Source organism: Actinoplanes sp. CA-015351 (genome assembly GCF_050955685.1).
Lineage (GTDB): Bacteria > Actinomycetota > Actinomycetes > Mycobacteriales > Micromonosporaceae > Actinoplanes.
Map to the genome: position 1 here is coordinate 1650891 of NZ_CP192102.1, position 114946 is coordinate 1765836.

Genomic DNA, 114946 nt, shown 5'->3' on the forward strand with positions numbered 1-114946 from the left:
GCCCCCTCGTACTCACGGTGACCGGCGGAACGATCGGCGCTACCCCGCAGGCGTTCGCCAAGGAACTCATCTCGGTGCTTGTCAACAGGGTGAAGGCCAAGGCTTCGTACATCGACGAGGACCAGCTGGCGATCACGGTGCCGGCCATCCCGGCCGATTCGGCGGAGGTGACAGTGGTGCACGACTCGATCGCCGGTGAGACCGCCACGATCACCCTGGCCCCGGTAGTGACCAGCCTCAGCGTCAAATACAGCACGCTTGCCGGTGGGGTGAAGACGATCGTGAAGGTGGCCGGCGCCAGCATCGGCGACTCGACCGACTTCATGTTCGGCGGGAACGCGGCCGACTGCTCCAAGGAGGGCAGCGTCGCGAGCCCGTCGTTCATCTGCTGGGTGCCGGCCGCCGAAGAGGCGGGGCCCGTGGTGGTGAGCTTCACGTCGGGCAGCGGCGTGGACAGCAGTTACACCTCGGCGGCGATGTTCTCCTATACCGACAACTGAGCCACGCGGCCCGTACCCGGATCACCGGGTACGGGCCGCTTTTTGTCTCAAGCGCCCCGTGGCACCGCCGATATGTGCTCCCGCTATGAGAAATCGATCCCGTGCCCACCGGGCCACCGCCATCGCCACCGCCGCGACCGTTGTCGCCGGGTTCGGGGTGCTCATCGCCCAGCCCGCCTTCTCCGCAGGGCCTCGTGCCGGCGTTGCCGGCGACCCGGCACCCACTCCTGTTCTCACCAAGCCCGCTCTGACCCGCGCCGTCATCACCGGGGTCTCGCCGGCGACCGGCCCGGTCGAGGGCGGCACAGCTGTCATCCTGGTCGGCCAGGACTTCAGCACCGTCGACACGAGCTACGCCGGTTCCGTCATGTTCGGCGACGTGCCGGCGACCCGGTTCGTGGTCAGCTCGGACACCCGGATCATCGCGTTCGCGCCGCCGGGCACCGCCGGTGACGTCGCGGTCAAGGTGATCAACATTCTCGGGGCGAGCAAGGGATCCGCCACCTTCGGCTACCGCGCGAAGCTCGCCGGCGAGATCGAGGACGCGACCGCCGGAGCATCGGGCGGCTCCAAGATCCTCGCCACGGTCACCGAGGGCAGCATCGGGACCACGACTGCCGAGTTCAACGCCCTGAAGGTCACCGCGAAGGTCGGCGAGCTGGCCGCCACCGCCTCGTGGAAGGACGCCGAGCACGTCCTGATCACCGTTCCGAAGTCCAGCACGACCGGGGCTGTTCCGATCCGGCTGGTGCAGAAGGGGTACGCCGGTCCGGCCTCCACCGGCACCGTCACCTATTACCCGGAGATCACCAAGATCGCGCCGTCGCTTGTCGATCTCGAGGGTGGCACCGAGGTGACGATCACCGGCGCCGGATTTCTCGGGGTGGACCCGGACGACGCGAGCGCGGTGACGTTCGGTGATGTCCCGGCGCCGCACTTCGAGGTGGTCTCGGCAACCCAGATCGTCGCCACGGCGCCCGCCGGTGCGGCCGGTCAGGCCCGCGTCAAGATCGCCTCCGCGGGCGGTGACAGCCCGGAGGCCGTGGCGGCGAAGGTCGGATACCGGGGGCCGCTCAGCATCGAGACCACCGGCCAGTTCGTCCGGGCGGGCGGCGGGGCGCACGTCCTGACGGTCACCGGCGGCACGCTCGGCGCCGGCGCCGCCGAATTCGCCGCCGAGCAGCTGAAGGTCCGGGTCGGCGCCACCAAGAGCCTGCTCACGCCCACCTGGGTGGACGCGACACGGCTGCGGGTGACGCTGCCGTCGCGGATGTCCGGGAGCATGGAGCTGCGCATCGTGCAGGGTGCCATCGAGGGCCCGGTCGCCGAACTGGACGTGGTCCCGGTGATCACCGCGATGTCGGTGACCAGCGATGCGCTCGCCGGCGGCAAGTCCGTCAAGATCACAGCGGCCGGCGCGGGGGTGGCTACCGGGTTCATGTTCGGTGACACCGCGGCGACCTGTGCCATCTCCGGAGCCACCAGCTTCCTGTGCACCGTGCCGCCCGCCGACCAGGTCGGGCCGGTCATCGTCAGCTTCACCTCCGGTAGCGGCACGGACAGCCGGTTCACCCCGGCCGCGATGTTCAACTACACCGACCTCGACTGATGGGTGCCACCGTGAACAACCTGCTCCGCGGCACTGTCGCAGTGGCCGCCACCAGCACCCTGCTGGCCGTCGCCGGCGGTTCCGTGTCGGCCGCCGTCGCCAGCACCGTGCCGGCCGTGTCCGCCGTGAGCCCCGCCAAGATCAGTACGGTCGGCGGCGCCACCGTGACGATCACCGGCAAGAACTTCACCGGCGTCGACTCGGTCAGCTTCGGCACCACCGCCGCGACCTCGTTCAGCGTCGTCTCGGCCACCAAGATCACCGCCGTGGCGCCGGCCGGCACGAACGGCGCCGCCCCGATCAGCATCACCGCGGGCGCCGACGAGAGCGTCGCGTCCACCAGGAGCCGGGTCACCTACCGCAGCCCGCTCGACGTCTCCGGGAGCCTGACGGCCAAGGCCAGCGGCGGACCGCTCGTGCTCACCGTCACCGGCGGCGCGCTCGGCTCGACCGCCAAGGAGTTCGGCTCCGAGGTCGTGTCGGTGCTGCTCAACAACAAGACCAAGCTCTCCGCGACGTGGGTCGACGCGAGCCGGATGAAGGTCACCGTGCCGTCCACCGCCGCCGAGTCGGCGCAGCTCACCGTCGTGCACGACACGATCGCCGGCACCCCGGCCACGATCGCCCTCGCGCCGGTCGTGACCGGCCTGACGGTGAAGTCCAGCCCGCTCGCCGGCGGTGTCACCACCACGGTCAAGGTGGCCGGCGCGAACCCGGCCGGTGCGACGGACTTCACCTTCGGCGGCCAGGACGCCGAATGCACCAGGCAGGGCAGCACCACGAACCCGCAGTTCGTCTGCGTCGTGCCGCCGGCCGACGAGCCCGGCCCGGTGGTGGTCGCCTTCACCTCGGCCGCCGGCACACCGAGCCGCTTCACCGCTTCAGCGGCGTTCGCGTACACCCAGAACTAGAGAATCCGCCGCTTCGGCCAACTCGTGAGCCTGTCCGATCCGCCGGCGGTCTTTGTCACGTCCACGTCGGCTTGGGAGAAGCGGGGTGAAGGCCCACCGTGGGCTCGCGGCCACGTGGCGCGTGGACGCCGGCTGGTTTGCACAGTGCTGTCTCGCGACCGTTTTCACCGCGCTGTGTACCAGCCGGACCGCCGGCGCTCAGCGCACCCGGTCACCGGACAACTCCGCAGGTCCGAAGGTGAGCACAGCGCTCGCCACGCCTTGCCGCCGCCCTCTCTTGCCGAGATCGACCGGATGGGCCGGCCGGGGTCAGCGCGGTACGCCGACCGGGGTGTCCCGCAGGCCCTTGAGCAACGCGATGTCGGCTGCGTGGCCCTCGTGTTCGACGCTTGGCGTCTCGACGATGATCGGGACGCCGGTGGTGGCCGGGTGGGCGAACAGCTCGGCGAACGGCGCCGCGCCGATGGTGCCCTTGCCGATCGTCTCGTGGCGGTCGCGGGTCGAGCCGCAGGCGTCCTTCGAGTCGTTCGCGTGGATGAGCTGCAGCCGGCCCGGACCGGCCGCGGTGACCAGGGCGTCCAGGGTCTCGGTCATGCCCCCGGGAGTGGCCAGGTCGTGCCCGGCCGCCCAGGCGTGGCAGGTGTCGAAGCAGACGCCGAGCCACGGGTGATGGTCGACCGCGTCCAGATAAGCGGAAAGGTCCTGCACCTTCGACGCCAGGCTGCGCCCGCCGCCGGCGCTCGGCTCGACCAGCAGCCGCGGCAGTTCCTCGGCCGCCGCCCGGTCGAGCAGCGGCAGCAGCGACTCGTGCAGCTGGTGCATGGCCTTGTCGGCGTGAGCCTCGTCCACCGAGCTGCCGGCGTGGTAGACCACTGCCGTCGCGCCGATCGCCTTGCCCCGCAGCAGCGCGTGCTCCAGGGTCGCGATCGAGCGTTCCACGGTCAGCTCGGTGGGCGAGCCCAGGTTCACCAGCAGCGACGCGTGGATGTACGCCGGCATGCCGCGCTCACCACACCCGTCCCGGAACAGGGTGTCCTGCTTGGGGTCGCCGGCCGGCAGAGCCCAGCCCCGCGAGTTGGAGACGTACACCTGGAGGGTTTCCGAGCCCGCGGCGTCGACGTACGGGAGGGCGGCTTTCGCCAGCCCGCCCGACGTCTTCGTGTGCGACCCGATACGGCGGTCTAGAAGCACTGAAGCTGCACCACGCTCTGCGGCGCCACCTGGGTGTTGCCGCCCGGGTTCTGCGCCTGGACCGTACCGTTGGGGTTGAAGTTGACCTGGACCTGCAGGTTCATCCCCTGGAGCGTGGCCTGCGCCTGCGGACAGGGCTGGCCGGTCAGGTCCGGGACGATGACCAGCGGCGGGCCCTTGCTGACGTCGAGGGTGACCTCGGCGCCCTTCTCCACACCGGTGCCGGCCTTGGGTGACTGCCCGAGGACCGTGTCGGCCGGCTCGTCGCTGTCCTTGGACCGCTCGACGCTGGTCAGACCCTTCGCCGCCAGCTGTGCGCGGGCGTCGTTGATGTTGAGGCCGGTCAGGTCGGGGATCGTTATCGGGGCGCGGCCCCGGCTCAGCACCACCGTGACGGTCTCGCCCGGCTTGAGCTGGGTCCCGGCTTTCGGGTCGGTGGAGAGGACCACGCCCTCGGCAGCGGTCTCGCTGTACTGCGCCTTGCCTTCCTTGACCTTGAGGCCGAGGCCTTCCAGCTCGCCCTTGGCGTTGGCCAGCTCGACGCCGACCAGATCGGGGACCGGGTGCACCTCGGGGCCGAGGGAGAGGTTCACGGTGATCGTGTCGCCGTTGACGATTTTTTCCTGGGCGCCCGGGCTCTGGGTGACCACCGAGTCCTTCGGAATGGTGTCGCTGTAGACCCCGTCGCCGACCAGGATCTCGAAACCTTTCTCCTGGGCGTGCGCCTGGGCCTGCGCCAGCGGCATGGCCAGCAGCGTCGGTGCCTCGGAGTACCGCCCGGCCGTCACCCACCAGGTGCTGCCGATGATGACCAGGGCCATCACGGCGATCAACGAGGCGAGCACGACGCGACGCCGGTCGGCGAAGAACCCGCCGGACGGTTCGACGGAACGGCGGTGCGGCGCGGTGCGCGGGCCGCCGCCACCCTGCTCCGGCAGCCGGGCCCAGGAGGGCCGGTGCGAGGCCTGATGGTACGAACCCCCGGGCACCGGAGGCACGAACGCGGTCGCGTCGGCGGCCGGCACGGCCGGGACGATCGAGGTGGCGTCCGCCGGGATCGGGCGGGACGGGACCTGGCGCAGCAGCGCCGTCTCCACGTTCGCCGCGCCGAGGCCGTCGCGAACCGCCTGCACCTCGCTGAGCAGCGCGCCCGCGTCGGTGGGGCGGGCGCCCGGGTCACGCCGGGTGGCGCGGGCGACCAGCTTGTCGAGGACCACCGGCGAGCCGGGGGTGATGGTGGACGGGGCGGGCACGTCGTTGTCGACGTGCTGCCAGGCCACCTCGACCGGGTCGTCGCCGTCGAACGGCACCCGGCCGGTCAGCATCTCGAAGAGCACGATGCCGGCCGAGTACACGTCGGTTCGCGCATCGGCCTGACCGGTCTGTACCAGCTCGGGTGCGACGTACGCCACGGTGGCCATCAACTGGCCGGAGTCGTCGACAGTGCTCGCCTCGATGGCCCGGGCCAGACCGAAGTCGGCCACCTTGACCACGGCGTCCACCAGGTTCGCGCTACCGCCGCTCGGCGCCTCGGCGACAAGCACGTTCTCCGGCTTGACGTCGCGGTGGACCAGGCCGGCGCGGTGTGCGGCGGCGATCGCGGCGAGCATCTGCTCAAGGATCGCCATGGCCTCGACCGGGTTCAGCTTGACGCGCTGGCTGAGCACGTCGCGCAGGGTGCGGCCCTGCACGAACTCCATCACCAGGTACGGAAGACCCTGGTGGCGGCCCTGGTCGTAAACCGCGACGACGTTCGGGTGGGTGAGGCGGGCGATCGTTTTCGCCTCGTCGGTGAATCTGTCGACGAAGTGGACGTTCGTGGCCTGTGACGGGTGAATGATCTTCAAAGCGACGGGGCGCTCGAGTCGTTCGTCGGTCGCCCGGTAGACGGTCGCCATGCCACCACGGGCCACGCGACCGGTGATCCGGTAGCGCCCGTCAATCGTTGTGCCGATCAACGTATCGGCGACTGTCGTGTCCATCGGCGTGAAGTGTATGTGTCTTTCCCGTGGGGGTAGACCAGGATGTCATAGCTGAGTCCAAACGGGTACCTGGACGGCGCTGACCTGCGACGACTTGTCCCAGGCCGTGCCCAGCCCACCCCCTGAAGCATGATTTATCCGGCTAATCCCGGTGTGCGCGGCGGTGGTGACGACCGTCGCCGGCGTGGCTCGGAGTGGGGCTGACGGAGTCACTGGGCGCCACTGAGGGTGAATTGTCGGGTTTTTCAGATGGCCGGACCGGCACTGACGGCGAGGCGCTGACCGCCGGCGCCGTCGGCGTGGGCACCGGCGGCGTCATGCAGTCGCAGGGTGACTCGGTGATCCGGGTCCGCTCCGGAGTCACGGTCGTCGGCCGCTCCTGGCGCGAGGTGGCCGGCGCGGCCGCATCGGCGGGAGCCCCGCGAGTGACTTTCGCGACAGGCTTCCCGGCAACCGCCGGGGACGCCGACGCCGGAGTAGTACGCGGCTTCCCGGCCGGCCGCAGCGCGGAACCCATCCCGGCCTTGCCACCGGCCGCCTGGTCCACCGGGATCGGCTGCTCGGCGGCGGCCTGAGGCGCCGAATCCGTCGAACCTGCCGAACCCGCTGAATCCACCGACTCGGCCACGTTGCCGGTCGGCGCGCTGAAGATGCTGGTGGCGACGAAGTACGAGCCGGTCGCCCCAGACATAGCAAGCAGGCAGAACACCGTAACCGCGACAAATCGCCTCGGTGGAGCGGCATCGGTCCGCAACGGCGACGAGGGCAGGTCGACGAGCGAGCCCGGGAAGGTGTTCATTCCGGTCGACGTGACGTCCAGCCCACTGATCTCCGGCGCAGCCTCAGGAGCCGGCGCCTCGGAATGACGCCGGCCCAGGTCGTAACCGACCGACCGCCACGCCCCGGCGACTTCGCCGCGGATCCTCCGGAACAGGCTCATCAACAGTTCTCCGATCTGGTCTGGCACGCTGTACGAGTGAGCGAACCCGTAATCGCCGGCCCGGCCGGATGGATCACCCTGCCGGACGTGTCCGAGAAGCTCGGCCTGTCGATCAGCAAGGTGCACCAGCTGATCCGTGACGGCGCCCTGCTCGCCGTCCGGCGTGACGGCGTCCGGCTCGTCCCGTCAGAACTGGTGGCCAACGAGACCGTCCAGAAGCATCTGCCCGGCGTACTCAACTTGCTGCGCGACGCCGGGTACAACGACGAAGAGGCCCTCAAGTGGCTCTACGAACCGGATGAGGCCTTCGGCGGCAACGCCGCGATCGCCCTCGGTACGTGGCAGGCGCGCGAGGTCAAGCGCCGTGCGCAGGCGCTGGGCTTCTGAACGATCCGCGAAAAAGAAAACCTCCGCGAAAAAAGAAAACCTAGAAGAGCCGGCGGGTAGCGGCCTCGGCGAGGGCGAACAGGACCGAACGGGCCTCGTCCTCGATCGGCGCCTGCTTCAGCGCATCCAGGGCTTCGGCGCCCAGCGTGTCGATCCGGGACTCGGTCGCCGCCAGGGCGCCGGAGTCCCGGATGATCGCGCGCAGCCGCTCCACCCCGGCGTCGTCCAGCCCGGGGGAGCCCAGGCCCGCGTCCAGCTCGGCGCGGGTCGCCTCGTCGATGGCGGCGAACGCGGACGCCACCAGGTACGTCCGCTTTCCCTCGCGCAGGTCGTCACCAGCGGGTTTGCCGGTGCGCTCCGGGTCGCCGAAGACCCCGAGCACGTCGTCGCGCATCTGGAACGCCTCACCCAGCGGCAGGCCGAACGCGGCGTACCCGGCGAACACCTCGGGACCACCGCCGGCCAGGGCCGCGCCGAGCAGCAGCGGGCGTTCCACTGTGTATTTCGCGGCCTTGAACCGGGCCACCTTGCCGGCGCGCTCCAGCGACGTGTCGGCGGTCGCCTGGGTGAGCACGTCGAGGTACTGCCCGACTGTCACCTCGGTACGCATCTGGTCGAAGACCTGCCGCGCCCGGGCCAGGTCGGCCAGCGGCAGCCCGGAGCCGTGCAGCATCTCGTCCGACCAGACCAGCGCCAGGTCGCCGAGGAGCACCGCCGCCGAGTCGCCGAAGCCGGTCGCGTCACCACGCCAGCCCGCGGCGATGTGCCGTGACTCGTACCGGCGGTGGACCGAGGGCTCGCCGCGGCGGGTGTCCGAGCGGTCCATCAGGTCGTCGTGGATCAGGGCGCTGGCCTGCACGAACTCCAGCGCGCTGACGGCCGCGACGACCTCGTCGGAGTCCGGGCCGCCGGCACCCCGGAACCCCCAGTACGCGAACGCCGGCCGAAGCCGTTTCCCGCCACCGAGCACGAACGCCGACACCGTCGCCGCCACCTCGTCGAGCGCCGGATCGATCTCCAGCAGCCGGGTCCGCTGGGTGGCGAGGAAACCGGCAAGGGCCTTGTCGACCCGTTGACGCAGGCCGGCCAGCTCGAGAGGTGAAGTCGTCACGCCTCAGACGCTAGTACAGTGCGTTTGTGTCTCTCGGTCTTCCCTCCCGCCTGCCCGGCACGCCGTCGATCGGCGCGCTGATCCGCGAGCCGGCGCCGACCTTCTCGTTCGAGTTCTTCCCGCCCAAGACCCCTGAGGGCGAGCGTCTGCTCTGGCAGGCGATCCGCGAGCTGGAGTCGTTGAAACCGAGCTTCGTCTCGATCACCTACGGCGCGGGCGGCACCACCAGGGACACCACTGTGGCGGTCACCGAGCGGGTGGCCACCGAGACCACGCTGCTGCCGATGGCCCACCTCACCGCGGTCAACCACTCGGTCGCCGAGCTGCGTAACGTGATCGGCCGGCTGGCCGGGGCCGGGATCCGCAACGTGCTCGCGGTCCGCGGCGACCCGCCCGGCGACCCGATGGGCGAGTGGGTGCGTCACCCGGACGGCGTGCACTACGCCGAGGACCTGGTCGCTCTGATCAAGGAGTCCGGCGACTTCAGCGTCGGGGTGGCCGCTTTCCCGTACAAACATCCCCGCTCGGCGGACGTGGAGAGCGACACCCGCGACTTCGTCCGCAAATGCCGGGCCGGCGCCGACTTCGCGATCACCCAGATGTTCTTCGAGGCCGACGACTACCTGCGGCTGCGTGACCGGGTCACGGCGACCGGCTGCAACACCCCGATCGTGGCGGGTCTCATGCCGGTGACCCGGATGGCGACGATCGAGCGGTCCCAGCAGCTCTCCGGCGCGCCGTTCCCGCAGGCTCTGCTGCGGCGTTTCGAGCGGGTCGCCGGCGACGAGGCCGCGATCCGTGAGCTGGGCATCGAGACGTGTGTTGAGATGTGTGCGCGGCTGCTCGACGAGGGTGTGCCGGGCATCCACTTCATCACCCTGAATCGATCGACCGCGACCCGGGAGGTCTGGCAGCGGCTGGCACCTGCCGAGGTCGCGGCAGCCGCCTGAAAAAGCCGTGACCTGGGACGAGTACGCCACAGCCTGGTCCGGGCTGCACGGCGGCTTCGATCCACGGCGGGCGTCGCCTGTGGTTCGTGGCTGGGTGCTTTGCGCGTACCGGATCGGGTCTTTTCTCGGCAGTAAGCGGATCTCGCCGCTCGCGGTGACCATCGCCGGGGTGATCTTGTGTCTGACCGTGCCGCTCGCGGCGCTGGGCGGGCGCGGCGGTCTCGCGGCAGGTGCGCTGCTGGTGCTGCTCGCGGCGGTCGCGGACGGGCTCGACGGCGCGGTGGCAGTGGTGACCGGGCGAGTGAGCCGGGCCGGTTTCGTCTATGACTCGGTCGCGGACCGGGTGGGTGAGCTGGGCTGGCTCGCCGCGTTCTGGGTGGCGGGCGCGCCCGGGCCGCTGGTGGTCGCGGCAGGTGCCGCGAGCTGGCTTCATGAATATGTACGCGCCCGCGCGGCAGCAAGCGGCATGGCCGAGATCGGTGCCGTGACGGTGGGGGAGAGGCCGACCCGGGTGTCGGTCTCGATCGTCGGGTTGCTCGTGTGCGCGCTGTCACTCCCCGCTTTTGTGCCGGTCGGCGTCTGGCTTCTGTTGCAGATTGTCGGCTTCGTGCAGCTGGTCGTCGCCGTTCGGCGGTCTCTTCGCTGATCGTCTGCTGCTGGATTATCCGCAGGTAGACTTGCCGGCATGGCTGCTCCCGAGCGCACCCAGCGCGACATCACCGGTCTGCTGAACGCGGCCGGGCACGCCCTCTCCAACCGTCTTGCTGCAGCCCTCGCCGAGGTTGATCTGACGCCTCGGATGCAGTGCGTGCTGCTGCACGCGCTGGAGGAGGAGCGCACCCAGATCCAGCTCGCCGCGCTCTCCTTCATGGACAAGACGACGATGGTCAGCACCGTCGACGAACTGGAGAAACGCGGTCTCGCGGAGCGCCGCCCGTCGGCGACCGACCGGCGCGCCCGGATCATCGCGGTCACCGAGAAGGGTCGCAGGGTGGCGGACGAGGGCCAGGAGATCGTCGACCGGGTGCACGGCGAGGCGCTGGTGGGGGTGGCGCCGTCCGAGCGCGAGTCGTTTCTGGAACTGCTCACGTCGCTGGCCGGGGACTCGGGCCCCGGACCGATCCGCCGCGCACGAGGCAAATGATCCTCTTGCAGATAATCCGCTACCGGATTATCTGTTAGCGTAGCGCTATGAGTGGTTCTCGTGGTGCAACGCTCGCCGTGCTGAACACGGTGAGCCTGATGATCGTTCTGGACAGCACGATCGTGGCCGTGGCGATCCCCGCCATCCAACAAGATCTGGGCTTCTCGCCGGCCGGTGTGGCCTGGGTGATCAATGGCTATCTGGTGGCCTTCGGCGGCCTGCTCCTGCTCGCCGGCCGGCTCGGCGACCTCATCGGCTCCCGCCGGGTCTTCCTCGCCGGCCTGGCCCTGTTCACCGTCGCGAGCCTGCTCTGCGGCTTCGCCCCCACGGCTGAGCTGCTGATCGCCGGCCGCTTCCTGCAGGGCGCCGGCGGCGCGTTCGCCTCCGCGGTGATCCTCGGCATGATCGTCCGCCTCTACCCGGCGCCCGGCCCGCAGGCGCGAGCCATGGGCATTTTCAGCTTCACCCAGGCCGGCGGCGCCGCGATCGGCTTCGTCGTGGGCGGCATCCTCACCGATCTGGCCGGCTGGCCCGCCATCTTCCTGATCAACGTCCCGATCGGGATCGCCGCGTTCATTTTCGGTCTGCGGCTGCTGCCCGCCTCCGCTGCCGCAGCGGGTGGTGGCCTGGACATTCCGGGGGCGCTTCTGATCACCGCCGGCCTCTCGGCCGGCGTCTACGCGATCGTCGATGGGGTCATTCCGGTCGGGGCGCTCGCGCTGCTGCTGCTCACTGCCTTTCTGGTACGCCAGAAGTACGCGTCCAGCCCGCTGATCCCTCTCCGCCTGCTCCGCCGCCCGTGGCTGCTCGCGGCCAACAGCGCCGTCCTGCTGATCGTCGCGGCGGGGCTGGGGTTCCAGTTCGTCAACACGCTGTTCCTGCAGAAGGTGCTCGGTTTCGACGCGCTCCGCACCGGCCTGGCGTTCCTGCCGACACCCCTGATGATCGGCGTGGTGTCGCTGCTGGTGGCGGCACGGTTGACGTCCCGGTTCGGGGTGCGTCCGGTCCTGCTGGGCGGGTTGGTGCTGGTGGCGGGCGGTCTCGTGGCGTTGTCGCAGGCTCCTTCGTCGCCGGTTTACGCGTGGCACGTGCTGCCCGCGCTGGTCGTGATGGGTCTGGGCATCGGTGTGGCGGTCCCGGCCGTGATGATGCTGTCGATGGCCGGTTCGTCGGAGGAGGACACCGGCCTGGTGTCCGGGCTGAACAACACCGCCCAGCAAGCCGGCATGGCCCTCGGCCTGGCGGTGCTGGCAGCCGTGTCGGCGGCCCGGACGTCGTCGCAGCTGGGTGCCGGGGTGAGCGCAGGGGCGGCGCTGCGCGAAGGCTATTCGCTGGCGTTCCTGCTGGCGGCGGGCTTCGTGGCAGCGGCCTTCGCGGTGACGGTGACAGCCTTGCGCAACCCGCCGGCCCCACCGGCCGCCGTGCCGGTGCCCGCCCCACCGGCCGCCGTGCCGGTGCCGGATCCCGGGCCTTCTGGCCTCGCGGCCCCGTGACCGTCCGTGTGTGGGCTGGGCAATGTTCTCTAAAAAGGCTCCACACCCACTGTGGGTGTAGCCACACCCACAGTGGGTGTGGCACTAAAACCAACTATCCAGCCGGAGGCAACCGGCCCGGATTGATCCGGATCTGCGGGCTCAGCGCGGGCTCAGGCCCGCGAAGACCACAGCGAGGGTACGAGTCTGAAGGCCGGCGTCCCACCCACCGTGCAGTGCGCCCTGGCAGAGGCTGACGAGCAGCGCCATCACCTCGGGCAACGCCACGTCCGGTGACACCGTGCCGGCGTCCTGGGCCTGGATCAGCAGCGCGCCGACCGCGTCCTGGAGATGACCCACCGCGTCGGGCAGGCGGACGTCGACGCCGGAGCGGGCGAGTAGGTCGACGACGGACCGTTTGGCGGCGGCCTGCGCGACCAGGCCGCGCAGGAAGCTGAACAGGCCGTCGGGTCCGCCCAGCTCGCCGGCCTCCGCGATCAGCTGGGCCAGCAGGCGTTTCATGATGGCCGCCAGCAGGTCGTCCTTGGTGGGGAAGTGGCGGAAGACGGTGCCGATGGCGACGCCGGCCCGGCGGGCGACCTCCTCGGTCGAGCCGCCCGGGCCGAGCTCGGCGAAGACCGTCTCGGCGGCGTCCAGGATGCGTGCCCGATTGCGCTGGGCGTCGGCGCGCATGGGCTGGGGCTCTAGCAAGATGAGTCTCCACTCATTATTCTCGGTCAAGTCGAGTCCTAACTCATCTTAGAGAAGGAGTGCCGCCGTGACACCGAGTGAGATCTTCGAGCGGATGCGAGCACGCTGGCTGGCCGGCGAGACGACCTTCGACGGCGGCATGCTGGCCGACGACGTGGTCGTGGAGATGCCGTTCGCGGCGCCGGGCGGGCCGGGGCGCATCGCGGGCAAGGAGCGGGTGCTCGCCTTCACCGAGGCCGGCCGGGCGGCGTTACCGGTGCGCTTCGACGACTGCCGCGATGTGGTGGTGCACAAGACGGCCGACCCGGACGTGATCGTCGTGGAGTACGAACTGGCCGGCACTCACACATCGACTGGGATGACAGCGTCGGCGCCGTTCATCGGGGTGCTCACTGCCCGGGGCGGCAAGCTGACGCGCTGGCGCGAGTACCAGCACACCCTGGCAATCGCCCAAGCCCTGACGGCCGGAAAATAACCGAATGGCGGGACACGTCGTTGTGTCCCGCCATTCGGCAGCTAGTGCCGACTCTCAGCCGTCAGCGGTTGCTGAGCGCCTTGCGGTAATCGCTGTTCAGCCGGCCGATCAGGCTCAGCGGAATGCCCTTCGGGCAGACCTCGGCACACTCACCCATGTTCGTGCACCCACCGAACCCGGCGTCGTCCTGCGCCTGCAGCATGTCGAGCACCCGGCTGTTGCGTTCGGGCTGGCCCTGCGGCATCAGACCGAGGTGGGTGATCTTCGCGGCGGTGAACAGCATCGACGAGCCGTTCGGGCAGGCCGCCACACAGGCGCCGCAGCCGATGCAGGTCGCCGCCTCGAACGCGGCGTCGGCGTCCTTCTTCGGCACCGGCGCGGCGTGCGCGTCCGGCGCGGTGCCGGTCGGCGCGCTGATGTAACCGCCCGCCTGGATGATCTGGTCGAACGCGCCCCGGTCGACGATCAGGTCCTTGATCACCGGGAACGCTGCGGCACGCCACGGCTCGACGTCGATCACGTCGCCGTCGGAGAAGTGACGCATGTGCAGCTGGCAGGTGGTGGTGGCCTTCTCCGGGCCGTGCGCCACACCGTTGATCACCATGCTGCACGCGCCACAGATGCCTTCACGGCAGTCGTGGTCGAACGCGATGGGGTCGTCGCCACTGAGGATCAGCGTCTCGTTCAGAACGTCGATCATTTCCAGGAACGACGCGTCCGGCGAGATGTCCTTGACGTCGTAGGTGACCATCTTCCCGGAGGAAGCAGGGCCGGACTGACGCCACACCCGTACCTTGATGTTCATTACTTGTAACTCCGCGTGCTCGGGTGGACGTACTCGAAGTTGAGGTCTTCCTTGTGCAGGGTCGGCTTGCCGTCGGCGCCGAAGTACTCCCACGCCGCGGCGTAGCTGAACTCGTCGTCGTGGCGCAGTGCCTCACCGTCCGGGGTCTGGCTCTCGCCCCGGAAGTGGCCGCCGCAGGACTCGCGGCGGTGCAGCGCGTCGATGCACATGAGCTCGCCGAGCTCGATGAAGTCGGCGACCCGGCCGGCCTTCTCCAGGTTCTGGTTGAGCTCTTCGCCCTTGCCCGGCACCTTCACCCGGGTCCAGAACTCCTCCTTGAGCGCCCGGATCAGGCCGATCGCCTTGGTCAGGCCCTCTTCCGTACGCTCCATGCCGCAGTACTCCCACATGATGTGGCCGAGCTCGCGGTGGAACGAGTCGACGGTGCGGTCACCGTCGATCGAGAGGAACTTGGCGATCCGGTCCTCGACGAGCTTGCGCGCCTCGACGACCTCCTCATCGCTCTCGGTCACCTTCGGGAAGGGGCCGGACGCGAGGTAGTTGCTGATCGTGTTCGGCAGCACGAAGTAGCCGTCCGCCAGGCCCTGCATCAGCGCGGACGCGCCGAGCCGGTTGGCGCCGTGGTCGGAGAAGTTCGCCTCGCCCACCACGAACAGGCCCGGGACCGTCGACTGCAGGTCGTAGTCGACCCAGAGGCCACCCATCGTGTAGTGCACAGCGGGGTAGATACGCATCGGCGTCTCGTACGGGTCGTCGCCGGTGATCCGCTGGTACATCTCGAAGAGGTTGCCGTACTTCGCCTCGACCGCGGGCTGGCCCAGCCGCTTGATCGCGTCGGCGAAGTCCAGGTAGACGCCGAGACCGCCGGGGCCGACGCCACGACCCTCGTCGCAGACGTTCTTGGCGGCCCGGGACGCGATGTCACGGGGCACCAGGTTGCCGAACGACGGATAGATGCGCTCCAGGTAGTAGTCGCGCTCGTCCTCGGGGATGTCGGCGGCCTTGCGGGTGTCCTTCTGTGCCTTCGGCACCCAGACCCGGCCGTCGTTACGCAGCGACTCCGACATCAGGGTCAGCTTCGACTGGTGCGAGCCGGACTCCGGGATGCAGGTCGGGTGGATCTGCGTGTAGCACGGGTTCGCGAAGAGCGCGCCCTTGCGGTGCGCCCGCCACGCCGCCGTGACGTTGCAGCCCTTGGCGTTCGTCGACAGGAAGAAGACGTTGCCGTAACCACCGGAGGCGAGCACGACGGCGTCGGCGAACTCGGTGGTGATCTCGCCGGTGACCATGTCGCGGACCACGATGCCCCGCGCCTTGCCGTCCTTGATGATCACTTCGAGCATCTCGTGCCGGGCGTTCATCTCGACGTTGCCGAGCCCGATCTGCCGCTCCAGCGCCTGGTACGCGCCGAGCAGCAGCTGCTGACCCGTCTGGCCCCGGGCGTAGAACGTCCGGGACACCTGGGTGCCGCCGAACGAGCGGTTGTCGAGCAGGCCGCCGTACTCGCGGGCGAACGGGACGCCCTGCGCGACGCACTGGTCGATGATGTTCACCGAGACCTGCGCGAGCCGGTACACGTTCGACTCGCGCGCCCGGAAGTCGCCGCCCTTGACGGTGTCGTAGAACAGCCGGTAGACGGAGTCGCCGTCGTTGCGGTAGTTCTTCGCGGCGTTGATGCCACCCTGCGCGGCGATCGAATGCGCCCGCCGCGGGCTGTCCTGGTAGCAGTACGACTTGACGTGGTACCCCGCCTCGGCGAGGGTCGCCGCGGCCGATCCGCCGGCCAGGCCGGTGCCCACGATGATCACGGTCAGCTTCCGGCGGTTCGCCGGGTTGACCAGCTTGGCGTTGAACTTGCGGCGCTCCCAGCGGGTCTCGACCGGCCCGTCCGGAGCGGCCTTGTCGACGATCGGCTCGCCTTCGGCCCAGAAGTCAGTCATCTTCACTTCACCAATCCGACCGTCACCGCGAACGGCACCGAGAGATACGCGACCACCAGGATCACGGAGAGCACCAGCGCGATGGCCTGTGCCCGGCGCTGACCCTTGGCGGTCTGCTGGCCCAGGGTGCGGGCGGCGCTGAAGATGCCGTGCCGCAGGTGCAGGCCGACCGCGATCACCGAGACGGCGTAGAAGAGCGTCACGTACCAGCGCTCCGGCGCGAAGTCCGCGATCACGTTGGCATGCGGCCGCGACGAGTCACCGACCGGGTTCAGCGTGCCGGTGGTCAGGTCGAGGATGTGGTAAATGATGAACAGCAGGACGATCACGCCGCCCCAGCGCATGGTCCGGGCGGCGTAACTGCCCTGGACCTTGGGCCGGTGGGCGTACTTGACCGGCCGGGCCTTCTTGGCCCGCACGGTCAGTACCGTCGCTGACCAGATGTGCGCGAAGATCGCCACCAGCAGGCCGATCCGCATGATCCAGAGGAACCACACGTCCGGGAGCAGGGGTGTTCCGATCGTGCGCAGCCAGTGCGCGTAGTGGTCGAAGTCTTCATTGCCGATGAAGATCTTCAGGTTGCCGGCCGCGTGCGCGAACAGGAACCCCACCAGGACGATGCCGCTGGCAGCCATGACAAATTTAAGGACGACCGACGAGGGCCGCACTGACTTCCGCGGCGCGGGGCGTGCCGTTGCACCCGCTGCGTTGGTCGTCTTCGGAATAGGAGTGTCTACCGCCACAACCTGGACGGTAGAAAGTCCCGAAGCATTCGTCTAATGCATGAACGCGCGGCTAGTGATAGCGATACTCTATTACCGTGCAGCTGCAACAACTCAGGTACTTCGTAGAGGTGGCTGAGACCCGACATTTCACCCATGCAGCGGACAATTTGGGCGTCTCGCAACCTACGTTGAGTAAGCAGATTCACACGTTGGAGTCCTCACTCGGCGCCCCGCTCTTCGAACGGATCCGTGGCGGCATCACCCTCACTGTCGCCGGCGAGACCCTCCTGCCCCTCGCGCAGCGCATGGTCGCCGATGCCGACGCTGCCCTCGACGCGGTCCGCGACATCGTCGGCCTGCGCCGCGGCGAGGTGCGTCTCGGCGCCACTCCGAGTCTCTGCTCCTCGCTGGTCCCGGCCGTGCTCCGGACGTACCGAGAGGATCACCCCGACATCCAGCTGCACGTCAGTGAGGGCAGCTCCCAGGACCTGATCGCCAACCTGCTGGCGCACGGGCTGGATCTGGCGCTGATCGTCCAGCCCGAGCACGCCCTGGACCCCGCCCTGGAAACCACCGATTTGGTACGCGAGAGCCTGGTCGTAGCTTCGGTCGCCGATGGTCCGCCGCTGACCGTGGCCCGTCAGCTGGATCTCGTCGAGCTGCGGCACACCCCGATGGTGATGTTCCGCAAGGGCTACGACATCCGCGACGTCACCCTGCATGCCTGCGAGCGGGCCGGCTTCACCCCGAAATTCGCTGTCGAGGGCGGCGAGATGGACGCGGTGCTCGCCTTCGTCGAAGCAGGTCTCGGCGTTGCCCTGGTGCCGAGCATGGTTCTCGCCAACCGCCCGCTGCTGCGGGCGACTCCGCTGGCTCCGCCCGGCATGCGCCGGACGATCGCCATCGCGCAGCGTCGCGGCGCGGTTCTGCCGCACGCGGCAGCCGCGCTCCGCGACGTGCTGGTCGAGCACATCGCCTCCGGCAGGCTTCCGTACGGCGTACGCGCACTGTAACGACTGTCCACTTCGTCTAGTCAGCTGTCTATCGGCCGTTTAGCATCCGAGTGTGTGGCATGGCGAATATCGGCATCCACGGCTCGTCGAGGTCTACGACGCCGAATGCCCCTGGGGCTGGGAAGACGATTTCTTCATGGCCGTGCTCGCCGAGCACTCCGCGCCGCGCGTGCTCGACTTCGGCTGCGGCACCGGCCGGCTGGCGATCGCGATGGCCGAGGCCGGTCATGACGTCACCGGCATCGACCCGGCCGGCCCAGCCCTGGACGCGGCCCGCCGCAAACCCGGCGCGGCCCGGGTCCGCTGGGTCGAGGGGTCGGTCGAGGCGCTCGGCGTCCGCGCGTACGACGCGGCCTTTCTGACCGGGCACGTCGCGCAGTTCTTCGTTGAAGATCAAGAATGGTCGGCGCTGCTCCGCGCGTTACGCCGTTCCATGATCGCTGACGGGCGTCTGATCTTCGACAGCAGAGACCCGGCGGCGAAGGAATGGGAACGGTGGAACCCGGAGGAATCCCGGCGGATCATCGTGCTCGCCGGTGGTGAGGTGGTCGAGGCGTGGACCGAGGCCGGCGCCGTGACCGGCGGGGTCGTTTCACTCACGCATCACTATCTCTTTTCCGGTACTGAGGAACTCACCAGCTCGGCTACGCTGCGGTTTCGCACCGAGGACGAGCTTCGGCGGTCGCTTGAGGCAGCCGGGTTCCGGGTGGACGAGATGTACGGCGGGTGGGGCCGGGAACCGGTCGGCCTCAGCTTCGACGGAGAGCTGATCGTGATTGCAGCCGCCGATTGATGCTTTCTTTTAAATGATCATTAAGTGTGCCGACATATCGGTGATCGCATTGCGAAACGTGAATCCCGGACTAGTATCCGCCTCGCATCGATGTCGACGTTAACGACGGGTAAGGTGGCATGTCCGACAACGAGTGGCCAAGGGAGCTTCCGGCCGGTCCCGGTGAGTGGAGCGAACCTCCGCACCGTCCCCGGCGGGCACTTCTCGCGGCAGCACTGGTCCTCGCCGTTCTGGCAGCCGCCGGCGGTCTCACCTGGCAGCTGATGAACAACGGCAACCGCTCCCCGGACGCGGCGCCGACCGCTGCACCGGCGCCCTCAGCCACATCTCTGAGCGTCGCGCCCTGCCCCGACTCGGAGCTGACCGTCGCCGCCGCGCCGGAGATCGCGCCGCTGATCAGCGAGGCGGCCGCCACTCTCAACCCGTCCGGGCTGCGCTGCCCGCCGGTCGTGGTCCGCGCCGAGGAGCCCGGGGTCACCGCGGCCGGCAAGGAGAAACCGGACGTCTGGATCCCGTCCAGCAGCGCCTGGCTCACCGTGGCGGCCGACAAGGCGTACACGGTCTCCGGCAAGCCGATCGCGTACTCGCCGGTGCTGATCGCCGCCCCCGAGGGCATCACCAGTCTGTACGCGAAAGACGGACAGACCGCCTGGACCGGGCTGATCCAGGGAGCGACCGAGAGCAAGTTCCCGACGATCAGCATGCCCGACCCGTTGCGGACCACCGCCGGCCTGCTCAGCGTGCACGCCGTGCACGCCGCAACGGCCCGGACCACGAAGGACACCGGCATTGCCCAGCTGCGCGCACTCACTCTGCGCAGCCGGCTGGAGGAGGCGAGCGCCGACCCGATCGAGCTGCTCGAACGGATGGGCAAAGCCACCGACGCCACCACCGCGGTCTACGACATCGGCGTCTTCCCGGTGCTGGAGCAGCAGCTCACCGCGTACCAGGAGCAGCGGCACGTGGTCCGGCTCGCCGGTGTCCCGCCGGTGGACGGGCGGGTCGAGGCCGACTACCCGTTCACCCTACGCAAGGGCGCCGACAAGGAACTCGCTGCCCAGCTGCGGGAGGCGATCACCGAGCCGGCTGTGGTCGAGGCCGGTTTCCGTACCGAACCGACCGCCGGCGTGCTGCGCCTGCCGAAGTCGGCAGGCAAGCTGCTCGGTCCCGCCCAGCAGTGGGCGCAGTACCGGGATCTCGCGTTCCAGGTGCTGCTGCTGATCGACTCGTCCGGTTCGATGAACGAGCCGGTCACCGACAAGGCTGGCCGGACCAGCACCAAGGCGTCGCTGCTGCGTGAGTCCGGGGTGAACGCGGCAGAGCTCTTCGGCGACGACACCACGATCGGCATGTGGTACTTCGGCACCGCCGCCCGCAACGGCCCGGCACACACCGAGGTCGTCCCGCTGGGCCCGATCAACGGCCTCGTCGACGGCCAGAGCCGGCGGAAAGCGCTGCAGGCCGGCATCGGCGCCTACAAACCGGAGAAGGCCGCCGGGACGCCGCTCTACCAGGCTGTCCTCGACGGCGTGGAAGCGATGCGGGGCCAGGTGAAACCACAGACCGCCACGGTCGTGGTGGTGCTGACCGACGGCGCCGACGGCGGCACCAAGTACGCGATGCCACAGGCCACCTTCCTGCAGAAACTGGAGGCCGGCCAGGACCCCGCCAAGCCGGTCCAGGTCATCGCGGTCGGTTACGGCCCGGACGCCAACATGGCGTCGCTGACCAGCATGGCCGGCGCGACCGGTGGCCAGGCGATAGCGGCCCGCAACCCGGCCGACCTGGCATCCGCGATGGCCAAGGCCTTCCTGGCAGCCCACACCACCTCATGACCACCCGCCGCTCCGCTCAAGCGGCCCCGATCTCCTCCGCGACGATCTGGGCTGACAAGGTCACCATCGGCAACCCTCCGCCCGGGTGCGCCGATCCTCCCACCAGGAACAACCCTCGAACCGGCCCCCGGTTGGAAGCCCGCACCAACCCACCGGCACTCCCGTAGATCGACCCGTCCGGTGACCCCGCCAACTCGGCAGGTGTCCGGACCTCCATGAACTCCAGCCGCCCCCGTACGTCAACCCCGCGCCCGGCCAGCACATCCAGCACATGCCGCCCGTAAGCCTCACCCAGCCCCGGCCGGCGCCAGTCCACAGCGGACCAAGCCGTCCCGTGCCGAGCCGCATTGACCAGGACGAACCACGCTTCGCACCCCGGCGGCCGCACCGCCGGATCAGCGGCCCGGGTAACAAAGATCGCCGGGTCGTTCACCGGGCGCGCCCGACGCGAGGACGAGCCGAAAACCGCATCGAATTCGGCGTCGTAGTCAGCCGGGAAGAACACCGTGTGATGCGCCAGCGACGGCGTCTCCCCGCGTACCCCGAGCAACAGCACGAACCCGCCGAGACTGCGATCGGCAAGCCCCGCCAGCCGCCCCGGGGTCGGTAGCAGATCCCGGTACAGCACCGACGCATCCACATCGGACACCACCACGTCGGCCCGCTCGAACGCACCGGACTCCAGCGTCACCCCCCGAACCGCCCGATCGGCCGAGATCCGTGCGACAGGCGAGCTGAGCTCTACGCGTACCCCGAGATCAATGCAGCGAGCGTGCAGCGAGTCCGCGAGCGTGCCCAGGCCGCCGGGCAGATACCACCCGCCGTGCGTGAGTTCCGCGTAGGGGATCGCCGCGAGCGCCGCAGGCGCGCGACGCGGATCAGTGCCGGTATATGTCGCATATCGGTCCAGCAACATCCGCAACCGTCGATCCCGGAGATAGCCGCGCCCGAGCGACCGCAGCGACCTGCCGGGCGCGATCGCCGCAAGATCACCAACCCGCCAGGAGAGCCGGGCCAGCGACGCCGCGGTCACCGGACGACGCAGCACCGAATCCCACGAGGCCCCCCAGATCCGCGCCGCCCGAACCCAGAACCGATCCCAGTCATCAGCCGCGGCCGTACCCATCGCCGCCGCGATCCGCTCCAGAAAAACACTGTGCACCGGCGACGAATCAAGCACGGTCCGGTCCGCGAACACATGCCGCACCACCGGATCAAGCGGCTCCGGCCGCAAATCCAGATCGAGATCATCGAATACCTGCGGCAGCGTGAGCAGGCTGGGCCCGGTGTCGAACCGAAACCCGTCCCGCTCAAAAACGGCCAGCTTCCCACCGACTTCCGCCGCGCGCTCGTGCACCACCACCCGATGCCCCGCCGCCGCCAGCCGCGCAGCCGCCACCAACCCGCCAACCCCAGCACCGATCACCACGACATCACTCACCCTCTGATCTTCCGCCCTCTCTTTCTTCGGTACGCACCACCACCCCCACAACCGCAACCAAATCTCCCGTCAGTCCTCGCCACCTGCGGGCCCTCCCGCCGGCGCACCCCGCCGCCGGCCCCAGCCCTCCGTCACCCCCACCCCAAGCGCCCCGCGCACGCTCGGGTGGTTCGCGTGGCTCGGGTGGCTCGGGTGGCTCGCGTGGCTCGCGTGGCTCGCGTGGCTCGCGTGGCTCGGGTGGCTCGGGTGGCTTGCGTGGCTCGGGTGGCTCGCGTGGCTCGGGTGGCTCGCGCGCTGTCGGGCGGCTCGCGCTCTTCCCGGATCTTGTGAGTTTGCGCCGTCGCCGCAGCCGCAAACTTACGAGTTTCGGCGGGGCCGCCCAGTGCGGGCGTGCCGCCGCCCCAGCTGGCTAAAAAGGCTGGCATCCCCAGGCGAGCCGTAGCCGGCGTCCCCCAAGTGATCTGAGCCGTCTACTCCGCGATCCTGGAAACTTCTGGCTGCGGAATGTTACGCGCTGTCACGACAGGCAGGCCGAGCATCGATGTATGGAGCATGGTGGGGTCTCCAGGCACCCCCGTTTCCAAGATCGGCAATGATGCCCGCGGGCACGACACGCAGAGCGACGAAACAGCTAGCTGGTGAACCGCGCACCGCCGCTCAGCCGGGCAGCTCCACCGCAGCCCCCTCCCGGGCGTGTTGATTTAGGGTGCGATTCGAACCTGAAGTCAACACGCGCCAGGAGTTTCGTGGGGTGCGCGTCGGCATAGGGCGCGGACTACACCCTTAATCAACACACTGGACCTTAAGTCGACACACTGGACCCGAAGTCAACACACCAAAGTCCGCTCGTGCGGTCCGTGAGGCCGGGGACCCTGTTCGGGCGGGCGCAAAAGCCGTTCTCGGCGGGCGCGGGAACCGTTCTCGGCGGGCGCGGGAATCGGTCTTGGCGGGCGCGGGAACCGGTCTTGGCGGGCGCGGGAACCGTTCTCGGCGGACCGGAAGTTGTTCTTGGCGGGCGGGCCTATTCGTTGAGGCGGACAAATCAGCCTTTGTCTGCTTTTGGGTGGGCCGGTGGCGCAACCGCACATCGTCGTCGGCTTCGCGAATTGATCAGCAGGGTCAGCGCTGACAGCTGGTGAGTTCGGCCTTCGGTCAGACGGGGCGGCCTCGCCAGGACAACTGGTGGCGGCGTTTCCTGTGGAAGGAGCGGGCTACCAGCCAGGCGAACGTGGCGACAGAGGCCGGGTGCAGCAGCGGGTCGGGGAAGATTCGGCCGCCCGTTGCCGCCGCGCTGATCATGCGGCCGGTCACCCCGAGCAGGTAGGCGATCGCCCACGGAGCAGCGGCCAGCAGCAGAGGAGCCGCGTCCAGCAGGGCAGGCAGGGGAAGCAGGGCAGGCAGGGGAAGCAGGGCAGGCAGGGGAAGCAGTGCAGGCGTGAGCAGGGGGGAGTCGGCTGTGGGGAGCAGTCCGGTTAGGAGGACTGTGGCCAGGAGCAGGGGCGGGAGGGCGTACAGAAGGAGGAGAAGGACCACGACGGTGGCCGCGCCGGTGGCGGAGCCGAATGACGACCACAGGGACTTGCTGTAGCCGTCCGTGAGCTCGGACCAGGAGCTGTACATCCGGCAGGTGGCCAGGCGTGAGCCGTCGGCGAGGGTGATGCGGCCGCCGGAGCGTTTCACGGCGCGGGCCAGGCCGATGTCTTCCAGGATGTCGTCGCGGACGGCAGCGTGGCCGCCGGCCTTCTGGTAACCGGCTCGGTCCAGGATCAGCCATTGGCCACCGGCGGCGGCGAGCGACGGGCGCGGGGAGCGTTCCACGGCGCGCAGCGGGAGGAAAGTGAGCCAGGACCACTGCAACAGTGGCTGGGCCAGGCGGCCCGCTCCCGCTATTCGAGGGTACGCCGAAAGCAATGTCACGTCGGCCCGGCGCAGGAGTTCGGCCGCGCCGGCGATCGCGTCGGGTTCCAGTGTGACATCGGCGTCGACAAAGGCCAGAATGTCCGCATCGCCTGCTTTGTCGGCGAGTTGACGGCAGGCGTTCGGCTTTCCGAGCCAGCCAGGCGGCAGTGGCTCCCCGGTGTGCAGCACAACGCGATTACCAGCGATCTTCCGGACCACATCCGAGGTTCCGTCGGTGGAGCCGTCATCAAGGACGTGGATCGTCAGGTTCGGTACGCCACGCTGGGCCAGCAACGACTCCAGGCACGGCCCGACCCGAGCGGCCTCGTCCCGCAACGGCAGCAGCACGGCGACACGTTCAGCGGTGGTCGCCCCACGCAGCGGGCGACGCAGGAGCAGCGCGTTGACCGCGGTGTGCCCGGTGAGCAGGACCAACGCGACAACCAGCACCCAGCCGATCACGCGACCAGCACCGGTTTCCGCCGTAGAGCAAGAGCCAGGGCAAGGGGCAGGACCGCCGCGCCCATCAGTACGCCTCCCCACAGCGCCGACGCCCACAACCCCAGGAACACGGCGTGGGCCAGGACGGACGACGCATATGTCCAGAGCCACAACGCGTACATCGGCGCGTCCTCAGCGCTCGGCGCGGAGGCCTGCGACGCCACCGACAACGCTGCCATCAGGACCAGGGCGAACCCCAGCCAGCCCAGATAATTGCCGACCGGGATGCCGGGGACACCGGGCAGGGCGGGCACCGGATCATGCCAGCGCCAGTACTGCTCAGCCACCATCTGCGGGTCGAGGAAGAGGTCCCAGGTGGCGAGGCCGGCCGCCGCGAGAGCGATCCGCGCGGCCCGGCCACGAGTGACCCGGACCGCGGCGAGCCACGCCGGCCAGGCCATCCAGGTCCAGGCCAGCGGAATGATCAGCGGTACGCCGAGCAGCTTCGGCCCCAGCTCACCGGAGTAGTCGTAGGTGCCGAACGGAAAACCGGTGGCCACCCCGACCGCCTCCACGGCGAACCCACCGAGCGTCGCCGTCCCGACCAGGGCTGCGGCCGCCCGCAAACCCCGTGACAACAGGGCGTGTGTCACCGACAGGAGCACGCCGATCAGGACTGTGGCCACGGTCAGGCCGGCCCGCACCGAACCACCGGTGAGCGGGTAGCAGATCTGGGCCAAGATCAGCGTCCCCAGTAACCACCAGGAAAAACGTGCTTTCAGGATGGCATGTCCTCAACGATCGGCAGTTCCCGTCCGAGGATTGCGAAGGCTCGCTCGTCGCCGGGGAACCAGAAGTTGCGCAGCACGTCGGTGAAACCGAACCGCCGGTACAGCCGCCACGCCCGGGACGTCTGCTCGTCGGCCTCCGGTGTGGACAGCAGGACGGTCTTGCCCTTGGCCATGGCGAGCAGGGCGCGCAGCTGGCGTGCGCCGAGGCCGTGGCCCTGCGCGACCGGGCGGACGTGCAGTTCCACCACTTCGAAACAGTCGGTGAGCCAGTGCTCGCGGGCCGGTTCGGGCAGGGCCGACTTGACCTGGTCGTGCCACCACTGGCCGGCCACCGAGGTGTATCCGTACCCGAAACCGGCGACGCCACCCTCGGGGGTGAGGGTGGCGACGGCGCGGAAGCCTGGCCGGCGTACGTGCGAGCCGATGTAGCCACGCCGGGTCTGCAGCAGCTCGGGCCGGTAGCCCATCGCCGCTCCGTACACCGCGACCACGTCGTCGAGCCGTCGCAGCAGGTCGTCCGGCTGCCAAGCAACGAGCCTCATCGCTTACGTACGCTCCCTCTCGGCGGCGGACCACCCCAGGACGGACCGGTCGCCGCTGATCTGGCGCACCGCGAAACGGGCGAAAAGCTCCTCGGCGTACCAGCGGTCAACCGGTGTGCGGGCGATCGCGGCGCGGTGCTCCGGCTGACGGTACGCGAACGCGGTGAGGTCCGTGGCGCTGCGCCACACGCTGACCGTGCCCTGCCAGCCGATCGGCGCCTCCCCGATCCCGAACCGGGCGAGCAGGCCGGGCGCCGCGTCGAGTTCCCGGACCACCGGGGGGATCGCGTTCCAGAAGGTGAGTGCACGGGCCGGCCGCAGCCGGGCCCGGGTCAGCGCGAGGATCGGTCCGCCGGATTTCGCGCCGGTCGGCCGGAACGGTTCCCGGCCGGACCACTTGCCCCGGCTGACCAGGGGTTCCAGGTCCAGCCGGACCTGTGCGACAGCGATCGCGTCCCACCCGGGGAACCGCACCGGCCCGTCGCTGACCGAGATAGCCGCCCATCGGGTCAGGTCGCTGTCTCCTGGTCCGAAGGTGAGGCCGGTGCCCGTACCCAGGAATTTGGCGAAACGGACGCCGGGGCGATGACGGCGTCCGAAGGCCATGCGCAGCATGGCGGAACCGACGAAGCGGCGCGGTATGCGCCAGACGTGCAGGCTGACCAGGTCGTCGGGCATGGTCTCAGGCGACGGTCGCCGGTGTACCGGCTGTCACCCGGACGAGCTCGGCGTACGTGATCGGGAAGATCGACTGCGGTACGCCCGCCGCCGCCCACACCTCGGGGTACTGCTCGAGGTCGACGTCGATGAGCGTGCGGATCGGTTTCGGATGGCCGAGCGGCGCGACACCGCCGATCGCCTGGCCGGTGTGCAGCCGGACGAATTCCGGGGTGGCCCGGCGCAGTTTCGTGATGTCGAGAAGCGTCGCGACCCGTGTCGTGTCGACCCGGTGCGCGCCCGAGGTGAGCACCAGCAGCGGCTCGCCGTCCGCGTCGAAGATCAGCGAGTTGGCGATCTGGCCGACCTCGATGTTCAGCGCGGCGGCCGCGAGGGCGGCGGTGTGCACGGCCTCGTTCAGGATGGTGATCTCCACGGTGGCGCCCGCGTTCTCCAGGGCGTCCCGGACCGCGATCACATTGGGGTGGTTCAGCATCGTTCATCCCGTCGCTTCGGCACTGGCTTCCCAGAGCTTGGCAGCCAGCGAATCGTCACGGGCGTGCGGGGCGGGTGTGGCCGGTTTGTCCCGGTCGACGTAGTAACCGCCCTGGACCAGCTCGTCCTTGGGTGCGGTGGAGAGCCAGACCAGCAGCGCGCCGGCTTTTTCCGGGGTGACGAGGCCAGGTGCGTACTTGTAGAAGAACCGGGTCACCCGGCCCACGCCGAAGTTGCTGCGCACCACACCGGGGTGGAACGACACGCTGGTGATGTCCGGCCAGCGGCGGGCCGCCTCGGACGCGAAGAGGATGTTCGCCGCCTTGCTCGCGCCGTACGCCTGCCAGGAGCTGTACTTTCCCGGATTGCCGGCCAGCCGGTCCGGATCCGGTTTGCCCTGCATGTGCGCGCGGGACGCGGTGTTCACCACGCGGGCGTCGCGGAGCCGTTCCCGCAGCAGGGTGGTGAGCAGGAACGGCGACAGGTGGTTGCCCTGGATGGTCGCTTCGTACCCGTCGGCGGTCTTCCGGTAATGCTCGACCATCCCGCCGGCGTTGTTCGCCAGCACGTCGATGCGGGGCAGGTTGGTCAGCAGGTGGTCGGCGAGGGCGCGTACCTCGGCGAACGATTCGAAGTCGGCGCGGTACCGGCCCGGCTCGCGTCCGTTGCCGGCTTCGCGTACCTCGGCGACCGCGTTCGCCAGGCGCTGCGGGTCACGTCCCACCAGGACGACGTCGTCGCCCAGGGCGGCGAACTGCTTGGCGGCCGCAAGCCCGACACCTGAGCTCGCGCCGGTCACCACGATCGTCCGTCCCAAGGTGGGCCTCCTCTTTCACGCAGCTGACATGGTCGCATGTTCCCTGCTCCCTCTACCCAATGCGGGCGCGAGTAAGAGGGTCACGATGATCGAGGCGGCCGACATCACCCCGATCGCGACGGCCGGGGTGGTGAACTCGGCGACCGAACCGGCCAGCGCCGCGCCGACCGCCTGCATGGTGAGCATGCCGGACGTGTGCAGACCCAGCGCCTGCCCTCGCGCGTCGGCCGGCACCACAGCGACCAGACGTTCCTGAAGCAGCAGCGTGGAGCAGTAACCGATCGACGCGATCACCACCGCCACCGCCGCGATCGCCAGGTGCGGATCAAAGGCAAGAGCCAGATACGGTACGGCCAGAAGCAGCCGGAGAAACGGCGCGAGACGATCCCGCCACGACGGCGGCAGGAACCGGCCGGCCAGCACGTCACCGGTGAGCATGCCGACCGCCGCCGACGCCAGAAGCACCCCGGCGCCGGTGGGCGAGTACGGGACGAAAAGGGCCTCGCAGCCGACGATCAGGCCGTTCGGGATCCAGAGGCCGAGGTACACCGGGCGTACCGAAGGAATTGTCCACAAGCGACGGTTGACCCGCCAGGTCGCCACCACCGAAGGCCGTCCCGAGGCGCGCGGAGCGCGACCGGACAGGCCGAGCCGGGCCACCGCGGACGCCGTGAGATGCAGACCCGCGCCGACCAGCAGTGTCTGTCCCGGCGAGAGCACCGTGACCAGCAGGCCGCCGACGGTGAAACCCACGATCTGCATGGTCCCGGTCGCGATGTTCAGCGCCGAGCGGCCCAGAACGTACGCGTCCGGCGGCACGATCTCGGTGAGCAGCCCACCCCGGACACCGCCGGCGAGCGAGCCGGCCAGACCCATGCCCAGCAGCACCACGAAGATCAGCCAGATCGGCGGGCCGGTGGACAGCACGCCGACCAGCGTCGCGGTGACCAGCGCGAGGCTGCTGATGGCGGCGCGCGGCGGCAACCGGTCCGCGGCGGAGAGAAGCAGTGTCGCGCCGGCCAGCTGCGCCAGTGACGGTCCGAACATGCTCAAGGCCGCGAAGAGCGGCGATCGGGTACGGGAATAGACCTCGGTGGCGAGCGCCAGACCGGTGACCGTGCCGGCGGCGTTCTGTGCGCACGCGGTGGTGAAGAGGGCCGCGAACTCGCGGTTGCGGAACAGGTCGCGGTAGGTCTGCATGATTGGTGAGTCTTCGGGGGTGGGGGGTCCGGGGGTTAATGTTTCGCGTGCCGGCGAAAGGTTGCTTGTTGTGGGCTGGTGGAACATCGATGCTGACACGCTCGCTGGGAGCCGGTTCGTCCGGTCGCCGCTGGCTGAGGTGACGGCCGGGCTGATGCGGCTGCACAAGAACACCGCGGAGCATCCGGGTGAGCCGGAGTTCCTGCGCTCGCACCGGGCGGCCTATCGGGCCCGGCTTGCCGCTGACCCGATCGGCGCGGCTGTGGCCGGCGCGGTGCTGCGGCCGCGGTGGATCGCCGATTTCGCGGCGCCGGCGCCGCCGCTTGTCGAAACGAGCTTCGCCGAGGAGGTCTCGGTCGTCCGCTCGGCGTCGCCTTCGCGGGTGCGGCAGGACCTGACGATGGCGTTCACCGCGGGCCGGTCGTCCTCACTGCCGGAGGGGAACGCCGGTGCCGCGCGGCTTGCTGCTCTGCTGGAACGCGACGATCTTGCCGAGCGGATGGCGGACCTGCTGACCTGGGTGTGGGAGCGGGCCGTGGAACCGGACTGGGCTCGTCGAAGCCGGATTCTCGAGGCGGACATTCTCTCGCGTACCCGGCAGCTCAGCCTCGGCGGCTGGGCCGCCGCGCTGGACCGGATGCGGGACGGGATGCGCTGGCTCGGCGAGGGCCGGTTGCAGATCAACGCGCTCGACTACCCGCCGCAGGACATCTCCGGGAACCGCCTGCTGTTCGTGCCGGTGACCATGTCCGGGGGCTGGGTGGCCGGGAGCTGGAGGTCGGGGGGTTTTGCCGGTGAGCAGCGGCGGTCCGCGGTGATCTATCGGTGTTCGGGGCTGCTCGCTTCTCCGGGCACGTCCTCGCCCGGTGCGCTGGGGCGGCTGCTGGGCCCGGGGCGGGCTCGGGTGCTGGTGGAGCTGGATTCGCCGAAGAGCACCACTCAGCTGGTGGCGATCACCGGGCAGGGGCTGGGTTCGGTGGGGCGGCATCTGAAGGTTCTGCTGGAGGCGGGGCTGGCGCTACGGCGGCGGGCTGGGCGGAGCGTTCTTTACGCGCGTACGCCTGCCGGGGATGTCGTGGTGGAGGCCGCTCGCCGGGCTTGACCGTCGCGCTTCATTCGATCATCCGTTCGAAAAAGTGGGTGGCGGGGCGAGTTTTTGTCGGAGGTGGGTGCTAGTCTCGGCTGTAGTTAGAACGGATGTTCGAAAGGGCGCTCGTTCTGATCCCGGGAGCGTGTTTCGCGGCTCGCCTCCCGGTGCGGCGCCCGCGAAGTGCCGCACGTGAGACCCGGGTTTTCGCGGGCCCGGGTCCGCACATGGCAGGCCGTCGCTCGCCGCCCCCGACCCCCGGTGGCGGGCGGCGGACCCGCCGGCGGTGCCGGCCGGGTGTGGTGTGGGGAAGCTTCGCACCCGGTCGGCGTTACCGCTTGGTTCCACCCGCTGCGTCTTCCTCCGCAGCAATCGGTTCGACCACCACGTCGGCTGCGGAAATGGCGAGGAGAAACGAGCATGGCGAGCACCACGGCCCCCGGCCTCAGGTCGGCTCCCGGTCTAACACAGGTGCCCGGCGAGGCCGGCAAGGCGGAAACGCCCACGGTCCCGGCGCACATGCTGCCGCATCGCAGCCCGGCGCAGCTGCTGACGATCGCCCGCGCGGGCTTGAGCGAGGCGGCACACACCACCCCTGACGGACTTCGGTACGCGGCAGCCCACCTGGCAGCCCTGCGCGCCGCGGCCGCCCTGCTGGCGGCACGAGCGAGACCGGCCGCCACCGGCAGGCGAGCCCGGGAGACGAGCGTCTGGTCCCTGCTCTCCCTGGTGGCGCCCGAGTTCAGCGACTGGGCGGGCTACTTCGCCCTGGGCGCCGGCAAACGAGCAGCCGCCGAGGCAGGCATCCTCCGCGTGGTGAGCGCCCGCGAGGCCGACGACCTGCTGCGCGCCGCCGAGCAGTTCGTGACAGTGGCGGAGTCCTCCTTGGGCCTGACCTACCAGCCGCCCTTGGCAGCCTGACCACCCCGGCCGCAGCCCGAGCCTCAGTCTCAGCCGAGCCCGAGCCCGAGCCCGAGCCGAGCCGAGCCGAGCCGAGCCGAGCCTCAGTCTCAGCCGAGCCCGAGCCTCAGGCCGAGCCCCAGTCCCAGCCGACTGTCATGGACAGCGCCTCCCCAACCTGGTCCGAGGCGGACGAAGGCATCCGGTCCGGGTTGGGCGGTCGCTGTTTGCTCGGGTCGAGGCGGGCGCGAGTGCAGTCGTTCTGTCGGGTGGGGCATCCCCTCCTGCTCTCCTGCCCTTGTTGTTCTTCGCCCCGACCTCTGCGCGGCTCGTCCCTGCCTCCTTCCGGATCTTGGGAAGTTCGGGTCGATATGCGGGCGCGGCCTGCCTGGATCGTGCCGGGAGTGGCGGTAAGTGGCGGCGTCGCGGTGGTTGTGGACTCTGAGTGGCGGTTTGAGGTTTTTGTGAAATAGGTGGAGCGGGGCATTACGTGGCGGGGCGCATGATCAGTGGTGCGGCTGCCCTTGCGGGGATGGTCCGGACGGCTACCGAGACCGATGAACCCGGGGCACACCGCGTGCTGCCGGTTGCGCCCGAGCTGGGTGGGTTGCTTCCGTGGCAGGGGTTGCGCCGGGGAAGCACGGTGTCGGTGGATACCGGGCGGGCCGCGCCTGCCGGTGGTGGCACTTCGCTGATGCTGGCGTTGCTCGCTGCCGCGTCCCGGGCCGGTTCGTGGTGTGCGGTTGTCGGTGTGCCGGCGCTGGGGGCGCTCGCCGCGGCGGAGAGCGGCATCGTGCTCGACCGGCTCGCCCTCGTGCCGAACCCCGGCCCGGACTGGCCCACCGTCGTCGCCGCCCTGATCGACGGGGTGGACGTGGTGGTCACCGCGGTTCCGGGCGCGGTCTCGGGGCCGATCGTGAGCCGGTTGGCAGCTCGGGCCCGGCAGCGCGGAAGTGTGCTCGTCCCGTTCGGCGACTGGTCCGGCGCGGACGTCACCCTGCGCGTGGGCGACGGCCACTGGGAAGGACTCGGTGCCGGACGCGGTCGCTTGCGCCGCCGCGAGGTGACGGTCACGGCCCGAGGGCGCGGTGCTGCAGCCCGCCCCCGAGAGGTCGTCATGTGGATGCCCGGTGTCACGGCACATGCGGCAATACCGCCGATTCGCACAAAACGCCCAGCCGTCTCGGAGTCGGTTCCGGTGGCTGCAGCGGCCGTCTTGGATCCGGCTTCGGCGGTTGCTCCGGCCGCCTCGGAGTTGGCTCCGATGATCGCTCCGGCGGCAACGGCGGCAACGGCGGCAACGGCGGCAACGGCGGCAACGGCGGCAACGGCGGGCGACGTGGTGCGGCCTGCCGCGATCTCGTCGGCCCGCTCGCGCCGCGAGGCCACTGTGGACGGCTGGGCCGCGAGTGGGTTGCGGCTGGTGGGGGCGGGGGAGGGCGCTGCCGGCTCGGTGGACGAGGCGGCCGGCGAGGTTTTCGGTGGGCGGGCCGCCGGCGGTGAGGCACTCGGTGAGTGGGTTGCCGGGGGTGGGGACTAGTGGAGACGGCTGTTCGGGCTTTGCTGGTCTGGTGTCCGGACTGGCCGGTGGTGGCCGCGGAGATCGTCGAAGGGGTGTCCTCCGGCGCAGCTGTCGTGGTGCTCTCCGGGAACCGGGTTCTGGCCTGCTCCGAGGCTGCTCGGCGAGAGGGGATCCGGCGGGGGATTCGGCGGCGGGAGGCGCAGAGTCTGTGTCCGCATGTGATCGTGGTTGAGCACGATCCGGGGCGAGATGCGCGGGCGTTCGAGCCGGTCGTCGCCGCCATCGAGGACGTGGTGGCCGGTGTCGAGGTGATCCGGCCGGGCGCCTGCGCCGTGGCGGTACGCGGACCGGCTCGCTACTTCGGAGGCGAAGAAGCCGCCGCCGAGCGGATCGTCGAACAGGTTGCTCAAACCTGCGCCGTGGAATGCCAGGTCGGGATCGCCGACGGGGTGTTCGCGGCGGGGATCGCGGCGCGCACCGGGCTTGTCGTCGAAGCCGGGAAGACACGGGAGTTTCTGTCCGCCGTACCCATCTCGGCTTTGGAGAAGCCGGACCTGACCGATCTGCTGAACCGGCTCGGGGTTAAGACGCTGGGAGGGTTCGCGGCGTTGCCGGCTGGCGACGTGCTCACCCGGTTTGGGTTCGAGGGGGCGCTGGCGCATCGGTTGGCGTCCGGTTCTGATCATCGGCCGCTGGCGGTGCGGCAGCCGCCGATTGATCTTGCGGTGGAGGAGACCTACGACGAGGCGCTGGATCGGGTGGACGTGGCGGCGTTCGCCGGGCGGGCGCTCGCCGAGCAGTTGCACGACCGGCTCGCCGCGCACGGGCTGGCCTGCACCCGGCTCGGGATCGAGGCGGTGACGGCGGACGGCCAGGAGCTGTACCGGGTGTGGCGGCACGACGGCACGCTCACCGCCGCGGCGATCGCGGAACGGGTGCGCTGGCAGCTGGACGGGTGGCTCACCGGGGCTCGGCGCGGTGGTCCGGGCGGGCCGACGGCGGGGCTGGTCCGGATGCGGCTCGTGCCGGACGGCGTGATGGTCCATCTCGGACTTCAGCCCGGCCTGTGGGGCGAGACCGGGGCGGAGCGTGAGCGGGCGCATCGGGCGTTCAGCCGGGTGCAGGGCCTGCTCGGCCCGGATTCGGTGGTGACTGTGGTGCTGGGCGGGGGACGGTCGGCCGATGATCAGGCGCGGCTGGTGCCGTGGGGTGACGAGCGGGAGCCGTCGCGTCCGGCCGAGGCACAGCGGGAGCCGATCCCGGGGATCGTGACCGAGCCGCTGCTGGGACGGATGGCGCCGGTGACCCAGCTGCGCCCGATCCACCAGATCGACACATCCGAAAATTCGGAGATGGCCACGCGGAAGGCCGAGCCGGCGGCCAAGCAGAAAAACCCTTCCTGGCCGGGCCGCCTCCCCCGCCCCTCACCAGCGATAGTCCTGCCCGAACCCCTCCCCGCCATCGTCCGTGACGCCGCCGGCCACCCGGTCGGCGTCAGCGCCCGCCTCGAACTGACCGGTGAACCGGCAACCCTTGCCATCGATCGAGCCGCACCTACGAAGATCACCGGCTGGGCCGGACCCTGGCCGGTCGACGAGCGCTGGTGGGCGCCGGACGAAGCGCGCCGGCGTGCCCGCTTCCAGATGACGATCGAGGGTGGCCGGGCGATGCTGCTCTCCCTCTCCCAGGGCCGCTGGCGTGTGGAAGCGATCTATGACTGATTTCAAAGCCACTGAGGGGAACGACCAATGGGCTTTCACAACCCGGACGTGCCGTGGGCGCAGCTGGAACGAGCGCTGTCCGGCACCGGTCCGGCGGTGCTCGACCCCCTCGCTGTCGACGGCGACGGCGGTGACTCGCCGGCCTGGTCCCGCAAGCGCGAGCCGTACCGCCCGGCTCCCGGCCTGATCCGCACGGAGAGCTCGACGCCGTACGCGGAACTGCACAGCCACACCAACTTCAGTTTCCTGGACGGCGCCAGCCACCCGGAGGAACTCGCCGAGGAGGCGGCCCGGCTCGGACTGACCGGGCTGGCCGTCACCGATCACGACGGTTTCTACGGCGTGGTCCGCTTCTCCCAGGCGGCCCGCGAGCTGAGTCTGCCGACGATCTTCGGCGCCGAGTTGTCGCTCGGCCTCACCCGCCCGCAGAACGGCGAGCCGGATCCGGAGGGCGCCCACCTGCTCGCTCTCGCGCACGGCCATGAGGGGTACGCAAGACTGGCCCGAGTCATCTCGCAGGCACACCTGCGAGGCGGCGAGAAGGGCAAACCGGATTACGGCAGCCTGGAGCAGATAGCCGAGGTGCTGAAAGACCACGTGCTGGTGCTGACCGGCTGTCGCAAGGGGACGGTTCCGCTGGCCCTGGCCACCCACGGTGTCGAAGAGGCGGCGTGGGAACTGGATCGTCTCGCCGACCTGTTCGGCGCTCCGAACGTGGCTGTCGAGCTGACCGATCACGCCGACCCATGCGACGGCGACCGCAACGACTACCTCTATGCGCTGGCCCGCAGCCGCAAACTGGAGGTGGTCGCGACCGGAAACGTTCACTACGCGACCCCGTCCCGACGCCGGCTCGCGACCGCTCTGGCGGCAGTACGCGCTAGGCGCAGCCTGGACGACATGGACGGCTGGCTGCCCGCGGCCGGCGCCGCCCACCTGCGCAGCGGCGACGAGATGGCCCGCCGGTTCAGCGATTACCCGGGCGCGGTGGCGAACGCCGCGATGTACGGCGAGGACCTGGCGTTCGACCTGAACCTGGTGGCGCCGAGGCTGCCCGATTACGACGTGCCGGAAGGGCACACCGAGATGAGCTGGCTGCGCGAACTGACCATGCGAGGCGCCCGCCAGCGATACGAGGACGACGACCGGCGGGCCTACGACCAGCTGGAATACGAGCTGAAGATGATCGAGGAACTCGGCTTTCCCGGATATTTCCTCGTCGTCTACGACATAGTCCTTTTCTGCCGTGATAACCAGATTTACTGCCAGGGCCGTGGTTCAGCGGCCAACTCGGCGGTCTGTTATGCCCTCTTCATCACCAATGTGGACGCCGTCAAACACCGCCTCCTCTTCGAAAGATTTCTGGCACCGGAACGCGACGGCCCACCCGACATCGACGTCGATATCGAATCCGATCGCCGAGAAGAGGTCATCCAGCACGTCTACAAGAAATATGGCCGCGAACACACCGCTCAGGTCGCCAACGTCATCTCCTACCGTCCGCGATCAGCGATCCGGGACATGGCGCGCGCGTTCGGTTTCTCCCCCGGTCAGCAGGACGCGTGGAGCAAACAGATCGACCGCTGGGGCGACGTGGCGACGGCCGGCAACGACATACCGGAAAGCGTCGTCACCGCGGCCAACGAGGTGCAGAACTTCCCCCGCCACCTCGGCATCCACTCCGGCGGCATGGTGATCTGCGACCGGCCGATCATCGAGGTCTGCCCGGTCGAGTGGGGCCGGATGCCGGGCCGATCGGTGCTCCAGTGGGACAAGGACGACTGCGCCGCCGTCGACCTGGTCAAGTTCGACCTGCTCGGGCTCGGGATGCTGTCGGCGCTGCACTACGCGTACGACATGATCGAGGACGAGCTGGATCTCGGGACGATGCCGCTGGACGATCCCGAGGTCTACCGGATGCTCTGCCGGGCGGACTCGGTCGGCGTCTTCCAGGTGGAGAGCCGCGCGCAGATGGCCACGCTGCCTCGTCTCAAGCCGGGCACGTTCTACGACCTGGTGATCGAGGTGGCCCTGATCCGTCCAGGTCCGATTCAGGGTGGTTCCGTGCACCCGTACATCAGGCGGAAAAACGGCCTGGAGGCGCCCGACGTGCCGCATCCACGTATGAAGAACGCGCTGGCCAAGACGCTGGGTGTGCCGCTTTTCCAGGAACAGCTGATGCAGCTCGCGATCGATGTCGCCGGCTTCGATCCGTCCGAAGCCGATCAGCTGCGCCGCGCCATGGGCTCGAAACGCTCGATCGCCAAGATGGAAAGGATCAAAAAGCGACTGTACGAGGGGATGGCTGGCAACGGGATCACCGGTGAGCTGGCCGACGACCTGTTCCACAAGCTGTCCGCGTTCGCCAGTTACGGCTTCCCGGAGAGCCACGCCATGAGCTTCGCCTACCTGGTCTACGCGAGCGCCTGGCTGAAGCGGTACCACCCGGCGGCCTTCTGCGCGGCCCTGCTCAACGCGCAGCCGATGGGGTTCTACTCGCCACAATCCCTGGTGGACGACGCGCGGCGGCACGGCGTCGAGGTCCGCCGGCCGGACATCAACCTCAGCGACGCGGCGGCCACGCTGGAGAGCACCCCGTCAACCCGCCGAAAAGCCGCGGCCGATGAGCCTCCGCACGCTTGGGGACTGCGCGGCCCGGCCGTCCGCCAAGGCCTCTCCAGCATTCGTACGATCGGAGCCGACCTCGCCGAGCGGATCGAGGAGGAGCGCCTGAACCATGGTCCGTATCGGTCAATGACGGACCTGGCCCGGCGTACCGGATGCTCCACCACGCACCTGGAGGCGCTCGCCACGGCCGACGCGTTCGCGAGCTTCGGGCTGTCCCGCCGGGAAGCGCTCTGGGCCGCCGGTGCCGCCTCCCAGGACAAGCCGGACCGGCTGCCCGGCACGGTGACCGGCACCTCCGCGCCGATGCTGCCCGGCATGAGCGACGTGGACGTGCTGGTCGCGGACGTCTGGGCGACCGGGCTGTCACCGGACACGCATCCGGCGAAGTTCATCCGGGAGCAGCTGGACGCGGCCGGGGCGCTGCCGATCAACCAGCTGGCCGAGGTGGAGGCGAACACCCGGATCCGGGTCGGCGGCATCGTCACCCATCGACAGCGACCGGCCACCGCGGGCGGGGTGACGTTCGTGAACCTGGAGGACGAGACCGGGATGCTCAACGTGACCTGCTCGCCGGGGCTGTGGATGCGGTACCGGCGGGTGGCCCGGAGCAGCACGGCGCTGTTGGTACGCGGCCGGCTGGAGAAGGCCGAGGGTGTGCTGAACCTGGTCGCGGACCGGCTCGACGCGGTGACACCACCTGTCACTCCGGCGTCTCGCGATTTCCGATAGATTGCACTATTTGCACGGTAAGGTGCCCCTTTTTAGGAGGGTTCACCATGATCCAATTCGTGATCGGTCTAACCGCGATCGCTGCTGTGGCGCTCGGCGGCGGACCCGCGGCCCGCCCGCCGGCCGGCGATCTCACGCTCACCTACATGGCGGACGCCGGCTTCGCGAGCGCGGTCAAACTGACCTGCGACCCGGTCGGTGGCGGCCATCCCAAGGGCGCCGAGGCATGTGCCCTGCTGCGGACGATCGACGCCGACCCGGCCAGGCTGCCGGCCGGCGACCGGATGTGCATCCTGCTGTACCAGCCGGTGACCGCCGAGCTCAAAGGTGTCTGGCAGGGCCGCGACGTGAGCTGGCGGCACACCTACGGCAACACCTGCGAGATGAACCGTGCAACGGGTGTCCTGTTCCAGTTCTGAAGGTCGCTAGGCTGCCGGGGTGGAAACTTCTGCGCGCACCGGCCGGCCCCTCGTCACGGCTCGCACCGCCGCGGTCTGGGCCGTCCTCCGCAAGGAGCTGGAACAGCATGCCGGCAAAACGCTGACCGTTCTCGATGTCGGCGGCGGGACCGGTGGGTTCGCCGTGCCGCTCGCCGAGGCCGGGCACACCGTCACCGTGATCGACGCGAGCCCGGACGCGCTCGCCGCGCTCACCCGGCGAGCAAGTGACGCGGGCGTCGCCGACCGGATCCACGCCGTGCAGGGTGACGGCGACGCGCTCGCCTCCCTCGTCGAGCCGGGCAGCGCCGACCTCATCCTCTGCCACGCGGTGCTCGAGGTCGTCGACGACCCGGCCCAGGTGGCCTCGGCGATCGCCACCGCGCTCCGGCCCGGCGGCGCGCTCAGCCTGCTGGTGGCGAGCCGTGCGGCGGCCATTCTCGGCCGTGCGATCAACGGCCACCTGCGTGCGGCCGCCGCGCTGGTCACCGATCCGGCGGGCCGTGCCGGCCCGCGCGACACCCTGCTCCGCAGGTTCGACGCGGCGAGCGCCACTGCTCTTCTCACGGCCGCGGGGCTCCAGGTCGAGCAGACCCATGGGGTACGCGTGGTCGCCGACCTCCTGCCCGCCACGGTGATCGAGGACGACCCGCAGGCGGTGCTCGATCTGGAGCTGGAGCTGAGTTCCCAGCCGCCGTTCCGGGACATCGCGTCTCAGCTGCACCTGTTCGCCCGCCGATCATGAGTTTCCCGGCGGACGGTCTCCCCGCCGACGCGCTGCGGATCGTGCGGCCGGCGTACGGCACGGGCAGTCTCGCCGACCTGCTGCCCAGTGTGTCGGCCGTGCTCGGGGTGCCCGGCGCTGTCGACGTTCTCGGACTGACCGCCCGTCTCGACGGGATCGATCGGGTCGGTGTGCTGCTGGTGGACGGGCTTGGGGCGTACCAATTGCCGTTGGCCTCGAAGCACGCGCCGGTGCTCGCGGATCTCGCGGCAGGGGGTCGTGGCCACGCCGGCACGCTGACGGCCGGCTTTCCGTCGACCACCCCGGTCAGTCTGGTCACGCTCGGCACGGGTGTGCCGCCGGGCGCGCACGGCGTTCTCGGTTTCACGGTGCGCCGGCCGGACGGCCGGGTGCTCACCCACATCGCCTGGGGCGACGACCCGGATCCTCGCGAGTGGCAGCCGGTGCCGACCCGGCTGGAGACCGCCGCTGCAGCCGGCGTCGACGTCACCGTGGTCAGCAAATCGGCGTTCGAGGGCAGCGGTCTGAGCCTCGCGGCCAACCGGGGCGGCCGTTACGTCGGCGCCGACGACGGGAACGCCGTGGCCGAGGGGATGCTCGCGGCGCTGCGGCGCTCGCCGGGTCTGGTCTACGGATATCATCCGGATCTGGACCATTTCGGCCACGAGGACGGCATCGACTCGCCGACCTGGCAGGCCGCCGCCCGGGGCGTCGACAAGATCCTCGATCAGATCGTGCACGGCCTCCCGCCGAACGCGGCTCTGCTCGTGGTCGCCGATCACGGCCAGCTCAATGTCCCGCTTGCCGGTCGATACGACATGGCGGACATTTCGGTCCTGCGCGAGGGAGTGGTCGCGGTCGCCGGCGAGCCGCGGGTGCGTTATCTGTACGCGGCCGAGGGCGCCCAAGCCGACGTGATCGCCAATTGGCGCGGGGTTTTCGGCGCGGATGCCCAGGTGATGACCCGCGACCAGGCGATCGGCGAGGGCTGGTTCGGCGAGGTGCCGCCGTCGCACACCGGGCGAATCGGCGACGTCGTGGTGCTCTGCCAGCGGCGGGCCGTCGCGCTCGCCTCCGAGTGGGAACCGGCCGCCGCTGGACGATTGGTGGCATATCACGGCTCGGCCACAGCGGCAGAGATGACGATCCCACTGTTGGTCGTCCGCTAACCACTGGCCGTGATCATTGCCACTTCGGGGCGTGCAGTCGGTCTTTTGGGACGAACCAATCTTGAGGGCACGGAAAATCACCCGCACTCGGCGGTCGTCCGGCTTTCCGACCCGCCACCCCGCTCGTAGACTTGCGTGATAAGGCAGCCGACGGCTGCCCCGCATCACCACACCTGCACCACCGCCGTCCCCGCGAACCGGGGCCGGCAAAGCGCCCGGGGAGGAATGCCGTGCCGCTCTCGGAGCACGAGCAGCGGCTGTTCGATCAGATCGAGCGGTCGCTTGCCGAGGACCCCAAGTTCGCCTCGGCTGTGCGGGCCAGCGACCCGCGTTTCCACGCACGGCGCCGGCTCCTCGTTGCCGCGTTCGTGATCGTCCTTGGTCTCGCCCTCGTCGTTTTCGGGACCGTGAGCCAGAACACGCCTCTCGGCGTGGCCGGATTCGTCGTCATGCTCGGCTCAGCCGCCTTCGCGATGCAGTCGCGCCGGCGCGGCCAGGCACCCGACCTCAAGTCGGTCGGCGGCACAGCAACCCGGCGCACGAGGCAGGGCGGCGGACGCAAGGGCGGCCTCATCGACCGGCTCGAAGACCGGTGGCGCCAGCGCCCGGAGGGTCATCGCTGACCCAGCCGAGCCAGCTGGACAACCGGCGCCCGACGAACGGCGGCCACTGCGGCCGCCTTCGTCATATCTCCATGGGGTGAGCTAGAGCGCGTGCGCACGCGTGCCCGTTTGCGCGTGCCTGCCTTGTCCGCGCCTGTCCGTGCCCGCGCCTGTCCGTGCCCGCGCCTGTCCGTGCCCGCGCCTGTCCGTGCCCGCGCTTGCCTGCCCGCGTCCGCGGCTGCCCGTTCGCGCGCCGACCTTCCGCGACCTTGGCAGATTGGGGTCGAGATGTGGGCGGAGCTTGCCAAGATCGCGGTTGCGGCGCGTCTGGCCCGCCGTGCGCCGCGTCTCGTCCGCCGGCCTTGGCGATGTTGGCGAGTTGAGGTTGCTCGGGATTTGTGAACCCGGTAGCAGGTTCGGGGCGGCGCGACGGTTTCTCGGCGTGAGGTGCCGCTCGGAGATCTTGTGCGGTTTGGCCGGCTGATCGACCACAAGTGCACGAGTTCGCGCGACGGGTATCCGTAGCATGTCGGTTTCGGGTGGTTTGGGAGCGTTGTGGTGACGCTCTGCCACCACCGCCGGTGGACTGTGCTGGATCTTGGAGACTCGTAGGTGCTCTATGCCCCACCGGTTTCCAGGGTTCGGCCAGCGACGGCGGCGTGGCGTTCACCCTGCGTGACGCGCGAACGCGGAGCTTCATGGTTTCGATGTGGCAACGCGGTGCTTCACGGTTTCGGTGTGACGTAGGCGGGGAGCTCAGCCATGCAGGGGGCAAACGCGGTGCTTCACCGTTCCGACGTGGCGAACGCGGAGCTTTTGCAGATCTTGTGGAGTTCGGCGAGCCGTTTGCGCGTCACTCCGCAAGATCGGCCAGGTCTGTTCGATCTTGCGGAGTTACGCGGTCACGTCTGGGGGGAATTCCACAAGATCCAGGCGGAGGCGGGGCCCTTCCGGTTGGTCAGCGGGCTCGGGACAGGAGGCGGCGGGGGCTGAAGCGGGAGGCTGACTCCCGTAGCCGGCTCATCGCCTCGGCTGCTCGGCCTGACTGGTCGGCGATGGTCAGGCGCCAGCTCAGCAGGACCGACGGCGGGATCAGCATGGCTCGGGCCTTCGTCCGGAACGTCGCTGTTCCGGCCAGGCCGGTGCGTACCTGGCGCAGGGCGGCCGTCAGCTCCGCGCCCTGCATGGGCTGGCGGGCGTACCGGGCGCGTTCCTCGGCCCGGCCCAGCAGTGCCGCTGCCTCGGCCGGGTTGTCGGTGAGCAGATTGTCCCGGATCAGCCGCTGGGTGGTCACCCTCGGCGTCTCGGTGGGGTCCACCGGTACGCGGAAGTCGACCATCGTGTCGATCAGTTCGTCCCAGGCGGCGTGTGCGTCTTCGCGGGCGCGGACCGACTCGGTGGTGACCGTGATGTCGCCGGCCACCCCGGACGTGCTGGACACCGCTGGTGCCGGGCCGCCCGTCGTCACGGCGTGGCGCCGCCGGCGGAGCAGGGCCCGGCGGAACGCCGGGATCAGCAGGATCGCCAGGAACAGCGCGATGCCGGCGACGACGAGCAGGGGTGTCCAGGAACCGTCGTCCGGTACGACACCCTCGTCGAGTGCGGTGCCGCCGCCGTCGTTCGCCTGCTCGGGACGCTCGACGCCGCCCGGTGCGGCCGAGGACTCGGCGCCCGGAGCCGTGGTGCCGGCCGAGCTGGATACCTCGGGGGCGGGGCTTTCGACGTCCGGCGCCCAGGCCGACCGGGTCGAGCCCTGCACGTTGCCGGCCGGGGTCGCGTCGAACGGGACCCAGCCGAAACCGTCCAGGTAGACCTCGGTCCAGGCGTGCGCGTTCCGGTTGGTGATCTGGTACGTGTTGTCGTCCAGCGCCGTGCCCCGGGTGAACCCGAACGCCACCCGCGCCGGAATGCCGGCGGCACGCACCATCCACGTCATCGCGGCCGCGTACTGCTGGCAGAACCCGGACTTGTTCTCCAGGAAGGCCGCGATGTCCGAGGCGGTGCCGGTGTTCTGGGTGGAGAGGTTGTACTTGAACCCGTTCTCCGACGAGAACGAGTCGTAGATGGCCCGCACCTTGTCGTAGTCGGTGTCCTGGTCCTCGATCAGCTCGTCGACCTTGGTCTGCACGGCCTCGTCGGCGGGGGCGGCGGTGTACTGCCGGTACAGCGCGTCGCTCTCGTCGAGCGGCTCGGCGGTGCGTAACTGCGCGGCGGTGTACCGCGGACGCAGATAGGTGACCGTGTACTTCTGGTCGCCGGTCGTGGCCCGGCCGGAATAGAGAACCTGCTGCCCGCCGTCGTACGACCAGTTGCCTTTGAGTCCTTCGACGCCGGTCGGGTAGCTGTAGACCGGCAGCATTTTCTGCCGCAGGCCGTCGGCGACCTCGATCACGGCCTGGTACTCAGTGTAGTTCGCCCGGTCGCTGGAGGCCTGCGTCGAGGGGTCCGGCAGGCCCTCGGACATCGGGTTGCCGCGGGGCGCCGTGTTGCCGACACCATCCGCGTTCAGCACGTCGGCCACGCCGAACCGCAGGTAGAACGGCTCGCGTTCGTTTGTGCGTACCTTAATGATGTTGATTGTGGCGTTTTGGGTGAGCTGGCCGCTGAGCGCGGCGAAGAGGTTGATCTGCCCGTTGCCGGTGCCACCCGGCCCGAGGCCGATGCCGCTGCCGCTCTGGGTGAGGCGGGTGAGCAGGCCGCCGGAGACGGTCGGCACGGCCAGTGGCAGAAGCACCGCGACCAGCACGCCCACCATGCCGAGACGGCGTCCCGCGGAGGCGAGCGGAGACGGCTCCCAGACGTCCACGTCGCGGCCGTCGCCGGTGAAGCGGCGGCCGAATCGGCGGACCCGATCCACGTTGTCGGCGACGAGCAGCCACATGTAGCCGGTCGCGCCGATGATGAACGGGAAGACCGGGACGCTGTCCAGGTAGACCGCGACCGGGATGGAGTAGATCGCGAGCATCGGCAGCCCGGCTAGGGCCGGGCGGCGGAAGACCGCGGTCAGCAGATCGACCACGATCGCGACAGCGCCGATGCCGAGGACCGCCACGAACAGCAGGCCGTCCCGGTCGGGGACGGGTACGCCGTACGAACGGGTGTCCTCGCCGGCCTGCCGGATCAGATCCGCGAAGTGGGTGAGCGTGGCCGGCTGGGGGATCAGGAGCTCTTTGCCGCTCGGGAAGATCCAGGTCAGCGCGAGCGCCAGCGCGAAGATCATGGCGACGGTCTGCGCCCAGGTGGGGAACCGCAGGGTCCGGGCAGCGACCGCGGCCCCGGCGATCAGGACCACCGTGAGGATGCTCTGGAACAGCCACGTCCAGGAATCGAAGATGGACGACAGCGGTGCGGCCGCGAGCAGGGTCGCGGCCGCCGCGATCAGCCCGAGACGACGACGGCCGGTCATCGGACCACCCCGCTCACGGTCTCGGCCATCGCGGCCCGGTACGCGAAGCCCTGCGAACCCCGGGCCACCGAGGGCCAGAGCGCCGGCAGGGTGTCACCGTGCGTCACCGGCACCGATTTCCAGCCGCTGCGGACCAGGGCGACCGAGGCGGCAGCGTGTTCCCGATCGGACTCCGACCGGTCCCCGTTGGTCATCGGCACCCAGGTGGAGCTGTCGATGGCGAACCCGATGCAGGTCGCGCCGTTGCCACGCAGGCCGGCGAGCAGTTCCGCCTCGGCGACCGTGAGCGCGCCGAACAGGCCGATCACCAGCCCGCCGTCGGAGCGGCGCCGGACGTTCTCGACGAGGGACGCCACGTCGCCGGCCTGGCTGAGCTTGACGTCGGCCAGGGTGTCCAGGATCAGTCCTTCCCCACCGCCCTCGGAGGCGTCCAGGTCGGTGCCGGAACCCGTCACCAGGCGGAGCTTGTAGCCCTCATGGCGCAGGTGCATGGCGATGCTGGCGGCCGCCGAGACCGCCCACTCGAAGCTGGCGGTCGGTCCTTCGCCGCGGTGTGCGTAGAGCCGGGTGTCGAGGACCACGGTGGCTCGGCTCTCCCAGGGCTGCTCCTCGCGGCGGACCATCAGCTCCCCGGTACGCGCGGTCGACCGCCAGTGGACCCGTCGGAGATCGTCGCCACGACGGTATTCCCGGGTGGCCGCGTCGTCCTCGCCGTGCACAGCGACCGAGCGGGCGCGGCTCTCGCCGGTTCCCGCGTACTCACCCGCGAGCCGCACCCGGGGGAGGGCGGTGACCTGCGGGATCACGATGAGCTTGTCGACCGAGGGGAATGACCGGGTCAGCTCGCAGAGGCCGAACGGGTCGGTGAGGCGGATCATCAGCGGGCCGATCGGGTACCGGCCGCGCACATCGGCACGGACCGTGTACGCCACCGAGCTGGCCTGCTGCGCACCGAGCCGTTCGAGAACCACCCGGGGCCGGCTGCCCAGCGCGTACGGCAACCGGTCCTCCAGCAGCATCGTGCCGGTGGGCAGCCGGGACATGTTCTGCAGGCGCAGGATCACCCGCGCGCTGGAGCCGACCGGCGCCCGGCCCGGGTCCAGCGAGCGGGTGCAGGCCAGCTTGTACCGGCTGCGGCTGACGTACCACGCGGCCAGCAGCGGCAGCGCGGCGAGCAGGACCGCTACCCGCAGCAGGTCACGCTCGCCGAGGATGAGCGCCGAGACCGCGGCGGCCATGCCCGCGGCCAGGAACGAGCGGCCGCGTGTGGTGAGTCCCCGCAGCGCCTCCCGCATCCTCACCGCCCCCGGGACTCGTACGACGTCGGCGTACGCCCGTCACGGGTGTCGTACGGGTTGCGGGCCCGGTCGTGCGGGAGCGGCAGCCGGTGCACGATCTCCGACACGATCGTGTCGGTGGTACGCCGGTTCAGCTGGGCGTCGGCGGTCGGGATGATCCGGTGGGCGAGCACCGGAACCGCGAGCGCCTGGAGGTCGTCCGGTAGCACGTAGTCGCGGCCTTCGAGCGCGGCCACCGCCTTGGCGGTACGCAGCAACTGGAGGGTCGATCGGGGCGACGCGCCGAGACGGATCTCCGGAGCCTCCCGGGTCGCGGTGACCAGGGCGATCGCGTACTGCTGGACGGCCTCGGCGGCGTGCACGTCGCGAGCCGTGGCGATCAGCCGGCGGACCATCGCGGCGTCGGTGACGGCGCGCAGGTCGGTCAGCGGGTCGTGGTCGCCGTGGCCGCTGAGCATGGCGAGCTCGGCGCGCGGGTCCGGGTAGCCCATCGCGATGCGGGCGGTGAACCGGTCACGCTGCGCCTCGGGAAGAGGGTAGGTGCCCTCCATCTCGATCGGGTTCTGCGTCGCGATCACCATGAACGGCGCCTGCAGTTCGTATGTGGTGCCGTCGACGGTTACCTGCCGCTCCTCCATGCATTCCAGCAGCGCGGACTGGGTTTTCGGCGAGGCCCGGTTGATCTCGTCGCCGACCACCAGGTTCGCGAAGACCGCGCCCGGCTTGAACTCGAAGTCGCGCGTCTCCTGGTTGTAGACGCTGACTCCGGTGACATCACTGGGCAGCAGGTCAGGCGTGAACTGAATGCGGCGCACCGAGCAGTCGATGGACCGGGCGAGCGCCTTGGCGAGCTTGGTCTTGCCGACGCCAGGCACGTCCTCGATCAGCAGGTGCCCCTCGGCGAGCAGCACCGCGAGCGCCAGCCGCACCGTGGCGCTCTTGCCCTCGATGACCTGCTCGATGTTGGCCATGATGGCCTGCGTCGCGGTGGCGAACTCGGCGTTCGTCAGCGGGCCTGCCGGCTCGCCCCAGGTCGGCGTTGTCACGGGCCTCCTCCAAGTCGTTATTACCCCCTGGGTGAATATCACCCACCGTCAAGGGGCATCGAAGGTTGCGGGCACCCAGCGGCCGTGGGCCTCCGGCGCTCGCCGCCCGTCCCCACAGGTTAGCCCCGCACGTGCACATCGCCGAAAGGCCTGATCGAGACCGATTCGAGATAAAGAAACGGTCGCCTGTGGACAGCTCCGGCTATTTCGCCCGTCGGGATACCGGTCGCCGTGCGTGACGGGCGGCGGGTATCATCCAACGCATGGCTCGGTCCGTTCTGCTCCTTAGCCGGCCGTGCTGATCCGTTAAGACGGACCAGGCACGGCGCCCCCTCCTGCGTGAGGGGCTTTTTTATGCCCTTCAGCTCCCTGTTCGACAAGAAGAGCTGCTGAAAGACGAGATGGTGAAGATGAGCGAGACCGAGACCCCGCCGTTCCGTTACACCGCCGCGCTGGCCGGCGAGATCGAGCTGCGCTGGCAGGCCTACTGGGCCGAGAACGGGACGTTCCAGGCACCCAACCCGGTCGGCGAGCTGGCCGACCCGGCCCACCCGCGTGCCGGAGCACCCAAGCTGCACGTGCAGGACATGTTCCCGTACCCGTCCGGCGCCGGCCTGCACGTCGGGCACCCGCTGGGGTACATCGGGACCGACTGCTACACCCGCTTCCAGCGGATGGCCGGCTTCAACGTGCTGCACCCGATGGGCTTCGACGCGTTCGGCCTGCCCGCCGAGCAGTACGCGGTGCAGACCGGCACCCACCCGGCGGTCACCACGGCCGCCAACGTCGAGCGGTACAAGCACCAGCTGCGCCGCCTGGGTCTGGCGTACGACGAGCGGCGCTCGTTCTCGACGACCGACCCGGAGTACTACCGCTGGACCCAGTGGATCTTCCTGCAGGTCTTCAACTCCTGGTTCGACCCTTCAGTCCAGAAGGCGCGGCCGATCAGCGAGCTGATCGAGCTGCAGGAAAGGACGAACCCCGATTGGGCGGACATGTCGCCCACTGATCGCCGGACGCTGATCGACGGTCACCGGCTGGCGTACATGAGCGAGGCCCCGGTCAACTGGTGCCCCGGTCTGGGCACCGTGCTGGCCAACGAGGAGGTCACGCCGGACGGCCGCAGCGAGCGCGGCAACTTCCCGGTCTTCAAGCGCAGCCTGAAGCAGTGGATGATGCGGATCACCACGTACGGTGACCGGCTGGTCGACGACCTGGACACGCTGGACTGGCCGGAACCGGTCAAGCTGATGCAGCGCAACTGGATCGGCCGCAGCCGGGGCGCGCACGTCGACTTCCCGGTGGGAACCGACAAGATCACCGTCTTCACCACCCGCCCGGACACGCTGTTCGGCGCCACTTACATGGTTCTGGCGCCCGAGCACGAGCTGGTCGACAGGATCGCACCGGGCGCCTGGCCGAACGGCACGAAGGACGTCTGGACCGGCGGTTACGAGAGCCCCGCCGAGGCGATCACCGCGTACCGGGCTCAGGCCGCCGCCAAGACCGAGGAGGAGCGGACCGCCGACGGCAAGGTCAAGACCGGCGTCTTCACCGGCGCGTACGCGGAGAATCCGGTCAACGGGGCACGCATCCCGGTCTTCATCGCCGACTACGTGCTGGCCGGTTACGGCACCGGCGCGATCATGGCGGTCCCCGGCCAGGACGAACGCGACTGGGCCTTCGCGGAGGTCTTCCAACTGCCGATCATTCGTACGGTCGAAGCGCCTGAAGGTTTTGAAGGTGCTTTCACCGGAGATGGACCGGCGATCAACAGTGAGTGGCTGGACGGCAAGGAGGTTGCCGAGGCGAAGGCCGCGATGATCGCCTGGCTGGAGGAGAACGGCAAGGGTTCCGGCGCGACCACCTATCGGCTGCGGGACTGGCTGTTCAGCCGGCAGCGGTACTGGGGCGAGCCGTTCCCGATCGTGTACGACGAGACCGGCCTGCCGATCGCGCTGCCCGACTCGATGCTGCCGGTAGAGCTGCCCGACGTGGACGACTTCTCGCCGCGCACCTTCGACCCGGAGGATGCGGACACCGAGCCGGAGACGCCGCTGTCCCGCAAGAAGGACTGGGTGCAGGTCGAGCTGGACCTGGGCGACGGGCCGAAGATGTACACCCGCGAGACCAACACGATGCCGCAGTGGGCCGGCTCCTGCTGGTACGAGCTGCGCTACCTGGACCCGCACAACGACGAGAAGCTGGTCGATCCGGCGAACGAGGCGTACTGGATGGGCCCGCGCTCGGCCGGCGACAGCGGTGGCGTGGATCTGTACGTCGGCGGTGTCGAGCACGCCGTGCTGCACCTGCTGTACGCCCGCTTCTGGCACAAGGTGCTGTTCGACCTGGGCCACGTCTCGTCCTTCGAGCCGTTCCGCAAGCTGTTCAACCAGGGTTACATCCAGGCGTACGCGTTCCGCGACGCCCGCGGTGTCATCGTGCCCGCCGATGAGGTCGTGGAGCGCGACGGTCAGTACCACTACGGCGACTTCGTGGTTAACCGCGAATACGGCAAAATGGGCAAATCGCTGAAGAACGTGGTCACCCCCGACGAAATGTGCGACCAGTACGGCGCCGACACGTTCCGGGTCTACGAGATGGCGATGGGCCCGCTGGACGTCTCCCGCCCCTGGGAGACCCGCGCGGTCGTCGGTTCGCAGCGCTTCCTGCAGCGCACCTGGCGCCTGGTCGTCGACGAGGAGACCGGCGCTTCGCGCGTCTCCGACGCGCCGCTGGACGTCAAGTCCCGCAAGGTCCTGCACAAGGTCATTGCCGGGGTACGCGAGGACATGGCCGAGCTGCGGTTCAACACTGCGATCGCCAAGCTGATCGAGCTGACCAACACGCTGACCCCGCTGCCGACCGTCTCCCGCGAGGCGATCGAACCGCTGGTCCTGATGCTGGCGCCGTTCGCGCCGCACATGGCCGAGGAGCTGTGGGGCAAGCTGGGCAATTCAGGCACACTGGCGTACGCGGACTTCCCGGTCGCCGACCCGGCGCAGCTGGTGGCCGACTCGATCACGTACCCGGTGCAGGTCAACGGCAAGGTCCGCGGCCGTGTCGAGGTCTCGCCGGAGACGGATGAGGCCGAGGTGCGGGCGGCGGCGCTGGAGGCCGTGGCGGAGGTTCTGGGCGGGCGCGAGCCCAAGAAGGTCATCGTGGTGAAGGGCCGCCTGGTCTCGGTCGTGATCTGAGACCGCACCGGCTTTTGACTGGCCCGCCGCATATTTATGCGGCGGGCCTTTCGATGGGGACTTGAGCGTTTCTTGACCCTTTGGGGCGGACTCGACCTTCGCCATTTGTGGAGCGGTAGTGGGTTCGGGGTGGCGTCGTGTTTTCTCGGTGCGAGGTGCCGCGTTCGGAGATCTTGTGCGGCTTGGTCGGCTTGATCGGCTTGGTCGGCTTGTGCGGCTTGATCGGCTGATCGACCACAGGTGCACGAGTTTGCGGGACGGCCGTCTGCGGCATGGCGGTTCAGGGTGGTTTGAGAGCGCTGTGGTGACGCTTTGCCACGGCAAGCGGGTGGACAGTGTCGAATCTTGGAGACTCGTGGGTGTTCTATGCCCTGTTGTTCTATGCCCCTACGGGTCTCCGAGGTTCGGCCAACGCGGTGCTTGGTTCCGAGGTGGTGAGCGCGGTGGTGCCCGGTTCCGACGTGGTGAGCGCGGTGCTTCACAGTTCCGAGGTGGTGAGCGCGGTGGTGCCCGGTTCCGAGGTGGTGAGCGCGGTGGTGCCCGGTTCCGAGGTGGTGAGCGCGGTGGTGCCCGGTTCCGACGTGGTGAGCGCGGTGCTTCGCCGATCTTGTGGACTTCGGCGAACCGTTTGCGCGTAACTCCGCAAGATCGGCTGGACCTCTTCGATCTTGTGGAGTTATGCGGACACGTCTTCGGGGAACTCCACAAGATTCAAGCCGAGCGGAGCATAGTGCGGGGCGGGCGGAGCGGGGCAGAGCGCGGGGCGGGCGGAGCGGGGCAGAGCGCGGGGCGGGCGGAGCGGGGCAGAGCGCGGGGCGGGCGGAGCGGGGCAGAGCGCGGGGCGGGCGGAGCGGGGCAGAGCGCGGGGCGGGCGGAGCGGGGCAGAGCGCGGGGCGGGCGGAGCGGGGCAGAGCGCGGGGCGGGCGGAGCGGGGCAGAGCGCGGGATGGGCGGAGCGGGGCTGTGCAGAGCGGCCGCGCTGGGAGGCAGTCCTGCTTGCTTGTGCAGGGGTTGCGCTGCCACGTGAACCTTGAGCGATCTTCGACATCATGGGGTGCAGGATCACTCAAGATCTCGTGAGGGCGTCGCCGGTCGCGGTCGAAGGCCGGCCCGCCGCGGCGATCTTGAGCGATTGCGGTCCCTCTGAGGTGCAAAATCGCTCAAGATCCGTGCAGCTCCCATCGCACGGTCCGCCTTGCCGGGGGCTCACGGTGGGCGCCGGGCTGGGCGTGTTGGGGGCTCACGGTGGGCGCCGGGCTGGGCGTGTTGGGGGCTCACGGTGGGCGCCGGGCTGGGCGTGTTGGGGGCTCACGGTGGGCGCCGGGCTGGGCGTGTTGAGGGCTCACGGTGGGCGCCCGGCTGGGCGTGTTGGAGGCTCACGGTGGGCGCCCGGCTCGGCGTGCTGAGGGCTCACGGTGGGCGCCCGACAACGCTGAGGCCGCTAAGCGCGACGACAGCAGCCCCCGGCATGCGGCGAATGGGAAAGCGGAACGTCAAACCACCGCCGGCGCTGCCACACGGCACCCGGCATAAAGCTGGTGGGAGAAGCGGCCCCTCAGGCCATCACCGGCGCGACGACGACGGCGGCTGCTGCGGCTGCTGCGGCGGCGCGGCGGGAGGTGTAGCGCCAGCGCAGGACGATCGCGGTCGAGATGGCGAAGCCGATGGCGGCCGGGGCCAGGGTTGCCGCGTTCATCGAGCCCGGGGCGGCCACCGCCGCGCCGATCACCGCGTAGGTCACCGTCGACGGGATTGCCGCGATCGTGGTGCCGAGCAGGTAGCGCTTGCGGCAGACGCTGGTCGTGCCGTACGCGTAACCGACCAGGCCGAACGGGGCCAGGGGCAGGAAGCGGACCAGCAGGACGGCCGAAAGACCGCGGCGGTTCAGCCAGCCGTCCAGACGGTCCAGCTTGCTGCCGGCGCGGGCTTTCAGGGCGCCGCGGCCGGCCCAGCGGCCGGCGTAGTACGTCGCCGTCGCCGCGATGATCGCCGCGGCCAGGGCTGCCAGGGCGCCGGTTGCGGCGCCGAGCAGGAGGCCGCAGAGCAGCGTGATCATGGTGCGGGGGACCAGGACCGACAGCAGGAGGCCGCCGACCACCGCGACGGCGGCCGGCGCGACCGCGCCGAGGGTCTCGACGCTGTCGCCGATCTCGCGCAGCGGGAGCGTCGCTGCCGCGATCGCCAGGGCCCCCACCACGCCGCCGAGTGTTCCGAAACGGATGAGACGGCGCTTCCAGCTGATCGGAGCGTCCTGAGGGTCCGCGGAGTTCGTCACTACGCCCCGCGGGGCGATCAGGATGTCGGTCATGCAGGCGTACCGCCCCAACTGTCGTCGGTTCCCGAACAAAAAATCAGACCGCGCTTGCTGCTTCCAGCCGTTCCTGCCGGAGCCGGTCGGCCCAGGTGTCATCCAGGGGCGCAAGCCTATCCGCGCCTGTTGACCAGCGCAGTAGCAGATCGGCTATAGCTGGGTTGCGAGCGAGCGCCGGTCCGTGTGAGTACGTTCCGAGAATCTTCCCGGCCCATGCTCCCTCGGTTTGGCCGTCGTTGCCCACTCCCGCGGTGACTCGCGCCAGGGGAGCCGCTTGCGCTCCCAAGTGGGTACGCCCACCGTGGTTCTCGAATCCGGTGAGAGGCGGCAGCCCGAGTCGCGGGTCGATGTCGCCTCGCAGTTCGCCGACGGCCCGGGTGACGCCCCGGTCCGAAGAGATGTCCAGCAGTCCCAATCCCGCGCACTTGGCCCCCTTCGCGAAGAACGAGTGGCCGAACAGCTGGTAACCGGCACAGATGGCCAGAACCGCGGCGCCCTGGTTGACCGCGCGGTGCAGACCGCCGTCGGTGAGCAGCCGCTGGGCCGCCAGCGCCTGCGGCCCGTCCTCGCCGCCACCGATCAGGTAGATGTCAGCGGAGGTCGGCATCTGCTGGTCGGAGCGGACCTCGTAGGTCTCCACCGGGATGCCCCGGGCGGCCGCGCGATGGGCCAGGATCGACAGGTTGCCCCGGTCGCCGTAGGTCGAGAGCAGATCGGGGTAGATCCACACGATCCGCAGAGACTCAGTTGACACGGTCCAACTCCGCTCGGATGTCCTGGAACGCCGTGTAATTGGCGATCACTTCGAGGCGGCCTGGCGGAACGGCCCGCAGCGCCTCGTCGAAACTGAGTACGTGCCGGAACGGCACCTGGTTCACCTGGAGCCGGACGGCCAGGTCGTACGCGCGGTCGCCGGTGATCAGCACCGGGCGGTTGCGCAGGGGCGCGAAGTCGACGTCGTACAGCCATGAGGTGTCGAAGCCGTCCGGGTCGCGGGCGTTGATGGACAGCAGCGTCGGCGCCTGCTCGGCCATGTCGAACGCCTCCAGCCAGCTCGCCGGGTTCTTGGCGAGCAGCAGCCGGATGTTGCGGCCGTCCCGGTCGACCTGGGCGTACCGGCCCGCGATGGACGTCACCCGGGCCAGCCGGGGCAGCGCCTCTATCGGGCGTACGCCGAACTCGGCGGCGACGGCGAGCGCGGTGGCCGCGTTGCCGATGTTGACCTTGCCGGGGAGCTGGAGCTTGACCAGGTGCCAGTCACCGCGCGGGTCGATCACGCCCTCGTCCTCGACCGACCAGTTGGCCCGGGGGCGGCGCAGCGGGCAGCCGGTGCACCACCAGTCGCCGTTGGCCCGCTCGATCGGGTGGCCGCTCTCCGGGCAGACGAACGAGTCGTCGAGCCAGCGCTGGCCGGCGCTGAACCAGGTGACCTGGGAGCTGCCGCTGGCCGCCCAGACGACCATCGGGTCGTCGGCGTTCGCCACCACCTTGATGTGCTGCTGGCTGGCGAGCGCGGTTTTCCACAGCTGCGCCATCATCGACACCTCTTTGGCCCGGTCCAGCTGGTCCCGGGAGAGGTTGAGCAGCGCCACGATCTTGGGCCGGGTGGCCTCGATCACCTGGGCCAGGTAGTGCTCGTCGACCTCGAGCACGGCGAACGGGGTGTGACCCTCTTTCGCCAGCGCCGAGGTGTGGCCGGTCGGCATGTTCGCGCCGAACGAGTTGGTGGCGACCCGGCCGAGCACGCCGACGGCGGCCGCGGTGAGTCGAGTGGTGGTGGTTTTACCGTTGGTACCGGAGACGAGCGCCACAGCCCGGCCGGAAGAAAGGTGAGCCAGGAGGTCCGGATCGATCTTGAGGCCGATCCAGCCCCCGATCACCGAACCGTCGCCGCGTCCCGCGGCCCTGGAGAGCGCCGCAGCGGTCTTCGACGCGGTGGTCGCGACCTTGGCGATAAGAGGCATCTTCCCGTCCGTCACGCCAGCGAGGGTACCGGACCGAAAGGTTACGTCCAGTTGCCGACCGGTCAAGATCGCGTGCGACTTGTGTTTGTGCCGGTCTCGTCGTTTTGACCAAGGATCCGGTGGGAGTGACGACTAATTGTGTGTTCTGTTTCACCCGTAACTCTCGACTGATCGTGATCAGGTGACCGCTTTGAGTAATGGCATTTGTCTCCTCCCGGTAACAAACTGGACATCAACAAATGTGCCAATCACTCTGCGTCACATTTTCGGGGCTAACGATCACGCGGACGGTCAGGTACCAAGGGTGAGCCGGCGGCATCCGCTCGCCGGCTCGTACCAGCCTGGCTAACGCCGAGCCCTGCCCCGAGCTGGATGGTGCGACCGCAGGAACACCGGAACACCGAACAGGCATCTGGGGGCAGGGACGGGGGACCCATTTACGGTCCGTCCCGCGCCGCGGCTCCACGCGGCGATCACGGGACGACCTTGGGGTGAAGTCGCCTCGGCGACCGGGCACACCTTCCCGCCCGAACCCGACAGCTAACCTCGCAGGCGTGCCGGAGGGAATTCTCAACCGTGCACGAACTTCGTTCGCGCCATGGCCGCCGCAACTCCTCGCGCGCTGCCGGCACTGTCGCACTGTCTCTGGGTCTCTGCCTTTGCGCCGGGCAGCTGGTCACCGCGTCACCCGCCGCGGCCGCCAGCACCACACCGGTCATCAAGGTCGCCAGCACCACCACGGCTTCGGCCGCGGCGGCGACGGTCACGCCCAGGCTGTCTGCCAAGGCCAACACCCGGAACCTGAAGTGGGGTTCCACCCTCAAGGTGACCGCCAAGGTCATCGACCCGCGTACCGGCAAGATCGCCAAGGGCACGGTCCGTCTGCAGGGCTATGTCGGTGGCAAGTGGCGTACGTGGGACACCGAGAAGGTCAAGAACCAGAACGGAACGGTCACCCTCAAGTACGCGCCGAAGAACACGTACAAGGTACGGACGATCTTCAACGGCTCGGGCTACAAGACGGTGACCACCGTCAAGACCACGGTGAAGGTCCGGGCCAGCGGCGCCAAGATCCTCGCCGAGGCCAAGAAGCACAAGGGCGCTCTCTACAAGTACGGCGCGTCCGGCCCCAAGCGTTTCGACTGCTCGGGGTTCACGAAGTACGTCTACAAGAAGGCAGCGGGCAAGTCGCTGCCGCACAAGGCGAACTCGCAGCAGAGCTACGGCAAGAAGGTCGCCAAGAGCAACAAGCAGATCGGCGACCTGATCATCTTCCGGAACGGCTCGTACGGGTACCACGCCGGCATCTACGCCGGTAACGGTTACATCTACGACTCGCCGCACACCGGCGCCCGGGTCGGCAAGCACAAGATCTGGAACTCGAACTACGTCGTGCGGCGCCTGGTCGCCTGATCGCGACCGTGTCATTGGCGCAGCAGCGCAGTAAGTAAGGAAAGACCGGCGGCGGCATGGTGGTGCCGTGGCTGAGATCACGCCTGTGGGGTGTGGCCCGTTCCTGGGTCACGCCCCACAGGCGTTTCTCCTTCGGTACGCGTTGCCGAAAGGCCTCCACTGTGCTCCACCGGAGGCCTCCCTTTTCCTCCACTCAGGTGGTTGAGGGGCCGCTCCCACACTGTGAACGTGGAGATATCGGACCTGTTGTGCTCGATGTCGGAAACCAGACCCCGTTGATCATGGTTGCGCCCTCCACTTCGGCCCACCGCCTTTGACCAGGAACTACGTCCGCGAAAAGGGCTCGCGAGCGACCTCATTCGGGTTGCAGGTGGAGGGAAGTGGAGTAGAGTGGGGCGCAGTGGCAGGGCCGAGGAACCGACCTGGGACTGCCGGCCCGAGTTGACAGGCGAGACCGTTCCACCGCGAAGGGACGCGACGCCAAGGCAAGGGGGGTTGAGCCGATGTTCCTCGGCACACACACCCCGCGCCTGGACGAAAAAGGCCGGCTGATCCTCCCGGCGAAGTTCCGTGATGAGCTGGCGGGAGGTGTCGTGATCACCAAAGGACAGGAACGCTGTCTGTACGTGTTCCCGATGCCGGAGTTCCAGCGCATCGCCGGTCAGCTGCGTGAGGCGCCGGTGACGAACAAGGCGGCCCGGGCTTACAGCCGGGTGTTCTTCGCCAGCGCGCACGACGAGGTTCCCGACAAGCAGGGCCGGGTCACCATCCCGGCGCACTTGAGGGAGTACGCGAGCCTCGGCCGCGACCTCGTGGTGATCGGTGCCAGCACTCGCGTCGAGATCTGGGACAAGCAGTCCTGGGACGACTACCTCATGGCGAGCGAGGAAGACTTCGCCGACATCGAGGAGGGGGTGCTGCCCGGCGGACTGTAAGGCGTGGCACCTCGGTGGGCCGCTGTGCGGTCCGGACGCCACTGCCGCCGTACTGCGAGATCTCCAGCCGCTCCCGCTCCTGGCGCCTCTTCCCCGGCGCCAGGCGCGTGTCCGGGGTCGGCCTTCCTGTCAGGGAAAGGCCCGCACGGGACAGAGCGGATGGGGATCTGGCGGTACGGACTGGCGGCCGGGCCGGCAAGAACGGCCGAAGTTGAAGGCAATACCAGGGTGCGACGTGTTCGGGCAGGGCTATGGGGGTCAATATGGGGGAGCCGCGAGGCACACATGTGCCGGTGCTGCTCGAGCGCTGTCTTGAGCTGCTCGCCCCGGGTCTCACCTTGCCGGGCGCCGTTCACGTCGACTTCACGCTGGGTCTTGGCGGGCACGCCGAAGCAGTCCTGGAGCGGTACCCCGATGTGATCCTCATCGGACTCGACCGGGACACCGAGGCGCTCGCTCACGCACGTCACCGCCTGATCCGTTTCGGCGATCGCACCCACCTGGTGCACGCCGTCTACGACGAGCTGCCGCGGGTTCTCGGCGAGCTCGGCATTCCGGCGATCCACAGCGGACTGTTTGATCTCGGTGTCTCCTCGTTGCAGCTGGACGAGGCGGACCGCGGTTTTGCGTACTCGCAGGACGCCCCTCTGGACATGCGGATGGACCAGTCGCGAGGTGTCACCGCCGAGGACGTGGTCAACGGGTACGAGCCGGGTGAGCTGGTTCGCATCCTCCGGCAGTACGGCGAGGAGAAGTTCGCGCCGCGGGTGGTCTCGGCGATCGTGCGGGAACGGCAGAAGGTCCGGATCACCTCGACGGCGCGCCTGGCCGAACTGGTGAAGGACGCGATCCCCGCCGCCGCACGCCGAACGGGTGGAAATCCCGCAAAAAGGACCTTCCAGGCACTACGCATTGAGGTCAACGCCGAACTGGACGCTCTTGAGGGTGCGGTTCCGGCTGCTTTGGATGCGTTGGCGGCCAAGGGCCGGCTTGTGGTGATGAGTTATCAATCGTTGGAGGACAGGATCGTGAAGCGCGCCCTTGCCGCGAGGTCGCGCAGCACCGGGCCGATCGACCTTCCGGTCGAGCTTCCCGGTACCGGTCCGACGCTGAAGCTGCTGACCCGGGGGTCGGAGCTGCCCAGCGAGGCCGAGGTGGCGGAGAACCCGAGGGCAGCCTCGGTGAAACTGCGCGCGGTGGAGCGGTTGGACGAGCAGGACCAGGCATCGGGGACCGGCCGCGAACGGCCCCGACTGTCAACGCGCGGGAAACAAGGGCGGTTACGCCCGGGGGCGAACGAGGGGGAGGGGTGAGCATGAGCGAGCGATACGACGCGCCGCGGTCGGGGGGCCGTGCGGCGTCCCGTGACACGGGCACCCGGGGGGTGAACCGGACCAGCCGCGGCCGGGAGACCGAGCCGGTACGCACAACGCGTCGCAGCAAGCCGGAATCCGACGGCACCGCAGCGCTCGCACTCGAGGTGACCGAACTGTCGGTGACAGCGGCCGAACCGTCCACCACCGGCCGTCCGCGGCTGTGGGTGGCGCCGCCGCTGCCGATGCGGGCGCCACGGGCGACGTTCGCCGCGTCCGTGATCGCTCTGGTGCTCGTCGGTGTGCTCGGCATCCTCCTGATCAACACCAAGACGATGGAGCAGTCCTTCCGGCTCAACGCGCTCCAGAAGGAGCAGGCCGCCCTCGACAAGCAGCAGCAGAGCCTGGAGCAGCAGCTCATCCAGGCGTCCAACCCGGGCAACCTGCACGCCGCTGCCCGTCGGCTCGGCCTGGTCATGGCGGAGTCGCCGGCGATGATCCGGCTTCCGGACGGCAAGATCAGCCGGATTCCGACGCCGGGTCGCGGCCAGCCGGGCGTCACCGCTCAGGGCGGTCTCAAGGCCGGTACCGCTACCTCGGGCGCCGGGCAGTAGGCGACCATGTCGCCGCGAGCAGACGACGAGACACCGCGCCGGGGTACGCAGCCCCGGCGCGGTTCGTCGCGGGACCTCCCCGCCGAGGAGCCCGAGGAGAACCCGGGCCGCCGTGGCCGCTCCAGCATCGGTGACGCCCGTGCCTACACCCCGCGCGGACGGACCGTGGCCGAGCGGGGCCGGGCACCGCGTTCCGGGCGGAACACCGACCCGTTCCGGCCGGCTCTGCAGGTCCTGGACGGCGGCGAGACGCCGGCCCGGACACGCGGCCGAAAGCCGGCGCAGGATCAGGACCCGGCGCAGGACAAGGGCCCGGCACAGGACAAGGGCCCGGCGGCGGCCAGGACCAAGGACTCCGGCCGGCGCACTGAGCCGGCGCCGCGGGCCCGCGAGCGCAAGCCGGCCGGCGGCGACACCGAGCCGCGTACTCGTGGCCGTGGTGACGGTTCTCGCGTTGCCCAGGACGACGGGGCCGGTGGACGCCGGACTCCGCGGGACCGTGCTGTCCCCCGTACCCAAAAAAGGCCGCCCGCGCGGCCGAGACGGCCGGAGAAAAGGGTGGCGGCCGAGCCGCCGAAGCTCGCGAGCGGCACCCGCCGGCTGCGACTCGGCACGGTGCTGGCGCTCTCCCTCTTCGTCACCATCGGCGTGCGGCTCGTGGTGCTGCAGGTCGCGACGTCCCCGGACGAGGCCGCCAGTCTGCTCGCACTGCGGGAGCGGCGGCTGAGCACGGTCGAGCTTCCGGCGCCGCGTGGCAGCATCCTGGACAGCTCCGGCGCCGTGCTCGCGCACAGCGTCGAGGCGCGGTACGTCTACGTCGACCCGGAGAACGCGAAGCTTCAGAAGAAGATCCCGGAGGTCGCCGCGAAGCTGGCACCGCTGCTTCGTGTGCAGCAGTCCAAGCTGATCGAGCTGATGCAGCGCAAACAGTCACTGGGTGGCTGGCTGAAGTTCCGCTATCTGGCCCGCGGTGTGGACGTGGCGGTCGCCGACAAGATCGAGGGCATGGGGTTGCCCGGCATCTACACGCACAGCGATGAGCGGCGTGACGTGCCCGGCAAGGACCTCGCGGCGAACCTGATCGGCTTCACCGGCGACGACCACCACGGTCTGGAAGGCCTCGAGGCACGGTACGACGAACTGCTGCACGGCACCGACGGCAAACGGGTCTTCGAGGTCGGCAAGGGCAACCTGGGCGCGCCGATCCCGGGCGGGTACGAGCAGTTCACCGCCGCGAAGCCGGGCAACTCGCTGCAGCTCACCATCGACCGCGACGTGCAGTACGAAGTACAGCGGATCCTCGACGCCGAGGCGGAGAAGAAGAAGGCGACCGTGGCCGGCGCCGTGGTGCTCGACGCCCGGACCGGCGAGGTGCTCGCCCAGGCGAGCTACCCGGCCTACAACGCGGCGAAGCCGGAGGATTACGACTCGCAGGAACGGATCGACGTGCCGACAAGCGTCGTCACCGATCCGGGCTCCAGCCACAAGGCGTTCATCTTCGGTGCGGCCCTGCAGGAGGGGCTGATCACGCCGGACTCCACGCTCAAGATCGGACCCGGTCTGGAGCGGGGTGGCGAGCCCTTCAAGGACACCCACCCGATGGACAAGGGCACCGAGATGACCATGCCCGGTCTCCTCGCGCTCTCCTCCAACGTCGGCACGATCCTGATCGGGGACATGCTCGGCAAGGACAAGATCTACGAGTACCAGCAGAAGTTCGGGCTCGGCTCGGCGACCGGCGAGGGCATGCCGGGTGAGGCCGAGGGCCTGCTGCTGAAGCCGGAGGAGTGGAGCGGCTCGGCGTCCGGTTCGGTGCCGATCGGCCACAGTGTCTCGGCCACGCTGATCCAGATGGCGGCGGCGTACGCCGCGATCGCCAACGACGGCACCTACATCCAGCCGCAGCTGATCAAGTCGACCATCTCCGGTGTGGACGGCAAGGTGACCCCGGCCGCCGATCCGGAGACGCACAAGGTGCTCGATCCGCAGGTCGCCTCGCAATTGCGGACCCTGATGGAGGCCGTGGTCGACACGAAGGGCGGCACCGGTGGCGCCGCCGCGGTGACCGGCTATCGGGTCGCCGGCAAGACCGGCACCGGCAAGATGCTCATCGACGGGCAGTACACCAGTCACAACGCCAGCTCGTTCATCGGCATGGCGCCCGCCGACAACCCGCGGTACGTCATCGCGGTGTCGATGGACGTCGCCACCGGCAGCGGTGGCGAGGTGGCGGCGCCGGCCTTCAGCGAGATGATGTCCTACACGCTGCTTCATTACCGTGTGCCACCGTCCGGTACGAAGCCACCGACCTTCAAGATCCATCCATGAACCCATGCCGCATGGCGTTGACGGGAACCTGTGCGGCACCGGGTAGGGTCTGACGCCGTGTCAGGCATTCCCCGACCCGTGAACGTCACGCCGGTCCCGTTGAGCCAGCTCGCAGAGCTGATCAGCGTGGATGCGGCGGGCGGTGACATCGATGTCACTGGGGTCACTCACAGTAGCGGGGCCGTGCGCCCCGGCGACCTTTACGCCGCGCTTCCCGGTGCGAACCGGCATGGCGCCTCATTTGTCGCGTCCGCTGCCGCGTCGGGGGCGGTGGCTGTCCTGACCGATTCTGATGGGCTGGCGCCGGCGCTCGAAGCCGGCCTGCCCGCGCTCGTCATCGACGATCCCCGGGCGGTGCTCGGTGCGGTTTCGGCGGCGATCTACGGGGAGCCGTCGCGGCGGCTCACCATGATCGGCGTGACCGGAACGGCGGGCAAGACGTCCACGTCCTATCTCGTGGAAGCCGGGCTGCGTGCGGGCGGGCTGGTCACCGGCCTGGTCGGGACGGTGGAGACGCGGCTCGACGACTTCGTGGTGAAGAGTGTTCGGACCACTCCGGAGGCGACTGATCTGCAGGCGATCCTCGCTGCGGGGGTCGAGCGCGGGGTGACCGCTGTGGTGATGGAGGTTTCCAGTCACGCTCTTGTCATGGGGCGGGCTGACGGGATCGCTTTCGCGGCTGCCGGATATACGAATTTCGGGCAGGATCACCTGGATTTCCACCCGACGTCCGAAGAGTATTTCGCCGCCAAAGCCCGGCTTTTTGATGGCCGAGCGGCTGTCGAAGTTCTTAACTACGACGACGACGCGGTTATGCGCTTAAATAACGAAAAATCGGTCACTTACTCTGCTTCAGGAAATGCCGGGGCGACCTGGTGGGCCTCTGATGTGCGGCCGGCTGCTTTCGGCCAGCTCTTCACCGCCCACGGCCCGGACGGCGTCACCGTCGAGACCGGAGTGGCCCTTCCCGGGCTTCACAACGTCGCCAACGCGCTGCTGGCCCTCGCGCTGCTGTCCGGGGCCGGCATCGACCCCGTGGTCGCCGGCGAGGGAATCCTGGCGTGCAAGGGCGTGCCCGGCCGGCTCGAACAGGTCGACGCTCCCGGCGAGATCCTCGGTGTGGTCGATTACGCACACAAGCCGAACGCGATCGTGGCCGCCCTCGCGGCGCTGCGCGAACTCGCCGGCGCGCGGGGCGGGCAGCTGATCTGCGTGATCGGCGCCGGTGGGGACCGGGACAAGGGCAAGCGGCCGCTGATGGGTGAGGCCGCCGCGCACGGTGCGGACCTGGTGATCGTCACTGATGACAATCCGCGTACCGAAGATCCTGGGTTGATCCGGGCCGCCGTGCGTGAGGGCGCTCTGTCGTCTGCCGGCGCAGCCAAGGTCATCGAGATCGGCGGGCGGCGGGCGGCGATCGACGAAGCCGTGAAGCTGGCGTCCGCCGGTGACGTGATCGCGGTGCTGGGCAAGGGCAACGAGCAGGGCCAGGAGGTCGGCGGCGAGGTACTGCCGTTCGACGACCGGATCGAGCTGGCTGCCGCTTTAGGAGGCCGTTCATGATTGCCATGACTCTGGGCGAGATCGCCACGATCGTCGGTGGGCGGGTGTCGCCGGCCTCTTCGGCGGATGCCGTCGTCACCGGTGGAGTGGAGTACGACTCCCGCAAGGTCGGCCCCGGTGGCCTCTTCGTCGCCTTCGAGGGTGAGAAGGTGGACGGTCACTCGTACGCCGCCGGTGTTGTCGCCGCCGGTGCCGCCGGTGTGCTCGGCACCAAGGAGACCGGCGTGCCGACGGTCGTCGTCACCGACCAGCTGGAGGCTCTTGCCAAGCTGGCCCGGGTCGTCGTCGGCCGGCTGGACAAGCTGACCGTCGTCGGGCTCACCGGGTCGTCGGGCAAGACGACGACCAAGGACTACATCGGGCAGCTCCTGGCCCGTCTCGGCCCGACCGTCGCTCCGGCCGGATCGCTCAACAACGAGCTCGGGTTTCCGTACACGGTGTTGCAGGCGACCGACGAGACCCGCTTCCTGGTGCTGGAGATGGGCGCCCGGGGTGTGGGGCACATTCGCTATCTGACCGATATCGCCCGCCCGCGGATCGGCGTGGTGCTCAATGTGGGCGCGGCGCACATCGGCGAGTTCGGGTCGGTGGAGGGCACCGCTCTGGCCAAGGGCGAGCTGGTGGAGTCGTTGCCTGCCGACGGGGTGGCGGTGCTGAACGCTGATGATCCGCTGGTCGCCGGGATGGCATCGCGGACGTCGGCGCGGGTTGTCCGCACGGGGGAGTCGGCGGCTGATGTGCACGCCGCCGATGTGACCGTGGACGATGCGGGACGAGCCACATATTCACTGAAATTTGGCGGAAAATCGGGAGAAGTCCGATTGGCCGTTGTTGGCCGGCACCAAGTCTCCAACACCCTGGCCGCCGCCGCCGTGGCTCTCTCCGCCGGGATGGACTTCGACGATCTCACCACCGCCCTCGGTGAGGTGGGCATCGTCTCCGGCCGCCGGATGGACGTCTTCCAGAATCCGGCCGGCGTGACGGTCATCGACGACTCGTACAACGCCAACCCCTCCTCGACGTCGGCCGCGCTGCGCGCCCTCGCGTCGATGGGCGCCCAGCGCCGCACCACCGCTGTCCTCGGTTTCATGGCCGAACTCGGCGAGTACGAGATCTCCGGGCACAACGACGTCGGCCGGCTCGCCGCCGAACTCGGTGTGGACCGGCTGATCGCGGTAGCCGGGAACGCCCGTCCGATTCTGGACGGCGCGGCTACCGTGAGCGGCTGGAGCGGTGTCGCGTACTTCGCCGCCGACCAGGCCGCCGCCATCGAGATTCTGCAACAGGACCTGCGCGCCGACGATGTCGTGCTGGTCAAGGGTTCCCGGTACCGGACATGGGACGTCGCCGACTGGCTGCGTCTCGGGGAGGTTCAGCCCACGTGAGGGCAGTCATCGTCGCGGCCGCGGTCGCCTTTCTCATCTCGCTGTTCGGCACCCCGATCGCGATCAAGGTCTTCTCGGCGCTCAAGGCCGGACAGCCGATCCGCACCATCGGCCCGCAGAGCCACCTCGGCAAGCGGGGCACCCCCACGATGGGCGGCGTGGCGTTCATCCTTGCCACGGTTTTCGCGTACGTGGCAGGGCACCTGGCGCTGACGACCCTGCCGGACCGGCAGATCGCTCAGGAGAAGCCGACCATGACCGCGCTGGTCCTGCTCGGCCTGTTCGTCTTCTGCGGCGCTGTCGGCTTCCTCGACGACTTCCTGAAGGTCCGCAAGAAGAACTCGGACGGTCTCAGCGCCAAGGGCAAGCTCCTCGGCCAGCTGCTGATCGGTACCGGCTTCGGCATCGCGGCGCTCTACTTCCCGAGCACCAACGGGCAGACCGTGGCGAGCGAGCACATCTCGTTCATCCGCGATGTCAGCTGGCTCGACGTCGGCAAGGTCGGCTCGGTCATGGTCTTCGTCTTCGTCATCATGGCGATGTCGAACGGCGTGAACCTCACCGACGGACTGGACGGTCTCGCCACCGGTGCGTCGATCCTGGTGCTGGGCGCGTACTCACTGATCGGCTTCTGGCAGTACCGGCACTGGTGCGGTGACGACAACTACCGCGGCACTAGCGCGCTGACCGAAGCGCACTGTTATCAGGTCCGCGACCCTCTGGAGATCGCGATGATCTCCGCGGCGGCAGCTGCGGCGTGCGTCGGCTTCCTCTGGTGGAACACCAATCCGGCCCGCATCTTCATGGGCGACACCGGCGCGCTCGCCCTCGGCGGCCTGATCGGCGGCCTGGCGGTGGCCACCCGCACGACGCTGCTCTCGGTCATCATCGGCGGCCTCTTCGTCATCATCACGATGTCGGTGGTCATCCAGATCATCTCGTTCAAGACCACCGGTAAACGTGTGTTCCGGATGTCACCGCTCCAGCACCACTTCGAACTCGCCGGCTGGAGCGAGGTCAACATCGTGGTCCGCTTCTGGATCATCGCCGGCATCTGCGCCGCCATCGGCCTGGGCCTCTTCTACAGCGACCACCTCGCGGTCATGGGCTGAAACCCCTTCTTGGGTACGCGTAACCGCCGCCCCGCCCCTCGGCCGCGCTCCAGCACCGGCCGGAGGTCAGCGTGTTGACTTGGGGTGCGATTCGCACCTCAAGTCGACACGGACGGCTCGTGTGCGGTGCGCGTGTCGAGTTCGGGTGCGGACGGACCTCAACTGGTCTCGCAGATTCCACCCCCGTTGCGGGTGTAGCCACACCCGCAACGGGTGTAACGCTCAAGGCTGATATCCGCCGGAGACGACCAGCCTGACCCACCCCGCAGTTGGTTAGCCGCGTCCTGGCACCGTCTGCCTGCGGCGAAGTGACCCTTGATTGGCTGGGCTTGGAATCAGCATGAGGTTAGGCGGCCCTGCCCGGCTTGATGGGCAAGACCACCGGTCTCGAGCGGCTTCCCGCCCGCCAGAGCAAGGCCCACGACCGCACAACCGGGCCCGTGTGTCGACTGAGGGCGCAGTGACTGAGGGCGCAGTGTGTTGACGGAGGCCGCAGTGTGTTGACGGAGGCCGCAGTGTGTTGACTTAGGGTTCAATCCGCACCCAATGTCCACACGCAGGGCACGGAACGGCTGCCGGTGTCGGCGTCAGGTTCGAATCGCACCCGAAATCAACACGCGGCGGGTTGCGGTGGTGCCGACCGGCGGAGCGTGGCGATTTGCGGTTCACCGGCGACCCGTTCGTCGTTCTGCCTGTCGTGCCTGTCGTGCCTGTCGTGCCTGTCGGCATCACTGGCCGATCTTGGAGACGGGTGGTGCCTGGAGGCCCACCGTGCTCCATACATCGGTTACCGGCTCGCCTCGCCGTGACGGTGGGTGCTGTGGCCAGCAGGGCCGGCTGGGGCGGGGCGTTGGGGCGTACCGAAAAGGGGTGGGGTGATGGGGAACATCGCGACACGCCCGGGATGTGACCGTCCGGGATGTGGACATCGGACGATGATGGGGTTATGGCGGACGACCGTACTCAAAAGGCCCGCCCGTCGCTGAGCCGGCAGCTGATGCCCGCGGTGCACGGGCTGCTGGCTCGACCCCTCTCGTCCTATTACCTGCTGATCGCGAGTTCCGGCCTGCTGCTGCTGATCGGGCTCACCATGGTGTTCTCGGCGACCAGCGTGAAGGCGTACGCCGCGAGCGGGAACGCGTTCGCGGACATCTCCAGCCAGGCCGTCTACGCGCTGCTCGGGCTCGTCGGGTTCTGGGTGTGCCAGCGGCTGCCCGCGCAGACCCTGCGGACGCTCGGCAAATACATCATGGGCGTCGCCATCGTTCTGCTGGTGATCCTCGCGGTGCTGCACGCCCTGGCGTCGGCGAAGATCGGCAAGGGCTCGATCGGCCCGATCAAGGCCGAGCTGAACTGGCTGTACTTCGGGCCGGTCAGCCTGCAGCCGGGTGAACTCGCGAAGGTCGGCATGGTGCTCTGGGGTGCCGACGTGATCGCCCGCAAGGGGCCGAAACTGGGGCACTGGCGTGAGCTGGCGATGCCGCTCTTCCCGGTGATCGGCCTGCTGTTCGTGCTCGTCGGTTACAACGACCTCGGCACCATGCTGGTGCTGCTCTCGCTGATCGTCGGCCTGCTCTGGGCGGCGGGCGTACGAATGAGGTTCTTCGCCGCGCTCGGTGTGCTCGGCCTCGCCGGTGTCGGTCTGCTGATCGCCGCGGCCTCGCGGGGCGCCGGTTCCGGCACCACGGGGCAGCCCAACTATCGCCTGGAGCGGCTCACCAGCTTCCTCACGCCGCTGGACAAGTGCGACCCGAACGGCACCTGTTACCAGATCATCCAGGGCCGCTCGGCGATCTTCGAGGGCGGCTGGTTCGGCGTCGGTCTGGGCAAGGGCGCGCTCAAGTGGGGCTGGGTGCCGGAGGCCGACAACGACTTCATCTTCGCGATCGTCGCCGAGGAGCTGGGCGTGGTCGGCTGTGCCGTGGTGCTGGCGTTGCTGTCCGTGCTGGCGTACACCGGGTTCCGGATCGCGCGGCGGTCCAGCGACCCGTTCCGGCGGCTCGCGGCGTCCGCGATCACCACCTGGCTGGTCGCCCAGGCCGTGATCAACATGGGCGGGGTGGTCGGGCTGCTGCCCATCACCGGCCTTCCGCTACCGTTCATCTCCGCAGGTGGAACCGCCCTGGTGGTCACTCTGGCGGCGATCGGCATGCTGGCGTCGTTCGCCCGGGCGGAACCCGACGCGGCGCGAGCGCTGAACGCGCGTCCGACCCCGAGATGGGTACGACTAGTGTGGGCCCCGCTGCCGCCGCTGCCCCCGCCGCGGCGCACGGGTTCGGCGCGTCCGCCGGCCCAGAAAAAGCCTGTCGGTGTGGGGGACGGAAGGAGACGGTGAGATGAGCTCGCTGCGGTCGGTCGTGCTTGCCGGCGGAGGCACCGGAGGGCACATCTATCCGCTGCTCGCCTTCGCCGATGCTCTGCGGCGTCATTTCCCGCACATCCGGATCACCACGCTGGGCAGCCCGAAGGGCATGGAGAACACGCTCATCCCGGCGGCCGGTTACGACCTGCGCTCGATCCCCGCGTTTCAGCTTCCCCGATCGCTGAACCTGGACCTGCTGCGCACGCCGGACCGGATGTACAAGTCCGCGCACGCGGCCGGCGAGGTCATCGACGAGGTGCAGGCCGAAGTGGTCGTCGGGTTCGGCGGTTACGTGTCGGTGCCGGCGTACCTGGCGGCCTGGCGGCGCGAGCTGCCGATCGTGATCCACGAGGTGAACGTGCCGCCCGGCGTGGCGAACCGGATGGGCATGAAGTTCACCAAGCGGATCGCGGTGGGCTTCCCGCACCAGCTGGAGCAGGCCGAGTCGCTGCGTAACGCCCGGCTGGTCGGCGTACCGCTGCGTACCGGCATCACGCACATGGACCGGCCGGCGCTGCGCCCGCAGGCTCTGTACCACTTCGGGCTGCGCCCGGACCTGCCGGTGCTCTTCGTCTCCGGCGGCTCCTCCGGCGCGCGTACCGTCAACCTCGCGGTCGCCGCGGCCGCCAAGCGGCTCGCGCACGCCGGCATCCAGGTGCTGCACGTGCAGGGCGGCCGCAACGACCCGTTCGAGGTGCCGAACGACCTGCCCGTCCCGTACGTGGTGGTGCCGTACCTCTCCGAGATGGAACTCGGTTATGCCGCCGCGGACCTGATGCTCTGCCGGGGCGGGGCGATCACGGTGGCCGAGACGACGGCGCTCGGCATGCCGGCCGTCTACGTGCCGTACCCGTTCAGCAACCAGGAGCAGCGCCGCAACGCGCTGCCGGTGGTGGAGTCGGGTGGCGGCCTGCTCGTGGACAACAGCGAGCTGACCCCGGACTGGATCGAACGCAACATCATCCCGCTGGCCCGGGACCGGCAGCGGCTCGCCGGAATGGGCGCGGCCGCGGCCCGGTACGGACGCCGGGACGGCGACGAGGCGCTGCTGCGCTACGTCCTCGAAGCGGTGAGCTGAGGCTGAGTCGTGCATTTCTCTGAAGGAGTGAACCTGTGAACACGGCGGAGCTGAAGCCAGCCGGTGAGTTGACCGCCGAGGACCTGGGCAGCGTGCACCTGATCGGGATCGGCGGGGTCGGCATGGCCGGCCTGGCCCGCCTGCTGCTGACCCGCGGCGTGCCGGTCTCCGGCAGTGAGCTGCGCGAGTGGCCGGCCCTGGCGGCTCTGCGGGCTCTCGGCGGCACCGTGCACATGTCGCACGTGGCGTCGAACCTGGACGGTGTGGACACGGTCGTCTACTCGACCGCGATCCCGCAGGACCACATCGAGCTGGCCGAGGCGCGCCGCCGCGGTCTGCGGGTGCTGCACCGCTCCGAGGCCCTCGCGACGGCCATGACGAACCGGCAGAGCATCGCGATCGCCGGCACCCACGGCAAGACCACCACCACCTCGATCATGACGGTGATCCTGCAGCACGCTGGGCACGACCCGTCCTTTGTGATCGGTGGCGAGATCTCCGCGGCCGGCGCGGCCGGCCACCACGGCAGCGGGCCGCATTTCGTGGTCGAGGCGGACGAGAGCGACAAGTCGTTCCTGATCTACCGGCCGCACGTCGCGATCATCACGAACATCGAGGGTGACCACCTCAACAACTGGGGCGACCTCGAATCGCTGAAAGCCGGTTTCCTCCAGTTCGGCTCGCTCGCCGACGGGTTCGTGGTGACCTGTGCGGACGGCCCGGGCACCGAGGAGCTGATCACCGAGTTGCGAGCGGCCGGCAAGACCGTCTACACGTACGGCGAGGCCGAGGGCGCCGATCTGCGGATCAGCGAGATCGTCTCGTCGACCAGCGGCGTGCGGTACCAGGCCGAGCTGGACGGCAAGCCGCTCGGCGAGCTGAAACTGGCGCTGCCGGGCAAGCACATGGGCCTGAACAGCGCGGCCACCGTGCTGACCGCCCTGAAGCTGGGCCTGCCGCTGGACAAGGTGACCGAGGCCCTGGAGTCGTTCCCGGGTGTGCGCCGCCGGTTCGAGCGCAAGGGCGTCGCCGCGGGCGTGCGGGTCTACGACGAGTACGCGTACCACCCGACGTCGGTGAAGGCGGCTCTGCGGACGCTGCGCGAGGTGGCCGGGGACGGCCGGCTGCTCGTGGTCTTCCAGCCGTACCGGGTGTACCGCACCCGCGACCTTCAGGCCGAGCTGGCCGAGGGCCTCGCGGTCGCCGACGAGGTGATCTGCATGGAGGTCTTCGGCCCGGGGGAGACCCGCGGGCCGGGCGAGGGCGGCCGGGCGCTGACCGCGGCGATCGACCTCGCGGACGACCGCAAGGTCTTCGTGCCGGACTGGGACGACGTGCCGGCCGAGGTGGTCCGCCGCAGCCGTCCCGGCGACGTGGTGGTGACGATGGGCGCGCCGCCGATCTCGTTGATGGGTGACGAGCTGCTGGCCGCGCTCGCCGAGGCGGACCAGCAGCCGGACCTGGCGGGGTAGACAGTGGCGGGCGGGGGCACACGCAACTGGCGGCTGGTACGCGCGGACACCGACGCCGTGCCGTCCTCGGCACGCCGCTTCATGGCCCGGGCACGTCAGCGCAAGCTGCGGGCCGCGATGCCGTGGCTGGTCGCCGCCGGTGTGCTCCTGGTCGTCGGCGGCCTGGTCTGGCTGGTCTACGGCACCTCGGTGCTGGGTGTGCGCGAGGTCGACGTGGTCGGCACCGAGTTGCTCACCCCGGAACAGATCCGCACGGCCGCCGCGATCGAGCCGGACCGCCCGCTGGCCAGGGTCGACCTTGGTGCGGCAAGCGCCCGGGTACGCGGCCTGCCGGCGGTGGACCGGGTGCTGATCAGCCGCAGCTGGCCGTCGACTGTGGTGATCGAGGTGGTCGAGCGGGTGGCGGTGGCCGCCGTGCCGGCCAAACAGGGCTTCATCCTGATCGACGACGAGGGTGTGCCGTTCCGGGCCGTGGCGGAGCAGCCGGCCGGGCTGCCGCTGGCCCGCCTGTTGACGCCGGGGCCGCTGGACACCAACACCGCTTCGGCGCTGACCGTGCTGGGCGCTCTGAGTGACGAACTTCGCAAACAACTTGTCGCGGTGGCCGTCCCCTCGCCGGTGCAGATCCGGTTGGAGTTGCGGAAGGGTCGTGTCGTCATCTGGGGTGACGACACGAAAAGCATCGAGAAGAGCAAAGTGGCGACCGAACTGCTCGGCCAGAAGGGCGAGGAGATCGACGTCAGCGCTCCGACGGTCGTGACGATCAGGTAGGAAACCGGTTAACCGGACAAGCCCGCAGAAACGGAATAATACGTCTAAGGTTACGGGTGAGTCGGATACTCGCCACGTAAGCGGACGCGACACGCCGTCCGGGGTCTTTGGTCGCAGCGAGATGTTTGCTTACGTTGCGTCGAGAGGTTTGAGTAGTTGACATAACTCTAGACCTCTAGTAGAGGGTGAGGGTTTCCTCGCCCTCCCTTGTACGGCAGCGAATGTTGAAGTGCGGTTCTTGGGCCGCAGGGGCCGTCGACATTCGACCACCCTGGAAGGGAAGGCTGGACACCGATGACACCACCACACAACTACCTTGCGGTCATCAAGGTCGTCGGTATCGGCGGCGGCGGCGTCAACGCCGTGAACCGCATGATCGAGGTTGGGCTGAAAGGCGTCGAGTTCATCGCGATCAACACCGACGCCCAGGCGTTGCTGATGAGCGATGCCGACGTGAAGCTCGACGTCGGCCGCGAGCTGACCCGGGGCCTCGGCGCCGGCGCACAGCCCGAGGTCGGCAAGAACGCCGCCGAGGACCACCGGGACGAGATCGAAGAGGTGCTCAAGGGCGCCGACATGGTCTTCGTCACCTGTGGCGAGGGCGGCGGAACGGGCACGGGCGGCGCGCCCGTGGTCGCGAACATCGCGCGCAAGCTCGGCGCTCTCACCATCGGCGTGGTCACCCGCCCGTTCTCGTTCGAGGGCAAGCGGCGCCAGGTCCAGGCCGAGGCCGGCATCGACGAGTTGCGCAACCAGTGCGACACGCTCATCGTCATCCCCAACGACCGGCTGCTCGCGCTCGGCGACCGCGGCATCTCCATGATGGACGCGTTCCGTCAGGCCGACCAGGTTCTGCTCTCCGGTGTTCAGGGCATCACCGACCTGATCACCACGCCTGGTCTGATCAACCTGGACTTCGCGGACGTGAAGAGCGTCATGAGCAACGCGGGAAGCGCGCTCATGGGCATCGGCAGCGCGCGCGGCGACAACCGCGCGGTCGAGGCGGCCGAGCGTGCGATCTCCAGCCCGCTGCTGGAGCAGAGCATGGACGGTGCGCGGGGTGTGCTGCTCTCCATCGCCGGTGGCTCGGACCTCGGTCTGTTCGAGATCAACGACGCGGCGCAGCTGGTCACCGACGCGGCCCACCCGGACGCGAACATCATCTTCGGTGCGGTCATCGACGACGCTCTCGGCGACGAGGTGCGTGTCACGGTGATCGCGGCGGGCTTCGACGGGGGCACGCCCTCGTACAAGCCGGCCGAGCCGGTGCGCAAGGTCGTTCCGCAGCCCAGCTCGCCGCCGGTCAGCACGCCGGCGCCGGTGGCTCCGGTGCAGAACACGACCCCTCCGCCGCGCCGGGTGCTGTTCGACGATGTGGACGTGCCGGACTTCCTCAAGAACGGTTCCTGATCACTGTCGATGGCTCGTGATGATGAAGGGCGGCGGGCCGAGCTCGCCGCCAACCTTCAGCAAGTGCTGGACCGGATCGCGCGCGCCTGTGAGGCGGCCGGTCGTCCGGCGGGCAGCGTCACCCTTACCGCGGTGACCAAGACCTACCCGGCGAGCGACGTTCTGTTGCTCGCCGGGCTCGGCGTCACCGACGTCGGGGAGAACAAGGATCAGGAAGCGGCTGCCAAGGCAGCCGAGGCGCGGGCAGCGGGGGTACGCCTGCGCTGGCACTTCGTCGGCCAGCTGCAGCGCAACAAGGTCAAATCCGTTGCCGGGTACGCCGATGTGGTCGAGTCGGTCGGTTCGGAGCGCCTGGCCGAGGCGCTGGGCCGGGCGGCGCAGGCCCGCGAGGTTCCGCTCGACATTCTGATCCAAATCAGTCTCGACGGAGATCCATCACGTGGCGGCGTGGTTGAAGATGATCTTTGGCGGGTATCCGACACGGTGACCTCATCGGACGGTCTCCGGCTCGCGGGCGTGATGGCGGTGGCGCCACTGGGCTGGGATCCGGACCGTGCGTTCGAGCGTCTGGCCGTACTGGCTGGACAGATGGGTGAACGGTATCCGGGCGCCACGACGGTCTCCGCGGGCATGAGCGGCGATCTCGAGGCGGCCGTCCGGCACGGGGCGACACACGTACGGATCGGTACATCTTTACTCGGGATGCGAAACTCGCTGCGGTAGCCTTGCGCCGGGCAGCAAACTACACAGGTGTTGTTTTACGCGACGCGCCACCAGCACGGCGGCCGACGCGTCCGACGACGCAGCGTCGCAGCGGGTCGTGGGTCCGAATCGGACCCGTGTGTTCGGCTCGCACAAGGGGGGACGCGGCACGCCGAGGGGGCGCGGGCCGCACAGCGGACACGGAGGTGGGGGCATGGACGCTCGGCAGGGAGGGGCGGCATGAGCGCATTGCGTAAGGCAGGCGTTTGGCTCGGCCTCGTCGAGGAGGACGACGACCGCGGATACGACGACCGCGGCTACCGCGAGACCTCGTACCGTGACCGCGACCGTGACCGCGACCGGGGTCGTGAGCGCGACCGGGATCGCGAGCGTTACTCCAGCGACCGGTACGCCGACGAATTCGCCGAGGAAGACGAAGAAGACGAGCGCGCCGTTCCGCGTGCGCGTTCCGAGCGCACCCGGCTCGACCGGGTGTCCGCGGCCCGTGCCGACCTCGAGCGGGAAGAGAGCGAGCGCCTCGATCGGGCGAGCGTGCGCTCCATCACCCGTCCGCAGCCGGCGTCGGACCAGGGCAACGCGCTCAGTTACTCGACCCGGGAGAACCTCGCGCTGAAGCCGCAGCCGCAGGTCCAGCCCCAGGTCCAGCCGCGTCCGGTGGAGGAGGAGCAGCGTTACCAGATCACCACGCTGCACCCCACCACGTACCGGGAGGCGCGCACGATCGGCGAGCACTTCCGCGACGGTGTTCCGGTCATCATCAATCTCACCGAGATGGATGAATCCGACGCTCGTCGCCTCGTTGACTTCGCCGCCGGGCTGGCTTTTGGTCTTCGCGGTACGATCGAGCGCGTGACCAACCGGGTTTTCCTGCTCTCACCGGCGAATGTCCAGGTCACCGCAGAGGACAAGGCCAAGATCGCTGAGGGCGGCTTCTTCACTCAGAGTTGACCCGAACGAGGGATCCGCCGAACGTGCTGTCGATCGTGTTCCAGACTCTCTATATCTTGCTGTACCTCTTCTTCATGGTGCTGCTGGCCAGATTCGTGCTGGGTGCGGTACTCCAGTACGGACGCCGATGGCAGCCCAGCCGGGGTGCGTCCGCCGGACTCGAATCGGTGTGGAGCGTCACGGATCCACCTCTCAAGGCGTTGAGGCGTGTGATCCCACCGCTGCGCATTGGTAACGTGAGTTTGGACCTGGCTTCCATCGTGCTGCTGGTTATCCTGTTCGTGCTCATGAACTTCGTGCTGGTTCCACTGATCAACACATACAGCTAGCAGCAGCCCCAACCGCGGCCGCGACTGACCCGAGGAGTTTCGATGCCGCTGACCCCGGCCGACGTGCACAACGTCGCCTTCAAGAAGCCCCCGATCGGCAAGCGGGGGTATGACGAGGAGGAGGTCGACGCCTTCCTTGACGAGGTGGAGCGCGAGCTCGCCCGTCTGATCGAGGAGAACAACGAGCTGCGCGCCCAGGTGGAGCGCGGCGGCCGGGGTGGCGCACCAGTGGCCCCGGGTGCCGATCCCCGCATGGCAGCCGAGCTCAACGACCTGAAAGCCCAGCTCGACCGTGTGCAGCGGGACAAGTCGGCAGCCGAGCAGGCCGCCCGGCAGATGCAGGCTGAGCTTGAGCAGGTTCGCGCCCAGGGCCCCGGCCCGGGTGCCGCCCAGACCGCCGCCGACGGCGAGCAGCAGGCGCTGCGCGTCCTGATGATGGCCCAGCGGACCGCCGACGACCACGTGTCGGACGCTCGCCGCGAGGCCGACAAGCTCCTCTCCGACGCCCGTTCCAAGGCGGAGGAGGTCACCCGCGAGGCGCGGGCCAAGGCCGACGCCCTCGAGCGGGACGCGCGTCAGCGGCACCAGGAGGCCATGGGCGGCCTGGACGCCAAGCGGACCGCGCTGCAGAAGCACATCGAGGAGCTGAAGCAGTTCGAGCGGGAGTACCGCACCCGCCTGAAGGCGTACCTGGAGAGCCAGCTGCGTGACCTGGACGGTCGTGGTCAAGGCCTTGAGGCCGAGCTGACCAGGGCCGACGCGGGCCGCGCCGTTGGTGGATCGGGCGGTCTCGCCGCAGCCGGCCTCGCCGGCTCGTACGGCGGCGGCCGGACCAACTCCATCGAATCGGGTCGCTGACCGGACACCCTCCCGGTACCGCGATCGAGAACCGAACCGCGACGAGGATGAGCCATGATCGTTGCTAGTCTCCTGCTCATCCCCGTCGCGGTGTTGTTTCTCGCGCTCGGGCTGATCAACGGCTCGAGCAATCTGCTCATAGCCTCGATCGTCGTCAGCCTGCTCGTCGCGGCTGCCCTTGTTCTCGGGTTGCGCCAGACGGCCGCCCGCCGCGCCGCGGAGCAGGACAACTGGGAACGCCCAGGTCCGATGCCCGAGACCCCGGTCCGGAACCAGCCCGGCCCCGCTGAGTACGCCGACCCTGCCGAGTACCCGGATCCCGGCCCCCAGTACTCGGAGTCCGCCGATTACGCGGATTCCGCGCAGTACTCGGAGTCGGCGGGGTATTCCGAGGCCGCGCAGTATGCCGAGCCCGCGCCATATTCCGAGGCCGCGCCATATTCCGAGTCCGCGCAGTACTCCGAGTCCGCGCGGTACGCCGGTGACGAGGATCCGTACCCCGAAAATTCTGCCTCGGCCGGGCCGGTGTTCGCAGCCGAATCAGGCTTCGCCGATCAGGCCGGCGCGGCCACCCCGCAGGCGAGCGCCGCGGAACCCTTCGACGACTCCCCGGAAATCGCCCGCGCGGCCGGCGAACGGGACGCGGCGGGTCATCTCACGGGTGAATCCGGCGGCGTTCCGTCCAGTGCCGCAGACTACGCGGATTCCGACTCCAGGTCTGATTTCGGCCCCACACCCGGGTTCGCCGACGAGCCGGCCGCGGCCGATTACGACCGTGCCGCCTCGACGATCGGCGCGGCACGGGCGAGCGACGCCGACGCGCCGCCCTGGCGCCGTCCGGGCGACGAGCGCCGCCCGGAAGACGAGCGCCGCCCGGAAGGCGAGCGCCACGCGGCCGGGATGGCCGATCTCGTGGACGAGACCGACGACGAGTTCGACGAGCCGGATGACGACGACCCGGACGACGAGCCGCTGCCGCAGTCGGTGCGGCCGGCCGACGCGGTCCTGGTGGCCCGCCTGGACGCCGAGGTGCTCGTGGTCGACGGCCGCCCCCGATATCACATGGCGGACTGCCCGCACCTTGTCGGCAGGCTCACCGAGCCGCTGCCGGTGAACGAGGCGGTCGAGCTCGGCTTCAGCCCGTGCGGCCTGTGCAGGCCGGTCGACCGGCTGGTCGCCGCCGTCTCCCAGCGATGACCCCGGTCCGGCGATCAAAGCCGGTCGCGCGATGAGACCCGGATCGGTCGCGGTCCGGGTACGCCCCGGCGCAGGGCGCAACCGGGTCGGTGGCCGTTACGACGGACCGCACGGCCCCGCTGTGATCGTCGCGGTCAGCGCCCCGGCGGTGGACGGCCGGGCCACCGAGGCCGTCCGTAAGGCCCTCGCCGAGGCGCTGGGACTGCGCCCGGCGGCGGTCGAACTGCGGCTCGGCGCCACCAGCCGGGACAAGGTGTTCACGGTCACGGCACCGGTGGGCGAGTGGGAACACCGACTCACGGCGCTACTTCAATGACTGTTGGTAATCGGTGAGTCACGTGGGGTGTATCGTCGGTAACTCGACGGCCCGCTGGCTCGTTTCAGCCGGTTTGTCGGGACCGAGGGGGATGGTGGGGTTGTCGGGCCACTTCACCTTCCGTATCCTTGCCAACCTCAACGCGTGCGCGGCTGTTTCCTGCCGCGCCGTTTGTGCAGGTGGGGGAAGATCTACGGCCGGGGACCCCACCGGACTCACGGGGTGAACAGACCAAGGGACGAGGAGTCCCGCAGACCGCGGATCGCCGCGCCGGGCGCGGCCGAGGGAGCGACGATGGCCAAGGCAACCGAAGTCCGGTCCGGTTCGTCCGCTGCGGAGCGCAGCCGCAGCGAGGCGGAGACCGAGGAGATCCGGCACGCTCTGGTCGCGCGGCTCACCGAGCTGCAGGCCGAGTACGATCAGTCGCTCAGCGAGATCACCGAGCTGCAGCGCGAGCGGGTCGCCGACTCGGCCGGGGACGACCAGGCCGACGCGGGCACCAAGACGTTCGAGCGGGAGCAGGAGATCACGCTGGCCAACAACCTGCTCGAGCGGATCACACAGGTGGAACGCGCCATCGATCGGCTCGGAGCGGGCAACTACGGTTGGTGTGAGCGGTGCGGTAACCAGATCCCGGTCGAACGACTGGCGGCGTTCCCGTCCGCGACTCTGTGTATCCCGTGCAAGCAGTTGGAGGAACGACGCTGAACGCCGACGAGCCGGTGACCGCGAAACCGCGGTTCGCCCCCCGCGCCGTGGCCGTCCTGGGCGCGACCGCGGTGATCGCCGTGGCGCTCGACCAGTGGGTCAAGCACCTCTCCACGGAAAATCTGGACCCCGGTGAGCCGGTCCGGATCCTCGGTGGCCTGGTTTATCTGTCGCTGCTGCGCAACAGCGGAGCCGCGTTCAGTTTCGGCAGTTCGTTCACCTGGGTCTTCCCGCTGATCACCATCGTCGTGGTCGGCTGGATCAGCTGGATGGCGCTGCGCCTGCGGTCGGTGCCGTGGGCGATCGCGCTCGGCCTGGTGCTCGGCGGCGCGCTCGGCAACCTGGGTGACCGGCTGTTCCGGGCGCCCAGCTTCCTGCACGGCCATGTGGTCGACATGATCAGCGTCTTCGGTCCGTACGGTGAGTACTTCGCCGTCTTCAACATCGCCGACAGCTGCCTCAGCGTCGGTGTGGTGCTCGCGGTCCTGCTGGAGCTGACCGGCCGGCAGCGTGACGGCAGCCGGCTCGTCGCCAAGAAAAAGAAGGCCGAGGAGCCAGCATGACAGGTCAGCGATCTCTTCCCGTCCCGGACGGGCTCCATGGCATGCGCCTGGACCAGGCCGTCTCCCGCCTCTTCGGGCTTTCCCGGACGGCCGCGGCCGACCTGGTCGAGTCCGGTGACGCGCTGGTGGACGGTGTCGCCCGGCTCAAGTCGGAGAAGGTGACGGCCGGCGCCTGGCTCGAGGTCACCCTGCCCGCGCCGGTGGCCGCGCCGACGATCGTCGCCGCGCCGGTGCACGGCATGAAAATCATCTACAGCGACGACGACATCGTCGTGGTGGACAAGCCGGTCGGTGTCGCGGCCCACCCGAGTCCCGGGTGGACCGGGCCGACCGTGATCGGCGGGCTGGCCGCGATGGGCCAGAACGTGGCGACCAGCGGCGCTGCCGAGCGGCAGGGCGTGGTGCACCGCCTCGACGTCGGCACCACCGGCCTCATGGTGGTGGCCAAGAGCGAGGTCGCGTACACCGAGCTGAAGCGGGCGTTCAAGGAGCGCGAGGTGGAGAAGCGGTACCACGCCGTGGTCCAGGGTCACCTGGATCCGCTGCGCGGCACCATCGACGCCCCGATCGACAGGCACCCGACCGCCGACTGGAAGTTCGCGGTGATGTCCGACGGCAAGCCCAGCGTGACGCATTACGACACGCTTGAGGCGTTCCGGTCGGCGAGCCTGGTGGACGTGAGGCTGGAGACCGGGCGTACCCACCAGATCCGGGTGCACTTCTCGGCGCTGCGGCACCCGTGCGTCGGTGACACGGCGTACGGCGCGGATCCCACGCTGGCCGCCCGGCTGAAATTGGACCGTCAGTGGTTGCACGCCCGCGAACTGGCTTTTGTTCACCCCCGGACGCACGATGAGGTCCGCTTCGTCAGCGACTACCCTGACGACCTGAAATACGCGCTCGACGTCCTGGAGGACGCCAGCAGCTAGCCGAAGAAGTCGGGAGTGAAACGTGGGCCCCGCGCCTGGTCTGCGGGCGGTCCTCGTCAGGTTCGGGGGCGGCTCACTCCGGTCATTGATCATGACCGGAGTCGCGCTGGCGGCTATCACGGCACTGGTCTCGGCACTGATCTGGGCCGACCACGAGCTGCCGGCCGGCGAGTCGGCCGGCGAGGTGGTCCGGGTCGGTGTGGTGGAGGGCCAGTCCGTCGGTGGTTACTCCGACGCCGCGAAGCACGAGGTGGAGACGCTCGGCACCGCCGGCGACACCTGGGCGCTCGTCACCCTCCGGTCGTACGCGTCACCGAGCAGCCTCCCGGCTCTGCTGGCCGGCGCGGCCGTGGCCCAGGTCTACACGCGGGTGCCGCTTCCGGACGCGCGTACCCAGGTGACCCGGATCCCGGTCTATCAGCTGCCCGCCGACGTGATCGACGGGATGCTCACCGCCGCGGTGGCCCGCGACCAGGAGGAGGCCGAGTACCTCCGGCTGAGCGAGGCGCTGAGCGGCGACGGGCGCAACGAGCGCCGGTTGCGGGCCGCCTATCAGAGCGCCGCCCGCACGGCGGCTCAGGAGGCGGCCGCGTACCGGGCCGGGTGTGACTGTGTCTTCGCGGTCGTGGTGCGTGCCGCGCCGGACGTGCTGAGCGGGCTGGCCGCGACGCCGCTGGTCCGGGTGGTCGACCCGGCGCCGGAGGTGCGCCAGCTGGACAAGGCGGAGTTCCGGCCGCCGCTGCCCGAGGAGACGGACACCGTCTCGGAACAGCCGTCGGCGCCGGCCGTGCCATCCCTTGAAGCAGGCGTTGCCTCGGCCACACCTACGCCTATACCGTCGTCGATCGAGGCCGCTGTGACATCCGCCTCACCCGAAAGTTCGACTACCGCCGCACCGCCGTCCGTATTCCCCTCCGAGGTTCCGCTTGCCGTACCCTCGGCGGCGGACGCGAGTCCTGTTCGCGACGGGTACAGCACACCCTCCGAGGTGTCCGGCCGTTAGGTTTTCCGACCCCGGAACGTTCGGGTGGATGCACGTGCACGACCAGCGTGCCGCTATGTGATCAAGAATGACCGGAGGATGGGCGGTCGGCCGGTGGCCCGAACAGGGTCTCGTCCGTAGCCTGTCATGGGGCGAGAACATCGCCTGAAGGCTTAGACCATCGCCGAGGATGACAATCGGGTAGGCGCAGAGAGGACGAGCCGTGGACGGGACCGAGACCGGCTGGGGCCGGCCTGCGGAACCAGCCCCGCGCTGGCGGGCGCTGCTCGACCGGGCTCGGCATGGCAACCGCAGCGAAGAGCCGGAAGAGACTCCGCAGCCGCAAGAGCCACAGCAGCAGGCGCCGTGGGGCCAGCAGCAGCCAGGCCGGGGCGCTGCCCCGGTGGAACGCAGGCCTTTCAATCCGCTCGATCCCCGGGCTCAGCAGCCCGCTCCCGAGCGCCGCACACCGGAACCGCCGCCCGAGCAGCGTGCTGTCCCGCAGCGTCCGATAAACCCGCTCGACCCCCGCTGGCAGGCCCGGCGTGAGCCCGAGCAGCCGAGCAGCTTCTTCGAGCCGGGTGGCCGCGCTGCGCCTCCGGCGCATCAGCAGCCTCCGGCCCAACCCCAACAACCTCCGGCGCGCGATTTCGGTGCGGCCCCTTCCGGGTACGCCTCACCGGCGCGCGACTATCCGGCGAACGGATACCAGCAACCCGCCGCCAACGGTTACGCCGCCCCGCCGCCGGCAAACGGCTTCGCGAACGGCTACGCCGGTGGGGCGTACGCTCCGGCCGCCCAGCCTCCGCCGGCCCCGCCGGTAGTCCCGCAGGCCGCGGCTCCGGTGGCGCCGCCCGCGCCGCCGGTGACCCAGCAGCCGCCGGTGCACCCGCCGGCCACGAGCGCTTATCCGCCGGCGCCGGCCGCGCCCGCGTACCCTCGCAATCCCGCCGCGCAGGGGCCGGTCGTGCCCCCGCAGGCCGCGCCGCGCATCCCCGCGCCGCAGCCGGCGCCGATCTCGCCTGCCGCCAGTGCCGCGGGCGCCCGGATCGAGTGGCGGCAGACGCGCAACGACGACGGCAGCGACCGTGCCGCCTCGGTGCTGCGCCGTAAGCTCGGCAAGCCGCGAGTGCTGGCGTTCGCCAACCCCAAGGGTGGCGTGCACAAGACCACCGCGACCGTGCTTGCCGCGGCCACCATCGGCAGCGTGCGCGGCCGTGGCGTGCTGGCCTGGGACGACAACGAGCTGCGCGGCACGCTCGGTCTGCGTGCGGGTTCGGCCCGGCACGCCCGGACCATCAAGCACCTGCTCGCCGACCTGATGCGCATCGAGAACCTGCACGGCGACGCGCTGCTCCAGGAGCTCGACGCCTACCTGCGGCACGCTTCGGACGGCTCCTACGACGTGCTCGCCGGCGAAGAGAACCCGCGCTTCGCCCAGCGGCTGGACCAGGGCACCGTGCGGCGGGTGACCGACCTGCTGCGGCGTACCCATGATGTGATCTGCGTCGACACCGGCAACAACGTGGAGAGCGTCAACTGGCAGACGGTGATGCGCACCGCCGACCAGCTGGTGATCACCACGGTGCCCCGGGAGGACGCCGCGTTCACCGCCGACTGGATGCTCGACGTGCTCGAGGAGAGCGGGATGGGCGACATGGTGGCGAACGCCGTGACGTTGATCTCGTGCCCGTCGCCGGGCCACCTGCCGCTGCTCGAGGACTTCAAGAAGCACTTCGCCACGCGTACCCGGGCGGTCGCGGTGGTGCCTTACGACCCCGCGCTCGAGGTTGGTTCCTCGATCGAGTACGGCGACCTCCAGGCCGAAACTCGACAGGCTTGGTTGCGTGCTGCGTCGACCATGCTGGAGCCGTTCGCCGAGTAATATTCTGGGCCGTCGACTTATAGGGGGGTCCGGGTGTCCGACTCGTTCGTGCATCTTCATGTTCACACTGAGTATTCGATGCTCGACGGGGCTGCCCGGATCAAGGAACTGCTCGCCGAGGCGAAACGGCTCGGCATGCCTGCTGCGGCGATCACCGACCACGGCAACATGCACGGGGCGTACGACTTCTACAAGCAGGCAAAAGCCGCGGATCTGATCCCGGTGATCGGTGTCGAGGCGTACGTGGCGCCGGAGTCGCGGCTCACCAAGAGCCGGATCAAGTGGGGTCGTCCGGAGCAGAAATCGGACGACATCTCCGGTAACGGTGCGTATACGCACATGACGATGTGGGCGCGTAACGCGGTCGGGCTGAAGAACCTGTTCCGGCTCAACTCGCGCGGTTCCATCGAGGGCCAGCTCGGCAAGTACCCGCGGATGGACTTCGACATCATCGCGGAGCACGCCGAGGGCATCATGGGCACCACCGGCTGCCCGTCCGGCTCGGTGCAGACCCGGCTGCGGCTCGGCCAGTTCGACGAGGCCCTGAAATCCGCCGCGATGTACCAGGAAGCGCTCGGCAAGGACAACTACTTCCTCGAGATCATGGACCACGGTCTGTCGATCGAGAAGCGGGTCCGGGACGGCCTGCTGGAGATCAGCAAGAAGCTGAACATCCCGCCCCTGGTCACCAACGACTCGCACTACGTGCACGAGGAGCAGTCGGCGGCACACGACGTGCTGCTGTGCGTGCAGACCGGCAGCAACGTCGCCGACCCGAACCGGTTCCGCTTCGACGGCTCCGGCTACTTCGTGAAATCGGCCGACCAGATGCGCGCTGTCGACTCCTCCGAGGCGTGGCAGGAGGGCTGCCGGAACACTCTCCTGGTGGCCGAGAAGGTCGACACCGACGGGATGTTCACCTTCAAGAACCTGATGCCGAGATTCCCGATCCCGGACGGGTACACCGAGGAGGAGTACTTCCGGCACACGGCGTTCGAGGGCCTGCGAGCCCGTTTCCCGGCCGGTATCCCGGACACCCACGTGAAGCAGGCGGAGTACGAACTGGGTGTCATCATCCAGATGGGCTTCCCGGCGTACTTCCTGGTGGTCGCCGACTTCATCCAGTGGGCGAAGAACAACGGCATCGCGGTGGGACCGGGTCGTGGCTCGGCGGCCGGCTCGCTCGTGGCGTACGCCATGGGCATCACCGACCTCGACCCGCTGCCGCACGGCCTGATCTTCGAGCGGTTCCTGAACCCCGAGCGTGTCTCGATGCCCGATGTCGACATCGACTTCGACGAGCGCCGGCGCGGTGAGGTCATCCGGTACGTGACGGAGAAGTGGGGCGAGGACAAGGTCGCCCAGATCGCCACGTTCGGCACGATCAAGGCCAAGGCCGCGATCAAGGACTCGGCCCGGGTGCTGGGTTACCCGTTCGCGGTCGGCGACAAGATCACCAAGGCGATGCCGCCGGACGTCATGGGCAAGGGCATCACCCTCGGCGGCATTTTCAACAAGGACGACAAGCGGTACAACGAGGCCGGTGAGATCCGCGGGCTGTACGAGACCGACCCGGACGTCAAGAAGGTCATCGACACGGCCCGCGGCATCGAGGGCCTGATCCGGCAGACCGGTGTGCACGCCGCCGGCGTCATCATGTCGGCCGAGCCGATCATCGACCACATCCCGCTGATGCGCCGGGCCAGCGACGGCGTGATCATCACGCAGTTCGACTACCCGACCTGCGAGACGCTCGGCCTGCTGAAGATGGACTTCCTCGGCCTGCGGAACCTGACCATCCTCGACGACGCCGTGAAGAACATCGAGCTCAACCACGGCAACGGCATGGACCTGCTGGCGCTGCCGCTGGACGACCAGCCGGCGTACGACCTGCTGGCCCGGGGTGACACGCTCGGGGTCTTCCAGCTTGACGGCGGCCCGATGCGGTCTCTGCTGCGCCTGATGAAACCGGACAACTTCGAGGACATCTCCGCCGTCCTGGCGCTGTACCGGCCCGGCCCGATGGGCGTCGACTCGCACACCAACTACGCGCTCCGCAAGAACAAGCTCCAGGAGATCACCCCGATCCACCCGGAGCTGGAGGAGCCGCTGCGGGAGATCCTGGAGCCCACCTACGGCCTGATCGTCTATCAGGAGCAGGTGCAGCGCGCCGCGCAGATCCTCGCCGGTTACACGCTCGGCCAGGCCGACCTGCTCCGCCGCGCCATGGGTAAGAAGAAGAAGGAGATCCTCGACAAGGAATTCATTCCGTTCCGCGACGGCTGCCGGGTGAACGGTTACTCCGACGAGGCGATCCAGGCGGTGTGGGACGTCCTGGTCCCGTTCGCCGGCTACGCGTTCAACAAGGCGCACTCCGCGGCGTACGGCCTGGTGTCGTACTGGACGGCGTACCTGAAGGCGCACTACCCGGCCGAGTACATGGGTGGTCTGCTGACCAGCGTCGGCGACGACAAGGACAAGATGGCGGTCTACCTGGCGGAGTGCCGCCGGATGGGCATCCAGGTGCTGCCGCCGGACGTGAACCAGTCCGCCGGGCCGTTCACCCCGGTCGGCACCGACATCCGGTTCGGCCTCGGCGCGGTCCGCAACGTGGGCGGCAACGTGGTCGAGGCGATCGTCCGCTGCCGCAAGGAAAAAGGCGACTACAACGACTTCTACGACTTCCTGTCGAAGGTCGACGCGGTGGCCTGCAACAAGCGGACCATCGAATCGCTGATCAAGGCGGGCGCCTTCGACTCGATGGGGCACAGCCGCAAGGGCCTGCTCGCCGTGCACGCCGAGGCGATCGACGCGTACGCGGATGTGAAGCGCAACGAGGCGGCCGGCCAGTTCGACCTGTTCGGCGCGTTCGGCGACACCGACCCGGGCGTCTCCTCGACGGTCGCGATGCCGATCATCGGCGACAGCGAATGGGACAAACGCGACAAGCTGGCGTTCGAGCGGGAGATGCTCGGCCTCTACGTCTCCGACCACCCGCTCGCCGGCCTCGAGGTGCTCCTGCAGAACTCGGCGGACACCAGCATCGCCGCGCTGGGCGAGGAGGGCTCGGTGCCGGACGGCGCCGTGGTCACCCTGGCCGGCATCCTCACCGGTGTGCAGCGCCGGATCACCAAGCAGGGCCGGGCCTGGGCGTCGGCGACGCTGGAGGACCTGGCCGGTGGTGTCGAGGCGCTGTTCTTCCCGAACACCTACGAGCTGGTCGGGCAGTACATCGCCGAGGACGCGATCGTGGTGGTCAAGGGCCGGATCGACAGGCGCGACGACCAAGCCCGGATCATGGCGATGGACATGTCCATGCCGGACGTGACCCACAACCCGGACAACAAGCCGGTCACCCTGACCATGCCGGTGACCCGGTGCACGCCGCCGCTCGTGGACGAGCTCAAAGAGATCCTGATCAGTCATCCCGGCGACGCCGAGGTGCACGTCCACCTGCAGAACGGCAAACGTACGACGGTTATGCGGCTGGGTGGCGTGCGGGTCGCGCCGACCCCGGCGCTGCGAGCCGATCTCAAGATGATTCTCGGGCCATCGGCCGTCGCCTGACGATCAGCGCTGATCTGGAAGGATCGTAGGGTGCAACCGAGCGACCTCGAACCGCCCTACGATCCCGGCCCGCCCACGTGGCGCTCGGCACAGTGGTGGCAGTTCCAGCGTGACAGCCGCCGCCCCCTGCGGCGGACCGTGACCGCCACGATCGTCAGTCTGGTGGCGCTCGGCGTGCTGGGCGCGCCGCTGGGCCTGCTCTGGGCGTGGCTCGCCCCGGGTGTGCCGGTGATCAACGTGGGCGACAACGGGATCGTGGTGAACGACCCGTCACCCGAGCAGTACATCGCCTCCGACGGCTGGTTCACCCTGCTCGGGCTCGGGTTCGGGCTGCTCGCGGCGGTCGGCGCCTGGCTGGTGCTGCGCCGCGACCGGGGGCCGTTCCTGCTGCTCGGTGTGGTCGGCGGGACGTACGTGGCCGGGCACTGGGTCGCGCCGTGGGTCGGTGAGCTGATGGGCCGGGACGCGTACCAGCTGTGGCGTGCCTCGGCCGCGCAGGGCGCCACCTATCTGGCCCCGCCGGAGGTGCACTCGCTCGGCCCGACGCTGGTGCCGGCGTTCGCCGCGGCGATCGTGCTGACGCTGCTGGCCGGCTGGTCGAACGACCCGGACCTGGACCAGCCGGGCGCCGCGCCCGGTTACGGCCCGAACCACCCCTATGTCGCACCGGCGCCGGACGTTGCCAACCCGCAAATGGCCGGCCCGGAGAAGGCTAACCCAGAGATGGCCGGCCCGGAGATGGACGACTCAGTTTGGGCTGGCGGGACGGGCCAGGTCGGAGAGCGGCACCGGGACGGCACGGACCCGGGCAAGCAGGCCTGACTCCCGGTTGAGCAGCCGCAGTTCGGTGCGCAGCCGGCTCGCCGTGTCGGGGGTGGCCAGCAGCAGCTGCCGTTCCTCGACGGTGAGCTGAGCGGTCGCCGCGACCAGGTGGGACAGCACTGTCGGGTCGTCCGGCACCTGGTCGAGCACCTCGCTGTTCGGCCGGAGCAGCTCCAGGTATGACCGGAACGCGGCAAGCACCCGCGGCGCCAGGATGTGGGCGGCCTCGTCGGTCTCGTCGGCGTCGGTGAGCCAGCGGACCCGGGCGGTCAGGTAAGGCTCGGAGCCCTGCTCGATGCTCAGCACGGTGAACCGGCGCCGGCCCACGGTCATGATGTCGAACCGGCCATCCGGCAGCTCGGTGACGTGGCGGAGCTCCGCGGTGCAGCCCACCTCGTACAGATCCTCGGTGCGGATCGGCGGCACGGCCGGCACCGGGCCGTCACCGGGATCGGGCGGCACCTCACTGCCGTGGCGCAGGGTGACCACGCCGAACTCGTGCGGATCGTCGGCGGAAAGCGCCACGAGGTCCCGCACCAGCGCGCGGTATCGCTCTTCGAAGATGTGGAGGGGCAGCACCAGGCCGGGAAAGAGCACCGTGCTCAGCGGGAAGACCGGCAGCCGATCGCTCACGCGTTCAGCCTAGTCGCCGACCGACCTTGGTCAACCCGGCGCGGTGTCCCAACGCCTGGGCCGGGTGCGGCGGCTTCGCTGACGGTACGCCCGGCGGCCTAGACTGGACGGGTGCTGAATCGGATCGACCTGCGCGGCTCCTCCCGTGACCCGCGCGGTCTGCTGCCCCGTGCCCAGCTCGACGTCTCCGTTGCCGTCGAGCGGATTCGCCCCGTTGTCGAGGCGGTTCATCAGCATGGATTCAGCGCGATCCAGGAGGCGACGTCGAAATTCGACGGTGTCCAGCTGTCGCGCCTGCGGGTGCCGGTCGAGGAGATCACCGCCGCCGAGGCCAGCCTCGACCCCGAGGTGCGCGCCGCGCTGCTCGAGGTGATCAAGCGGGCTCGAAAGGTGCACGCCGACCAGCGCCGCACCGAGGTCACCACCCAGGTCGTCCCGGGTGGCACGGTCACCGAGCGCTGGATCCCGGTCCGCCGGGTCGGGCTCTACGTGCCGGGCGGCCTCGCCGTCTATCCGTCCACCGTGGTCATGAACGTGGTTCCCGCGCAGGAGGCCGGCGTCGAGGGCCTGGTGATTGCCAGCCCGCCCCAGGTGGAGAACGGCGGCCTGCCGGACGCCCGGGTGCTCGCGGCGTGTGCCCTGCTCGGCGTGACCGAGGTCTACGCCGTGGGCGGCGCCCAGGCGGTCGCGATGCTGGGTTACGGCTCGACGGGCGTCGATGAGTCGGACCGGTGCGAGCCGGTCGACGTGATCACCGGACCCGGCAACATCTGGGTGACGGCCGCGAAACGCCTGCTCAGGGGCGTTGTCGGGATCGACGCCGAGGCCGGTCCCACCGAGATCGCGATCCTGGCCGACGACACCGCCGACCCGCGGCACGTCGCGGCCGACCTGATCAGCCAGGCCGAGCACGACCCGCTCGCCGCGAGTGTGCTGGTCACCGACTCGCTCGCCCTGGTGGAGTCGGTCGAGGCGGAGCTGGCCGTGCAGGTCGCCGCCACGAAACACGAGGAGCGGGTCCGCACGGCGCTGACCGGCGAGCAATCCGGTGTGGTGCTGGTCGACGACCTGGAGCAGGGTCTGCGGGTGGTCGACGCGTACGCGGCGGAGCACCTGGAGATCCAGACCCGGGACGCGCGGGAGTGGGCCCTGCGGGTCCGCAACGCCGGCGCGATCTTCGTGGGCGCCTGGTCGCCGGTGTCGCTCGGCGATTACGCGGCCGGGTCCAACCACGTGCTGCCGACCGGTGGCTGCGCACGGCACTCGTCCGGCCTGTCGGTGCAGTCGTTCCTGCGCGGTGTGCACATCATCGATTACGACGAGGCCGCTCTGCGTGACGTGGCGGGCCATGTGGTGGCCCTGGCGAACGCCGAGGACCTTCCCGCCCACGGTGACGCGGTCACAGCGAGGTTCGGCAAGTGACCACGATCGACGATCTGCCGATCCGGGACGATCTGCGCGGGAAGACGCCGTACGGCGCGCCGCAGCTGGACGTGCCGGTGCGGCTGAACACGAATGAGAACTCGTACCCGGTGCCGGACGACGTGGTGGAGGCGATCGGCAAGGCCGTGCAGGCCGAGCTGCGCGATCTGAACCGTTACCCGGACCGGGACGCGGTCGCGCTCCGCACCGAGCTGGCGTCCTACCTCGGCCACGGCCTCACCACGGCGCACGTGTGGGCGGCGAACGGGTCCAACGAGGTGCAGCAGCAGCTGCTCCAGGCGTTCGGCGGGCCGGGTCGCACGGCGCTGGGCTTCGGCCCGTCGTACTCGATGCACCCGCTGCTGGCGCAGGGCACCGGCACCCGCTGGATCGGCGCGCTGCGTGACCCGGACTTCGGGCTGCGCCCCGATGCCGCGGTGGCCGAGATCGAGAAACACGACCCGGACCTGATCTTCGTCTGCTCGCCGAACAACCCGACCGGCACCGCCCTGGACCCGTCGGTGATCGACGCGATCCTGGCGACCGCGCGGGGCATGGTGATCGTCGACGAGGCATACACCGAGTTCGCCCGGCCCGGCACGATCAGCGCGCTCACCCTGCTGCCGCACCACCCGCGCCTGGTGGTGAGCCGGACCATGAGCAAGGCGTTCGGTTTCGCCGGCGGCCGGCTGGGCTACCTGGCCGCCGATTCGGCCGTGGTGGACGCGGTGCAGCTGGTCCGGTTGCCGTACCACCTGTCGGCGATCACTCAGGCCGCCGCGCGTGCGGCTGTCGTGCACCGGGACTCGCTGCTCGCCACCGTCGAGGCGATCAAGGAGCAGCGCGACCGGATCGTCAGCACGCTGCGGGCCCGCGGTGTCCGGGTCGCCGACAGCGATGCCAACTTCGTGCTGTTCGCCACCGGTCCCGATCAGAAGTCGGCCTGGCAGGCCTTCCTCGATCGCGGTGTGCTGATCCGCGATGTCGGCCTGGCCGGCTGGCTGCGCGTCACCGCCGGCACCGAAGCTGAGACCACCGCTTTCCTGAACGCCGCTGAGGAGATCCTTTCGTGAGTCGCACCGGGCGGATTGACCGCGTCACCAACGAGACCAAGGTGCTGGTCGAGATCGACCTCGACGGCACCGGCAAGGGCGATCTGAGCACCGGTGTGGGCTTCTACGACCACATGCTCAACCAGCTCGCCAAGCACGGCGGATTCGACCTCACCGTGCGTACCGAAGGCGATCTTGAGATCGACTCGCACCACACCATGGAAGACACCGCGATCGCGCTCGGCGAGGCCTTCGCGCAAGCGCTCGGCGACAAACGAGGCATCCGTCGGTACGGGTCAGCGACCATCCCGATGGACGAGGTGCTCGTCCGCGCGGCCGTCGACCTGTCCGGCCGGCCGTACGTGGTGCACGACGAGCCGCTGCTCACGCCGTACATCGGGCCGGTCTACGCGACAAGCATGACCCGGCACATCTTCGAGGCGTTCGGCCACGCGGCGAAGGTGACCCTGCACGTGGACGTGCTGCGGGCCTGCCGCCCGGGCGGTCACCCGGACGCGCACCACGTGGTGGAGGCCCAGTTCAAGGCGTTCTCCCGGGCGCTGCGCGAGGCTGTCGAGATCGATCCGCGCAACGCCGGCTCGCTGCCGTCCACAAAGGGGGTTCTGTGATCTCCCTGATTCTGTTCGCTGCGGCCGGCATCCTGGTCGGCGGCGTGATCCAGCTGGTCAAGGCGGGTGCCACGAAGTTCAGCGTCGGCATCGTCGGCGTCCTGGCGGCGCTCGCCACGGCCGGCGGGCTCGCCTGGTGGCCGATGGGGGAGGCATAAGTGGCCGCGAACGTTGTGATCCTCGACTACGGCTCGGGGAACCTCCGGTCGGCTGAGCGGGCCGTCGCGCGTACCGGTGCTGATGTGACAGTGACCAGCGACCTGGGCGTGGCAGCCGAGGCGGACGGCCTGGTCGTTCCGGGCGTCGGCGCGTACGCCGCCTGCATGGCCGGGATCGAGGCGCTGAACGCCGGACCGGTGATCGCCGCACGGGTGGCGGCCGGCAAGCCGGTGCTCGGCATCTGCGTCGGCATGCAGATCCTCTTCGAGTCCGGTGTGGAGCACGGCGTGGAGACCAAGGGGCTGGGCCTGTTGCCCGGCTCGGTCACGAAGCTGTCCGCCGAGCGGATCCCGCACATGGGCTGGAACACGGTTCAGGTGCCGTCCGGCTCACGACTGCTGACCGGACTCACCGGGGACGAACGGTTCTACTTCGTTCACTCGTACGCTGCTCAAGATCTTGAATTGCTGGCGCAAGCCGGCGCCGAGGTGACCACCGCGACCCACGACCTGCCGTTTGCCGCCGCAGTGGAAGCCGGTGCGCTCAGCGCCGCGCAATTCCACCCGGAGAAGTCGTCGGACGCCGGGTTCTTGCTGCTCACCAACTGGGTCGCAGGACTGACGTGAGTAAGGAACGCGCTCGTCGGCGGGCCGAGAGGCTCGTCGTGCTGGAGAAGGAGAAGGCTGTCCGTGCCCGGCGGGTCGCCCGGCGTAACGGCCTCCGTTCCCTTCGCCAGAAGCTGACTCCGCGATTCGGGCGGAACGGCCGGATCTACCATCGCAGTCGCCGCCAGCGGATCGGCATCGCCGTCGTCACGCTGCTGGCCGTCGCCGTGGTCTGGACGTTCATCCCGGAACTGGCGCTCCGCGTCATCCTCACCGCACTGCTTGTCCTGGCTGTGCCGGCCCTCGTTGTCGTGGTGCTCGGCCGCCGTGCCTAAGTCGTTCCTAAGCCGTTCCTAGGCCGTTCCTAATGGGAGAGAAATGACCCTCCAACTGCTGCCCGCCGTCGACGTCGCCGACGGCCAGGCCGTCCGCCTGGTGCAGGGCGCTGCCGGCTCGGAGACCGCGTACGGCGACCCGCTCGAAGCCGCGCTGGCCTGGCAGAACGATGGCGCCGAGTGGATCCACCTGGTCGACCTGGACGCCGCGTTCGGCCGGGGTTCCAACGCCGAGCTGCTCGCCGACGTGGTCCGCCAGCTCGACGTGAAGGTGGAGATCTCCGGTGGCATCCGTGACGACGAGTCGCTGACCCGGGCGCTGTCGACCGGTGCCCAGCGCGTCAACATCGGCACGGCCGCACTGGAGGACCCGGAGTGGTGCGACCGGATCTGTGCCGAGTACGGCGACCGCGTGGCGATCGGGCTGGACGTGCGTGGGCGTACCCTCGCTGCTCGTGGCTGGACCCGCGACGGCGGTGACCTGTACGAGGTTCTTGCCCGGCTCGACAAGGCGGGCGCGTCCCGTTACGTCGTCACCGACATCACCAAGGACGGCACCATGCGCGGTCCGAACCTGGACCTGCTCCGCGAGGTGTGCGCAGCCACCGACAAGCCGGTGATCGCCAGCGGCGGCGTCTCCACCCTGGAGGACCTGCGGGCCCTCGCCACCCTGGAGCCGATCGGTGTGGAGGGTGTGATCGCGGGCAAGGCGCTTTACGCGGGCGCGTTCACCGTCCGGGAGGCGCTTGTCGCCTTGGCCGAAGCCTGATCCCACGCTTCTCGTAACGCCTCTTCGGCGGCCTGGATCGCAGGCCGGGCCGCCGAGGAGTCGCGCCAGGCGAGCACCACCCGCCGGGTGGGTAACGGGGTGACCTCGACGACCCGGACTCCGTCGGGCAGTGCCGGGCGGGCGAGTCTCGGGATGAGGCCGACGCCGAGGCCCGCCGCGATCAGGGTGAGCTGGGTTTCGAACTCGCCCACCTGGAAGTCCGGGACCAGGCCGGGGAGTCTGCGGACGAGGTATTCGTAGCAGACGTCGCCGGCGCGGACGCCGATCCAGCGTTCGTCCCTCGCTTCTTTTAAATAGATTTTTCCCTTTATTTCGTGATCTTTTGGCACGATGAGATCCGCGTGATCCTGGCCGATCTCGATCTTCGTGATCGTCTCCGGGTACCTCAGGGCCACCTCGGGCCAGTCGTCCAGCACCGCGAGATCCACGTGACCACGGCGCAGCAGCTCCAGGCCCTCGTGCGGATTCACCTCGATCAGGCCGGTGGTCAGCTGCGGATGCTCGGTGGCGAGCTTCTTCAGCGCGTGCGGCATCAGCGCCCGGCAGGCGGTGGCGAACGCCGCAACGGTGAGCCGGCCGGTGACCGTGTCCCGATGTGCGGCGAGGGCCGCCTCCGCCTCCTGCACGCTTGTCAGCACCCGCTCGGCATGGTCGGCGAGAACCCGGCCGGCGTCGGTGAGCCGCAGCCTGCGCCCGTCTTTCTCGACCAGGACCGCGCCGGTCTCCCGCTCCAGTTTCGCGATCTGCTGGGAGACCGCGGACGGTGTGCAGTGCAGCGCCTCACCGGCCGCGAGCACCGTCCCGTAACTGGCCACGGCGTGCAGAGCGCGCAGCCTCCCGAGGTCAATCATGTAGCGATGCTACATCGTGAGTGTAGGTTATTTTGCTGGTGCTTAACGGTTCTCTGGACGACGCTTCGATGATGAGACCGCGTGACCTCCTCCTGGCCGTCGCTGTGGCGGCGATCTGGGGCTTCAACTTCGTCGCTATCCACGCGGGGCTGGATCACTTCCCGCCGCTGATGTTCAACGCGCTGCGATTCGGTCTCGCCGCCTTCCCCGCCCTGTTCTTCGCCGGCCGTCCCCAGGTGCCGTGGCGATGGATCATCGCGGTCGCTCTGGTCCTCGGCGTGACCAAGTTCTCGCTGCTCTTCGCCGGGATGAACGCCGGCATGCCGGCCGGCCTCAGCTCGCTCGTCCTGCAGAGCCAGGCGGTCTTCACGATGCTCTTCGCGGTGCTGTTCCTGCGCGAACGCCCCCGCCGCCTCCAGATCGCCGGCCTCGCCGTCGCGGTCGCCGGTGTCCTGCTGGTCGCCACCCGGATGGGCGCCAACCTCCCGGCGTTCCTGCTGGTCATCGGCGCGGCGGTGGCCTGGGGACTGTCGAACGTCGCCACCCGCAAGGCCTCGCCACCGGACAGCCTGCGCTTCATGGTCTGGGTCAGCGCCCTAGCCACCGGGCCGCTCATCGTGCTCACGGTGCTCTTCGACGGACCGTCCGCTGACCTCGCCGCGCTTCGTACGATCAACACCGGGGCCTTGCTCTCGCTGCTGTACATCGCGCTGGTCAGCACTCTCGCCGGCTTCGCCGGCTGGGGATTCCTCATGCAACGGTACGGTGCCGCGACCGTAGCCCCGTTCTCCATGCTCGTCCCGTTCTTCGGCATCGCATCGGCTTCCGTCTTCCTCGGAGAGCCGATCCATCCGGTCGACATCATCGGTGGCGTGCTCGTCGTCGGTGGGGTGCTTTTGGGACTGGTCCGGGCTCGGCCTGTCGCCTCCAGGCCCTTGGCTAGGGTTGGAGCATGACGGTCGCGGTGCGTGTTATCCCCTGTCTGGACGTGGACGCCGGACGGGTGGTGAAAGGTGTCAACTTCGTCGACCTGCGGGACGCGGGCGACCCGGTGGAACTGGCCGCCGCCTATGACGCCGCGGGCGCCGACGAGCTGACCTTCCTTGACGTGACCGCGTCCTCCGACGATCGGGGCACGATGCTCGACGTGGTTCGGCGTACCGCCGAGTCGGTTTTCATTCCGCTCACCGTCGGCGGCGGGGTGCGCTCGGCCGACAACGTGGACGTGCTGCTGCGAGCCGGCGCCGACAAGGTGGGTGTTAACACCGCGGCGATCGCCCGTCCCGAGCTGATCTCCGAGATCGCTGAGCGGTTCGGCAACCAGGTGCTGGTGCTCTCGCTCGACGTGCGCCGGTCCGCGGACCAGCCGTCGGGCTGGGAGGTCACCACCCACGGTGGCCGCCGCAGCGCCGGCCTGGACGCGATCGAGTGGGCCGCCCGGGTCGCCTCCCTTGGCGCGGGCGAGATCCTGCTGAACTCGATGGACGCCGACGGCACCAAGGCCGGCTTCGACCTGGAGCTGATCCGTGCGGTTCGCGGCGTGGTCGACATCCCGGTGATCGCGAGCGGCGGCGCCGGGGCGGTCGAGCACTTCCCGCCGGCGGTCGACGCTGGCGCCGACGCGGTGCTTGCCGCAAGCGTCTTCCACTTCGGCGACCTGACGATCGGCGAGGTCAAGGAGTCCCTCCGCGAGGCCGGCAACCCAGTCCGCTGACCGTGTTCTGGGGCGGAGTTGTTGTGGGCCCGGTCAGCGGCCGTCGGCGAGGCGGAGGCGGTACTCGCGGAGCGCTGCGGCGTAGGCCTGGTCGGTGAGGGTCCAGTCCGCGTCGCCTGGTTCGGCGGATCGGTTGAGCTGGGTTTGCAGGGTCATCACCGCTGAGGAGAGGCCGCTGAAAGGGCGGGTTCGCCACAGCTGCTCGCCGGCCGGGGCCACCTCGAACATGTCGTCATCGACGGTGATCAGGCCGGCGCCGGAGAGGCGGCGGACCGATCCCTCGATGTCCTCGCGGCTCGGGACGCTGTGGTGCAGGAAATCCGCGGCGGCGAGCAGGTCGGCCAAGGTCGCGCCGGCCACCGGCAGGGCAGCGTGTATCGCCCTGTCACGCTCCAGGCGCTCGGCGATGACCGCGGAGACGAAGATCCAAGCGTCGTTCCAGTGCCAGCCGCCGACCCCCATGCCGCAATGATGCCGTGCCGTCGCCTCACCTGGAAGCGAATGTGTCCGGATGATCACCGGGCCGTTGCCCGCGCCAGAAGTGGATCAACCAGGGTCAGCTCGGCATAGGGTGCGCATCAGGGTCGGGCAGTCTCAGGGTTCGGTCGTCGCGGCGGCGCTCCGGGACGGTCAGCAGTGGCAGGAACAGGTGCGCGAGGGGGCCGATCGCCAGGGCGTACGCAATGGTTCCGATCCCGACCGTGCCGCCCAGCAGGAAGCCGGCCACCAGCACGGTCAGCTCGATGCCGGTGCGGATCACACGCAGCGAGAGGCGGGGGAACCGGGCGGCCAGGCCGGTCATCAGGCCGTCGCGGGGGCCGGGGCCCATCCGGGAGCCGATGTAGAGGCCGGTCGCGAACCCGTTCAGCAGGATCCCGCCGACCAGGTAACCGACCTTCGCCGGGATTCCCTCGCCCATCGGCAGCACGTAGAGGGCGGCGTCGGCCGAGAAGCCGACCACCACGAGGTTGGCGATGGTGCCGAAGCCGGGGCGTTGGCGCAGCGGTATCCACAGCAGCAGCACGGGCACCCCGACGATCAGCACGATCCAGCCGAAGCTGATCCCGGTCACCTCGGAGAGACCCTGGTGGAAGACGTCCCATGGGTTCAGCCCGAGGTCCGACTCCACCATCAGGGCCATGCTCACCCCGTAGAGGAAGAGCCCGACGAAGAGTTGTGGCACGCGTCGAAACAAGTCCATGTAGCCACTCTCGATGCCAATTGGCTGATGTTAAAGTGCCAATTATTGGGAGGTGGCATGACTACGTCGGTACGCGGGGACCAATTGGCCCGGCTTCTGGGTCGGTGGCACTCATTGCCCGGCCGGCACCGGAACCCTGACTACGCTGCTCTTGCCGGTGCGGTCCGGGGGCTGCTGGCCGACGGGCGACTTGCCCTCGGCGTTCGGCTGCCGGCCGAGCGGGAGCTTGCCGAGGCCCTCGCGGTCAGCCGGACCACGGTGTCGGCGGCATACCGGGCGTTGCGCGAGACCGGGCACCTCACCAGCCGGCGTGGCGCCGGGAGCTGGACCACGCTGCCGAACGGCCATCGGGTCGCCACGTCCGGGCTCTGGACCCCCGACGACGACCTCGACATGATCGACCTGGGGTGTGCCGCGTCGGCAGCGCCGGTCGAGCTGGTGCCGGCGGCCCGGGCGGCCGCCGACGATCTGCCGCGTTATCTGGGTAGTGCCGGGTACCACCCGACTGGGCTTCCTGAGTTGCGGGCTGCTGTCGCTGAGGCGTACACGGCGCGGGGTGTGACCACGTCCGCCGAGCAGATCATGATCACCAGTGGCACGCAGCAGGCCCTCGACCTGGTGCTGCGGCTCTCCGTTCCGGTCGGGTCGCCGGTGCTGGTGGAGACGCCGACGTACCCCAACGCGCTCGCCGCGCTCGCCGCTCGCCGCGCGCGGATCAGCACGCACGGCCTCGACATCGAGACCGGCTGGGACGGCGAGATGATGCTCGGCGCGCTGCGTCAGACCAGACCACGACTTGCGTACGTGATTCCGGAGTTCCACAACCCGACCGGCCACCTGATGCCGACCGAGCTGCGCGAGCGCCTCGTGGTCGGCGCACACGCGGCCGGGGCTGAACTGGTTGTCGACGAGTCCTTCGTCGACCTGCCGCTGGAGGGTCAGGAGATGCCGCCGCCGGTGGCCGTCTTCGACAGGCATTCGCGGGTCACGTCGATCGGTGGCATGAGCAAGGCGTACTGGGGTGGCCTGCGGATCGGCTGGGTCCGCGCCTCGGCGCCGCTCGTCCAGCGGCTCGCCGCGATCCGGGTCGGCGTCGACATGGGCAGCCCGGTGCTGGAGCAGCTCGTCGCGGTCCACCTGCTCCGGCTGGCTCCGGAGATTGTCGCGGCCCGGCGTGCGCAGCTGCGGTTCCGCCGTGACTCGCTGGTCGAGACGTTGCGCGAGGTGCTGCCGGAGTGGCGGTTCATCGTGCCGGCCGGCGGCGTGACGCTCTGGGCGGAGTTGGACGGGCCGATCTCGAGCGCGCTGTCGCGGGCGGCGGAGGATCTCGGGGTGCGGCTCGCCCCGGGCCCACGGTTCGGTCTGGACGGCACCCTGGAGCGTTTCCTGCGGCTGCCGTTCACGCTGCCGGCCGACGACCTGATCGAGGCGGTACGCCGGATCGCCGCGGTTCGCCACGACCTCGACCACTCACCCCGCCCGACCTGGCGGAGCCCCGTCGTCATCACCTGACGCCCAAGATCCGTTTCCAGCGGGCGCTCGAGGCCGGCTCAGCGGCTCTCGCGGCTGGTCCAGTGGGCTTTCGCGGCTGGTCCAGTGGGCTTTCGCGGCTTGTCCAGTGGGCTCTCTCGGCCGATCCAGCGGGCTCTTTCGGCGGCTCCAGCGGGCTCTCCCAGCGGGTCCGGTCGGCTCTCCCGGCGGGTCCGGTTGGCTCTCACGGCTGGGTCGGCTGGCTCTCACGGCTGGGCCGGCTGGCTCTTGCGGCTGGGTCGGCTGGCTCTTGCGGCTGCCTCCAGCGCGCTGAGGCAGCGGTGTGACTCTGCTGGTTGAATTGGCCGGCGTCCCGCAATGTGGCGCCCAGCGTGCCGCCGAGTGATCCGAGCCGGCCGTTCCGCGATCTTGGAAACTCTTGGCTGTGGAGTGTTACTCGCTGTTACGGCGAAGCGGCCGGACACGCATGTGTGGAACATGGTGGTGCCCCCAGGCCCTGCCGATTGCCAAGATCCGCTGCGATGCCCGTGAGCGCAACACGCAGAGCGACGAAAACAGGTCGCGGCAGTTCGCGAACCGCCGCTCTGCCGGGCGGTTCTGCCGGACGGCGCCGCCGCGCCCCCGAAGCGTGTGGATTCAGGGCCCGATTCGAACCTAAAGTCAACACGCGCTGCCGTTTTGCGGCCCGCGTGTTGACTTTGGGTGCGGATTGAACCCCAAATCCACACGCTGAACCCGAAATCCACACGCTGAACCCGAAATCCACACGCTGGGCCCATAAGTCCACACGTTGGTCCTGAGCCCACACGCTGAACCCGAAATCCACACGCTGGGCTCGATCGTGCGGTCGTGCGGAGTTGGACCGTTGGCTTTGCTTTGCTCCGGCTGGGCGGAAGTTGTTGAGACCGGCCAGGCTGGGCGGCGCCTTGCGGTGGGCAACGTCGTGGCGTGCGTGGCACCTTGCGGCGGGCAACGGCGCGGCGGGCCGGCGGGTCGGCGGGTCAGCGGGGCAGCCGGTCAGTGGGGCAGCCGGCCAGGGGAGGGCGGCGGGCCAGTGGAGCGGCGGGCCAGCGGAGCTGTGGGCCAGTGGGGCAGCCGGCCAGCGGGGCGGCGGGCCAGCGGAGCCGTGGGCCAGTGGGTCAGTGGGGCAGCGGGCCAGCGGGGCAGCGGGCAAGCGGGGCAGCCGGGCAGGGGGCTGCGGGTGGCGCCTTGCGGCGGGCAGGCGGGGCGAGGTCTTTGCTGGTTGTTGCGTTGGCTCGGCTGGTCGGCTGGCTCTCGCGGCTGCCTCCAGCGCGCTGGCACAGCCGTAAAACCCGACAAGGCGATCAGCTGGAGGGTTGGAAGAGGCCGATCAGGTTGCCGTCGGCGTCGCGTACCGTCGCGGTGAGGGCGCCGCCGACGTCGTGGGGTGAGCGTTCCGGGGTTGCCCCTGCCACGACGAGGGCCGCGACGGCGGACTCGATGTCGTCGGTGTGCCAGTACGTGATCGGGCCGGCCGCGACGTTTCCGTGGGGGTCGAGGCCCAGCTCAGGCGCGCCCTCGGGACGGAATCCGACGTAGTAGGGCTGGTCTACGTAGGGCTCGATGCCCAGCAGGGTCCGGTAGACCGCGCGAGCTTTGCCGAGGTCGGTGACCGGGATGGTGATCGTGCGGATGCTCACGGACTCAGCGTAAAACGAAGTGAGGCCGGACAAGTCCGGCCTCACCACAAAGCTGGAAGCACGATCAGAGCTGGGCGAGCGAGCCCGCGTACATCTTGTCGATCTGCTCGGCGAAGTTCGTCTCGACGCTGCGCCGTTTGATCTTCATGGACGGGGTGACCTCGCCGGACTCGATGCTGAGGTCGCGGGGGAGGATCGCGAACTTCTTGACCGTCTCCCAGCGGTTCAGCTTGGCGTTGAGCTCGGCGATGTAGTCGGCGACCAGTTTCTCCGTTTCCGGAGCGGCGACGATCTCCGCGTAGCTCTTTCCGGCCAGCGGGCCGTCGGCCGCCCACGTCGTGATCGCGTCCTCGTCGAGGGCGATCAGCATGGTGACGAAGTTGCGGTTCTGGCCGACGACGATGGCCTGCGAGGTGTACGGGCAGACGGCCTTGAACGCGCCCTCGATCGCCGACGGGGCGATGAACTTGCCGCCGGACGTCTTGACCAGGTCTTTCTTCCGGTCGGTGATCTTCAGGTAGCCGTTGGCGTCAAGCTCGCCGATGTCACCGGTGCGCAGGAAGCCGTCCTCGGTGAACGCCTCGGCGGTGGCCTCCGGCAGGTTGTGGTAACCCCGCATGACGGGTGCGCCGCGCAGCAGCACCTCGCCGTCGGTGTCGATGCGGACCTCGAGGTCGCCGAGCGCCTCGCCGACCGTCCCGATCTTGAGGTGACCGCGGCGGTTGACGAAGTTGGCCGCGCAGGCCTCGGTCATGCCGTAGCCCTCGAGGATCGGCAGGTTGGCCGCCGCGAAGAACTCGGAGATGTCCCGGCTCAGCGCCGCCGAGCCGCTGACCAGCACCTTGATGTTGCCGCCGAGCTTGGCCTGCAGCTTGGAGAAGACCAGTTTCTCGCCGATCGCGTACTGGATCTTGAGCGGCAGCGGAAGCGGCTTGCCGGCCTGCTCCAGCGCGACCTTCTTCTTGCCGGTCGCCACGGCCCAGCTGAAGATCTTGGGCTTGAGGCCGCCGCCGGAGAGGCCGCTCGTGACGGTCTTGTTGTAGACCTTTTCGTAGATGCGCGGCGGGGCGCACATCAGCGTCGGCTTGATCACCGCGAGCAGGTCGATCAGCTTGTCGACGCGGCCATCGACATAGGTCGGCACGCCGACGTGCAGGATGCCGCAGAGCAGCGTCTTGCCGAACGCGTGCGACATCGGCAGCCAGAGGTAGTGCAGGTCCTGTGGCGAGAAGAGGCCCAGGTTCTCCTGCGCGACGCCCTCCCAGGTCCAGCCCTTGTGCAGCAGCTCGACGCCCTTGGGCCGGCCGGTGGTGCCGGAGGTGTAGATCAGGGTGGCCACGTTGTCCGGCGTGAGCTGGGCGACCACGTCGTCGATCAGGGACGGGTTCGTCTCCAGCGCGGCCTTACCGAGGTCTTCCAGCTCGGCCAGGGTGATCTGCGGCGGGGTGGCGCCGGCGTCGGCGGGACCCTCGATGATCACGACCTTGGAAACCGCGGTCTCGGCGCCGGAGATCTTCAGAGCCTGCTTCGCGGTTTCCGCGATCAGCACCTTCGACCCGGAGTCGGTGATGATGAACGCGGTGTCCTCGGGCTCGGTCGTCGGGTACACCGTGGTGGCTGCCGCGCCGGCCATGTTGATGCCGAGGTCGGCGAGGATCCACTCGAGCCGGGTGTTGGAGAGGATCGCGACCCGATCCTCCAGGCCGATGCCCAGCGTGCGCAGGCCGGCGCCGATGGCCGTGACCCGGTCACCCACCTGACGCCAGGTCAGCCACTCGGGACCGGTGTCGGTCGCGTTGGGCTTCGCGAGCGCCCGGGCATCGGGGGTTTTCGCCACGCGCTGAAAGAGCATGTCCGGAATTGACCGGTAGGGAACCTCGAGAGCCATATCGGGCGCCGCCTTTAGAAGACCAGAAACGGGGAGTAAGTAACGTCAGTGTTACCGGAGAGTAATGCGCGTCCGGCACCACGGCTAGAGTGCCGCATCAACCAACTTCACCGGCCCGCGTGGTCCCCGTTAACGGGACCGGAACATCTCAATCCTAGTCAGCATGCTCGTGGGGTCCATAGCGCAGGCATGCTCACAGCTACTTCTCAGAGCAAAATGGCCGCGTGGATCTGGTCATCGAGATCGAGCCGGGCGCCGGTGGGACCACCGCTGCCGTTTACCGGGCGTTGCGGGCCGCGGTGATGGACGGCCGGGCGCCCGCCGGGCACCGGCTGCCCGCCACCCGGGTGCTGGCCGCCGATCTTGGCGTTTCCCGGGGGAGTGTGGCCGGCGCCTACGAGCGGCTGACCGCCGAGGGTTATCTGACCGCGCGCGTCGGCGCCGGAACGTTCGTGGCCGAGGCGCACACCGGTGACCGGCCGGTCCGGCCCGCGGCGGACCCGCTGCTGCCGCACGACGACTGGACGTTCACCCCGCTGCCGACCAGCGGGGAGTCGCCAGCGCCGCGGTACGACTTCCGTACCGGCATCCCGGATCCGCGGCTGTTCCCGTTCGACACCTGGCGGCGGCTGGTCGGCGCCGAGCTGCGGTTGCGGGCCAACGATCCCGGTACCTACGCGGAGCCCTCCGGTCATCCAGCGCTGCGGGCCGCGATCGCCCGCTATCTCGGTTACTCCCGGTCGGTGCGTACCACCGCCGACGATGTGGTGGTCACGAACGGCACCCAGCACGCGCTCGACCTGATCGCCCGGGTGATGCTGCGTCCCGGTGACCTCGTGGCGGTCGAGGAGCCGGGTTACCCGCCGGCCCGCCGGCTCTTCGAGTCGCTCGGCGTGCGGGTCGCCGGGGTTCCGGTCGACGACGAGGGCCTGGTCGTCGCGGATCTGCCGGACGACGCGCGGCTGGTCTACGTGACGCCGTCGCATCAGTTCCCGCTCGGCCGGGTGATGAGCCGCGACCGGCGCGACGAGCTTCTCGACTGGGCGCGATGCCGCCGCGCCGCGATCATCGAGGACGATTACGACAGCGAGTTCCGCTTCTCCGCCCGCCCTCTCGAACCGCTCTGCACGCTCGACCGCAACGGCCGCGTTCTTTACGTCGGCACGTTTTCCAAATGCACGGTTCCGGCGTTGCGCACCGGCTTCGTTCTGGTCCCGCCAGGCCTGCGGCCTGCGCTCATCGCGGCTCGGCAATTAAGCGATGGGTACGGTCAAACAGCCACCCAAGCAGCCCTGGCCCGTTTCGTCGACGACGGTGAACTGGCCCGCCACGTCCGTCGGGCCCGGCGTGCCTACGCGGACCGGCGCGCCCGCATCCTGGCCGGGCTGGCCGCGATGCCGGCGCTTGCGGTCGTACCGTCCGCGGCCGGCCTGCACGTCACGGCGCTGCTGCGCCCGGGCGCCGCCGACCCGGTCCGGATCGTGGCGGCGGCTCGCCGGGCCGGCGTCGCGATCGACCACCTGGGTGAATACGTGCCGCCGGGTACGCCGGTCGCACCGGGCCTGGTGCTCGGCTTCGGCGCTGTCGACCCCGACCTGATCGAGGAGGGGTTAGCCCACCTGGCAGGTCTCCTCTGAATCCGCCACGACAGGGGCGCGGGACCTGCTGCTCACCTGCTGGTAGATCACCGCGCCGGCCGCGATCGCCAGGCTGAGCAGCGCCGGCCACCCGTTGAGCCAGAGCAGCGCCACCACGGCCAGGAACGCCACGCCGGCCACCACCCGGGACCACCCGGCGGGCAGCAGGCGCAGCGCGGCCGCCGTCCCGATCACGTAGACCAGGGTGAAGCAGCCGGTCACCAGCAGTGCGGCGGTGTGCAGCCCGAGCGGCAGCAGCGCCGACACCACGCTGGCGACCAGGATGAACGTCATGGACTTGCGCTGGCTGCCGAAGACCCGGCCGGGCAACGCACCTTCGCCGGCGAGAGCCGCCCCGAGCCGGCTCCCTCCGGCGAAGTACGCGTTGACCGCGCCGAGCGTCAGCACCACCGCGACGACCGCGGTGATCGCCCGGACCGGCCCGCCGACGCCGATCGCGAGCAGATCGGCCAGCGGCGCCCGGCTGCCCGCAAGAGCCGGACCGAGGGCGAGGACGCTCACCGCCGCGACAGCCAGGTAGAGCACGCCGACCACGGCGACCGCGATCAGCGTGGCCCGGGGCACGTCCCGCTGCGGGTTGCGGTACTCGCCGGAGAGCGAGGAGAGCGCCTCCCAGCCGGCGAAACCCCAGACCAGGATGGCGGCGGCCGCGCCGATGCCGGTCCAGCCGTGCGGCGCGAACGGCTGGAGGTTCTCCCAGCGGGCGTGCGGCAGGGCGGCGACCACTGTCACCACGAGCAGCGCGGCGAGGCAGGCGGAGAGGACCAGCTGGACCCGGCCGGAAATCCGCAGACCGAACCAGTTCATTCCGTACGCGGTTCCGATGATCGCCAGGAACGTGACGAACTCGGTGGTCCGGCCGCCACCGAGCACGTCGGCCACGTATCCGCCGGTGAACGCGGCAGCGACCGGCGCGCCGAGCGGGACCGCGAAGTAGAAGCACCAGCCGACCGCGGCCGCGACCCGGGGGCCGAACGCCATCCGGGCGTAGGTGGAGACGCCGCCACCGTCCGGGTATCGCGCACCGAGCGCGGCGAACGTCCAGGCCAGCGGTGCGGAGAGCAGGATCAGCGCGAGCCAGGCGACCAGCGAGGCCGGTCCGGCGGCCTCGGCCGCGAGGGCGGGCATGGAAATCAGCCCGGTGCCCAGCACGGCCCCGACGGAGAGCGCGGCGCCCTGGGAGACGGACAGCCCGGTACGAGTGGTCATGCAGTGAACCTAGGACCCGATTGGCGTCGTCAACGAGCCAATTCAACCCCGGTTGAATGGGCCAATTGTCAGACGCCGAGGCGGGCCGTCCGCACCCGCTCGGCGGCGGCCGGGTCGCCCTCGACGGTCACCCGGGCGGCGCGCTGCCGGCCGAAGAAGAAGATCGTCAGCTCGCCGGCGTCGCCGGAGATGTGGACCTGCGGGTTCTCGCCGGTCCGCAGCGGCTCCAGGCCGGTCGGGGTGATCTCGGCGGTGATCCCGAGTTTGCGCAGCGAAGCCCGGGAGATCAGTTTCAGCGTCCGCCACAACGTTGCCTCGAACTCGGGCGACAGGGCGCGGGGCTCCCAGCCGGGGTTGCCGCGGCGCACGTCCTCGTGGTGGATGAAGAACTCGGCGGTGTTGGCGAGCGGGTCCACCACCGGGTTGGTCATCAGTCCCCAGGAGGGTGGATTACGGACCTGCTCGATCAGCTCGGGGTAGGGGAGGGAGGCGCGGGCCAGCCGGACCTTTTCACCGTGCCCGGCGAGCGGCGGGATGAGCATGCCGGCCGACGCGTCCGGGCGGCGCTCGCGGACCACGAGGTGCGCGGCCAGGTCGCGGGTGGTCCAGCCCTCGCAGAGGGTCGGGGCGTCCGGACCTTGAAGCAGCAGCAGGTCGGCGAGGAGGGCACGCTCCTGCCGGGCATAGTTGGTCACCCGTTGATATTAGTCGCTGTAATTGTGCACACAATGTAAACAGTTGCTGGGTTGGGCAGGATGGACAGGTAAGGCCGGAGACCCCGGCCAACACTTACCAGTCAGGTAGGAAATTGAGCGGCAGAACCAGCAATGACGTGCTGGGACGGGGACTGCGGGTGCTCGGCCAGGCAATCCGTACCGAACCACGGCTCTTCGTCGTCAGCTCGATCGGCAGCAGTCTCTTCGGTTTGCTGATCATTGCTAACTCGTACGTCGTCGGGTTTGTGACCGGCCACATCGTCGTGCCGGCGTTCGCGGCAGGGAGCGTGAGCAGCGCGGCGCTCGCGGGGGTCGTGGCGATTCTGGTGGGCATCAGCGGACTGCGGGTGGCGAGCATCTTCGGCCGTCGTCTCGGCGCCGGTTACATGCAGTTCCGGCTGCAGGCCCGCTATCGGCGCGCGGTGACCCGACGCTATCTCGCGCTGCCGCCGTCCTGGCATCAGCGGCACGCCACCGGCACCCTGCTCTCCAACGCGAACTCCGACGTGGAGGCCGCGTTCGGGCCGATCGCGCCGCTGCCGTTCGCGGTCGGCACCATCGTGATGATCTTCGGTGCGGTGATCACGCTCTTCCTCACCGACTGGGTACTTGCCCTGGTCGGCGTGGCGCTCTTCCCGACGCTGTTCGCGCTGAACCTCGCCTACTCGCGGCGGATGTCACCCCGGCAGATACACGCCCAGCAGATGCGCGCAAAGGTCAGCGCGGTCGCGCACGAGAGCTTCGACGGCGCCCTCGTGGTCAAGACGATGGGCCGGGAGGCGGACGAGTCGCGCCGGTTCGGCGTCTTCGTCTCCGAACTGCGCGACGCCCTGGTCTCGGTGGGACGGCTGCGCGGCATCTTCGATCCGCTGATGGACAGCCTGCCCAGCGTCGGCACTCTGGCCGTGCTGCTGATCGGCACCTGGCGCCTGCAGAGCGGCGCGATCAACGTGTCCGAGCTGGTCAGCGTCGCGTTTCTGTTCACCGTCCTGGCGTTTCCGGTGCGCGCGATCGGGTGGGTGATCGGCGAGCTGCCGCGCAGCGTCGCCGGATGGGAGCGGGTCCAGGCCGTCCTTTCCGCCACCGGAGATCTTGAGTACGGAGATGCCGAGGTGCCCGGGACCGGACCGGCCGAGCTCCGATTCGAGCAGGTGAGCTACCGCTACGCCGACGGTCCCGTCGTTCTCGAGGAGGTCACCTTCACGGTTCCGGCGGGCAGGACGGTGGCGCTGGTCGGCGCGACCGGCTCCGGCAAGTCGACGATCGCCTCCCTCGCGGTCCGTCTGGTCGACCCGGTTTCCGGCAGCATCGCGCTGGACGGGGTGAAACTGCCCGACCTGTCCGGCGCGGCGCTGGCCGGGGCGTCGGCGCTGGTCCCGCAGATCCCGTTCGTCTTCGACGACACGGTCCGCGGCAACGTCTCGCTGGACCGCCCGGACATCACCGACGACGGCGTACGCCAGGCGCTGCGGCTGGCACAGGCCGACCGCTTCGTCAGCGGGCTGCCGCAGGACCTGGACACCCAGGTCGGTGAACGTGGCACCTCGCTCTCCGGCGGGCAGCGGCAGCGGCTCACCCTGGCCCGGGCGCTCGCCGGCCGGCCCCGCCTGCTGGTGCTCGACGACGCGACAAGCGCCGTCGACCCGAGGGTGGAAGCGGCCATCCTCGGCGCGCTCCGTGATCGGGACGCGAACACGTCGGTGCTGGTCGTGGCGTACCGGCGGGCCACCATCGCGCTCGCCGACGAGGTGGTCTACCTGCATCGGGGCCGGGTCGTGGCGACCGGCACCCACATCGAGCTGATGGCGGCGGAACCCGGTTACCGGGATCTGGTGACCGCGTACGAGAAGGCGGAACAGCGATGACCGACGAAGGAACAGTCGCCACGATCCGCCGAGGGCTGGCTCTTTCGCCGGAGCTGCGGCCCGGGCTGGCCGGGACGATCGGGCTGGCGCTGCTGCAGATGGCCGGCCGGGTCGCCGTGCCGATCGCCATCCAGCAGGGCATCGACAAGGGGATCAACGCGCCCGGCGGGCCGGACCCCGGCGTCGTGCTGGTCGTGGTGTCGCTGACCCTGCTCGCCCTGGTGATCTCGACGGTCTGCGGATATCTGATGACCCGGCGGCTGTTCACGGTCAGCGAGACCGCGCTCGGCGCGCTGCGCTCCCGCACGTTCCGGCACATCCACGATCTGTCGATGTTGCACCAGCAGTCCGAGCGGCGTGGCTCGATGGTCTCCCGGGTGACAAGCGACGTCGACCAGATCTCCCAGTTCCTGCAGACCGGCGGCATCCAGCTGCTGCTCGCCAGCGGCCAGCTGATCGTCTCGACAGTGGTGATGGCGATCTACTCGTGGCAGCTCACCATCGTGGTGCTGCTCGCCTTCGGCCCGGCCATCCTGGTGATCCGGCTGTTCCAGAAACGCCTCGCCACCGTCTACCGCACGGTCCGCGAACGCACCGGTGTGATGCTCGGCACCGTCGCGGAAAGTGTGGTCGGCGCCACAGTGATCCGGTCGTACGGGGTGGCCGGCCGCACCGGCGTGCGTCTGGACAGCGCGATCGACGACCTGCGGACCGCGCAGCAGAAAGCGCTGAAGACCAGCGTGACCAGCTTCTCCAGCGGCGAGATCGGCGCCGGGCTGGCCCTGGCCGGCGTGGTCGTGGCCGGCACCTTGATCGGCATCGACGGCGGGCTGACCGTGGGGCAGCTGACCGCGTTCCTCTTCCTGGTCACGCTCTTCATCCAGCCCGTGCAGATCGCCACCGACATGCTCAACGAGGCGCAGAACGCGGTGGCCGGCTGGCGGCGCATCCTGGATGTGCTGGACGTGGAGCCGGACGTCGCGGACCCGGACGACCGGGGTGTTCCGCTGCCGGCCGGTCCGCTGGCGGTGACGTTTGAAAACGTGTCGTTCCGCTATCCGGGTGGCCCGATCGTGCTGGACGACGTCGACTTGACGATTCCGGCGCGTACCAAGGTGGCTGTGGTTGGTGAGACCGGCAGCGGAAAGACCACCTTCGCGAAGCTGCTCACCCGGTTGATGGACCCCGCCGAGGGTGAGGTTCTGCTGGGTGGGGTGCCGCTCACGTCGGTGCGGTTCTCGTCGCTGCGCTCGCGGGTGGTGATGGTGCCGCAGGACGGCTTCCTCTTCGACGCGACAGTGGCGGAGAACATCCGGTTCGCGGAGCCGGAGCTGACCGACGACCAGCTGCGGATGGCGTTCGTGGAGCTGGGACTCGCCGACTGGCTGTCCGGGTTACCGCAGGGCCTGGAAACACCTGTGGGTGAGCGCGGCGAGGCGCTCAGCGTGGGGGAGCGCCAGCTGGTGGCGCTGGTCCGGGCGTACGTGGCCGACCCGGATCTGCTGGTGCTGGATGAGGCGACGAGTGCGGTGGACCCGGCGACCGAGGTGCGGTTGCAGCACGCCCTCGACCTGGTGACTCGCGGCCGGACGACGGTGGCGATCGCGCACCGGTTGTCGACGGCACAGGCCGCCGACGAGGTCCTGGTTGTGGATGCGGGCCGCGTCGTTCAACGCGGCCCGCATGCACGCCTCCTCGCCGAGGAGGGTTCGATCTACGCCAAGCTCTACGCCAGCTGGTTGGAACAGACGCGCTGACCGGCAAATACCAGCGCCGGTGAGATGAGCGCGTCGCCCGCCGCGGCTGCTTCCTGCAGATGCCAGGGAGCAACCGCGGCGAGAAACCCGCCATCTCAGCGATTCATGAGCCCCGCGTCAGCGGGCGTAGTACTCCACGACCAGCTGCTCGTCGCAGAGGACCGGGACCTCGGAGCGCTGCGGCGCCCGGACCACTGTGGTGCGCAGGTCCTCGAGAACCGTGGACAGGTACGGCGCGGTCGGCCCGTCGATGTGCGTACCGGTCGCGGCGATCTGGAACGGCGGCTTGGACCGGCTCGTTTCCTTGACCTCGATGACCTGACCCGGCTTGAGCTTGTAGCCCGGGCGGTCGACCTTCTTGCCGTCCACGGTGAAGTGACCGTGCACGACGAGCTGGCGGGCCTGGTAGATGGTCCGGGTGAAGCCGGCGCGGAAAACGGTCGCGTCCAGGCGGCGCTCGAGCAGCGTGACCATGGTCTCGCCGGTCTTGCCCTCAGCCTTGTGCGCGGCGTCGTACGCGGCCCGCATCTGGACCTCGCTGATGTTGTACTGGTGGCGAAGACGCTGCTTCTCCAGCAGACGGACCTGGTAGTCCGAGCTCTTACGACGGCCACGGCCGTGCACGCCCGGCGGGAACGGGCGCCGCTCGAAGTACTTGACACACTTGCGCGTCAGTGGGATGCCGAGAGCTCGCGAGAGCTTCGCCTTGGGTCGAGAGTTGTTCAACTGAGATCTCCTGTTACGGTAAGCCTTGCCTAACTTAGGTAAGCCTAACCGGTGCCCGGAGGTGCTCGTCATGCAACCCAGTCCCGCCGAGATCGCGCGCACGCTCGCCGCCGGTCACCTGCCCGCCGTGGCCCACATCGCCTGCCGTCCCGGACCGGTTCCGATCCGTCATGTCACTGACGCGCAGGGTCGCGTGCTACTACTCGTGCCCGCCGAGGGTACCCTCGCCGCCGCGCTTCGGCCACAAGACGGTAATGACGACACCGCGCTGGTCCTGGACATCCGTGACGTGCCTCCGATGGCGACGTCACCGTCACTCGGCCGGGCCTGGGTCTCCGGGTGGGCCGTGAAGCTGACCGGCGAGGACGCCAGGGCCGCTGCCTTGGATTACGCCGACACCGACGCCTGCGGCGATCTGCTCGACATCGGCGAGAGCCAGATGCTGTACCGGATGGACGTCGCCGAGGTCCGTTACGAACGTGGCGAGAATCTCGTCGAGATCGACCCGGACGACTACGCGGAGGCCACACCGGACCCGCTGCGTGCCGTCGAGTTCGACCTGATCGCCGACCTCGCCGACCACCACGTCGACGAGATGAGCGATTACGTGAAGCGCCAGCTCGGATCGGCCGCGCGGCCCGGTGACGAGCCTCGCGTCGTGCGGATGGACCGGTACGGGTTCCTGGTCCGGATGGGTAAACGCAGCGCCCGCCTGGCCTTCCCGCGCCCGGTCACCGACCGGCACGACCTGGCCCACCTGCTGCACCCGATCCTGTGCCGCCGCTGCGCCGACTCCGGCACCCCGGCCGACCACACGGCCGCCTGAGCACCCTCTCAAGAGTGCTCCCCTGAGCGGGTGGGATCCCGCAGCCCCCTTCTGCCGCCGTCGGGCTGCGAGATCCCACCTTGTGCTCTGCCGGCCGGTGCCGCGGCCGGCAGAGCACACCGAACCACAGACGACGACGGGCGACACCCAGGGGTGTCGCCCGTCGTTGCCGTTCTCACACTTGTCGCGTCACAGCGAGAGGATGCGCTCCAGGAACTCGCGGTAGTTGCGCATCGCCATCCGCATGCTCTCGGTGTCCGGCGTGCCGGTGCCGCGCAGCGGGTCGAGGTCGTCCCGCTCGGCCAGCAGCACCTCGGTGAGCTCGTTCACCGCGTCGGTGAGCAGGTCGTGCGCCCGGGTGAGCGCGTTGACCGGGTCGTCGACGAACTCCGCCTTCACCTCGTGCCACGCCGCCCGGAAGTGCCGGGCCGCGTCCTCGTCCCAGACCGTCCGGGAGATCTCGATCTCCTCGGCGGCCGGCGACTCCTCGTCACGCGACGAGCGGCGGCCGGTACGGCGCACCGGCTCGACGTCCTCGAGGCTCGCCGAACGCCGGGGTGCGCCGAAGTCGTCCTCGTCCGGAACCCGGCGGGCGCCACCGACGGAGATGCCGGTCACACCGCTGCTGTCCGGGAACGGGAACGACGGGAACTCGGCCGGTGGCGGGGTCACCGAGCCGGCACCCGGCGCGGCCGGGGTCACCGATGCGACGCCGAACGCCTCGCCGCCGGAGCGGCCCAGGCTGTAACCGGTCGCGCCGAACCCGAACCCGCCGTCGGCCACCGACGGCAGGGCCGCGGTCTCGCTCGAACGGTCGACAGTGCTGTCCGGCGACGTACGCGTAGCCGGGATCTGCACGGTCGGGAACTGGATCGCCGCGACAGTGGCGCCGGACACCGGAGCGGCAGGCGTCGGGTTGCTCTGGGCGGCCGGCTCCTCGTGCTCCTGCTGCCGCGGCTGCGACGGCGACTGGTGCGGCGACTGCGGCTGGTGCTGTGCCTGCGACTGGTGCTGTGGCTGCTCGGGCGCGTCGGTGTGCGGCGCGCCGGAGACCGGCTCGAGGGTGGCGGCCGGGTGGTCCGGCGTGAAGCCGCCCGGTACCGGCGGGTACGCGAACCCGGGCGAGACCGGAATGCCGGAGACCTGCCCGTTCGCCGGGTTGCCCGAGGTCGGCGTGACCGGGTGGTTCGCGCTGGGCACGGTGGCCCAGCCCGCGGCGGTACGCGGAGCGCCACCCGAAACGGGCTGCTCCTCGATCCCGTCGCCAGACCCGTCCCTGGCCGACCCGTCCCTGGCCGACCCGTCCCTCGTCGACCCGTCCCTCGTCGACAGAGCTTCCCGAGGAGCGGGGAACGTCGTGCCGTCCGGGCCCGACGCCTCGCCGGTCTGGGCGTAATGGGGCGCCCCTGCCCGTCCGTTCATGTCTTCACGTCCGTTCTCGTCGCTGGGCCCCGCCCTGTCGGCGGCGTCCTGGTCGGCGTCCGCCGGCGTCTCCGCCACGGGTTTGTCCGCCGGTGTCGCATCGTCCGGCTCGTCGCCGGCCGGTTTTTCGGCGACTAGAGAGTCGCCGGGTTCGGCGACTTCCGCAACCGGAGTTTCGTCCGGTTCCGGAGAAGGCTCCGGCACGGACTCCGGTTCCCCGGACTCCGGTTGCCCGGATTCCAACTCACCGGACTCCGGTCGCCCGGATTCCGACTTCCCGGACTCCGGCGCCCCGGATTCCGACTTCCGGGACTCCGGTTGCCCGGGCGGCTCCGCGGCGACCTTTTCCTCTTCGGCCGCCGCGCTGCGGTTGCCGAACAGGAATCGCCCGGTCCCGCCGAGACGGAAACCTCCGAAGGCGCTGTCCCGGCTCGGGGACTGCTCGCCGGCCTCCGGCTCATGGGACTTTACGTCCTGATCCGGCGTGGGCTGGTCGTCCGTTGGGCCTGAGTGATCAGGATCGCGGGCCGGTGGTCCGGAGAACGGACGGCCACCGGCAGGGCTTCGTGGCACCGACCGCCGGGCTGCCCGGTTCAGGCCGAACGGATCGGCGGGTGTGACCGGCGGCAGCGGGGCGGCAGGGCGGACGCCGTAGCCGTTCAGCAGGTCGGCGGGCGTCTCGGGTGGTTCCGGCTTACGGCGTGAGCCGAGCGCGACCACCTCAGGGTTCTGTCCAGCGTGTTCCGCCGGTGATGCCGGCGCCGGACCGTCGGGATCCGGCCGGACCTGCCAGAACCGGGCGAGGCCGGGTGAGGGCCGGGTGTTGTCGGGGCTGGACGTCGGGTCCATCTCGGTTTTCACCACTCCCGTTGCGAGTGCGCGCCCACCGAAGGCCGTCCGAATTAGTCCAGGCGCACCCAAAGCGGCGGGCGCCGGGCAGTCAGGCACGTACCGCGCTTCGGCGACGGTACCGCTCAGGAACGCCCAGCACATCCCCGGTTACTCAGATCGTGGGCCATTACGGCTCCGCGAACCGATGGGGGAGAATCCAGTCCGTGCCCGTACCCGAAGCAGAGACGTTCCTCGACCCGGCGGTCGCCGCCCGGCTCAAGCGCACCCCTGACGGACTGGTCGCCGCGATCGTGCAGGAGCACGGCACCGGCGACGTCCTGATGCTGGCCTGGATGGACGACGAGGCGCTGCGCCGCACGCTGGCCAGCGGCAAGGCCACCTACTGGTCCCGCAGCCGCGGCGAGTACTGGGTGAAGGGCGCCACCTCCGGCCACCACCAGCAGGTCACCAAGGTGTCACTGGACTGCGACGGCGACGCGCTGCTGCTGACCGTCGTGCAGACCGGCGCGGCCTGCCACACCGGCACACACACCTGCTTCACCGACGACCTGCCCGTCGAAGCCGGCAACCTGCCCGTCGAAGCCGACGATCTTGCCGTGGAGGCGTGATGACCAGCGGAGCCGTGGTTCCCGACGAGGCCGGTTTCCTCGGCGAGGCCGGCCGCAAACGGGTCGTGCCGGTCACTCGCAAGCTGCTCGCCGACGGTGAGACTCCGGTCGGCGTCTACACGAAACTGGCCGGTGGGCCGGGCACCTTCCTGCTCGAATCGGCGGAGCAGGGCGTCGCCTGGTCGCGGTACTCGTTCATCGGGGTCCGCAGCGTCGCCACACTTGTCGAGAAGGACGGGCAGGCGGCATGGCTCGGCACGCCGCCTGAAGGCGTACCCCTGGGGGGTGATCCTGTCGCGGCCTTGCGTGCGACGGTGGCCGCGCTGACCGGCGGCGCCGAGCCGGACGAGGATCTGCCCCCGCTGACCGGTGGCATGGTCGGTTATCTCAGTTATGACCTGGTGCGGCGCTTCGAGCGGATCCCGGCCACCGCGACCGACGACGTGCCGCTGCCCGAGCTGGGCATGATGCTCGCCACCGACCTTGTCGTGCTCGACCACCACGAGGGTTCGGCGCTGCTGGTGGCGAACGCGGTGCTCGCCGAGGACGCGGACGACACGGCGAAGCTCGCCGCTTACCACCAGGCGGTCGGCCGGCTGGACGCGATGACCACCGCGCTGTCCCGCCCGACCCCGCCGATGGTCTCGACTGTTGATCGGCGACCGGCCGGTGAACCGGTGAGCCGGACCGCGCCGGGCGAGTACCAGAAGGCGGTGGAGATCGCGAAGGAGGCGATCCGGGCCGGCGAGTGCTTCCAGATCGTGGTGGCGCAGCGGTTCGAGCGGCACACCGACGCCAACGCGCTGGACGTCTACCGGGTGCTGCGGGCGACCAACCCGAGCCCATACATGTACCTGCTGCGCTTCGACGACTTCGACATCGTCGGCTCGTCGCCGGAGGCGCACCTCAAGGTCAGCGCGAACCGGACCGCGTTGCTGCACCCGATCGCCGGCACCCGCTGGCGTGGCGCCACCCCGGAGCAGGACGCCGCGCTCGCCGCCGAGCTGCTGGCCGACCCGAAGGAGCGCTCCGAGCACGTCATGCTGGTCGACCTGGGCCGCAACGACCTGGGCCGGGTCTGCGAGCCGGGCTCGGTCGAGGTGCCGGAGTTCGCCCGGATCGAGCGGTACAGCCACGTCATGCACATCGTCTCCACCGTCGTCGGCCGGCTGCGGGAGGACCGGTCGGCGTTCGACGCGCTCGCCGCGACGTTCCCGGCCGGCACGCTCTCCGGTGCCCCCAAGGTCCGGGCCATGGAGATCATCGAGGAGCTGGAACCGACCCGGCGCGGCCTGTACGGCGGCACGGTCGGCTACGTCGGCTTCGCCGGCGACATGGACATGGCCATCGCGATCCGGACCGCGCTGCTCAAGGACGGTGTGGCCTACGTCGGCGCGGGCGCCGGCATCGTGGCCGACTCGGATCCGGCCGCCGAGGAGCAGGAGACGCGGAACAAGGCGGCGGCCGTGCTCGCTGCGATCGCGTCCGCCGAGACGCTGCGCGCCGCGCGATGACCAGCGCACGGACGAAACTACTGTCGGTGGTGGCCTGCCTGGCCGGGGCCGGGCTCACCCTTTACGCCGTGACGCGGGTCTGGTCGGTCCAGGTCGAGCACCGGACCGGCCTGTCCGATCTGCGTACCGAACAGACCGGCGCGGAATCCCAGCCGTGGCTGATCGGCCTCGCGCTTGTCGCGCTCGCCGGAACGGGTGCGCTGCTCGCCACCCGGGGCCGGGTGCGGCGCGGCCTTGGCGTGCTGCTCACGCTGATCGGTGCAGGCATCGTGGCCGGTGCGGCGCTGGCGCGCTTCGGCCTGGACGCCGGCGAGGCCGCCGGCTCAGCGGCCATCTGGCTGGTTCTCTGCGTGCTGGGCGGCGCGGCCGTCGCGGTGGGCGGCGTGCTTGCGGCGCGTCACGGCCATCTCTGGTCGGCCATGTCTTCCCGGTACGAGCGGAGCACAGCGCCGCGGCTCTCACCGCAAACCGCTCAGGTGCCCGATTCGCCGGCCGATACGAGGGCCCTGTGGGACGCGCTCGACCGGGGGGACGACCCCACGGTCCGCTGATTCACCCATTCGGGTCTTACCGGGCGGCGGGTTTTAACGGGCGGCGGGTTTTAACGGGCGGCGGCCAGCTTCTTCGTGCGGGGCCGGCGCGCCGGGGTGGCGATCAGTGCGGCCACCGCGCGGCTGGTCTCGGCCCGGGCTTCGGCGCGGGCGCGGTCTGCCTGGATCGCCGACCACGCGTTGTCCCGCGCGGTGCGGACGTTGTCCGGGCCCACGACCGCTTTCTGCACGCCCGTGAAGACCTCGGCCGCGAGAGCGACCAGAGTCCGGGAAACGGTAGCGAATCCCATCGGCTGGGTAAGGGAAACCTGGGTCATGGAGGCAGTGGCCATGAGGTCGACTCCGCAATCATCGTCCGGCTGGCGGCACGCTGGCTGGTACTCGGTGCCGGGACAAGTCTGCCCGAGAGTCATGATGGTGGAGTCCTATTTCCGCACGGTGACGGCAGGGTCAACGCGCGGTGGTATCCACCGTTCGGGGGAGGGGTGCCTGCACAGCGGCCTGACAGCATGCGATTCGATGTGATCGAACGAACAGAGCGCCGGGCAGCCTGGCATTATGCCCCAGCCCAATCCGTGAGGCGCGCCATACCCCGGGAGCCCGGTGACCGTCGCTACCTCCTAGCATCGGGCCGGAGACACCCGGAGAGGGGAGTCATTACGTGACATCCGATCAGGCGGAAGCGGGCAGTGGCGGCACCGCGCAGCGCGGAGCGGCTCCGCAGAACGTTCTCGAGGAGATCCTCGCTGGTGTGCGTGAGGACGTAGCGGCACGTCAGGCGCAGCTACCACTGGAGAAGGTGCGCGAGCTCGCGGCGGCGGCGCCACCGGCGATCGACGCGTACGCGGCTTTGCGTAAGCCCGGCGTCGCGGTGATCGCCGAGGTGAAGCGGTCGTCGCCGTCCAAGGGCGCGCTCGCCGACATCCCGGACCCGGCCGAGCTGGCCGGGGAGTACGCGGCCGGCGGCGCGCGCTGCATCAGCGTGCTCACCGAGGGCCGGTGGTTCGGCGGTTCGCTGGACGATCTCGTGGCCGTGCGCAAGTCGGTGAAGATCCCGGTCCTGCGCAAGGACTTCGTGGTCTCCAGCTACCAGGTGCACGAGGCGCGGGCACACGGCGCCGATCTGGTGCTGCTGATTGTCGCCGCCCTTGAGCAGAACGTGCTCGTCGGCCTCCTGGAGCGCATCGAGTCGCTGGGCATGACCGCCCTCGTCGAGGTGCACAACGAGGAGGAGGCGGACCGGGCGCTGGAGGCGAACGCGAAGGTCATCGGGGTCAACGCCCGCGACCTGCGCACCCTCGAGGTGGACCGGTCGGTCTTCGAGCGCATCGCGCCCGGCCTGCCGAACAACGTCGTGAAGATCGCCGAGTCCGGCGTGCGTGGCCCGCACGACCTGATCCGGTACGCGTCGGCCGGCGCTGACGCGGTGCTCGTCGGCGAGGGCCTGGTCACCCAGAAGTCCCCGCGCGACGCGGTCGCCGAGCTGGTCAACGCCGGCAACCACCCGGCAACGCCGCGGCCGGTCCGATGACCGCGCCGTCTTTGCCCGACCTGGCCGGTCACTTCGGCCGGTACGGCGGCCGGTTCGTCCCGGAAGCGCTGGTCAAGGCGTTGGACGAGCTGGACGCCGCGTACCGGTCGGCGAAGGCGGACCCGGAGTTCCAGGCACGGTTCCAGGATCTGCTGCTCA

100 protein-coding genes, 1 pseudogene and 1 riboswitch (2 of these 102 only partly in view) are annotated in these 114946 nt (G+C 69.6%); of the genes and pseudogenes, 68 read left to right on the forward strand and 33 right to left on the reverse strand.

Features of this window, described 5'->3' with window-relative positions; genetic code table 11:
- From ACQP2E_RS07615 to ACQP2E_RS07625, 3 genes are all read left to right on the forward strand, one after another.
- Window positions 1-500, forward strand: the 3' portion of a protein-coding gene (locus ACQP2E_RS07615) for an IPT/TIG domain-containing protein (protein WP_433829251.1). Its footprint begins 403 nt before the window's first position; the window shows 500 of its 903 coding nt (coding positions 404-903); its start codon lies off the left edge, out of view; it ends in the stop codon at window positions 498-500.
- Window positions 501-585: 85 nt separating this feature from the next.
- Window positions 586-2109: an IPT/TIG domain-containing protein gene (locus ACQP2E_RS07620; RefSeq protein ID WP_433829253.1), complete on the forward strand. Its 1524-nt coding sequence runs from the start codon at window positions 586-588 to the stop codon at window positions 2107-2109.
- 11 nt (window positions 2110-2120) lie between these two features.
- Window positions 2121-3020 (forward strand): IPT/TIG domain-containing protein, encoded by a 900-nt coding sequence (locus ACQP2E_RS07625; protein ID WP_433829255.1) that lies wholly within the window; start codon window positions 2121-2123, stop codon window positions 3018-3020.
- Between the two features lie 309 nt (window positions 3021-3329).
- Here the strand turns inward: ACQP2E_RS07625 and ACQP2E_RS07630 are convergent, their stop codons facing one another.
- The 3 genes from ACQP2E_RS07630 to ACQP2E_RS07640 form a co-directional block, all read right to left on the reverse strand.
- Window positions 3330-4211: a deoxyribonuclease IV gene (locus ACQP2E_RS07630; RefSeq protein WP_433829257.1), complete on the reverse strand. Its 882-nt coding sequence runs from the start codon at window positions 4209-4211 to the stop codon at window positions 3330-3332.
- The gene (gene pknB / locus ACQP2E_RS07635) at window positions 4202-6193 is read right to left on the reverse strand and encodes a Stk1 family PASTA domain-containing Ser/Thr kinase (protein ID WP_433829259.1); all 1992 of its coding nucleotides are present in this window, start codon (window positions 6191-6193) and stop codon (window positions 4202-4204) included. The genes ACQP2E_RS07630 and pknB overlap by 10 nt, the downstream gene beginning before the upstream one ends.
- Before the next feature lie 142 nt (window positions 6194-6335).
- On the reverse strand, window positions 6336-7133 hold the full coding sequence (locus ACQP2E_RS07640; RefSeq protein WP_433829261.1) for a hypothetical protein: 798 nt from the start codon (window positions 7131-7133) through the stop codon (window positions 6336-6338).
- A gap of 36 nt (window positions 7134-7169) precedes the next feature.
- Here ACQP2E_RS07640 and ACQP2E_RS07645 point away from each other — a divergent pair, with 36 nt between their 5' ends.
- Window positions 7170-7520, forward strand: a complete 351-nt coding sequence (locus ACQP2E_RS07645) for an Rv2175c family DNA-binding protein (protein WP_433829263.1) — start codon at window positions 7170-7172, stop codon at window positions 7518-7520.
- A 40-nt stretch (window positions 7521-7560) separates the two neighbouring features.
- On the opposite strand, the gene ACQP2E_RS07650 is transcribed toward ACQP2E_RS07645, so the two are convergent.
- Window positions 7561-8631 (reverse strand): polyprenyl synthetase family protein, encoded by a 1071-nt coding sequence (locus tag ACQP2E_RS07650; protein ID WP_433829265.1) that lies wholly within the window; start codon window positions 8629-8631, stop codon window positions 7561-7563.
- A 26-nt stretch (window positions 8632-8657) separates the two neighbouring features.
- Between ACQP2E_RS07650 and metF the strand changes: the two genes are divergently transcribed.
- Genes metF through ACQP2E_RS07670 form a run of 4 tightly spaced genes read left to right on the forward strand, consistent with a single transcriptional unit; the run spans window position 8658 to window position 12218 of the window.
- Window positions 8658-9581, forward strand: a complete 924-nt coding sequence (metF, locus tag ACQP2E_RS07655; RefSeq protein ID WP_433829266.1) for a methylenetetrahydrofolate reductase [NAD(P)H] — start codon at window positions 8658-8660, stop codon at window positions 9579-9581.
- 7 nt (window positions 9582-9588) lie between these two features.
- Complete coding sequence (locus ACQP2E_RS07660; RefSeq protein ID WP_433829268.1) at window positions 9589-10227, forward strand: CDP-alcohol phosphatidyltransferase family protein; 639 nt, start codon at window positions 9589-9591, stop codon at window positions 10225-10227.
- 39 nt (window positions 10228-10266) lie between these two features.
- Window positions 10267-10725, forward strand: coding sequence for a MarR family winged helix-turn-helix transcriptional regulator (locus ACQP2E_RS07665; RefSeq protein WP_433829270.1), 459 nt, complete (start codon window positions 10267-10269; stop codon window positions 10723-10725).
- A gap of 47 nt (window positions 10726-10772) precedes the next feature.
- Window positions 10773-12218 carry an MFS transporter gene (locus ACQP2E_RS07670; RefSeq protein ID WP_433829272.1) on the forward strand — a complete coding sequence of 482 codons (1446 nt, stop codon included), beginning with the start codon at window positions 10773-10775 and terminating at the stop codon, window positions 12216-12218.
- A gap of 141 nt (window positions 12219-12359) precedes the next feature.
- Here the strand turns inward: ACQP2E_RS07670 and ACQP2E_RS07675 are convergent, their stop codons facing one another.
- Window positions 12360-12890 (reverse strand): TetR/AcrR family transcriptional regulator, encoded by a 531-nt coding sequence (locus tag ACQP2E_RS07675; RefSeq protein ID WP_433829274.1) that lies wholly within the window; start codon window positions 12888-12890, stop codon window positions 12360-12362.
- A gap of 85 nt (window positions 12891-12975) precedes the next feature.
- On the opposite strand from ACQP2E_RS07675, the gene ACQP2E_RS07680 reads away from it, so the two are divergent.
- The gene (locus ACQP2E_RS07680) at window positions 12976-13383 is read left to right on the forward strand and encodes a nuclear transport factor 2 family protein (RefSeq protein ID WP_433829276.1); all 408 of its coding nucleotides are present in this window, start codon (window positions 12976-12978) and stop codon (window positions 13381-13383) included.
- A 61-nt stretch (window positions 13384-13444) separates the two neighbouring features.
- Here the strand turns inward: ACQP2E_RS07680 and ACQP2E_RS07685 are convergent, their stop codons facing one another.
- Genes ACQP2E_RS07685 through ACQP2E_RS07695 form a run of 3 tightly spaced genes read right to left on the reverse strand, consistent with a single transcriptional unit; the run spans window position 13445 to window position 16763 of the window.
- The gene (locus ACQP2E_RS07685; RefSeq protein ID WP_433829278.1) at window positions 13445-14188 is read right to left on the reverse strand and encodes a succinate dehydrogenase/fumarate reductase iron-sulfur subunit; all 744 of its coding nucleotides are present in this window, start codon (window positions 14186-14188) and stop codon (window positions 13445-13447) included.
- Window positions 14188-16128, reverse strand: a complete 1941-nt coding sequence (locus ACQP2E_RS07690; protein ID WP_433829280.1) for a fumarate reductase/succinate dehydrogenase flavoprotein subunit — start codon at window positions 16126-16128, stop codon at window positions 14188-14190. Before ACQP2E_RS07690 ends, ACQP2E_RS07685 begins: the two co-directional genes overlap by 1 nt.
- Before the next feature lie 2 nt (window positions 16129-16130).
- Window positions 16131-16763, reverse strand: a complete 633-nt coding sequence (locus tag ACQP2E_RS07695) for a succinate dehydrogenase cytochrome b subunit (protein ID WP_433829282.1) — start codon at window positions 16761-16763, stop codon at window positions 16131-16133.
- Between the two features lie 179 nt (window positions 16764-16942).
- Here ACQP2E_RS07695 and ACQP2E_RS07700 point away from each other — a divergent pair, with 179 nt between their 5' ends.
- The 3 genes from ACQP2E_RS07700 (at window position 16943) to ACQP2E_RS07710 (ending at window position 20494) form a co-directional block, all read left to right on the forward strand.
- Complete coding sequence (locus ACQP2E_RS07700; protein ID WP_433833824.1) at window positions 16943-17866, forward strand: LysR family transcriptional regulator; 924 nt, start codon at window positions 16943-16945, stop codon at window positions 17864-17866.
- Window positions 17867-17918: 52 nt separating this feature from the next.
- Window positions 17919-18659 carry a class I SAM-dependent methyltransferase gene (locus ACQP2E_RS07705; protein ID WP_433829284.1) on the forward strand — a complete coding sequence of 247 codons (741 nt, stop codon included), beginning with the start codon at window positions 17919-17921 and terminating at the stop codon, window positions 18657-18659.
- A 119-nt stretch (window positions 18660-18778) separates the two neighbouring features.
- Window positions 18779-20494: a substrate-binding domain-containing protein gene (locus tag ACQP2E_RS07710; RefSeq protein WP_433829286.1), complete on the forward strand. Its 1716-nt coding sequence runs from the start codon at window positions 18779-18781 to the stop codon at window positions 20492-20494.
- 16 nt (window positions 20495-20510) lie between these two features.
- On the opposite strand, the gene ACQP2E_RS07715 is transcribed toward ACQP2E_RS07710, so the two are convergent.
- The 8 genes from ACQP2E_RS07715 to ACQP2E_RS07750 all read right to left on the reverse strand — a co-directional run bounded on the left by ACQP2E_RS07715 (window position 20511) and on the right by ACQP2E_RS07750 (window position 28777).
- Window positions 20511-21935 (reverse strand): phytoene desaturase family protein, encoded by a 1425-nt coding sequence (locus tag ACQP2E_RS07715; RefSeq protein ID WP_433829288.1) that lies wholly within the window; start codon window positions 21933-21935, stop codon window positions 20511-20513.
- A gap of 1152 nt (window positions 21936-23087) precedes the next feature.
- Window positions 23088-24296: a glycosyltransferase gene (locus ACQP2E_RS07720; protein ID WP_433829290.1), complete on the reverse strand. Its 1209-nt coding sequence runs from the start codon at window positions 24294-24296 to the stop codon at window positions 23088-23090.
- Complete coding sequence (locus tag ACQP2E_RS07725) at window positions 24293-25057, reverse strand: carotenoid biosynthesis protein (protein WP_433833826.1); 765 nt, start codon at window positions 25055-25057, stop codon at window positions 24293-24295. Before ACQP2E_RS07725 ends, ACQP2E_RS07720 begins: the two co-directional genes overlap by 4 nt.
- Window positions 25054-25608: a GNAT family N-acetyltransferase gene (locus ACQP2E_RS07730; protein ID WP_433829292.1), complete on the reverse strand. Its 555-nt coding sequence runs from the start codon at window positions 25606-25608 to the stop codon at window positions 25054-25056. The genes ACQP2E_RS07725 and ACQP2E_RS07730 overlap by 4 nt, the downstream gene beginning before the upstream one ends.
- 3 nt (window positions 25609-25611) lie before the next feature.
- Window positions 25612-26286: a monooxygenase gene (locus tag ACQP2E_RS07735; RefSeq protein WP_433829294.1), complete on the reverse strand. Its 675-nt coding sequence runs from the start codon at window positions 26284-26286 to the stop codon at window positions 25612-25614.
- Window positions 26287-26290: 4 nt separating this feature from the next.
- Window positions 26291-26761, reverse strand: a complete 471-nt coding sequence (locus ACQP2E_RS07740; RefSeq protein WP_433829296.1) for a YbaK/EbsC family protein — start codon at window positions 26759-26761, stop codon at window positions 26291-26293.
- A 3-nt stretch (window positions 26762-26764) separates the two neighbouring features.
- Window positions 26765-27577, reverse strand: a complete 813-nt coding sequence (locus tag ACQP2E_RS07745) for an SDR family NAD(P)-dependent oxidoreductase (protein WP_433829298.1) — start codon at window positions 27575-27577, stop codon at window positions 26765-26767.
- Between the two features lie 15 nt (window positions 27578-27592).
- Window positions 27593-28777 (reverse strand): MFS transporter, encoded by a 1185-nt coding sequence (locus tag ACQP2E_RS07750; RefSeq protein ID WP_433829300.1) that lies wholly within the window; start codon window positions 28775-28777, stop codon window positions 27593-27595.
- Window positions 28778-28847: 70 nt separating this feature from the next.
- On the opposite strand from ACQP2E_RS07750, the gene ACQP2E_RS07755 reads away from it, so the two are divergent.
- The 9 genes and pseudogenes from ACQP2E_RS07755 to ACQP2E_RS07795 all read left to right on the forward strand — a co-directional run bounded on the left by ACQP2E_RS07755 (window position 28848) and on the right by ACQP2E_RS07795 (window position 40338).
- Complete coding sequence (locus ACQP2E_RS07755) at window positions 28848-29879, forward strand: winged helix-turn-helix domain-containing protein (RefSeq protein WP_433829302.1); 1032 nt, start codon at window positions 28848-28850, stop codon at window positions 29877-29879.
- A 504-nt stretch (window positions 29880-30383) separates the two neighbouring features.
- Window positions 30384-30785 (forward strand): SAV_6107 family HEPN domain-containing protein, encoded by a 402-nt coding sequence (locus ACQP2E_RS07760; protein WP_433833828.1) that lies wholly within the window; start codon window positions 30384-30386, stop codon window positions 30783-30785.
- 469 nt (window positions 30786-31254) lie between these two features.
- Window positions 31255-32031, forward strand: a pseudogene (locus tag ACQP2E_RS07765) (hypothetical protein); the annotation flags it as partial.
- A gap of 272 nt (window positions 32032-32303) precedes the next feature.
- Complete coding sequence (locus ACQP2E_RS07770) at window positions 32304-34007, forward strand: DNA polymerase Y family protein (protein ID WP_433829304.1); 1704 nt, start codon at window positions 32304-32306, stop codon at window positions 34005-34007.
- A gap of 27 nt (window positions 34008-34034) precedes the next feature.
- Window positions 34035-37364 (forward strand): error-prone DNA polymerase, encoded by a 3330-nt coding sequence (locus tag ACQP2E_RS07775; protein WP_433829306.1) that lies wholly within the window; start codon window positions 34035-34037, stop codon window positions 37362-37364.
- 59 nt (window positions 37365-37423) lie between these two features.
- The gene (locus tag ACQP2E_RS07780; protein ID WP_433829308.1) at window positions 37424-37783 is read left to right on the forward strand and encodes an SSI family serine proteinase inhibitor; all 360 of its coding nucleotides are present in this window, start codon (window positions 37424-37426) and stop codon (window positions 37781-37783) included.
- 19 nt (window positions 37784-37802) lie between these two features.
- Window positions 37803-38546, forward strand: a complete 744-nt coding sequence (locus ACQP2E_RS07785) for a class I SAM-dependent methyltransferase (RefSeq protein WP_433829310.1) — start codon at window positions 37803-37805, stop codon at window positions 38544-38546.
- Complete coding sequence (locus tag ACQP2E_RS07790) at window positions 38543-39715, forward strand: alkaline phosphatase family protein (RefSeq protein ID WP_433829312.1); 1173 nt, start codon at window positions 38543-38545, stop codon at window positions 39713-39715. The genes ACQP2E_RS07785 and ACQP2E_RS07790 overlap by 4 nt, the downstream gene beginning before the upstream one ends.
- 230 nt (window positions 39716-39945) lie before the next feature.
- The gene (locus ACQP2E_RS07795; RefSeq protein ID WP_111648777.1) at window positions 39946-40338 is read left to right on the forward strand and encodes a DUF3040 domain-containing protein; all 393 of its coding nucleotides are present in this window, start codon (window positions 39946-39948) and stop codon (window positions 40336-40338) included.
- 937 nt (window positions 40339-41275) lie between these two features.
- On the opposite strand, the gene ACQP2E_RS07800 is transcribed toward ACQP2E_RS07795, so the two are convergent.
- From ACQP2E_RS07800 to ACQP2E_RS07810, 3 genes are read right to left on the reverse strand one after another with little or no spacing between them, the layout of a single operon-like run.
- Window positions 41276-43723 (reverse strand): transglutaminase TgpA family protein, encoded by a 2448-nt coding sequence (locus tag ACQP2E_RS07800; protein ID WP_433829315.1) that lies wholly within the window; start codon window positions 43721-43723, stop codon window positions 41276-41278.
- A complete protein-coding gene (locus ACQP2E_RS07805) occupies window positions 43720-45018 on the reverse strand; it encodes a DUF58 domain-containing protein (RefSeq protein WP_433833830.1) in 1299 nt (432 codons plus the stop codon). Before ACQP2E_RS07805 ends, ACQP2E_RS07800 begins: the two co-directional genes overlap by 4 nt.
- Window positions 45019-45020: 2 nt before the next feature.
- Window positions 45021-46067, reverse strand: a complete 1047-nt coding sequence (locus tag ACQP2E_RS07810; RefSeq protein WP_111648774.1) for an AAA family ATPase — start codon at window positions 46065-46067, stop codon at window positions 45021-45023.
- A 401-nt stretch (window positions 46068-46468) separates the two neighbouring features.
- Here ACQP2E_RS07810 and leuS point away from each other — a divergent pair, with 401 nt between their 5' ends.
- Window positions 46469-49264 (forward strand): leucine--tRNA ligase, encoded by a 2796-nt coding sequence (leuS, locus tag ACQP2E_RS07815; RefSeq protein WP_433829317.1) that lies wholly within the window; start codon window positions 46469-46471, stop codon window positions 49262-49264.
- A 416-nt stretch (window positions 49265-49680) separates the two neighbouring features.
- Window positions 49681-49902, forward strand: coding sequence for a hypothetical protein (locus ACQP2E_RS07820; protein ID WP_433829319.1), 222 nt, complete (start codon window positions 49681-49683; stop codon window positions 49900-49902).
- A 916-nt stretch (window positions 49903-50818) separates the two neighbouring features.
- Here ACQP2E_RS07820 and ACQP2E_RS07825 read toward each other — a convergent pair.
- Genes ACQP2E_RS07825 through ACQP2E_RS07835 form a run of 3 tightly spaced genes read right to left on the reverse strand, consistent with a single transcriptional unit; the run spans window position 50819 to window position 53538 of the window.
- Window positions 50819-51571 carry a TVP38/TMEM64 family protein gene (locus tag ACQP2E_RS07825; protein ID WP_433829321.1) on the reverse strand — a complete coding sequence of 251 codons (753 nt, stop codon included), beginning with the start codon at window positions 51569-51571 and terminating at the stop codon, window positions 50819-50821.
- Window positions 51572-51614: 43 nt separating this feature from the next.
- Window positions 51615-52328 (reverse strand): type 1 glutamine amidotransferase, encoded by a 714-nt coding sequence (locus ACQP2E_RS07830; protein ID WP_111648771.1) that lies wholly within the window; start codon window positions 52326-52328, stop codon window positions 51615-51617.
- Entirely contained in the window at window positions 52318-53538 is a 1221-nt protein-coding gene (locus tag ACQP2E_RS07835) for a MurT ligase domain-containing protein (protein WP_433833832.1), read from the reverse strand. Before ACQP2E_RS07835 ends, ACQP2E_RS07830 begins: the two co-directional genes overlap by 11 nt.
- A 388-nt stretch (window positions 53539-53926) precedes the next feature.
- Window positions 53927-54108, forward strand: a riboswitch (cyclic di-AMP (ydaO/yuaA leader).
- 6 nt (window positions 54109-54114) lie between these two features.
- Between ACQP2E_RS07835 and ACQP2E_RS07840 the strand changes: the two genes are divergently transcribed.
- The 26 genes from ACQP2E_RS07840 (at window position 54115) to ACQP2E_RS07965 (ending at window position 85121) form a co-directional block, all read left to right on the forward strand.
- Window positions 54115-54951 carry a C40 family peptidase gene (locus ACQP2E_RS07840; RefSeq protein WP_433829324.1) on the forward strand — a complete coding sequence of 279 codons (837 nt, stop codon included), beginning with the start codon at window positions 54115-54117 and terminating at the stop codon, window positions 54949-54951.
- Window positions 54952-55454: 503 nt separating this feature from the next.
- Window positions 55455-55886: a division/cell wall cluster transcriptional repressor MraZ gene (mraZ, locus tag ACQP2E_RS07845; protein ID WP_111648770.1), complete on the forward strand. Its 432-nt coding sequence runs from the start codon at window positions 55455-55457 to the stop codon at window positions 55884-55886.
- Between the two features lie 251 nt (window positions 55887-56137).
- On the forward strand, window positions 56138-57199 hold the full coding sequence (rsmH, locus tag ACQP2E_RS07850; protein WP_433829326.1) for a 16S rRNA (cytosine(1402)-N(4))-methyltransferase RsmH: 1062 nt from the start codon (window positions 56138-56140) through the stop codon (window positions 57197-57199).
- Between the two features lie 2 nt (window positions 57200-57201).
- Window positions 57202-57813: a hypothetical protein gene (locus ACQP2E_RS07855; protein WP_433829328.1), complete on the forward strand. Its 612-nt coding sequence runs from the start codon at window positions 57202-57204 to the stop codon at window positions 57811-57813.
- Window positions 57814-57819: 6 nt separating this feature from the next.
- Window positions 57820-60141, forward strand: coding sequence for a penicillin-binding transpeptidase domain-containing protein (locus ACQP2E_RS07860; RefSeq protein ID WP_433829330.1), 2322 nt, complete (start codon window positions 57820-57822; stop codon window positions 60139-60141).
- A gap of 57 nt (window positions 60142-60198) precedes the next feature.
- The gene (locus ACQP2E_RS07865) at window positions 60199-61704 is read left to right on the forward strand and encodes a UDP-N-acetylmuramoyl-L-alanyl-D-glutamate--2,6-diaminopimelate ligase (RefSeq protein ID WP_433829332.1); all 1506 of its coding nucleotides are present in this window, start codon (window positions 60199-60201) and stop codon (window positions 61702-61704) included.
- A complete protein-coding gene (locus ACQP2E_RS07870) occupies window positions 61701-63089 on the forward strand; it encodes a UDP-N-acetylmuramoyl-tripeptide--D-alanyl-D-alanine ligase (protein ID WP_433829334.1) in 1389 nt (462 codons plus the stop codon). The genes ACQP2E_RS07865 and ACQP2E_RS07870 overlap by 4 nt, the downstream gene beginning before the upstream one ends.
- Window positions 63086-64201 carry a phospho-N-acetylmuramoyl-pentapeptide-transferase gene (gene mraY / locus ACQP2E_RS07875; RefSeq protein WP_433829336.1) on the forward strand — a complete coding sequence of 372 codons (1116 nt, stop codon included), beginning with the start codon at window positions 63086-63088 and terminating at the stop codon, window positions 64199-64201. Before ACQP2E_RS07870 ends, mraY begins: the two co-directional genes overlap by 4 nt.
- 946 nt (window positions 64202-65147) lie before the next feature.
- On the forward strand, window positions 65148-66536 hold the full coding sequence (locus tag ACQP2E_RS07880; RefSeq protein WP_433829338.1) for an FtsW/RodA/SpoVE family cell cycle protein: 1389 nt from the start codon (window positions 65148-65150) through the stop codon (window positions 66534-66536).
- A 1-nt stretch (window position 66537) separates the two neighbouring features.
- On the forward strand, window positions 66538-67641 hold the full coding sequence (murG, locus tag ACQP2E_RS07885) for an undecaprenyldiphospho-muramoylpentapeptide beta-N-acetylglucosaminyltransferase (RefSeq protein ID WP_433829340.1): 1104 nt from the start codon (window positions 66538-66540) through the stop codon (window positions 67639-67641).
- 35 nt (window positions 67642-67676) lie between these two features.
- Window positions 67677-69113: a UDP-N-acetylmuramate--L-alanine ligase gene (gene murC, locus ACQP2E_RS07890; RefSeq protein WP_433829342.1), complete on the forward strand. Its 1437-nt coding sequence runs from the start codon at window positions 67677-67679 to the stop codon at window positions 69111-69113.
- A gap of 3 nt (window positions 69114-69116) precedes the next feature.
- Entirely contained in the window at window positions 69117-69884 is a 768-nt protein-coding gene (locus tag ACQP2E_RS07895; protein WP_433829344.1) for a cell division protein FtsQ/DivIB, read from the forward strand.
- 294 nt (window positions 69885-70178) lie between these two features.
- Window positions 70179-71294 carry a cell division protein FtsZ gene (gene ftsZ, locus ACQP2E_RS07900; RefSeq protein ID WP_111648759.1) on the forward strand — a complete coding sequence of 372 codons (1116 nt, stop codon included), beginning with the start codon at window positions 70179-70181 and terminating at the stop codon, window positions 71292-71294.
- Window positions 71295-71303: 9 nt separating this feature from the next.
- Complete coding sequence (locus tag ACQP2E_RS07905) at window positions 71304-72017, forward strand: YggS family pyridoxal phosphate-dependent enzyme (protein ID WP_433829347.1); 714 nt, start codon at window positions 71304-71306, stop codon at window positions 72015-72017.
- A 219-nt stretch (window positions 72018-72236) separates the two neighbouring features.
- Window positions 72237-72965: a cell division protein SepF gene (locus ACQP2E_RS07910; RefSeq protein ID WP_433829349.1), complete on the forward strand. Its 729-nt coding sequence runs from the start codon at window positions 72237-72239 to the stop codon at window positions 72963-72965.
- Window positions 72966-72988: 23 nt separating this feature from the next.
- Complete coding sequence (locus ACQP2E_RS07915) at window positions 72989-73294, forward strand: YggT family protein (RefSeq protein ID WP_111648756.1); 306 nt, start codon at window positions 72989-72991, stop codon at window positions 73292-73294.
- A 42-nt stretch (window positions 73295-73336) separates the two neighbouring features.
- A complete protein-coding gene (locus tag ACQP2E_RS07920) occupies window positions 73337-74152 on the forward strand; it encodes a DivIVA domain-containing protein (protein WP_433829351.1) in 816 nt (271 codons plus the stop codon).
- Between the two features lie 54 nt (window positions 74153-74206).
- The gene (locus ACQP2E_RS07925) at window positions 74207-75349 is read left to right on the forward strand and encodes a hypothetical protein (protein WP_433829353.1); all 1143 of its coding nucleotides are present in this window, start codon (window positions 74207-74209) and stop codon (window positions 75347-75349) included.
- A gap of 31 nt (window positions 75350-75380) precedes the next feature.
- Entirely contained in the window at window positions 75381-75665 is a 285-nt protein-coding gene (locus ACQP2E_RS07930; protein ID WP_433829355.1) for a DUF167 domain-containing protein, read from the forward strand.
- A gap of 294 nt (window positions 75666-75959) precedes the next feature.
- Window positions 75960-76373, forward strand: a complete 414-nt coding sequence (locus ACQP2E_RS07935; RefSeq protein WP_433829357.1) for a TraR/DksA family transcriptional regulator — start codon at window positions 75960-75962, stop codon at window positions 76371-76373.
- Window positions 76346-76936 (forward strand): signal peptidase II, encoded by a 591-nt coding sequence (gene lspA / locus ACQP2E_RS07940; RefSeq protein ID WP_433829360.1) that lies wholly within the window; start codon window positions 76346-76348, stop codon window positions 76934-76936. The genes ACQP2E_RS07935 and lspA overlap by 28 nt, the downstream gene beginning before the upstream one ends.
- Window positions 76933-77865, forward strand: coding sequence for an RluA family pseudouridine synthase (locus ACQP2E_RS07945; protein ID WP_433829362.1), 933 nt, complete (start codon window positions 76933-76935; stop codon window positions 77863-77865). Before lspA ends, ACQP2E_RS07945 begins: the two co-directional genes overlap by 4 nt.
- Window positions 77866-77956: 91 nt before the next feature.
- Window positions 77957-78868: a hypothetical protein gene (locus tag ACQP2E_RS07950; protein ID WP_433829364.1), complete on the forward strand. Its 912-nt coding sequence runs from the start codon at window positions 77957-77959 to the stop codon at window positions 78866-78868.
- A 202-nt stretch (window positions 78869-79070) separates the two neighbouring features.
- Complete coding sequence (locus ACQP2E_RS07955) at window positions 79071-80732, forward strand: MinD/ParA family ATP-binding protein (protein ID WP_433829366.1); 1662 nt, start codon at window positions 79071-79073, stop codon at window positions 80730-80732.
- A 33-nt stretch (window positions 80733-80765) separates the two neighbouring features.
- Entirely contained in the window at window positions 80766-84299 is a 3534-nt protein-coding gene (gene dnaE, locus ACQP2E_RS07960) for a DNA polymerase III subunit alpha (RefSeq protein WP_433829368.1), read from the forward strand.
- 30 nt (window positions 84300-84329) lie between these two features.
- A complete protein-coding gene (locus ACQP2E_RS07965) occupies window positions 84330-85121 on the forward strand; it encodes a hypothetical protein (protein ID WP_433829370.1) in 792 nt (263 codons plus the stop codon).
- Here the strand turns inward: ACQP2E_RS07965 and ACQP2E_RS07970 are convergent.
- On the reverse strand, window positions 85047-85754 hold the full coding sequence (locus ACQP2E_RS07970; RefSeq protein ID WP_433829372.1) for an LON peptidase substrate-binding domain-containing protein: 708 nt from the start codon (window positions 85752-85754) through the stop codon (window positions 85047-85049). The two genes, ACQP2E_RS07965 and ACQP2E_RS07970, sit on opposite strands and share 75 nt — an antisense overlap.
- Window positions 85755-85865: 111 nt before the next feature.
- Between ACQP2E_RS07970 and hisD the strand changes: the two genes are divergently transcribed.
- From hisD to priA, 7 genes are read left to right on the forward strand one after another with little or no spacing between them, the layout of a single operon-like run.
- Complete coding sequence (gene hisD / locus ACQP2E_RS07975) at window positions 85866-87176, forward strand: histidinol dehydrogenase (protein ID WP_433829374.1); 1311 nt, start codon at window positions 85866-85868, stop codon at window positions 87174-87176.
- Entirely contained in the window at window positions 87173-88249 is a 1077-nt protein-coding gene (locus ACQP2E_RS07980; protein WP_433829377.1) for a histidinol-phosphate transaminase, read from the forward strand. Before hisD ends, ACQP2E_RS07980 begins: the two co-directional genes overlap by 4 nt.
- Window positions 88246-88857: an imidazoleglycerol-phosphate dehydratase HisB gene (hisB, locus tag ACQP2E_RS07985; RefSeq protein WP_433829379.1), complete on the forward strand. Its 612-nt coding sequence runs from the start codon at window positions 88246-88248 to the stop codon at window positions 88855-88857. The genes ACQP2E_RS07980 and hisB overlap by 4 nt, the downstream gene beginning before the upstream one ends.
- Window positions 88854-89015 (forward strand): hypothetical protein, encoded by a 162-nt coding sequence (locus ACQP2E_RS07990; RefSeq protein WP_433829381.1) that lies wholly within the window; start codon window positions 88854-88856, stop codon window positions 89013-89015. The genes hisB and ACQP2E_RS07990 overlap by 4 nt, the downstream gene beginning before the upstream one ends.
- Window positions 89016-89642 carry an imidazole glycerol phosphate synthase subunit HisH gene (gene hisH, locus ACQP2E_RS07995; protein ID WP_433829382.1) on the forward strand — a complete coding sequence of 209 codons (627 nt, stop codon included), beginning with the start codon at window positions 89016-89018 and terminating at the stop codon, window positions 89640-89642.
- Window positions 89639-89956 (forward strand): hypothetical protein, encoded by a 318-nt coding sequence (locus ACQP2E_RS08000; protein ID WP_433829384.1) that lies wholly within the window; start codon window positions 89639-89641, stop codon window positions 89954-89956. Before hisH ends, ACQP2E_RS08000 begins: the two co-directional genes overlap by 4 nt.
- Window positions 89957-89999: 43 nt before the next feature.
- Window positions 90000-90725, forward strand: coding sequence for a bifunctional 1-(5-phosphoribosyl)-5-((5-phosphoribosylamino)methylideneamino)imidazole-4-carboxamide isomerase/phosphoribosylanthranilate isomerase PriA (gene priA, locus ACQP2E_RS08005; RefSeq protein ID WP_433829386.1), 726 nt, complete (start codon window positions 90000-90002; stop codon window positions 90723-90725).
- Here the strand turns inward: priA and ACQP2E_RS08010 are convergent.
- On the reverse strand, window positions 90671-91597 hold the full coding sequence (locus tag ACQP2E_RS08010) for a LysR family transcriptional regulator (RefSeq protein ID WP_433829388.1): 927 nt from the start codon (window positions 91595-91597) through the stop codon (window positions 90671-90673). The two genes, priA and ACQP2E_RS08010, sit on opposite strands and share 55 nt — an antisense overlap.
- Window positions 91598-91668: 71 nt before the next feature.
- On the opposite strand from ACQP2E_RS08010, the gene ACQP2E_RS08015 reads away from it, so the two are divergent.
- Window positions 91669-92553 (forward strand): EamA family transporter, encoded by an 885-nt coding sequence (locus ACQP2E_RS08015; protein WP_433829390.1) that lies wholly within the window; start codon window positions 91669-91671, stop codon window positions 92551-92553.
- On the forward strand, window positions 92550-93311 hold the full coding sequence (gene hisF / locus ACQP2E_RS08020; protein ID WP_433829392.1) for an imidazole glycerol phosphate synthase subunit HisF: 762 nt from the start codon (window positions 92550-92552) through the stop codon (window positions 93309-93311). The genes ACQP2E_RS08015 and hisF overlap by 4 nt, the downstream gene beginning before the upstream one ends.
- Before the next feature lie 33 nt (window positions 93312-93344).
- On the opposite strand, the gene ACQP2E_RS08025 is transcribed toward hisF, so the two are convergent.
- The gene (locus ACQP2E_RS08025) at window positions 93345-93773 is read right to left on the reverse strand and encodes a hypothetical protein (protein ID WP_433829394.1); all 429 of its coding nucleotides are present in this window, start codon (window positions 93771-93773) and stop codon (window positions 93345-93347) included.
- Between the two features lie 94 nt (window positions 93774-93867).
- Window positions 93868-94512: a YczE/YyaS/YitT family protein gene (locus ACQP2E_RS08030; protein WP_433829396.1), complete on the reverse strand. Its 645-nt coding sequence runs from the start codon at window positions 94510-94512 to the stop codon at window positions 93868-93870.
- A gap of 57 nt (window positions 94513-94569) precedes the next feature.
- On the opposite strand from ACQP2E_RS08030, the gene ACQP2E_RS08035 reads away from it, so the two are divergent.
- The gene (locus tag ACQP2E_RS08035; protein WP_433829398.1) at window positions 94570-96024 is read left to right on the forward strand and encodes a PLP-dependent aminotransferase family protein; all 1455 of its coding nucleotides are present in this window, start codon (window positions 94570-94572) and stop codon (window positions 96022-96024) included.
- A 1304-nt stretch (window positions 96025-97328) separates the two neighbouring features.
- Here ACQP2E_RS08035 and ACQP2E_RS08040 read toward each other — a convergent pair.
- On the reverse strand, window positions 97329-97664 hold the full coding sequence (locus tag ACQP2E_RS08040; RefSeq protein ID WP_433829400.1) for a VOC family protein: 336 nt from the start codon (window positions 97662-97664) through the stop codon (window positions 97329-97331).
- 64 nt (window positions 97665-97728) lie between these two features.
- The gene (locus ACQP2E_RS08045) at window positions 97729-99552 is read right to left on the reverse strand and encodes an AMP-dependent synthetase/ligase (protein ID WP_433829402.1); all 1824 of its coding nucleotides are present in this window, start codon (window positions 99550-99552) and stop codon (window positions 97729-97731) included.
- A gap of 224 nt (window positions 99553-99776) precedes the next feature.
- Between ACQP2E_RS08045 and ACQP2E_RS08050 the strand changes: the two genes are divergently transcribed.
- Window positions 99777-101189 carry a PLP-dependent aminotransferase family protein gene (locus ACQP2E_RS08050; RefSeq protein ID WP_433829404.1) on the forward strand — a complete coding sequence of 471 codons (1413 nt, stop codon included), beginning with the start codon at window positions 99777-99779 and terminating at the stop codon, window positions 101187-101189.
- Here ACQP2E_RS08050 and ACQP2E_RS08055 read toward each other — a convergent pair.
- Window positions 101163-102419, reverse strand: a complete 1257-nt coding sequence (locus ACQP2E_RS08055; RefSeq protein WP_433829406.1) for an APC family permease — start codon at window positions 102417-102419, stop codon at window positions 101163-101165. The genes ACQP2E_RS08050 and ACQP2E_RS08055 overlap by 27 nt on opposite strands.
- Window positions 102420-102487: 68 nt before the next feature.
- Window positions 102488-103114, reverse strand: coding sequence for a TIGR03085 family metal-binding protein (locus tag ACQP2E_RS08060; RefSeq protein WP_433829408.1), 627 nt, complete (start codon window positions 103112-103114; stop codon window positions 102488-102490).
- 113 nt (window positions 103115-103227) lie between these two features.
- Here ACQP2E_RS08060 and ACQP2E_RS08065 point away from each other — a divergent pair, with 113 nt between their 5' ends.
- Window positions 103228-105000 carry an ABC transporter ATP-binding protein gene (locus ACQP2E_RS08065; RefSeq protein WP_433829410.1) on the forward strand — a complete coding sequence of 591 codons (1773 nt, stop codon included), beginning with the start codon at window positions 103228-103230 and terminating at the stop codon, window positions 104998-105000.
- Window positions 104997-106757 (forward strand): ABC transporter ATP-binding protein, encoded by a 1761-nt coding sequence (locus ACQP2E_RS08070; RefSeq protein ID WP_433829412.1) that lies wholly within the window; start codon window positions 104997-104999, stop codon window positions 106755-106757. The genes ACQP2E_RS08065 and ACQP2E_RS08070 overlap by 4 nt, the downstream gene beginning before the upstream one ends.
- A gap of 117 nt (window positions 106758-106874) precedes the next feature.
- Here ACQP2E_RS08070 and rpsD read toward each other — a convergent pair whose 3' ends face one another.
- Window positions 106875-107483, reverse strand: a complete 609-nt coding sequence (gene rpsD, locus ACQP2E_RS08075; protein WP_433829414.1) for a 30S ribosomal protein S4 — start codon at window positions 107481-107483, stop codon at window positions 106875-106877.
- A gap of 70 nt (window positions 107484-107553) precedes the next feature.
- On the opposite strand from rpsD, the gene ACQP2E_RS08080 reads away from it, so the two are divergent.
- On the forward strand, window positions 107554-108309 hold the full coding sequence (locus ACQP2E_RS08080) for a DUF2470 domain-containing protein (protein ID WP_433829416.1): 756 nt from the start codon (window positions 107554-107556) through the stop codon (window positions 108307-108309).
- 189 nt (window positions 108310-108498) lie between these two features.
- On the opposite strand, the gene ACQP2E_RS08085 is transcribed toward ACQP2E_RS08080, so the two are convergent.
- Entirely contained in the window at window positions 108499-110580 is a 2082-nt protein-coding gene (locus tag ACQP2E_RS08085; protein WP_433829418.1) for a hypothetical protein, read from the reverse strand.
- A 206-nt stretch (window positions 110581-110786) separates the two neighbouring features.
- On the opposite strand from ACQP2E_RS08085, the gene hisI reads away from it, so the two are divergent.
- Genes hisI through ACQP2E_RS08100 form a run of 3 tightly spaced genes read left to right on the forward strand, consistent with a single transcriptional unit; the run spans window position 110787 to window position 113256 of the window.
- Complete coding sequence (gene hisI / locus ACQP2E_RS08090) at window positions 110787-111191, forward strand: phosphoribosyl-AMP cyclohydrolase (protein WP_433829420.1); 405 nt, start codon at window positions 110787-110789, stop codon at window positions 111189-111191.
- Entirely contained in the window at window positions 111191-112705 is a 1515-nt protein-coding gene (locus ACQP2E_RS08095; protein ID WP_433829422.1) for an anthranilate synthase component I, read from the forward strand. The genes hisI and ACQP2E_RS08095 overlap by 1 nt, the downstream gene beginning before the upstream one ends.
- Entirely contained in the window at window positions 112702-113256 is a 555-nt protein-coding gene (locus tag ACQP2E_RS08100) for a Trp biosynthesis-associated membrane protein (RefSeq protein WP_433829424.1), read from the forward strand. Before ACQP2E_RS08095 ends, ACQP2E_RS08100 begins: the two co-directional genes overlap by 4 nt.
- 50 nt (window positions 113257-113306) lie before the next feature.
- Here ACQP2E_RS08100 and ACQP2E_RS08105 read toward each other — a convergent pair whose 3' ends face one another.
- Window positions 113307-113588, reverse strand: a complete 282-nt coding sequence (locus ACQP2E_RS08105; protein ID WP_433829426.1) for a hypothetical protein — start codon at window positions 113586-113588, stop codon at window positions 113307-113309.
- Window positions 113589-113995: 407 nt separating this feature from the next.
- Between ACQP2E_RS08105 and trpC the strand changes: the two genes are divergently transcribed.
- Together trpC and trpB are read left to right on the forward strand one after the other, a co-directional pair.
- Window positions 113996-114787 carry an indole-3-glycerol phosphate synthase TrpC gene (gene trpC / locus ACQP2E_RS08110; protein ID WP_433833834.1) on the forward strand — a complete coding sequence of 264 codons (792 nt, stop codon included), beginning with the start codon at window positions 113996-113998 and terminating at the stop codon, window positions 114785-114787.
- Window positions 114784-114946, forward strand: partial view of a tryptophan synthase subunit beta gene (gene trpB / locus ACQP2E_RS08115; protein WP_433829428.1) — the start only. It continues 1079 nt past the right edge of the window; only the first 163 of its 1242 coding nucleotides appear in the window; its start codon is at window positions 114784-114786; its stop codon lies beyond the right edge, outside the window. The genes trpC and trpB overlap by 4 nt, the downstream gene beginning before the upstream one ends.

What these genes read in the sequence shown, in the direction of transcription:
- ACQP2E_RS07620 (WP_433829253.1), top strand. Translation starts at nt 586, where the DNA reads ATGAGAAATCGATCCCGTGCCCACCGGGCCACCGCCATCGCCACCGCC.
- pknB (WP_433829259.1), bottom strand. Translation starts at nt 6,193, where the DNA reads ATGGACACGACAGTCGCCGATACGTTGATCGGCACAACGATTGACGGG.
- ACQP2E_RS07640 (WP_433829261.1), bottom strand. Translation starts at nt 7,133, where the DNA reads ATGAGCCTGTTCCGGAGGATCCGCGGCGAAGTCGCCGGGGCGTGGCGG.
- ACQP2E_RS07665 (WP_433829270.1), top strand. Translation starts at nt 10,267, where the DNA reads ATGGCTGCTCCCGAGCGCACCCAGCGCGACATCACCGGTCTGCTGAAC.
- ACQP2E_RS07670 (WP_433829272.1), top strand. Translation starts at nt 10,773, where the DNA reads ATGAGTGGTTCTCGTGGTGCAACGCTCGCCGTGCTGAACACGGTGAGC.
- ACQP2E_RS07675 (WP_433829274.1), bottom strand. Translation starts at nt 12,890, where the DNA reads ATGCGCGCCGACGCCCAGCGCAATCGGGCACGCATCCTGGACGCCGCC.
- ACQP2E_RS07685 (WP_433829278.1), bottom strand. Translation starts at nt 14,188, where the DNA reads ATGAACATCAAGGTACGGGTGTGGCGTCAGTCCGGCCCTGCTTCCTCC.
- ACQP2E_RS07690 (WP_433829280.1), bottom strand. Translation starts at nt 16,128, where the DNA reads ATGACTGACTTCTGGGCCGAAGGCGAGCCGATCGTCGACAAGGCCGCT.
- ACQP2E_RS07695 (WP_433829282.1), bottom strand. Translation starts at nt 16,763, where the DNA reads ATGGCTGCCAGCGGCATCGTCCTGGTGGGGTTCCTGTTCGCGCACGCG.
- ACQP2E_RS07710 (WP_433829286.1), top strand. Translation starts at nt 18,779, where the DNA reads ATGTCCGACAACGAGTGGCCAAGGGAGCTTCCGGCCGGTCCCGGTGAG.
- ACQP2E_RS07730 (WP_433829292.1), bottom strand. Translation starts at nt 25,608, where the DNA reads ATGAGGCTCGTTGCTTGGCAGCCGGACGACCTGCTGCGACGGCTCGAC.
- ACQP2E_RS07735 (WP_433829294.1), bottom strand. Translation starts at nt 26,286, where the DNA reads ATGCCCGACGACCTGGTCAGCCTGCACGTCTGGCGCATACCGCGCCGC.
- ACQP2E_RS07740 (WP_433829296.1), bottom strand. Translation starts at nt 26,761, where the DNA reads ATGCTGAACCACCCCAATGTGATCGCGGTCCGGGACGCCCTGGAGAAC.
- ACQP2E_RS07750 (WP_433829300.1), bottom strand. Translation starts at nt 28,777, where the DNA reads ATGCAGACCTACCGCGACCTGTTCCGCAACCGCGAGTTCGCGGCCCTC.
- ACQP2E_RS07760 (WP_433833828.1), top strand. Translation starts at nt 30,384, where the DNA reads ATGCTGCCGCATCGCAGCCCGGCGCAGCTGCTGACGATCGCCCGCGCG.
- ACQP2E_RS07775 (WP_433829306.1), top strand. Translation starts at nt 34,035, where the DNA reads ATGGGCTTTCACAACCCGGACGTGCCGTGGGCGCAGCTGGAACGAGCG.
- ACQP2E_RS07790 (WP_433829312.1), top strand. Translation starts at nt 38,543, where the DNA reads ATGAGTTTCCCGGCGGACGGTCTCCCCGCCGACGCGCTGCGGATCGTG.
- ACQP2E_RS07800 (WP_433829315.1), bottom strand. Translation starts at nt 43,723, where the DNA reads ATGACCGGCCGTCGTCGTCTCGGGCTGATCGCGGCGGCCGCGACCCTG.
- ACQP2E_RS07805 (WP_433833830.1), bottom strand. Translation starts at nt 45,018, where the DNA reads ATGCGGGAGGCGCTGCGGGGACTCACCACACGCGGCCGCTCGTTCCTG.
- leuS (WP_433829317.1), top strand. Translation starts at nt 46,469, where the DNA reads ATGGTGAAGATGAGCGAGACCGAGACCCCGCCGTTCCGTTACACCGCC.
- ACQP2E_RS07825 (WP_433829321.1), bottom strand. Translation starts at nt 51,571, where the DNA reads ATGACCGACATCCTGATCGCCCCGCGGGGCGTAGTGACGAACTCCGCG.
- ACQP2E_RS07835 (WP_433833832.1), bottom strand. Translation starts at nt 53,538, where the DNA reads ATGCCTCTTATCGCCAAGGTCGCGACCACCGCGTCGAAGACCGCTGCG.
- mraZ (WP_111648770.1), top strand. Translation starts at nt 55,455, where the DNA reads ATGTTCCTCGGCACACACACCCCGCGCCTGGACGAAAAAGGCCGGCTG.
- rsmH (WP_433829326.1), top strand. Translation starts at nt 56,138, where the DNA reads ATGGGGGTCAATATGGGGGAGCCGCGAGGCACACATGTGCCGGTGCTG.
- ACQP2E_RS07855 (WP_433829328.1), top strand. Translation starts at nt 57,202, where the DNA reads ATGAGCGAGCGATACGACGCGCCGCGGTCGGGGGGCCGTGCGGCGTCC.
- ACQP2E_RS07860 (WP_433829330.1), top strand. Translation starts at nt 57,820, where the DNA reads ATGTCGCCGCGAGCAGACGACGAGACACCGCGCCGGGGTACGCAGCCC.
- ACQP2E_RS07870 (WP_433829334.1), top strand. Translation starts at nt 61,701, where the DNA reads ATGATTGCCATGACTCTGGGCGAGATCGCCACGATCGTCGGTGGGCGG.
- ACQP2E_RS07880 (WP_433829338.1), top strand. Translation starts at nt 65,148, where the DNA reads ATGGCGGACGACCGTACTCAAAAGGCCCGCCCGTCGCTGAGCCGGCAG.
- murG (WP_433829340.1), top strand. Translation starts at nt 66,538, where the DNA reads ATGAGCTCGCTGCGGTCGGTCGTGCTTGCCGGCGGAGGCACCGGAGGG.
- ftsZ (WP_111648759.1), top strand. Translation starts at nt 70,179, where the DNA reads ATGACACCACCACACAACTACCTTGCGGTCATCAAGGTCGTCGGTATC.
- ACQP2E_RS07905 (WP_433829347.1), top strand. Translation starts at nt 71,304, where the DNA reads ATGGCTCGTGATGATGAAGGGCGGCGGGCCGAGCTCGCCGCCAACCTT.
- ACQP2E_RS07910 (WP_433829349.1), top strand. Translation starts at nt 72,237, where the DNA reads ATGAGCGCATTGCGTAAGGCAGGCGTTTGGCTCGGCCTCGTCGAGGAG.
- ACQP2E_RS07920 (WP_433829351.1), top strand. Translation starts at nt 73,337, where the DNA reads ATGCCGCTGACCCCGGCCGACGTGCACAACGTCGCCTTCAAGAAGCCC.
- ACQP2E_RS07925 (WP_433829353.1), top strand. Translation starts at nt 74,207, where the DNA reads ATGATCGTTGCTAGTCTCCTGCTCATCCCCGTCGCGGTGTTGTTTCTC.
- ACQP2E_RS07930 (WP_433829355.1), top strand. Translation starts at nt 75,381, where the DNA reads ATGAGACCCGGATCGGTCGCGGTCCGGGTACGCCCCGGCGCAGGGCGC.
- ACQP2E_RS07935 (WP_433829357.1), top strand. Translation starts at nt 75,960, where the DNA reads ATGGCCAAGGCAACCGAAGTCCGGTCCGGTTCGTCCGCTGCGGAGCGC.
- ACQP2E_RS07945 (WP_433829362.1), top strand. Translation starts at nt 76,933, where the DNA reads ATGACAGGTCAGCGATCTCTTCCCGTCCCGGACGGGCTCCATGGCATG.
- ACQP2E_RS07950 (WP_433829364.1), top strand. Translation starts at nt 77,957, where the DNA reads ATGACCGGAGTCGCGCTGGCGGCTATCACGGCACTGGTCTCGGCACTG.
- priA (WP_433829386.1), top strand. Translation starts at nt 90,000, where the DNA reads ATGACCCTCCAACTGCTGCCCGCCGTCGACGTCGCCGACGGCCAGGCC.
- ACQP2E_RS08010 (WP_433829388.1), bottom strand. Translation starts at nt 91,597, where the DNA reads ATGATTGACCTCGGGAGGCTGCGCGCTCTGCACGCCGTGGCCAGTTAC.
- ACQP2E_RS08015 (WP_433829390.1), top strand. Translation starts at nt 91,669, where the DNA reads ATGAGACCGCGTGACCTCCTCCTGGCCGTCGCTGTGGCGGCGATCTGG.
- hisF (WP_433829392.1), top strand. Translation starts at nt 92,550, where the DNA reads ATGACGGTCGCGGTGCGTGTTATCCCCTGTCTGGACGTGGACGCCGGA.
- ACQP2E_RS08025 (WP_433829394.1), bottom strand. Translation starts at nt 93,773, where the DNA reads ATGGGGGTCGGCGGCTGGCACTGGAACGACGCTTGGATCTTCGTCTCC.
- ACQP2E_RS08030 (WP_433829396.1), bottom strand. Translation starts at nt 94,512, where the DNA reads ATGGACTTGTTTCGACGCGTGCCACAACTCTTCGTCGGGCTCTTCCTC.
- ACQP2E_RS08035 (WP_433829398.1), top strand. Translation starts at nt 94,570, where the DNA reads ATGACTACGTCGGTACGCGGGGACCAATTGGCCCGGCTTCTGGGTCGG.
- ACQP2E_RS08045 (WP_433829402.1), bottom strand. Translation starts at nt 99,552, where the DNA reads ATGGCTCTCGAGGTTCCCTACCGGTCAATTCCGGACATGCTCTTTCAG.
- ACQP2E_RS08055 (WP_433829406.1), bottom strand. Translation starts at nt 102,419, where the DNA reads ATGACCACTCGTACCGGGCTGTCCGTCTCCCAGGGCGCCGCGCTCTCC.
- ACQP2E_RS08070 (WP_433829412.1), top strand. Translation starts at nt 104,997, where the DNA reads ATGACCGACGAAGGAACAGTCGCCACGATCCGCCGAGGGCTGGCTCTT.
- ACQP2E_RS08080 (WP_433829416.1), top strand. Translation starts at nt 107,554, where the DNA reads ATGCAACCCAGTCCCGCCGAGATCGCGCGCACGCTCGCCGCCGGTCAC.
- ACQP2E_RS08085 (WP_433829418.1), bottom strand. Translation starts at nt 110,580, where the DNA reads ATGGACCCGACGTCCAGCCCCGACAACACCCGGCCCTCACCCGGCCTC.
- ACQP2E_RS08095 (WP_433829422.1), top strand. Translation starts at nt 111,191, where the DNA reads ATGACCAGCGGAGCCGTGGTTCCCGACGAGGCCGGTTTCCTCGGCGAG.
- ACQP2E_RS08100 (WP_433829424.1), top strand. Translation starts at nt 112,702, where the DNA reads ATGACCAGCGCACGGACGAAACTACTGTCGGTGGTGGCCTGCCTGGCC.
- ACQP2E_RS08105 (WP_433829426.1), bottom strand. Translation starts at nt 113,588, where the DNA reads ATGGCCACTGCCTCCATGACCCAGGTTTCCCTTACCCAGCCGATGGGA.